At 62.0% G+C, this 115,343-nt stretch carries 93 protein-coding genes and 4 tRNA genes (2 of these 97 only partly in view); 60 read left to right on the forward strand and 37 right to left on the reverse strand.

Annotated elements, in window-relative coordinates:
- From JFN91_RS07145 to rarD, 7 genes are all read left to right on the forward strand, one after another.
- Window positions 1–860, forward strand: partial view of a branched-chain amino acid ABC transporter permease gene (locus tag JFN91_RS07145; RefSeq protein ID WP_199388526.1) — the 3' portion only. It extends 40 nt beyond the left edge of the window; only the last 860 of its 900 coding nucleotides appear in the window; the start codon falls outside the window, past its left edge; the stop codon is at window positions 858–860.
- A gap of 34 nt (window positions 861–894) precedes the next feature.
- Complete coding sequence (locus JFN91_RS07150) at window positions 895–1,668, forward strand: ABC transporter ATP-binding protein (RefSeq protein ID WP_199388527.1); 774 nt, start codon at window positions 895–897, stop codon at window positions 1,666–1,668.
- Complete coding sequence (locus JFN91_RS07155) at window positions 1,661–2,362, forward strand: ABC transporter ATP-binding protein (protein WP_183346398.1); 702 nt, start codon at window positions 1,661–1,663, stop codon at window positions 2,360–2,362. Before JFN91_RS07150 ends, JFN91_RS07155 begins: the two co-directional genes overlap by 8 nt.
- A 1-nt stretch (window position 2,363) precedes the next feature.
- A complete protein-coding gene (locus tag JFN91_RS07160; RefSeq protein WP_199388528.1) occupies window positions 2,364–3,278 on the forward strand; it encodes a DMT family transporter in 915 nt (304 codons plus the stop codon).
- A gap of 109 nt (window positions 3,279–3,387) precedes the next feature.
- On the forward strand, window positions 3,388–3,870 hold the full coding sequence (locus JFN91_RS07165) for a YbaK/EbsC family protein (protein ID WP_199388529.1): 483 nt from the start codon (window positions 3,388–3,390) through the stop codon (window positions 3,868–3,870).
- Between the two features lie 258 nt (window positions 3,871–4,128).
- Window positions 4,129–5,496, forward strand: a complete 1,368-nt coding sequence (locus tag JFN91_RS07170) for a sodium-dependent transporter (protein ID WP_199388530.1) — start codon at window positions 4,129–4,131, stop codon at window positions 5,494–5,496.
- Between the two features lie 174 nt (window positions 5,497–5,670).
- Window positions 5,671–6,582, forward strand: coding sequence for an EamA family transporter RarD (gene rarD, locus JFN91_RS07175; RefSeq protein WP_199388531.1), 912 nt, complete (start codon window positions 5,671–5,673; stop codon window positions 6,580–6,582).
- A 21-nt stretch (window positions 6,583–6,603) separates the two neighbouring features.
- Here rarD and JFN91_RS07180 read toward each other — a convergent pair whose 3' ends face one another.
- Complete coding sequence (locus JFN91_RS07180; protein ID WP_199388532.1) at window positions 6,604–6,867, reverse strand: type II toxin-antitoxin system Phd/YefM family antitoxin; 264 nt, start codon at window positions 6,865–6,867, stop codon at window positions 6,604–6,606.
- A gap of 173 nt (window positions 6,868–7,040) precedes the next feature.
- Between JFN91_RS07180 and JFN91_RS07185 the strand changes: the two genes are divergently transcribed.
- The 5 genes from JFN91_RS07185 (at window position 7,041) to JFN91_RS07205 (ending at window position 15,372) form a co-directional block, all read left to right on the forward strand.
- Complete coding sequence (locus tag JFN91_RS07185; protein ID WP_199388533.1) at window positions 7,041–8,486, forward strand: sigma-54 interaction domain-containing protein; 1,446 nt, start codon at window positions 7,041–7,043, stop codon at window positions 8,484–8,486.
- Between the two features lie 424 nt (window positions 8,487–8,910).
- A complete protein-coding gene (pruA, locus tag JFN91_RS07190) occupies window positions 8,911–11,925 on the forward strand; it encodes an L-glutamate gamma-semialdehyde dehydrogenase (RefSeq protein WP_199388534.1) in 3,015 nt (1,004 codons plus the stop codon).
- 516 nt (window positions 11,926–12,441) lie between these two features.
- Entirely contained in the window at window positions 12,442–13,422 is a 981-nt protein-coding gene (locus JFN91_RS07195) for a class 1 fructose-bisphosphatase (protein ID WP_199388535.1), read from the forward strand.
- A 100-nt stretch (window positions 13,423–13,522) separates the two neighbouring features.
- Entirely contained in the window at window positions 13,523–13,765 is a 243-nt protein-coding gene (locus tag JFN91_RS07200; RefSeq protein ID WP_199388536.1) for a hypothetical protein, read from the forward strand.
- Window positions 13,766–13,917: 152 nt separating this feature from the next.
- Window positions 13,918–15,372, forward strand: coding sequence for a sigma-54-dependent transcriptional regulator (locus JFN91_RS07205; RefSeq protein ID WP_199388537.1), 1,455 nt, complete (start codon window positions 13,918–13,920; stop codon window positions 15,370–15,372).
- A 265-nt stretch (window positions 15,373–15,637) separates the two neighbouring features.
- On the opposite strand, the gene JFN91_RS07210 is transcribed toward JFN91_RS07205, so the two are convergent.
- Window positions 15,638–16,681, reverse strand: coding sequence for a response regulator (locus JFN91_RS07210; RefSeq protein ID WP_199388538.1), 1,044 nt, complete (start codon window positions 16,679–16,681; stop codon window positions 15,638–15,640).
- Window positions 16,678–19,002: a PAS domain S-box protein gene (locus tag JFN91_RS07215; RefSeq protein WP_199388539.1), complete on the reverse strand. Its 2,325-nt coding sequence runs from the start codon at window positions 19,000–19,002 to the stop codon at window positions 16,678–16,680. Before JFN91_RS07215 ends, JFN91_RS07210 begins: the two co-directional genes overlap by 4 nt.
- A 203-nt stretch (window positions 19,003–19,205) precedes the next feature.
- Here JFN91_RS07215 and JFN91_RS07220 point away from each other — a divergent pair, with 203 nt between their 5' ends.
- The 5 genes from JFN91_RS07220 (at window position 19,206) to JFN91_RS07240 (ending at window position 25,510) form a co-directional block, all read left to right on the forward strand.
- Window positions 19,206–20,324, forward strand: coding sequence for an efflux RND transporter periplasmic adaptor subunit (locus JFN91_RS07220; RefSeq protein ID WP_328746105.1), 1,119 nt, complete (start codon window positions 19,206–19,208; stop codon window positions 20,322–20,324).
- On the forward strand, window positions 20,321–23,428 hold the full coding sequence (locus JFN91_RS07225; RefSeq protein WP_199388540.1) for an efflux RND transporter permease subunit: 3,108 nt from the start codon (window positions 20,321–20,323) through the stop codon (window positions 23,426–23,428). The genes JFN91_RS07220 and JFN91_RS07225 overlap by 4 nt, the downstream gene beginning before the upstream one ends.
- 113 nt (window positions 23,429–23,541) lie before the next feature.
- Window positions 23,542–24,483, forward strand: coding sequence for a flagellar hook-length control protein FliK (gene fliK / locus JFN91_RS07230; RefSeq protein WP_199388541.1), 942 nt, complete (start codon window positions 23,542–23,544; stop codon window positions 24,481–24,483).
- Window positions 24,476–24,760: an EscU/YscU/HrcU family type III secretion system export apparatus switch protein gene (locus JFN91_RS07235; protein ID WP_199388542.1), complete on the forward strand. Its 285-nt coding sequence runs from the start codon at window positions 24,476–24,478 to the stop codon at window positions 24,758–24,760. The genes fliK and JFN91_RS07235 overlap by 8 nt, the downstream gene beginning before the upstream one ends.
- 168 nt (window positions 24,761–24,928) lie before the next feature.
- Window positions 24,929–25,510, forward strand: a complete 582-nt coding sequence (locus JFN91_RS07240; protein ID WP_199388543.1) for a hypothetical protein — start codon at window positions 24,929–24,931, stop codon at window positions 25,508–25,510.
- Window positions 25,511–25,522: 12 nt separating this feature from the next.
- On the opposite strand, the gene JFN91_RS07245 is transcribed toward JFN91_RS07240, so the two are convergent.
- The 3 genes from JFN91_RS07245 to purM form a co-directional block, all read right to left on the reverse strand.
- Entirely contained in the window at window positions 25,523–26,365 is an 843-nt protein-coding gene (locus JFN91_RS07245) for a ChaN family lipoprotein (RefSeq protein ID WP_199388544.1), read from the reverse strand.
- A gap of 229 nt (window positions 26,366–26,594) precedes the next feature.
- Window positions 26,595–27,209, reverse strand: a complete 615-nt coding sequence (purN, locus tag JFN91_RS07250) for a phosphoribosylglycinamide formyltransferase (RefSeq protein ID WP_199388545.1) — start codon at window positions 27,207–27,209, stop codon at window positions 26,595–26,597.
- A gap of 15 nt (window positions 27,210–27,224) precedes the next feature.
- Entirely contained in the window at window positions 27,225–28,271 is a 1,047-nt protein-coding gene (purM, locus tag JFN91_RS07255) for a phosphoribosylformylglycinamidine cyclo-ligase (RefSeq protein ID WP_199388546.1), read from the reverse strand.
- 107 nt (window positions 28,272–28,378) lie between these two features.
- Here purM and rimI point away from each other — a divergent pair, with 107 nt between their 5' ends.
- The 7 genes from rimI (at window position 28,379) to JFN91_RS07290 (ending at window position 33,508) form a co-directional block, all read left to right on the forward strand.
- On the forward strand, window positions 28,379–28,861 hold the full coding sequence (gene rimI, locus JFN91_RS07260) for a ribosomal protein S18-alanine N-acetyltransferase (RefSeq protein WP_328746112.1): 483 nt from the start codon (window positions 28,379–28,381) through the stop codon (window positions 28,859–28,861).
- Window positions 28,851–29,660 (forward strand): dihydroorotate dehydrogenase electron transfer subunit, encoded by an 810-nt coding sequence (locus JFN91_RS07265; protein ID WP_199388548.1) that lies wholly within the window; start codon window positions 28,851–28,853, stop codon window positions 29,658–29,660. The genes rimI and JFN91_RS07265 overlap by 11 nt, the downstream gene beginning before the upstream one ends.
- Before the next feature lie 2 nt (window positions 29,661–29,662).
- A complete protein-coding gene (locus JFN91_RS07270) occupies window positions 29,663–30,580 on the forward strand; it encodes a dihydroorotate dehydrogenase (protein ID WP_199388549.1) in 918 nt (305 codons plus the stop codon).
- Entirely contained in the window at window positions 30,580–31,611 is a 1,032-nt protein-coding gene (locus JFN91_RS07275; RefSeq protein WP_199388550.1) for a KamA family radical SAM protein, read from the forward strand. Before JFN91_RS07270 ends, JFN91_RS07275 begins: the two co-directional genes overlap by 1 nt.
- A 225-nt stretch (window positions 31,612–31,836) precedes the next feature.
- The gene (locus tag JFN91_RS07280) at window positions 31,837–32,745 is read left to right on the forward strand and encodes a LysR family transcriptional regulator (RefSeq protein ID WP_199388551.1); all 909 of its coding nucleotides are present in this window, start codon (window positions 31,837–31,839) and stop codon (window positions 32,743–32,745) included.
- A 141-nt stretch (window positions 32,746–32,886) separates the two neighbouring features.
- Complete coding sequence (locus tag JFN91_RS07285; protein WP_199388552.1) at window positions 32,887–33,045, forward strand: Sjogren's syndrome/scleroderma autoantigen 1 family protein; 159 nt, start codon at window positions 32,887–32,889, stop codon at window positions 33,043–33,045.
- A gap of 70 nt (window positions 33,046–33,115) precedes the next feature.
- On the forward strand, window positions 33,116–33,508 hold the full coding sequence (locus JFN91_RS07290; RefSeq protein WP_199388553.1) for a TraR/DksA family transcriptional regulator: 393 nt from the start codon (window positions 33,116–33,118) through the stop codon (window positions 33,506–33,508).
- 205 nt (window positions 33,509–33,713) lie between these two features.
- On the opposite strand, the gene JFN91_RS07295 is transcribed toward JFN91_RS07290, so the two are convergent.
- From JFN91_RS07295 to JFN91_RS07305, 3 genes are all read right to left on the reverse strand, one after another.
- The gene (locus JFN91_RS07295) at window positions 33,714–34,802 is read right to left on the reverse strand and encodes a dethiobiotin synthase (RefSeq protein WP_199388554.1); all 1,089 of its coding nucleotides are present in this window, start codon (window positions 34,800–34,802) and stop codon (window positions 33,714–33,716) included.
- 89 nt (window positions 34,803–34,891) lie between these two features.
- Window positions 34,892–36,805 carry a SpoIIE family protein phosphatase gene (locus tag JFN91_RS07300; protein ID WP_199388555.1) on the reverse strand — a complete coding sequence of 638 codons (1,914 nt, stop codon included), beginning with the start codon at window positions 36,803–36,805 and terminating at the stop codon, window positions 34,892–34,894.
- Between the two features lie 127 nt (window positions 36,806–36,932).
- Window positions 36,933–37,508 (reverse strand): HD domain-containing protein, encoded by a 576-nt coding sequence (locus JFN91_RS07305; protein ID WP_199388556.1) that lies wholly within the window; start codon window positions 37,506–37,508, stop codon window positions 36,933–36,935.
- A 191-nt stretch (window positions 37,509–37,699) separates the two neighbouring features.
- On the opposite strand from JFN91_RS07305, the gene JFN91_RS07310 reads away from it, so the two are divergent.
- Window positions 37,700–39,106: a sigma-54-dependent transcriptional regulator gene (locus JFN91_RS07310; protein WP_236015017.1), complete on the forward strand. Its 1,407-nt coding sequence runs from the start codon at window positions 37,700–37,702 to the stop codon at window positions 39,104–39,106.
- On the opposite strand, the gene gptM is transcribed toward JFN91_RS07310, so the two are convergent.
- A complete protein-coding gene (gptM, locus tag JFN91_RS07315; protein WP_199388557.1) occupies window positions 39,100–40,437 on the reverse strand; it encodes a geopeptide radical SAM maturase in 1,338 nt (445 codons plus the stop codon). The genes JFN91_RS07310 and gptM overlap by 7 nt on opposite strands.
- 339 nt (window positions 40,438–40,776) lie before the next feature.
- Between gptM and JFN91_RS07320 the strand changes: the two genes are divergently transcribed.
- Genes JFN91_RS07320 through JFN91_RS07330 form a run of 3 tightly spaced genes read left to right on the forward strand, consistent with a single transcriptional unit; the run spans window position 40,777 to window position 45,087 of the window.
- Window positions 40,777–42,606 (forward strand): TonB-dependent receptor plug domain-containing protein, encoded by a 1,830-nt coding sequence (locus JFN91_RS07320; RefSeq protein ID WP_328746122.1) that lies wholly within the window; start codon window positions 40,777–40,779, stop codon window positions 42,604–42,606.
- Window positions 42,594–43,442, forward strand: a complete 849-nt coding sequence (locus JFN91_RS07325) for an ABC transporter substrate-binding protein (RefSeq protein ID WP_199388558.1) — start codon at window positions 42,594–42,596, stop codon at window positions 43,440–43,442. Before JFN91_RS07320 ends, JFN91_RS07325 begins: the two co-directional genes overlap by 13 nt.
- Before the next feature lies 1 nt (window position 43,443).
- Entirely contained in the window at window positions 43,444–45,087 is a 1,644-nt protein-coding gene (locus JFN91_RS07330; RefSeq protein WP_199388559.1) for a sensor histidine kinase, read from the forward strand.
- Here the strand turns inward: JFN91_RS07330 and JFN91_RS07335 are convergent.
- From JFN91_RS07335 to JFN91_RS07365, 7 genes are all read right to left on the reverse strand, one after another.
- Entirely contained in the window at window positions 45,016–45,318 is a 303-nt protein-coding gene (locus JFN91_RS07335; protein WP_199388560.1) for a hypothetical protein, read from the reverse strand. The two genes, JFN91_RS07330 and JFN91_RS07335, sit on opposite strands and share 72 nt — an antisense overlap.
- 252 nt (window positions 45,319–45,570) lie before the next feature.
- Complete coding sequence (locus tag JFN91_RS07340) at window positions 45,571–45,942, reverse strand: response regulator (protein WP_199388561.1); 372 nt, start codon at window positions 45,940–45,942, stop codon at window positions 45,571–45,573.
- Window positions 45,943–45,967: 25 nt separating this feature from the next.
- Entirely contained in the window at window positions 45,968–47,032 is a 1,065-nt protein-coding gene (cheB, locus tag JFN91_RS07345; RefSeq protein ID WP_199388562.1) for a chemotaxis-specific protein-glutamate methyltransferase CheB, read from the reverse strand.
- A gap of 47 nt (window positions 47,033–47,079) precedes the next feature.
- Window positions 47,080–49,122 carry a hybrid sensor histidine kinase/response regulator gene (locus JFN91_RS07350; protein WP_199388563.1) on the reverse strand — a complete coding sequence of 681 codons (2,043 nt, stop codon included), beginning with the start codon at window positions 49,120–49,122 and terminating at the stop codon, window positions 47,080–47,082.
- Window positions 49,123–50,859: a methyl-accepting chemotaxis protein gene (locus JFN91_RS07355; RefSeq protein WP_199388564.1), complete on the reverse strand. Its 1,737-nt coding sequence runs from the start codon at window positions 50,857–50,859 to the stop codon at window positions 49,123–49,125.
- Between the two features lie 72 nt (window positions 50,860–50,931).
- A complete protein-coding gene (locus JFN91_RS07360; protein ID WP_199388565.1) occupies window positions 50,932–51,468 on the reverse strand; it encodes a chemotaxis protein CheW in 537 nt (178 codons plus the stop codon).
- A 30-nt stretch (window positions 51,469–51,498) separates the two neighbouring features.
- Window positions 51,499–53,487, reverse strand: coding sequence for a CheR family methyltransferase (locus JFN91_RS07365; RefSeq protein WP_199388566.1), 1,989 nt, complete (start codon window positions 53,485–53,487; stop codon window positions 51,499–51,501).
- 328 nt (window positions 53,488–53,815) lie between these two features.
- Between JFN91_RS07365 and wecB the strand changes: the two genes are divergently transcribed.
- From wecB to JFN91_RS07390, 5 genes are all read left to right on the forward strand, one after another.
- Window positions 53,816–54,910: a non-hydrolyzing UDP-N-acetylglucosamine 2-epimerase gene (wecB, locus tag JFN91_RS07370; RefSeq protein WP_199388567.1), complete on the forward strand. Its 1,095-nt coding sequence runs from the start codon at window positions 53,816–53,818 to the stop codon at window positions 54,908–54,910.
- 73 nt (window positions 54,911–54,983) lie between these two features.
- Window positions 54,984–55,160, forward strand: coding sequence for an FmdB family zinc ribbon protein (locus JFN91_RS07375; RefSeq protein ID WP_199388568.1), 177 nt, complete (start codon window positions 54,984–54,986; stop codon window positions 55,158–55,160).
- Window positions 55,161–55,487: 327 nt separating this feature from the next.
- Window positions 55,488–55,727, forward strand: a complete 240-nt coding sequence (locus tag JFN91_RS07380; RefSeq protein ID WP_199388569.1) for an RND transporter — start codon at window positions 55,488–55,490, stop codon at window positions 55,725–55,727.
- A gap of 81 nt (window positions 55,728–55,808) precedes the next feature.
- Window positions 55,809–57,482, forward strand: coding sequence for an FAD-dependent oxidoreductase (locus JFN91_RS07385; protein WP_199388570.1), 1,674 nt, complete (start codon window positions 55,809–55,811; stop codon window positions 57,480–57,482).
- A gap of 320 nt (window positions 57,483–57,802) precedes the next feature.
- The gene (locus JFN91_RS07390; RefSeq protein WP_407932154.1) at window positions 57,803–58,390 is read left to right on the forward strand and encodes a M23 family metallopeptidase; all 588 of its coding nucleotides are present in this window, start codon (window positions 57,803–57,805) and stop codon (window positions 58,388–58,390) included.
- Between the two features lie 215 nt (window positions 58,391–58,605).
- On the opposite strand, the gene JFN91_RS07395 is transcribed toward JFN91_RS07390, so the two are convergent.
- The gene (locus tag JFN91_RS07395; RefSeq protein WP_199388571.1) at window positions 58,606–59,127 is read right to left on the reverse strand and encodes a nitroreductase family protein; all 522 of its coding nucleotides are present in this window, start codon (window positions 59,125–59,127) and stop codon (window positions 58,606–58,608) included.
- A 218-nt stretch (window positions 59,128–59,345) separates the two neighbouring features.
- Here JFN91_RS07395 and JFN91_RS07400 point away from each other — a divergent pair, with 218 nt between their 5' ends.
- From JFN91_RS07400 to JFN91_RS07435, 8 genes are all read left to right on the forward strand, one after another.
- Window positions 59,346–59,948 carry a TetR/AcrR family transcriptional regulator gene (locus JFN91_RS07400; protein WP_199388572.1) on the forward strand — a complete coding sequence of 201 codons (603 nt, stop codon included), beginning with the start codon at window positions 59,346–59,348 and terminating at the stop codon, window positions 59,946–59,948.
- A gap of 181 nt (window positions 59,949–60,129) precedes the next feature.
- A complete protein-coding gene (locus tag JFN91_RS07405) occupies window positions 60,130–61,404 on the forward strand; it encodes an efflux RND transporter periplasmic adaptor subunit (RefSeq protein WP_199388573.1) in 1,275 nt (424 codons plus the stop codon).
- A 92-nt stretch (window positions 61,405–61,496) separates the two neighbouring features.
- Entirely contained in the window at window positions 61,497–64,652 is a 3,156-nt protein-coding gene (locus JFN91_RS07410; protein ID WP_199388574.1) for an efflux RND transporter permease subunit, read from the forward strand.
- 1 nt (window position 64,653) lies between these two features.
- Entirely contained in the window at window positions 64,654–66,069 is a 1,416-nt protein-coding gene (gene adeC / locus JFN91_RS07415) for an AdeC/AdeK/OprM family multidrug efflux complex outer membrane factor (protein ID WP_199388575.1), read from the forward strand.
- Window positions 66,070–66,265: 196 nt separating this feature from the next.
- Window positions 66,266–67,252: a TAXI family TRAP transporter solute-binding subunit gene (locus JFN91_RS07420; protein ID WP_199388576.1), complete on the forward strand. Its 987-nt coding sequence runs from the start codon at window positions 66,266–66,268 to the stop codon at window positions 67,250–67,252.
- Window positions 67,253–67,276: 24 nt separating this feature from the next.
- Window positions 67,277–68,566: an alpha/beta fold hydrolase gene (locus JFN91_RS07425; RefSeq protein ID WP_199388577.1), complete on the forward strand. Its 1,290-nt coding sequence runs from the start codon at window positions 67,277–67,279 to the stop codon at window positions 68,564–68,566.
- 2 nt (window positions 68,567–68,568) lie between these two features.
- Complete coding sequence (locus JFN91_RS07430; protein WP_236015019.1) at window positions 68,569–69,402, forward strand: MlaA family lipoprotein; 834 nt, start codon at window positions 68,569–68,571, stop codon at window positions 69,400–69,402.
- 15 nt (window positions 69,403–69,417) lie between these two features.
- Window positions 69,418–70,371 carry a hypothetical protein gene (locus JFN91_RS07435; RefSeq protein ID WP_199388578.1) on the forward strand — a complete coding sequence of 318 codons (954 nt, stop codon included), beginning with the start codon at window positions 69,418–69,420 and terminating at the stop codon, window positions 70,369–70,371.
- Between the two features lie 59 nt (window positions 70,372–70,430).
- Here the strand turns inward: JFN91_RS07435 and JFN91_RS07440 are convergent, their stop codons facing one another.
- Window positions 70,431–71,531, reverse strand: a complete 1,101-nt coding sequence (locus JFN91_RS07440; protein WP_199388579.1) for an NADH:flavin oxidoreductase — start codon at window positions 71,529–71,531, stop codon at window positions 70,431–70,433.
- A 187-nt stretch (window positions 71,532–71,718) separates the two neighbouring features.
- On the opposite strand from JFN91_RS07440, the gene JFN91_RS07445 reads away from it, so the two are divergent.
- Window positions 71,719–72,024, forward strand: a complete 306-nt coding sequence (locus JFN91_RS07445; RefSeq protein ID WP_199388580.1) for a hypothetical protein — start codon at window positions 71,719–71,721, stop codon at window positions 72,022–72,024.
- A 134-nt stretch (window positions 72,025–72,158) separates the two neighbouring features.
- On the opposite strand, the gene JFN91_RS07450 is transcribed toward JFN91_RS07445, so the two are convergent.
- The 3 genes from JFN91_RS07450 to JFN91_RS07460 form a co-directional block, all read right to left on the reverse strand.
- Entirely contained in the window at window positions 72,159–74,027 is a 1,869-nt protein-coding gene (locus JFN91_RS07450; RefSeq protein ID WP_199388581.1) for a cytochrome c3 family protein, read from the reverse strand.
- 143 nt (window positions 74,028–74,170) lie between these two features.
- Entirely contained in the window at window positions 74,171–75,547 is a 1,377-nt protein-coding gene (locus tag JFN91_RS07455) for a rhodanese-like domain-containing protein (protein ID WP_199388887.1), read from the reverse strand.
- A gap of 243 nt (window positions 75,548–75,790) precedes the next feature.
- Complete coding sequence (locus JFN91_RS07460; RefSeq protein WP_199388582.1) at window positions 75,791–78,772, reverse strand: hypothetical protein; 2,982 nt, start codon at window positions 78,770–78,772, stop codon at window positions 75,791–75,793.
- A gap of 221 nt (window positions 78,773–78,993) precedes the next feature.
- On the opposite strand from JFN91_RS07460, the gene JFN91_RS07465 reads away from it, so the two are divergent.
- The 6 genes from JFN91_RS07465 (at window position 78,994) to JFN91_RS07490 (ending at window position 85,718) form a co-directional block, all read left to right on the forward strand.
- Window positions 78,994–80,331, forward strand: a complete 1,338-nt coding sequence (locus JFN91_RS07465) for an MATE family efflux transporter (protein WP_328746140.1) — start codon at window positions 78,994–78,996, stop codon at window positions 80,329–80,331.
- A 354-nt stretch (window positions 80,332–80,685) separates the two neighbouring features.
- The gene (locus JFN91_RS07470; RefSeq protein WP_199388583.1) at window positions 80,686–81,378 is read left to right on the forward strand and encodes a phosphoadenylyl-sulfate reductase; all 693 of its coding nucleotides are present in this window, start codon (window positions 80,686–80,688) and stop codon (window positions 81,376–81,378) included.
- Between the two features lie 69 nt (window positions 81,379–81,447).
- On the forward strand, window positions 81,448–82,353 hold the full coding sequence (gene cysD / locus JFN91_RS07475) for a sulfate adenylyltransferase subunit CysD (RefSeq protein ID WP_199388584.1): 906 nt from the start codon (window positions 81,448–81,450) through the stop codon (window positions 82,351–82,353).
- Window positions 82,353–84,005 carry a sulfate adenylyltransferase subunit CysN gene (cysN, locus tag JFN91_RS07480; protein ID WP_199388585.1) on the forward strand — a complete coding sequence of 551 codons (1,653 nt, stop codon included), beginning with the start codon at window positions 82,353–82,355 and terminating at the stop codon, window positions 84,003–84,005. Before cysD ends, cysN begins: the two co-directional genes overlap by 1 nt.
- A gap of 112 nt (window positions 84,006–84,117) precedes the next feature.
- Window positions 84,118–85,257, forward strand: a complete 1,140-nt coding sequence (locus tag JFN91_RS07485) for a cysteine desulfurase family protein (RefSeq protein ID WP_199388586.1) — start codon at window positions 84,118–84,120, stop codon at window positions 85,255–85,257.
- Window positions 85,254–85,718 (forward strand): GNAT family N-acetyltransferase, encoded by a 465-nt coding sequence (locus JFN91_RS07490; protein WP_199388587.1) that lies wholly within the window; start codon window positions 85,254–85,256, stop codon window positions 85,716–85,718. The genes JFN91_RS07485 and JFN91_RS07490 overlap by 4 nt, the downstream gene beginning before the upstream one ends.
- A 6-nt stretch (window positions 85,719–85,724) precedes the next feature.
- Here the strand turns inward: JFN91_RS07490 and JFN91_RS07495 are convergent, their stop codons facing one another.
- On the reverse strand, window positions 85,725–86,216 hold the full coding sequence (locus tag JFN91_RS07495; RefSeq protein ID WP_199388588.1) for a DinB family protein: 492 nt from the start codon (window positions 86,214–86,216) through the stop codon (window positions 85,725–85,727).
- A 138-nt stretch (window positions 86,217–86,354) separates the two neighbouring features.
- Here JFN91_RS07495 and JFN91_RS07500 point away from each other — a divergent pair, with 138 nt between their 5' ends.
- The gene (locus JFN91_RS07500; RefSeq protein WP_199388589.1) at window positions 86,355–86,645 is read left to right on the forward strand and encodes a cytochrome c3 family protein; all 291 of its coding nucleotides are present in this window, start codon (window positions 86,355–86,357) and stop codon (window positions 86,643–86,645) included.
- 251 nt (window positions 86,646–86,896) lie between these two features.
- Here JFN91_RS07500 and JFN91_RS07505 read toward each other — a convergent pair whose 3' ends face one another.
- The gene (locus tag JFN91_RS07505; RefSeq protein WP_236015021.1) at window positions 86,897–87,811 is read right to left on the reverse strand and encodes a YeiH family protein; all 915 of its coding nucleotides are present in this window, start codon (window positions 87,809–87,811) and stop codon (window positions 86,897–86,899) included.
- Between the two features lie 129 nt (window positions 87,812–87,940).
- On the opposite strand from JFN91_RS07505, the gene JFN91_RS07510 reads away from it, so the two are divergent.
- A complete protein-coding gene (locus JFN91_RS07510; RefSeq protein WP_199388591.1) occupies window positions 87,941–88,831 on the forward strand; it encodes a LysR substrate-binding domain-containing protein in 891 nt (296 codons plus the stop codon).
- Between the two features lie 36 nt (window positions 88,832–88,867).
- Here the strand turns inward: JFN91_RS07510 and JFN91_RS07515 are convergent, their stop codons facing one another.
- The 13 genes from JFN91_RS07515 to gap form a co-directional block, all read right to left on the reverse strand.
- Window positions 88,868–90,385, reverse strand: a complete 1,518-nt coding sequence (locus JFN91_RS07515) for a sensor histidine kinase (protein WP_199388592.1) — start codon at window positions 90,383–90,385, stop codon at window positions 88,868–88,870.
- 1 nt (window position 90,386) lies between these two features.
- The gene (locus JFN91_RS07520) at window positions 90,387–93,335 is read right to left on the reverse strand and encodes an ATP-binding protein (RefSeq protein ID WP_199388593.1); all 2,949 of its coding nucleotides are present in this window, start codon (window positions 93,333–93,335) and stop codon (window positions 90,387–90,389) included.
- A 9-nt stretch (window positions 93,336–93,344) separates the two neighbouring features.
- Window positions 93,345–95,783, reverse strand: a complete 2,439-nt coding sequence (locus JFN91_RS22380; RefSeq protein ID WP_199388594.1) for a PAS domain-containing sensor histidine kinase — start codon at window positions 95,781–95,783, stop codon at window positions 93,345–93,347.
- Window positions 95,784–96,046: 263 nt separating this feature from the next.
- The gene (locus JFN91_RS07530) at window positions 96,047–96,349 is read right to left on the reverse strand and encodes a hypothetical protein (RefSeq protein WP_199388595.1); all 303 of its coding nucleotides are present in this window, start codon (window positions 96,347–96,349) and stop codon (window positions 96,047–96,049) included.
- 248 nt (window positions 96,350–96,597) lie between these two features.
- A tRNA-Ala gene (locus JFN91_RS07535) sits at window positions 96,598–96,673 on the reverse strand.
- A gap of 64 nt (window positions 96,674–96,737) precedes the next feature.
- Window positions 96,738–96,824, reverse strand: a tRNA-Leu gene (locus JFN91_RS07540).
- Window positions 96,825–96,987: 163 nt separating this feature from the next.
- A complete protein-coding gene (locus JFN91_RS07545; protein WP_199388596.1) occupies window positions 96,988–97,476 on the reverse strand; it encodes a ferritin-like domain-containing protein in 489 nt (162 codons plus the stop codon).
- A gap of 301 nt (window positions 97,477–97,777) precedes the next feature.
- A tRNA-Leu gene (locus tag JFN91_RS07550) sits at window positions 97,778–97,864 on the reverse strand.
- A gap of 310 nt (window positions 97,865–98,174) precedes the next feature.
- Window positions 98,175–98,261 (reverse strand) — tRNA-Leu (locus JFN91_RS07555).
- Window positions 98,262–98,321: 60 nt separating this feature from the next.
- Window positions 98,322–98,732, reverse strand: a complete 411-nt coding sequence (gene secG, locus JFN91_RS07560) for a preprotein translocase subunit SecG (RefSeq protein WP_199388597.1) — start codon at window positions 98,730–98,732, stop codon at window positions 98,322–98,324.
- 78 nt (window positions 98,733–98,810) lie between these two features.
- Window positions 98,811–99,566: a triose-phosphate isomerase gene (tpiA, locus tag JFN91_RS07565; RefSeq protein ID WP_199388598.1), complete on the reverse strand. Its 756-nt coding sequence runs from the start codon at window positions 99,564–99,566 to the stop codon at window positions 98,811–98,813.
- Window positions 99,567–99,660: 94 nt separating this feature from the next.
- Window positions 99,661–100,860 (reverse strand): phosphoglycerate kinase, encoded by a 1,200-nt coding sequence (locus tag JFN91_RS07570; RefSeq protein ID WP_199388599.1) that lies wholly within the window; start codon window positions 100,858–100,860, stop codon window positions 99,661–99,663.
- A gap of 80 nt (window positions 100,861–100,940) precedes the next feature.
- Window positions 100,941–101,936, reverse strand: a complete 996-nt coding sequence (gap, locus tag JFN91_RS07575; RefSeq protein ID WP_199388600.1) for a type I glyceraldehyde-3-phosphate dehydrogenase — start codon at window positions 101,934–101,936, stop codon at window positions 100,941–100,943.
- Between the two features lie 279 nt (window positions 101,937–102,215).
- Between gap and JFN91_RS07580 the strand changes: the two genes are divergently transcribed.
- The 10 genes from JFN91_RS07580 to JFN91_RS07625 form a co-directional block, all read left to right on the forward strand.
- Window positions 102,216–104,291, forward strand: coding sequence for an ATP-binding protein (locus JFN91_RS07580; RefSeq protein ID WP_199388601.1), 2,076 nt, complete (start codon window positions 102,216–102,218; stop codon window positions 104,289–104,291).
- Between the two features lie 118 nt (window positions 104,292–104,409).
- Window positions 104,410–105,180 (forward strand): MBL fold metallo-hydrolase, encoded by a 771-nt coding sequence (locus JFN91_RS07585; RefSeq protein WP_199388602.1) that lies wholly within the window; start codon window positions 104,410–104,412, stop codon window positions 105,178–105,180.
- A gap of 113 nt (window positions 105,181–105,293) precedes the next feature.
- Window positions 105,294–106,589, forward strand: coding sequence for an adenylosuccinate lyase (purB, locus tag JFN91_RS07590; RefSeq protein WP_199388603.1), 1,296 nt, complete (start codon window positions 105,294–105,296; stop codon window positions 106,587–106,589).
- Window positions 106,582–107,670: a mechanosensitive ion channel family protein gene (locus JFN91_RS07595; RefSeq protein WP_199388604.1), complete on the forward strand. Its 1,089-nt coding sequence runs from the start codon at window positions 106,582–106,584 to the stop codon at window positions 107,668–107,670. The genes purB and JFN91_RS07595 overlap by 8 nt, the downstream gene beginning before the upstream one ends.
- Window positions 107,654–110,644: a phosphoribosylformylglycinamidine synthase subunit PurS gene (locus tag JFN91_RS07600; RefSeq protein ID WP_199388605.1), complete on the forward strand. Its 2,991-nt coding sequence runs from the start codon at window positions 107,654–107,656 to the stop codon at window positions 110,642–110,644. The genes JFN91_RS07595 and JFN91_RS07600 overlap by 17 nt, the downstream gene beginning before the upstream one ends.
- Before the next feature lie 172 nt (window positions 110,645–110,816).
- On the forward strand, window positions 110,817–111,641 hold the full coding sequence (locus JFN91_RS07605; RefSeq protein ID WP_199388606.1) for a phosphoribosylformylglycinamidine synthase subunit PurQ: 825 nt from the start codon (window positions 110,817–110,819) through the stop codon (window positions 111,639–111,641).
- Between the two features lie 174 nt (window positions 111,642–111,815).
- Window positions 111,816–113,243 (forward strand): amidophosphoribosyltransferase, encoded by a 1,428-nt coding sequence (gene purF / locus JFN91_RS07610; protein ID WP_199388889.1) that lies wholly within the window; start codon window positions 111,816–111,818, stop codon window positions 113,241–113,243.
- Window positions 113,240–113,788, forward strand: coding sequence for an orotate phosphoribosyltransferase (gene pyrE, locus JFN91_RS07615; RefSeq protein WP_183346315.1), 549 nt, complete (start codon window positions 113,240–113,242; stop codon window positions 113,786–113,788). Before purF ends, pyrE begins: the two co-directional genes overlap by 4 nt.
- 184 nt (window positions 113,789–113,972) lie before the next feature.
- Window positions 113,973–114,644 carry a YkgJ family cysteine cluster protein gene (locus JFN91_RS07620; protein WP_199388607.1) on the forward strand — a complete coding sequence of 224 codons (672 nt, stop codon included), beginning with the start codon at window positions 113,973–113,975 and terminating at the stop codon, window positions 114,642–114,644.
- 196 nt (window positions 114,645–114,840) lie between these two features.
- Window positions 114,841–115,343 carry the 5' portion of a YaeQ family protein gene (locus JFN91_RS07625; RefSeq protein WP_199388608.1) on the forward strand. It continues 49 nt past the right edge of the window, so the window shows 503 of its 552 coding nt (coding positions 1–503); it begins with the start codon at window positions 114,841–114,843; its stop codon lies off the right edge, out of view.

Raw genomic sequence — 115,343 nt, forward strand, 5'->3', positions numbered from 1 at the left:
CGTACATGTTGCAGATCCTCGTCAACGTCGGCATCGCTATCGTGCTGGCGCTGGGGCTTAACGTCATCACCGGCCTGACCGGGCAGCTCTCCCTGGGGCACGCCGCGTTCATGAGCATCGGCGCCTTCACCAGCGCCATGGTGACCATCAAGACCGGCCTTCCTTTCTTCGCCAACCTCGCCGTGACCGGCGTGGTCACCGCCATCGTGGCGGCTGCCATCGGCTTCCCGATCCTGAGGCTCACCGGCGACTACCTGGCCATCTGCACCCTCGGCTTCGCGGAGATCGTCAAGGTCTTCTTCCTGAACTTCGAGCCGACCAACAAGGCGCTCGGCCTCACCGTACCGCCGGCCAAGACCTCCATCCCGATGCCGATCTACGTGTGGGTGGTCGCCATCCTGGCCATTATCCTCGTCACCTTCGTGCAGAGCTCCCGCTTCGGGCGCGCGCTGAAGGCGATCCGCGAGGACGAGATCGCGGCCGACGCCATGGGCATCAACACGGCGCGCTACAAGATCCAGGCTTTTGCCCTGGGCTCCTTCATGGCCGGCATCGGCGGCGGTCTCTACGCGCACTTCCTGAGCTATATCAACCCCTCCGACTTCGGCTTCCTGAAATCGGTCGATATCCTGGCCATGGTGGTTCTGGGCGGTCTGGGCAGCGTCCCCGGTGCCGTGATCGGCTCCTCGGTGCTGGCCTCCGCTCCGGAGTTCCTGCGCTTCATGTCCCAGTACCGCATGCTGGTGTACGGCGCGCTGCTGGTGTTCCTGATGGTGTTCCGCCCCAACGGGCTCCTGGGTGGCGTCAACGTCACCGAACTGCTGCTGCGCGCGGTGGGCAGGAAACCGGCCGGGAAGTAACGTACTCCAATAACTCACGAAACGAGAGTAACGCATGTCCATTCTGAAACTCGATAACGTCACCATCCGCTTCGGCGGCCTGGTCGCCGTAGACAAGGTAAACCTCGAGGTCGAGAAGGGGAGCATCATGGCCCTGATCGGGCCCAACGGTGCCGGCAAGAGCACCATGTTCAACCTGATCACCGGCATCTACACCCCGACCGAGGGGCAGATCTCCTTCATGGGAGAGAGCATCTCCGGAAAGCCCGCCTTCAAGATCGCCGGTTCCGGTATCGGCAGGACCTTCCAGAACATCAGGCTCTTCACCCAGTTGACGGTGCTCGAGAACGTCCTGATCGGCGCCCACACCCAGGGCTCTTTTGACCTGACCGGTGCTGCGCTCAAGTTCCTCCCCTGGGTTCGCAAAGAGGAGAACGAACTGAAGGAACTGGCCATGTCCTGCCTGAAACAGGTGGACCTGACCCACAAGGCCAACGAACTGGCCGGCAACCTTCCTTACGGTGAGCAGCGTCGCCTCGAGATCGCCCGCGCCCTGGCCATCAAGCCGCAGATCATCCTGCTGGACGAGCCGGCCGCGGGCATGAACCCGCAGGAGAAACAGGTCCTGGCGGAGATGGTGAAGGCGATCAGCGCCACCGGCGTCACGGTGTTCCTGGTCGAGCACGACATGAAGTTCGTCATGGGGATTTCGCACCGCATCGCCGTCCTCGACTACGGGGTCAAGATCGCCGAAGGCACGCCCGAGGAGATCAGGAAGAACCCGAAGGTCATCGAGGCGTACCTCGGCAAAGGAGCAGCGGATGCTTAAGGTAGAGAATGTCAGCGTGAACTACGGTGCCATCAAGGCGCTGCAAAACGTTTCCTTCCAGATCAACCAGGGTGAGATCGTGGCGCTCATCGGTGCCAACGGTGCCGGCAAGACCACCATCCTGAACACCATCTCCAACATCGTCCCGTCCGTCGGCGGCAAGATCACCTACCTCGACAAGGAGATCACCAAGCTTCCGCCGCACGAGATCGTCAAGCTGGGCATCTCCCAGGTCCCCGAGGGGCGCCGCGTCTTCGCCAAGATGAGCGTGCTCGAGAACCTCGAGATGGGCGCCTACACGAGGAGCGACAACGAGGTCGCCTCCGACATGGAGAAGATCTTCCAGCGCTTCCCGCGCCTGAACGAGCGCAAGAAACAGCCCGCCAAGACCCTTTCCGGCGGCGAGCAGCAGATGCTGGCCATGGGCCGGGCGCTCATGTCCCGCCCGAAACTGCTCCTTCTGGACGAGCCCTCCATGGGTCTCGCCCCGATGCTGGTCGAACAGATCTTCCAGATCATCCAGGAGATCAACGCCAGCGGCACCACCATCCTCCTGGTCGAGCAGAACGCCAACATGGCGCTCTCCATCGCCCACCGCGCCTACGTCCTCGAGACCGGCGAGGTGGTGCTGCAGGGCGACGCCAAGGAACTCGCGTCCAACCCCGAAGTGAGAAAGGCTTACCTGGGAGAGTAGGGTGTCTGACACCACAACCAAACCTTGGATCAACCCCTACCTGGCCATCCTGGTAGGGGTTTTTGCTGTCTCCTTCTCCTCCATCCTGGTGAGGGTCTGCACGGCTCCCCCCCTGGTGATAGCGGCCTACCGGCTCATTTTCACCTTCTGCTTCCTCGCGCCCTTCACGCTTTGGGGCGGCGCGCCCGCTTTGCGCGGCATGACGTCGCGCCAGGTCTGGCTTTCCGCCGCCAGCGGTGTTTTTCTGGCGCTGCACTTCGTCACCTGGTTCATCTCGCTCAAGTACACCTCCATCGCCAGTTCCGTGGTGCTCGTCACCACCCAGCCGCTCTTTGTCGTGCTCGGTTCCTGGATCTTCTTCAAGGAGCGGGTGCCGCGCAAGGCGCTTTACGGCTGCTTTCTCGCCTTCGTTGGGAGCGTCGTGATCGGCGCCACCGACTTCCAGGTCGGGGAGAGGGCCTTCGTCGGCGACCTGCTGGCGCTCTTTGCGGCGGTGATGGTGTCCGGTTACCTGTTGATCGGCAGGAGGCTGCGCCACGGCCTGCCGCTTACCGGCTACACCTTCGTCACCTACGGCGCCAGCGCAATCACCCTGAGCGCAGCCGCTGCCACCGGCGGCGTGCCGTTCTACCCTTACCCCGGCCAGGACTGGCTCATCTTCGTCGCACTGGCACTGGTCTGCACCATCCTCGGGCACACCGTTTTTAACTGGGTGCTGCGCTACGTGCAGGCGTCCGTCGTGTCGGTGAGCATCCTTGGGGAGCCGTTGGGGGCGATCTTGTGGGCGGCCGTGTTCCTGGGCGAGAATCCGACTGTACGGCAGACGATAGGGGGAACGATCATCTTCGCGGGGCTTTTTCTTTTCACCAGGGTAACGGCTAAAACCGATAAACCATTAGCCACGGAGAAAATCTGAGAAAATCGGAGATAACCTTTAAACGGGTTAATGCCTTTCTCAGATGTCCTCAGATTTTCTCCGTGGCCAACGGCTTTGATTCTATGACTTTCTCAGGAGGAAGGCAGGAATGGATTCAGCATTGAGTGCAAGCGCGAAAAGGGTACAGGATGCACTGAACAGCTTCGGCGTCGATTGCCGCGTCAAGGAACTGGGCGAGAGCACCCGCACCGCCGTCGATGCGGCCAACGCCGTGGGGTGTGAAGTGGGGCAGATCGTCAAGTCGCTGGTGTTCCGCGGCAAGGAGAGCGGCAAGGCGGTCTTCGTCGTGGCAAGCGGCGCCAACATGGTAAACGAAAAGGTCCTGGCGAGCCTGACGGGCGAGAAAATCGAGCGGGCTACACCCGACTTCGTGCGCGAGCAGACCGGCTACGCCATCGGCGGCGTTTCGCCGGTGGGCCACCCGGCGCCGCTGACAACGTTCATTGACGAGGACCTGCTCGGCTACACGGAGTTGTGGGCCGCCGCCGGCACCCCCAACGCCGTCTTCGCACTGACCCCGGAGCAGCTTTGCCACATCACCTCCGGGCAGGTTGCCGCCATAAAGAAGTAGGGCGTAAGCAGTAGGGAGTTGGCATAGCGCAGGCGGCAGTATCGTACCCTCCCCCGGAGGGGGAGGGACAGGGAGGGGGTAGCCTTCTCACTTGGCGTTGTTGCCCCCCTCCCAGCCTCCCCCCTCCGGGGGGAGGAGCGCAAGGCGCCATTGACAGCCCCTCATTGAAGAGGTCCGGGCGCAACGATTTTAGTTTAGCAGTCGCGGCAATACTGCCGCTAATTTACAGGAAGCAGAGCAAAGGACACAGGCAAGGACATGCAAAACGTAAAAGTAACCAAGGCACGGGACAGTTTCACATCGGGTTTAGGAGTCATTGCCGCCACGCTCGGTTCGGCGGTAGGCTTGGGCAACATCTGGAAGTTCCCCGCGCTGACCGGCCTGAACGGCGGCGCCGCATTCATCATCGTCTACCTGCTCTCGACCCTGATGGCCGGACTCGTGGTCATGGTCGCCGAGCTCACGCTGGGCCGCCGCTCCAAGTCTGACGCGCTCACGACCTTCAAGGTGCTGCACCCGAAAAACGAAAGCTGGGCGCTCATCGGCGCGGCCGGCGTCCTCTCCGCATTCCTGATCCTTGCCTTCTACACCGAGGTCGCCGGGTGGGTCTTCGCGTACATCTTCAAGGCCGCTTCCGGCAGCATCCTTTCCGCCGACCCCAAGGTCACCTCGGCGGGCTTTGAGAAACTGATCACCGATCCGGTGCAGTCCGTGTTATGGCAGTGCCTGGTGCTCGTCTTCGTAGGCGCCATCATCATCGCCGGCGTCTCCAAGGGGATCGAGAAGACCACCAAGCGCCTCATGCCGGTACTGTTCCTGATCCTGGTCATGATCGGCGTCAGAAGCCTGATGCTCCCTGGCGCCGCGGCGGGTCTGGAATTCCTGTTCCGCCCTGATTTCTCCAAGGTCACCGGGGCCGTCGTCCTTACCGCCATGGGACTCGCCTTCTTCAAACTCTCCGTCGGCATGGGCACCATGATCACCTACGGCAGCTACTTCCGCGACGATCAGAACATCCCGATGACCGCGCTGCGCGTCATGCTCGCCGACCTGACTGTTTCTATCCTGGCCGGCATCGCGATCTTTCCTGCCGTCTTTACCTACGGCTTCAAACCGGAGGCTGGTCCGTCGCTGCTGTTCATCACCATCCCGGCCGTCTTCTCCCAGATGCCGTTCGGTAACGTCTTCGTCGTGCTCTTCTTCGTGCTGGGCGCCATCGCCGCTACCGGCGCGATGCTCTCCATCCTGGAAGTCCCGGTTGCCTACCTGCACCAGCGCTTCGGCATGTCCCGCTTCAACTCCACCGTGCTGACCGTGGTTCTGTTGGCCCTGATCGGTTCCACCGCCGCGCTCTCCAACAGCACGCTGGCGAACTTCAAGCTCTTCGGCATGACCATGTTCGACCTCTACGACTTCGTGACCTCGAACTTCCTGATGCCGGTGGGCGGGCTGTTCATCTGCCTCTTCGTCGGCTGGGTGTGGGGCGAGGAGAAGGTGAGGGCGGCCCTCTCCAACGACGGACAGTTGAGAAACGGCGCCATCATCAGCATCTTCCTGTTCCTGGTGAAGTACGTAGCGCCCGTCACCATCACCGTGATCCTGCTGCGCGGGCTTAAAGTTATTTAGTCGCCGAAGCTAAGCTCCCTCCCCTGGAGGGGGAGGGCTGGGGAGGGGGAAGGGGCGTCGTTAGCCTAAGACTTCCCCCCTCCCGTCCTCCCCCCGGAGGGGGGAGGAGAAATGGACCTGCTCCTTCTCGCAGGAAGGAGCCGTCGGACCCGTTAGTACAAGGACATCTGCCACATGAGCAACCTTACCGAACATCCCGAGCTCACCGCTGCACAAAAAAGCCGCCAGGGCGTCATATACGGACTGGCGGCTTACCTTTGCTGGGGATTCTTCCCGGTCTATTTCAAGAGCGTCAAGATCGTCCCGCCCCTGGAGATGGTCTCGCACCGGATCGTCTGGTCGCTCGCGTTTTTAGTACTGCTCATAACGTGGAAAGGAGCGTGGCCGGCAACGATCGAAGTGCTCAAAAAGCCGAAGTCCCTCGCCGTCCTGTTTGTCACCACGATCCTCATCGCCACTAACTGGCTGGTCTTCATTTACGCCATCAGCGTCGGCGAGGTGTTGCAGTCGAGCCTGGGCTACTTCATCAACCCACTGGTGAACGTGCTGCTCGGCTTTTTGTTCCTGCGTGAGCGGTTGGAGCGTCCGCAGTGGATCAGTCTTGCTCTTGCCTTCACGGGCGTCCTTTATCTCGCCATCCAGTACGGCAGCATGCCGTGGATCTCGCTACTGCTGGCGCTCTCCTTCGGACTCTACGGTCTGATCCGCAAGGTGCTGCACGTCGAGCCGCTGGTGGGGCTCACCGTAGAAACCCTGCTCCTCATGCCGTTTGCGCTCTTTTACCTGGTGCAGTTGAATCAGAAGGGGACGGGGATCTTCCTGACCCACGGCATAACGTTGGACATGCTGATCCCGATGTCCGGAGTCGTGACCGCCATTCCCTTGCTGCTCTTTGCCGCCGCCGGGAAGAAGCTGCGCCTGGCCACTATCGGCTTCTTACAGTACATCACCCCCACGATGCACTTCCTGCTCGCCATCACCCTCTTCGGTGAGACCTTCACCCACACCCACCTGATCAGTTTCCTGTTCATCTGGGCCGGATTGGTGCTCTACTCGATCCATGCCTACCGCTCGATGAGGGCTTGATCCACCTCAACTGCCGGCTACTCAAGGCTCGTCATTCTCTCGAAGTCTCAGCAAATGCTCTTCCGGTGGCGATACTACGAATCGTCCTGCATCCAAGTCGGCCTTGCTTTGTGCTAAAGCTGCCTCCAGTTCGCACTCGCGAAGGTAGTGGAAATATTTTATTGGCACCACTATAAAACGCTCTTTCCCGTGTACCGTTATGATAGCTGCGGATTCCTTCATCAATGCCGTTTCTATTGCTGTAATTCCCTTACTGTTAAGTTCTTCTTCAGTTATCGAAGACATTTCGCTTCACCTCGATTCTCTGCATTCTGGCTACTCCGGCAGTGTCCTTAAAATTACCACAGCCTGTTTTTGAACGTCAAACCTCACACAATCGCCACGGTTGTATTCCTGGTTGCATACTGTAATGCAAACATGCATAATGGCTGCGGGCTTTATTTCTGCCGGAGATTTTTATGACTGAAACTACAACTGGAATCATGGCGGCTCTCGATTTGGAGGAGATGGCGCGGCAGATGCGCGCGTTCCAGGATCTGACACGGGAGCTCGATGCCATCATCGATTCCTCGTCAGACGGGCTCTGGATCTGCAATGCCGACGCTGTTGTTATCCGTATCAACCCGGCCTCAGAGCGGATCAACAACATCACCGCCGCGGAAGTTATCGGCAAAAACATGCACGAGCTACTGGACCAGGGGTTCATCGACCGCTCCGCGGCGCTGGAAGCTCTCACCACCGGCAAGGTGGTGAGCCAGTTGCAGAACCGGCAGGGGCGCAAGCTCATCTCCACCGGTACGCCGGTGCTGGATGCGAACGGCAAGGTGATCCGGGTGGTGGTCAGCGAGCGGGACGTCACGGAAATCGACAACTTGCAGCGCGAACTGGAAGAGCAGGAGGCCCTCAGGGACCAGTTCCGCAGCCACATGCTGGAGATGCAGCAGGCGGACCTCGCCTCGCGCAGCGTCATCGCCCGCAGCCCGCTCATGGTCAACGCGCTGAAGCAGGCGCTCAAGGTGAGCGCGGTGAACTCGACGGTGCTGATCCTCGGCGAATCGGGCGTCGGCAAGGGGCTCATCGCGGAACTGATTCATAAGAACTCCAGTCGGGCCGACAAGCCGCTCATCGAGATCAACTGCGGTGCCATTCCGGAATCTCTTATTGAATCCGAGCTGTTCGGCTACGAGAAGGGCGCCTTTACCGGCGCGCAGGTCAGCGGCAAACCCGGCTATCTCGAGCTTGCCGACGGCGGCATCTTGTTCCTGGACGAGATCGCGGAACTGCCGCAGGCTGCCCAGGTGAAGCTGCTCCGGTTCCTGGAAAACGGCCGCGTGGTGCGGCTTGGCGGGACCAAGGCGCGCACGCTCGATGTCAGGATCCTGGCGGCAACGCACCGGAATCTTGACCAGATGGTCAAGGATGGCTCCTTCCGGCTCGACCTGTACTACCGCCTGAACGTCATTCCCATCCACGTGCCGGCGCTTCGGGAGCGGCGCGACTGCATCCTGCCGCTGATCCGGCATTACGTTGACCTATTCGGAGCGCGCGACTCCATCCGCAAGCGTCTCACCCGCGCCGCCTCGGACGCGCTCCTTGCCTACGATTATCCTGGCAATGTCAGGCAGTTGATGAACATCTGCGAGCGGCTGGTGGTCATGACGGAAACGGACCTTATCGATGTCAAGGATCTGCCTGCGGAGATCGTTTCCGGCAGTGCAGCGTCGACCGGGGTAGGGGGCGTGTGGCACGACGAGGTGACCCTGCAGGAGACGCTGGATAAGGTGGAGAAGGCGGTTCTGGAGAAGGCGCTGGCTACGCACGGCAACCAGGTGCGCATGGCCGAGGCGCTGGGGGTAAACCAATCGACCATCGCCAGGAAGTTGAAAAAACACGGTATCGGATAGCTCCTCCCCCCGGAGGGGGGAGGCTGGGAGGGGGGCTTGCGGTGCCTCCAAATCTCACCCGCCTCAAAATCTACCCCCTCCCTGACCCTCCCCCTCCGGGGGCGGGGACCAATGGGAAGCTTTATGCGTTGCTGCATATTTGTGGTTCTCTCTTCTTTTCCCCATCTATTCCCAAATAACCAACGCTTCTGCTTCTCTCTCGAATTACTTTGTCACTCCACATTACCTTTTGCCCCAGCAATGCTATAATACTTCCGGCTGTTTAGCTGGATGAAGCACCTCCCTCTACGGCAGTTCAGATCCTAGCTGCCGCCTCCACGTCTCCACCAGGAACGAAATCGTATACTCGATGGCACAGCTTGTGCTCTAGCTGTACACGTTTATGATTTCCTCTTGGAACAACCTGTAATAAAGGAGCCTTTGGATGAACAACACCGAACTGAACAACAGAGTCATAGCGCGGGGCAAGGAGTTCTTCTCCACCATCAGCGGCGAGAAGCCGTCACTCTTCAACAAGGGCGCCTGGATGGGCAAGGTGATGGACTGGAGCATGCAGAACGAAACCTTCAAGATCCAGATGTTCCGCTTTGTCGACGTCTTCCCGTCCCTCACCACCGGCAAGCTCCTCACCGACCACATCCGCGAATACTTCGGCGAAGAGAAGGACATGCCGCCGGTCCTCTCCACCGGCGCCAAGGTGGCGGGCATGCTCGGCTCCTTCGGCGGTGCGGTGCTGAACAAGTTCCTCACCACCAACATCCAGGAGATGGCACGCCAGTTCATCGTTGGCGAGAACACCAAGGAAGCCATCAAGAACATGGAGCGTCTGAGGAAAGACGGTTTCGCGTTCGTCGTGGACGTGCTTGGTGAGGCGACGCTTTCCGAGAAGGAAGCGGACATCTACATGAACACCTACCTCGAGCTGCTCGACTCGCTCAAGAAGGAATACAAGGACTGGAAACCGCTGCCGGGCAAGGGCGGCGACGCGAACCTCGACTGGGGACACGCACCGAAGGTCAACGTGGCCGTGAAACCTACCGCGCTCTTCTGCCTCGCCAACCCGCAGGACTTCGAAGGCTCCGTGGTCGCCATCCTCGACCGCGTCAGAAAGATTGCCAAGAAGGTCATGGAACTGGACGGCTTCCTCTGCATCGACATGGAGTCCTACCGCCACAAGGACATCATCATCGAGGTTTACAAGCGCCTCAAGCTCGAGTTCCCCAACTACGACCAGTTCGGCATCGTGCTCCAGGCCTACCTGGTTGACACCGACAAGGACCTCCCGGAACTGCTCGCCTGGGCCCGCCAGAAGAACGTGAAGATCTCCATCCGCCTGGTGAAGGGCGCCTATTGGGATATGGAAACGGTCAAGGCCAAGCAGAACGACTGGGCGATCCCCGTCTGGACCATCAAGGCCGAGTCCGATGCTGCTTACGAGCGTCAGGCCAGGATGATCCTGGAGAGCTCCGACATCTGCCACTTCGCCTGCGCTTCCCACAACATCAGGACCATTTCTGCGGTCATGGAGATGGCGAAGGAACTGAACGTTCCCGACGAGCGTTACGAGTTCCAGGTACTCTACGGCATGGCCGAGCCGGTCAGAAGGGGCATCCTGAAGGTCGCCGGCCGCATCCGCCTCTACTGCCCGTACGGCGACATGGTGCCGGGCATGGGCTACCTGGTGCGCCGCCTGCTGGAGAACACCGCCAACGAGTCCTTCCTGCGCCAGAGCTTTGCCGAGGACGCACAGATCGAGCGCCTGCTCGAGGACCCGGAGGTCACCGCCCAGCGCGAGCGCGCCGCACGCGCCGCCGCCAAGAAACCGGAAGCCAAGGGCCCCGGCGGCCTCAAGCCGTTCTACAACGAGGCCATGGTGGACTTCACCCGCGCCGACCACCGCGCCGCCTTCCCGAGCGAGATCGCCGCCGTGAGGAAGCAGCTCGGCAAGACCTACCCGCTCTTCATCAACGGCAAGGAAGTGAAGACCGCCGACACCATCGCGTCGGTGAACCCGAACAAGCCGTCCGAGACCATCGGTGTCATCTGCCAGGCCGGTACCAAGGAAGTGGGCGACGCCATTCAGGCCGCCAAGAAGGCCTTCCCGGCATGGCGCGACACCGATCCGAAGGACCGCGCCCAGTACCTGATCAAGGCCGCCGCCGTGGCGCGCCGCCGCATCTTCGAACTTTCCGCTTGGCAGGTACTCGAGATCGGCAAGCAGTGGGACCAGGCCTATGCCGACGTCTGCGAGGCGATCGACTTCCTCGAATACTACGCCCGCGAGATGATCACCCTGGGCACCCCGAAACGCGTGGGCAACGCGCCGGGCGAGTTGAACCACTACTTCTACGAGCCGAAAGGCGTCGCCGCGGTCATCGCACCGTGGAACTTCCCGCTGGCGATCAGCCTCGGCATGACCTCCGCCGCCATCGTGGCCGGTAACTGCGTCGTGTTCAAGCCCTCCGGCATCACCTCCGTCATCGGCTACCACATCGTGGAACTGTTCCGCGAAGTCGGCCTGCCGGAAGGCGTCTTCAACTACACCCCGGGCCGCGGCTCCGTCATGGGCGACTACCTGGTGGACAGCCCGGATGTCTCCCTGATCGCCTTCACCGGTTCCATGGAAGTCGGTCTCAGGATCATCGACCGCGCCGCCAAGGTCTACCCGGGCCAGGAGAACGTCAAGAAGATCGTCTGCGAGATGGGCGGCAAGAACGCCATCATCATCGACGACGACGCCGACCTGGACGAGGCAGTGCCGCATGTCCTCTACTCTGCCTTCGGCTTCCAGGGGCAGAAGTGCTCGGCCTGCTCCCGCGTCATCGTGCTCGACGCGGTGTACGACAAGTTCGTCGAGCGCCTGGTCTCCATGGCGCAGGCGACCCTGGTCGGCCCCTCCGAGGATCCGGCCAACTACATGGGCGCCGTTGCCGACGACAAGGCGATGAAGACCATCAAGGAGTACGCGGAAATCGGCAAGAAGGAAGGGCATGTGCTCTACGAGAGCAAGGTGCCCAGCGACGGCGGCTTCTACGTGCCGATGACCATCATCGGCGGCATCAAGCCGGAGCACAGGATCGCCCAGGAAGAGATCTTCGGACCGGTCCTCGCCGTGATGCGCGCCAAGGACTTCGACCAGGCTATCGAGTGGGCCAACTCCACCAAGTTCGCCCTCACCGGCGGCGTCTTCTCCAGGAGTCCGGAGCACCTGGCCCAGGCCCGTCGCCAGTTCCGCGTCGGCAACCTGTACCTGAACCGCAACAACACCGGCGCTCTCGTCGGCCGTCAGCCTTTCGGCGGCTCCAAGATGTCCGGCGTCGGCACCAAGGCGGGCGGGCACGACTACCTGCTGCACTTCATGGATCCGAGGGTGGTCACCGAGAACACCATGCGCCGCGGCTTCGCACCGGTCGAGGAGGATGACGACTGGGTCGCATAAGGAAGGGGATCTACCACTCCTCCCCCCGGAGGGGGAGGCTGGGAGGGGGGAGGTTGTCTGAGCGAGTCTAAAGGCCCCCCTCCCTAACCCTCCCCCTCCGGGGGAGGGAACTCATTGGGCGCCTGCACTTTTTACGAGTGCAGGCGCTTTTTTGTTGTGACAGTGCAACCTGCTACAGTCATACGCCCTCTCCCTCTGGGAGAGGGACGGGGTGAGGGCGCTGCTGATGGCACTGAACACACTTCGTGGCGCCTCCCTCACCCGCCCTTCGGGCACCCTCTCCCAGAGGGAGAGGGGACATGAAAGTCACAACTTGTTGCTCTTACTATCCCCCTCTTCCAGAGGGAGAAGGGGCATCATAGTCGTAACTTATTGCTCTCACTATGTGGGCAATTTTGTTTACCAATCTCGTGGTCGCAGCTTCCCTGTTTACGCCTTTTTTTCCTTGCGTTGAAACCTTTTTTGACATAATCTACCGGGTCGTAAAATAATTTTAATTTAATCTTGGAGGGACCTATGCCTGCTGCACCGGGAACGTCGAAATTCCAGATAGAACTGCGCCGTCATCTGCGCGGTCAGAACATCAGCGACAACCTCGTCCACCTCATCTGCGAGATTGCCGAGGCCAGCAAATACGTCATCAACGCGGTGCGCACCGGTGACCTGGGCGTCGCCGGTACTTCGAACCTCTACGGCGAGGAGCAGCTTGCCCTCGACGTGCTCTCCGACCGCATCATGAGAAAGCGCCTGATCCACTCCGGCGTGGTCTGCAACATCGCCTCCGAAGAGATGGACGAGATCTACCAGGCCCAGGCTTCCGCCGACGGCCTCTACTCGGTCGCCTATGATCCCTTGGATGGCTCTTCCCTGGTGGACGTCAACCTCGCCGTAGGCACCATCGTTTCCATCTACGAAGGGTGCGACCTGCTCCAGCCGGGGCGCAACCAGGTCGCCGCCATGTACATCCTGTACGGACCGAGGGTCTCGCTGGTCTACACCGTGGGCGACGGGGTGCACGAGTTCACCATGAACAACCTGATGGAATTCACCCTTACCCGCGAGAACATCAGGATGCAGGAAGAGGGGAACATCTACGCTCCCGGCGGCCTGAGGAACAAGTACAACGACGGCGACGAGAAGTTCATCCGCCACCTGGAGGCCAAGGGGTGCAAGCTCCGTTACTCCGGCGGCTTCGTGCCCGATATCAACCAGGTGCTGATGAAAGGGAAGGGGATCTTCATGTACCCGGCCCTCAAGGGTTCCCCCAACGGCAAATTGCGCGTGCTGTTCGAGCTCAACCCGATGGCGTTCATCGTCGAACACGCCGGCGGCGCCGCCAGCAACGGCAGTATCCCGATCCTCGACATCGTTCCCGAGTCGCTGGACCAGAGGGCGCCGATCTACATCGGCTGCAAGGCCGACGTGAAGGCCGCAACCGATTTCCTGGTTGAAAAGGCACAGGAACCGGCCGCTGCCGCATCATTTGTCAACGGGTAGTTTTTTGTTGTAGGATTGATCGTCCTGATAGGAATTTCTGCTAAAGTTGTCACGCTCCAGGGCGATAAAAGTATTGACCGCAATTCTTTAGAGGTAAGAAATGGATACTAGTACCAAAAGGTTGTGCAGCGAGATCCAGCTTTTTGATCTGTGCGATCTCGACACGTGCACCTGCAAGGAAGGGCGTTTCTGCACCAACCCCGTCATCCTGTCTCGTTTTGAGGCGATAAAGGAAGAGGATGACCGTCCGCAGTACCTTGCCGACGAGTTCGACGAGGAAGACGAGGACGCTGACGACCTTGACGCATACGGTGATGACGATTACGAGGATGACGACCAGTAATCGTTCCGATCTTTAGAGGTAAACCAAGAGAACCGCTTCTCCAAAAAAGGGCGGTTCTTTTGCTATCAACCTGCACTACTGACACAGACCTTGATACGCCCGGCTTGGCAAAGGGTCGGCGCGGATTATAATAGCCCATCGGGAGGGCGGCCATGACTGCTAAACTGCTTATTCTGGATGACGATCACGACATCCTGCTCATGCTGAAGGCGATCTTCACGGGCGAGGAATACGAACTGCTGCTGGAAAGCGACAGCGAAGGAGCATTGAAGCGTGTCATCGCCGACCGTCCCAACGTTGCCATCATGGATATCAGCCTGCCCCAGAAGTCGGGCATCGAGGTACTGAAGGAGGCCAAGAAGATCGATCCTGGCCTCGCCGTGATCATGGCCACCGGCTACAAGACCACCCAGAACGCGATCGAGGCGATGAAGCACGGCGCCTTCGACTACGTCACCAAGCCGTTCGACATGAACAAGCTGAAGGGGGCGGTCAAGAAGGCGCTGGAGTGCAACCTTTTGAGCCGCAAGGTGCGCTATACCAAGGAGCGGCCCCAGGCCGAGGAGGATCTCACCGACGACCTGATGATCGGCTCCTCCCCCGAGATGATCGAGATCTGGAAGATGGTGGGGACCGTCGCCGATTCCGACGCCACCGTGCTGATCCAGGGTGAGTCGGGCACCGGCAAGGAATTGCTTGCCCGCGCCATCTACAACAACTCCCGTCGTAAGAACCGTCCCTTCCTGGCCGTCAACTGCGCGGCGCTCCCCGAGGCCCTGCTCGAGTCCGAACTGTTCGGCCACGAAAAGGGGGCCTTCACCGACGCCCATTCGCGCCGCATCGGTAAGTTCGAGCAATGCAACGGCGGCACCATCTTCCTCGACGAGATCGGGGAGATGAGCCCCACCAACCAGGGCAAGTTCCTGCGCGTCCTCGAGAACCAGGAGTTCGAGCGGGTAGGGGGGAACGAGACCATCAAGGTCGATGTCCGGGTCATCGCCGCTACCAACCGTTCGCTGCTGGCCTCGGTCAAGGAAAAGTCCTTCCGCATGGACCTCTTCTACCGCCTGCGCGTGGTGAATTTCTTCCTGCCGCCGCTCAGGGACCGGGTCGAGGACATCCCTCTCCTGGTCGACCTCTTCGTGAAAAAGTTCGCCAAGAAGTACGGCAAGAACGTGAAAGGGGTCGCCCCCGACACCATGGCGCTTCTGATGAACCACCAGTTCGAGGGGAACATAAGGGAGCTGAAGAACGTCATCAACTCGGCCGTCGTCTTCTGCCGCGGCGACATCCTGGTCCCCGGCGATTTCGAGTCGTTCCTCACCGCCAAGGCGGGTTTCAAGGAAGTGGACCTCGAGGTGGTGGGGGATGACTACTACGAGGTGTTCTGGAGCATGCTGGAGCCGGTCTTCGACGGCATCTGCGCCAAGAACAAGGGCGCCATCTACGAGAGCGTCAACATGGGGTTGGAGAAGGCGCTGATCCACATGGCCATGGAGAAGAGCAACAACAACCAGGTGTTCGCGGCGAAGCTTTTGGGCATCAGCCGCAACACGCTGCGTGACCGCCTGGAGCGCTACCGGATCGGGACGGGCGAGTCGTCGTAGCAATCGCCCTCGGGGGCTTTCTTCCTTGCGTCCCTCCCCCCGGAGGGGGGAGGTCAGGAGGGGGGATGCTCATCCGCTCGACGACCGGCTGCCCCCTCCCTGACCCTCCCCCTCCGGGGGAGGGGACCGAATGGGCAAGGGATGTGGGAGAGCAAAAGTGACAGAGAAATGAAGAGAGCCGGCGACCTGATGGTCTGCCGGCTCTTCTTGTCTCGCTAGGGTTCCTCCCCCCGGAGGGGGGGAGGGGACCATGACTAACAGTCAGTTACAGCGTCTTCCCTGCCGCCCTTTCCCACTCCTCCTTGGGGATGGAGAGGAACACGTCCACCAGCTTCGGGTCGAACTGCTGACCTGAGCAGCGCACCACCTCGTCCAAGACCGCCTGGAAGGTGAGGGCCTTGCGGTAGGGACGGTCCGAGGTCATGGCGTCCAGGGTGTCCACCAGCGAGAAGATGCGCGCGCTGATTGGGATCGCTTCGCCGGCGGTCCGGTGGGGATAGCCGGTGCCGTCGTAGCGCTCGTGATGGAACAGCACCAGTTCGGCGGCGTCGGTGAAATACTTGATCCCGGCCAGGATGTCGTAGCCGATCTTCGGGTGCTGCCGCATGACCTTCCACTCTTCGTCATCCAGTTTTCCCGGCTTCAAGAGGATGTTGTCGGAGACGCCGATCTTGCCGATGTCGTGCAGAAGCGCCCCCTTGCCCATGATGATGCGCTCTTCCGGCCCGATCCCTGCTTTCTCCGCCAGCAGGCAGGTGTAGGCCATGACCCGCTCCGAGTGCGAACCGACCTCTTTTTCCCTCGCGTCCAGCGCCCGGATCAGCGCCGCCAGCGTGTGCTCATAGGCTTGATTGATCTCGCCCATGACGGCCCTGATCACCTCGGTCTGCTCTCGGACCTTGAGTTCGAGGTTGGCCTGGTATTCCTTGTTCTCCATGACCAGGCGCCGCTTCTCCAGGGTGTTCTTGACGGTCAGAAGCACCCGGTCCAGGTTGAAGGGCTTGGTGATGTAGTCTTCGGCACCGTTGTGGATGCAGGAAAGCGCGGTGTCCATGTCGTTCATCGCGGTGATCATCAGCACCGTGGTGTCCGGCGTGACCTGCTTGATATCCTTCAAGAGATCGATCCCTGAGCGCCCGGGCATCATGATGTCCAAAAGCGCCAGGTCCAACTGCTGGCTGTTGATTATTTCCAGACCTTCTTCGGCACTGCCGGCCTGGAAGCACGTGAATCCTTCCTTGGACAGAGTGATGTTGATCAGTTCTCTGATCATGTCCTCGTCGTCGGCTATCAGTATGTTCCCTTTCAATTGCTACCTCCTGGAATTGCCCGCGCCGCTTCTTGCGACCCGGTCCCCTGCAGCGTGTCCCTCACCTTTCTGATCAGGGCGTCACTTGCAAAGGGCTTGGGCAGGAACTGCATTCCTCTCTCCAGCGTCTTCTCGAAGCTGGTTCGGTTGTCCGTGTGCCCAGACATGAAAAGTACTTTGAGCTTCGGGTTCTTGGCCAGTAGTCGTTCGGCCAGGGTAGGCCCACTCATAAACGGCATGACCACGTCGGTCAGGAGCATGTCGATCTCGTCGGCGTGCTGGTCGAACAGGACGATACCCTGTTCGGGATCCGTCGTCTCCAGCACCCGGAACCCGCGCATCCTCAGGGTGTGCACCACCAGGTTCAACACGCCGGGCTCGTCCTCTACCACCAGTATGGTGTGGTCGGTGTCGATGGCCTCGTCGAGATGCTGCTTGGCCTGGGACTCCGCCTCCTGGAAGGTGCGCGGCAGGTAGATGTCGAAGCGCGCCCCTTGCCCGGGCTCGCTGATCACCTCTATGTAGCCGCCGCACTGCTTCACGATGCCGTACACGGTGGCGAGCCCCAGCCCTGTGCCGCGCCCCATCTCCTTGGTGGTGAAGAAGGGTTCGAAAAGCCGCTGCTTCACCTCCGTCGTCATCCCCTGTCCGCGGTCGGTGACGCTCAGCCGGACGAAGCTGCCCTGCTGGGAGCCCGGATGCAGATGCGTATAGCTTTCGCCGAGCTCGCAATTGGCCGTCTCGACCGTGATCACCCCGCCGGTGTCGGAGGCGTCGCGCGCGTTGACCACCAGGTTCATGACGATCTGTTCCAGTTGCCCGGGGTCCATCTTTACCAGCCCGGCGTCCGGAGCGAGGTCGGTGACCAGCCGGATGTTCTCCCCGATGAGCCGCTCCAGCATCTTCTGGACCGCCTTCACCTGGCGGTTGATGTCCAGCACCCGCGGCTCCATGATCTGGCGGCGGCTGAAACTCAACAGTTGCCTGGTCAGGTCCGCGGCCCGCTCCCCTGCACGCAGGATCTGTTCCGCCTCCTTGTGCATGGGCGACTTCTCGTCCAGGGCCCGGATCAACAGCGTACTGTAGCCGTTGATGACGGTGAGCAGGTTGTTGAAGTCGTGGGCGATGCCCCCGGCCAGCTGCCCCACGGCCTCCATCTTCTGGACCTGACGCAACTGATCCACGACCAGCTTTCTCTCGGTGATGTCTTCCTTGACGCCGACAAAGTGGGTGATCTGTCCCTCCGGGTTCTTGACCGCGGATATGGAGCAGCTCTCCCAGTAGAGGTCGCCGTTTTTCTTCCTGTTGTGCAGCTCGCCGTGCCACTCCTTGCCGGAGCAGATGGTCTGCCAGAGATCGCGGTAGAACTCGTCGTCCATGTTGCCCGACTTGAGGATGCTGGTCTTCACGCCGATCAGCTCCGGCTCGGAGTAGCCGCAGACCTCGATGAACTTCGGGTTCACGTACTCGATGCAGCCGCGCAGGTCGGTGATCACTACCGACACCGGGCTCTGTTCGACCGCGCGCCACAACTTGCTCAGTTCGGCCTCGGCGCGCCGGCGCTCGGTGATGTCGAGCAGGGTGCCGATGACGGCGTCGGAGCCGTTGATCAGGGTCCTGGTGCCGTTCACCTCCAGGTCGATGGCGGCGCCGTCCTGCCGTTTACCCCGGAAGAAGAAATGCAGCGGCTCGCTCCCCTCTTTGAGCGGGCGCAGGAACTGGGTCAGTACCCGGATCTGATCCTCGCCGACGACCAGGTCCACGAAGCTGCGCTTTTCGATCAGCTCTTCGGGGGCATATCCGAATATGGCGCCGAGCTTTGGGTTCGCGTAGATGAAGATGTCTTCCTGCAGCATGAAAATGCCGACCAGGGATTGCTCCACCAGGCTCTGGAAACGTGCCTCCGTCGCGGAAAGGGCTTCCTCCGCCACGCGCCGTTCGCGCCGCACCACCGCTTCCCTTAGTTCGCGCTTGATGGCCGGGATGAACCGGGACAGGCGGTCTTTGATCAGGTAGTCATGGGCGCCCGCGCGCATCGCCTCGACGGCCGCATCTTCCCCCATCTGCCCTGAGACCATGATGAAGGGAAGGTCGATGCCGCGCTCGTGCATGAGCTCCAGCGCTCCAAGACCGCTGAAACGGGGCATGACGTAGTCGGAGACGACCAGGTGCCATCCCCCGCGGTCCAGCGCGTCATTCATCTCGTCCGGGGTCTCGACCCGTTCGTAGATGGGCGAGAACTCCTTCTGCAGGTGCCGGACGATGAGGACGGCGTCCTCGGGGGAATCGTCTACGATCAGGATGCGCAGTGGATGTTTCATCTTGGCAGGGCTCCCTCGCGTCGATGCATCTGATTCGCAACCTTCCTTCACCTCCTTATCGGCTGGCTACAGCAATAGGTTTAGCTGCACGCTCATTTTTATCAAAAAAGGAAAGAGTGTGAACACTGCTTTCTTGGCTACTAATTGCCGGCGGAGTGTGCTATGAATTTGGCAGCTTACCCGCCGCAAAGGAGAATAACAGCGTGCACGTCCTTTCTTTTGCCCGTCCCATGCCCAAGATCCTGCTGTTAGTGCTTTTGTCGGCCTGCCTTGGTGCAGGTTGCTCCAAAGAAGCCGAGAAACCTAAGGTCAAAGCTGCGCCGCCGGTGACCGTGGCACGGGCCGCCGTGAAAGACGTTCCCATTGAACTGCGCGCCATCGGCAACGTCGAGGCTTACGCCACCGTGGCCCTCAAGTCCCGCGTCGCCGGCATGATCACCGCGGTGCAGTTCAAAGAGGGGGACGATGTCGCCAAGGGTGCGCTGCTCTTTACCGTGGACCCGCGCCCGTTCCAGGCGCAACTGGCACAGGCGCAAGCGAACCTGGCCCGCGACCTTGCCAGCGCCAACAACGCAAAGGAACAGGCGAAGCGCTACGCCTCGCTCTGGCAGGAGGGGATCGTGACCCGCGAGCAGTACGACCAGCTCCAGGCCAACGCGGACTCCCTCTCCGCCTCGGTGGCCTCGCTGCGCGCCGCGGTGGACAACGCCAAGCTGCAACTCGATTACTGTTTCATCCGCTCCCCCATGTCCGGGCGCACCGGTGGGCTTACCACCCACGCCGGCAATCTGGTCAAAGAAAACGACACCGCGCTGGTCACCATCAACCAGATCACCCCGCTCTACGTCACCTTCTCGCTGCCGGAAAAGGAATTGGCCACCATCAAGGCGAGGATCGGCGGCAAACTGCCGGTTCAGGCCCGGGTCGCAGGGAGTGCCGTTGCCGAGCAGGGGACGGTGACCTTTCTCGATAACGGGGTCGATCCCGCCACCGGCACCATCAAGGTCAAGGCGACCTTCGCCAATGCCCGCAAGACGCTCTGGCCCGGCCAGTTCGTCAACGTCGCCATCACCCTGGACACCAGGAAGGGCGCCACCGTGGTCCCGACCCGCGCCGTCCAGACCGGCCAGCAGGGGGAATTCGTCTATGTCGTGAAACCCGACGCCACCGCGGAGGTGCGTCCGGTGAGCACCGGGCCTGCTCTCGATGGCGTGACCGTGATCGAGAAGGGGCTGGTGCCCGGCGACACCGTGGTTACCGACGGGCAGGTGAAACTGGTGCCGGGCGGCAAGGTCGTCGTGAAGGGCGGGGCACCCTCATGAACCTTGCGGAACTCTTCATCCGGCGGCCGGTGATGACCAGCCTGGTCATGCTCGCCATCGTGCTGGCGGGCCTGATCGGTTACCAGTTGCTTCCGGTGAACGACCTCCCCAACGTCGACTACCCAACCATCCAGGTCACTGCGAACCTTCCCGGCGCGAGCCCGGAGACCATGGCCAGCGCCGTCGCCACGCCGCTGGAGCGCCAGCTCTCCACCATCGCCGGCATCGACACCATGAACTCCACCAGCGGCCAGGGTGTCACCCGCATCACGCTGCGCTTCGCGCTGGAGCGCGACATCGATGCGGCGGCGCAGGACGTGCAGTCCGCCATCACCAAGGCGAGCCGCCAGCTTCCCCAGGACATGCCGTCGCCTCCCTCCTACCAGAAGGTTAACCCGGCCGACCAGCCGGTGCTCTACCTGGTGCTCAGCTCCAAAACCCTGCCGCTGTCCCAGGTGAACGAGTACGCGGACACCATGATCGCGCAGCGCATCTCCATGGTGAGCGGCGTGGCCCAGGTGCAGGTCTACGGTTCGCAGAAGTACGCGGTCCGGGCGCGGCTGAACCCGATGGCGCTTGCCTCCAGGAAGATCGGCATCGACGAGGTGTCGCAGGCGCTCTCCGGCGGCAACGTGAACCTCCCCACCGGCACCCTGCAGGACGCCAGCACGTCGTTCGCGATCCAGTCGCAGGGCGAACTACTGGACGCCGCCGCCTACCGTCCGCTGATCGTCGCCTACCGCGGCGGCTCTCCGGTGCGGCTGTCCGACCTGGGGAGCGTGGTCGATTCGGTAGAGAACGACAAGATCGCCGCCTGGTTCAACGGGCGCGAGCGCGCCATCATCCTCGCCGTCCAGCGCCAGCCCGGCACCAACACCATCGAGGTGGTGGACTCCATCAAGAAGCTTTTGCCCGGTTTCCGCGACCAGCTTCCCGGCGCGGTCACCCTGCACGAGCTCTATGACCGCTCCCAGGCCATCCGGCACTCCGTGGCCGACGTCAAGTTCACCCTGGTGCTCACTATCGCCCTGGTGATCATGGTGATCTTCCTCTTTCTCAGGAACCTCTCCGCCACGGTGATACCGAGCCTTGCGCTCCCCATCTCGCTCATCGGCACCTTCGCCGCCATGTATGCCCTCAAGTTCTCGGTGAACAACATCACCCTGATGGCGCTTACCCTCTCGGTCGGCTTCGTCGTCGACGACGCCATCGTCATGCTGGAAAACATAGTACGCCACATGGAACAGGGGGAGCGACCCATGGAGGCGGCGCTCAAGGGGGCCAAGGAGATCGGCTTCACCATCGTCTCCATGACCATCTCGCTGGTGGCCGTATTCATCCCGGTGCTCTTCATGGGAGGCATGCTGGGGCGGCTGCTGCACGAGTTCGCGGTCACCATCACCTGTGCCATCCTCATCTCCGGCGTGGTCTCCCTGACCCTCACCCCCATGCTCTGCAGCCGCTTCCTGCATCCTCCCGCCGAGGAGCGCCACGGCAGGCTGTACCTCCTCCTGGAGCGTGGTTTCGACGCCCTGCTTGCTGCCTACAGCGGGACCCTGAGCGCCGTGCTCCGGCACCGCCGGGCAACCCTCGCCATCACCCTGGTCATGACCGCGGTGACCGTGTACCTGTTCAGGGTGATGCCCATGGGCCTGCTCCCCAGCGAGGACCTCGATTCCTTCTACTGCACCACCGAAGGGGCGCAGGGGGCCTCCTTCGACGAGATGGTCACCCACCAGCAGGAACTCGCCAAGCGCATCGTCGCCAACAAGAACATCAAGGGGTTCATGTCCACCGTCGGTGCCTCGGGCTCCCGGGTCGGCTCCAATTCCGGCTTCATGTTTGTCACGCTGAAGCCGAGAAGTGAAAGGAATGAGTCGGTGGACCAGGTGATCCAGCAGTTGCGCCCGAAACTGGGGGAGGTGCCGGGCATCCAGGCTTTCATGCAGAACCCGCCGCCGATCAGGCTGGAGGCGCAACTCTCCAAGAGCCAGTACCAGTTCGTGCTGCAGAGCCCGGACACCCAGGTCCTCTACGACAGCGCCGCCGCCTTCGAGCAGAAGCTGAAGCAGGTGCCGCAACTGCTGGACGTAACGAGCGACCTGCAGCTCAAGAACCCGCAGGTCGACCTGAAGATCGACCGGGACAAGGCGACGGCGCTCGGGGTGACGGCGCAGCAGATCGAGGACGCGCTTTATTACGCTTACGGCTCCAGGCAGGTTTCCACCATCTTCGCGCCGACCAACCAGTACCAGGTGATCCTGGAACTGGAGCCGCAGTACCGGCTCGATCCCTCGGCATTGGGGCTGCTCTACGTGAGGTCGTCGTCCGGCGTGCTGGTGCCGCTCTCCACCATGACCACGCTCGCCAAGTCGCTGGGGCCGTTGTCGGTGAACCACCTGGGGCAGATCACCAGCGTCACGGTCTCCTTCAACGTGAAGCCCGGTGTGCCGCTGGGAGAGGCGGTGGCTGCGGTCGAGAAGCTGGCGGCGAGCACGCTTCCACCCGGGATCAACACCGGCTTCCAGGGCGCGGCCCAGGCCTTCCAGTCCTCGACCAAGGGGCTCACGCTCCTTCTGCTGGCGGCCGTGGTCGTGATCTACCTGGTGCTCGGGATCCTGTACGAGAGCTACGTGCACCCGATCACCATCCTGTCCGGGCTCCCTTCCGCCGGGCTGGGGGCGTTGCTTACGCTGATGCTGTTTCACAAGGAGCTCGACCTGTACGCCTTCGTCGGCATCATCATGCTGGTGGGGATCGTGAAGAAGAACGCCATCATGATGATCGACTTTGCGCTGGACGCCCAGAGGCGTGAGGGTAAGAGCCCGATGGACGCGATCCACCAGGGGTGCCTGGTCCGTTTCCGTCCCATCATGATGACCACCATGGCGGCGCTGATGGGAACCCTTCCTATCGCACTCGCCATCGGCGCCAGCTCCGAAGGGAGACGGCCGTTGGGTTTGGCCGTGGTGGGTGGACTCCTGGTGTCGCAGCTTTTGACGCTCTATATCACCCCGGTGGTTTACTACTACCTGGACCGTGCCGTGCAACGGGGCCGGGAGTTTTTCCGGAGCAAGGCGCCGTCACCGCAGCCCGGGCCGTGATTGCCGTTCGCAGCCGTAACGATGCACAACAACGTAGAAGGTTGAACGTAGAGCAGGTTCAAAACATTGAACGTTGAACGTTGAACGGTTTCTGCAGTTCCCAGGAACGCGCCATGTTGATCAACGACGAAGCCCAAAAACAGGTACTGACCATCCTTGCCAAGACGGCGGTCACCCCGACCGCCGATGTGCAGGAGCGTGCCAGCTCGCTGCTGCAGCTAAACCCCGGGCAGGCGGTCAAGGCCGAGATCATCGCCAACCTCCCCAACAGCATGTACATGGCGCGGGTGGCCGGGGAACTCTACAAACTGGAGATCCCGCTCAACGTGCAGCCGGGGGAAACCCTGGAACTCACCTTCGTCACCGCCGATCCCCGCGTCACCTTCCAGATGCTGCGCCCCCAGACCGAATCGGTGCAGCTGAGCTCCATGGGGAAATGGCTTGCCGACGTCGTGGAGAACGCGCCTGGGCTGCCGCCGGCCACCGAACCGCTGGTCGAGCATCCTGAGCAGGCGGCGGCCCAACTTGCCGGGCGGCTGAAGACCAGCCTGACCCAGAACGGCATGTTCTACGAATCGCACCTGGCCCAGTGGGCCCTGGGGGGGCTCCCCCTCAAGGAACTGCTCAAGGAGCCACAGGGGAAACTGTCCCGCCTGTTGGCGGAGGGGGAGGGGCGCGAGGCCGGGGACGACAGCGGGGGCGCCATCGCCGACAGCCGGACGCTGCCGCTCATCAAGGAGCAGCTGCACCTGTTGAACACCGGCGTGCTGGCCTGGCAGGGGGAGGCCTGGCCCGGGCAGGAGATGAGGCTGGTGGTGGGGGAGGGGAGCGCGGAGCAGTGGGAACAGGGGCTCGAGGCCAACCTCTCCCTGGAACTGCCGCGCCTGGGCGGGGTCAAGGCGAGGCTTCGTTTCACGCCGGAGGGGATCAACGTGGAACTGGTCTGCGACCGTCCCGGCGCCTCTGAAGTAATGCGCCAGGCCAGCGGAGAGCTGCGCGCCGCGCTGGCCACGCAAGGTCTGCACCTGAACAAGATGGCGGCCAAGGATGACTAGGAAAACGTCCGACATGAAGCGCGCGGTGGCCATGGCCTACAACCCGGACGAGGGGGGCGCCCCGAGGGTTATTGCCAAGGGTGCCGGTATCAGCGCGGAAGCGATCATCTCGCTGGCCAAGGAGCACGGCGTGTACGTGCACCAGTCCCCCGAACTGGTGTCCATGCTGATGCAGATCGACCTCGATGCAGAAATCCCGCCCGAACTGTACCAGGCCGTCGCCGAGTTGCTGGCCTGGCTCTACTCGCTGGACCAGCAACTGGACCGGGAGCTTTAAACAGCTGCCATCGCGGCTCGGCTTTGCCGCAACACCCTACCTCAGTAATTCCCGCTCTATCATGTGAGAAATATAACTCCGCCTCTAACTTGCCGTAGTAGCGTCGTATTATAAAATTTGGACTGCCTCCGACACTCACTGTACATCGTCTATGCAGGGAGTCGGCCTATGTCCAGTCCTAAGCCCGTACGGATGCTGTCCTGCCTTGCCTTTACCTCGGCTGTTCTTGCCGGCTGTTTCGAGCACCTGGACATAGGTGGCTTGGGAAAATACGGTGCGGCGCGATGGGTCAGGTATCGCCCCGCCAGAGAAGCGCAGCAGCCCCAGGAAAAGTCGGTACTGGATGCTGCCCGTGACTACTGCACCATCGCGGCGGAGGGGGTCGACGTGATGTACGTGAAGTCGGACGCAGGATGTCAGCAGGTAGCCGTCGTGGAGCGGGTGCGTGATGGATCGGATTGGTCGGCGCCGCGGCGTGTGGTGAGGTACTGGGTGGAAAAGGGCAAGATTGCAGGGATGTGTTCAGAGACAGTCGAGGTTTTTCCTGACATCCAGTTCGAACGCGCCGTGATCACGACCGCCCAGAAGGCAGGCACGCTGGACCCTGTCACTCTCTACGACGGCGGGGACCTGCAGGTCAGCATGTCGTCGCGCCGCCTGGACGGCTGCACGGTACTGGTTATGATCTACGACAAAGATTTCAGCAGCAGAGAGCCGCTCGCAGTAAAGGTCGTCAACTTCTGCCACTAGGGGAGAGCGGCGCTAGAACCGCTCCCGCAGCAGGTAGTCCGTGTCCTGGAGCGTTGCGGTCTCCTCGTCCAGCGGCGGGACGGGGGGAAGCACGATCCGGTACTCCAGGTTCCCCTTCAACTCGGCAGGTACGCCTCCCACCCCGCGCGCATGCGCGCCCCCCGCAATCACCACCATGACCTTGCCCGGATGTGCCGTGAGGTATCCGGTGATGCGCCGTGCCATCACCATATTGCGCAGCATCTGTGCCTCGGCGATGTGCCGGAACGATTCACGGCTTCTGCCGTGACTTGGGGAGTAGCCGCGCATGAAATCGAGGAACTGGTCGGTGACGCTGGCGTCGACGTCGGGCGGAAGTTCGGCGCGTTCGAGGGGGGAAAGGGAGGCGAAGCCGCGCTGCGCCACGGCCTGCACCACGGCGCGCGGCGCGTTCAGCGCCACGATGGGGATGTGGTTGTCGCGGGCGAAGAAAAAGATGTCGCTGTACATGCCCCAGGGGATGTGGCGCCAGCTCCAGTGGTACACCTTGCGGAAGGCGTCTTCCGGCACCTTGCCGGCGCTCCAGGCGTCCAGTGCGGGCTGGCTCACGCTCTCGAACATCTCCATGCCTATGGCGAGGTCCTTGCCCTGGGCATGGAGAGCTTGGAGTACCCGCAGTTGCAGGCGGTGATGCGCCGGCGCGTCGTGCCGCTCGCCGAGGAAGAGAACCGGTGCGTCCGAGATGTCGGCGATCATGGTGTCGACGTCGACGGTGGCGCCGTCACTCATGCGCAGCGCCTGCGTGATCGAGCAGGCGCAGAGCAGGGTGACCAGGAGGGATAGCAGTAGCAACTTGGCGGCGCTGTGGATGGACATGGGCGTGGTTATAGCAGAAACGACGGGAAGGCGCCATGGGAAAGAGGAAATGCCTATGCAGCGCTGACAAAGGCAAATCCCATGTTCCCTCGCAGCGCCGCACGTGCCCAGCGTCCCCCCCTTGAGAAAGGGGACAGGGGGGCGGCGTTGCCAGGCGCCACCCCGGTCCGCAACAAAAAAGCCCCCTGGCACTGCCAGGGGGCTTATTCATTCCGTTTGATCGGGAGGCTTACGCCGAGACGGTGACTACCCTGCCGTCGACCTGCAACAGCCCCTCGGAGAAGAGCCGCACCGCTTCCGGGTAGATCCGGTGCTCTTCCTTCTGGATCCGGGCGCACAGGCTTTCCTCGGTGTCCCCCTCCAGGACCGGCACCGCCGCCTGGATGATGATGGGACCGGTGTCGGTGCCGCAGTCCACGAAGTGGACGGTGCAGCCGGCGACCTTGGCGCCGTATTCCAGCGCCTGGCGCTGGGCGTGCAGCCCGGGGAAGGCAGGGAGCAGCGCCGGATGGATGTTCATGACCCGCATCGGGAAGGCGTCCAGTAGCACGGAGGTGATGATGCGCATGAAGCCCGCCAGCACCACCAGGTCCACGTCGAACTCGCGCAGGGTCGCCACCACGGCCTCGTCGTACGCCTCCCGGCCGGTGTAGGCACGGTGGTCCAGGTGCAGCGCAGGGATGCCGGCCTTCCTGGCACGCTCCATGCCGAACGCGTCGGCCTTGTTGCTGATCACACAGACCACGCGCCCGTTGATGGTGCCGGCCGCGCAGGCGTCCATGATCGACTGCAGGTTGCTTCCGCTACCCGAGATCAGTACCCCGATGTTGAGCTCTTTTCCCATGAGGCTTCCCGCGGACTAGACCAGCTCCACGCACTCCTTGCCGGCTTCGCACTTGACCACATCGCCGATGATGTAAGCGTTCTCGTTGAGGCCGGTGAGCCTGATCATGATGTCGTCGGCCTCGTTTTCCGGGACCACGAGCACCATGCCGATGCCGCAGTTGAAGGTGCGGAACATCTCGTTCTCCTCGATGTTGCCGCCTTTCTCGATGATCTTGAAAATCTCGGGGACGTCCCAGGTGTCCTTCTTGATGACCGCCTTGCAGCCGTTGGGGAGCACGCGGGGGACGTTCTCGAGCAGGCCGCCGCCGGTGATGTGGGCCAGGCCGCTGATGTTGAAGTCGCGCAGCAGGTTCAGCACGGAACGGACATAGATGCGGGTCGGGGTCAGCAGTTCCTCGGCCACGGTCTTGCCCAGGCCCGGGATTTCGTCGTTGATGTTGAGCCCCATGTGCTCGAGGATAACTTTCCTGGCCAGGGAGTAGCCGTTGGAGTGCAGGCCGGACGAGGAAAGACCGATCAGCTTGTTGCCCACGGTGATGGAGGAGCCGTCGATGATCTTCTCACGCTCGACGACGCCGACCGCAAAGCCGGCCATGTCGTACTCGTCGCCGGTGTAGAAGCCCGGCATCTCGGCGGTCTCGCCGCCGATCAGGGCGCAGCCCGCCTGGACGCAACCTTCGGAAACGCCTTTGATAATGGAGGCGCCTTTCTCGGGGTCGAGTTTGGCAGTGGCCAGGTAGTCCAGGAAGAAAAGGGGCTCGGCACCCTGGACGATGATGTCGTTGACGCACATGGCCACCAGGTCGATGCCGATGGTGTCATGACGGTCGGCCAGGAAGGCAAGTTTCAGCTTGGTGCCGACACCGTCGGTGCCGGAGACGAGCACCGGGTGCTTGTACTTGCCGGTGTTGAGCGAGAAGAGACCGCCAAATCCGCCGATGTCGGCGAGGACTTCCGGACGGGAAGTAGCCTTCACCAACGGCTTGATCATCTTGACGAAAGTATTACCGGCGTCTATGTCTACCCCGGCGTCTTTGTATGTGATTTTCTTCTCTTTCAAGGCGAAACCTCCGATAAAGTAAAGACGAAATCTATCCCATTCCCCCGTAAAAGTCAAAGTGAAAAAGTTGTTTACTTCGACATGTCCTTTGCTTAATATGCCTTGCTGTGCCAGCCCCGGGGAAGAAAATAACACTGCGTCCCATGTCTATTGAGGACTTAGACGCGGTGCTTGAAATCGAGTCCGCTTCATTCCCCCGTCCCTGGACCCGACGCCATTTTCTGGACGAGATGGAGAGTCCCGGCAGCTACCCGATGGTGGCCCTGACCGTTGACGGCAAGGTCGCCGGATACCTCTGCCTGAAGCAGGTGCTGGACGAGGCCGAGATCCTCGACGTCGCCGTAGACCCCGCCTTCCGTGGGTGCGGCGTCGGCCGCGCCCTGGTCGACCGGGCCGTCGCCTTCTGCCGGGAGCACACGTTGCGCATGCTATGCCTGGAAGTGCGGGTGGGCAACCACGAGGCGATCTCGCTGTACCGGCGCCTGGGCTTTACCGAGGTGGGGCGGCGCAAGAACTACTACGAAAATGGCGACGATGCCATTCTGATGGACCTATCCATAGCTCAAGTAGAGGAATGCGATGCAGTTTAAATCCATGGTTATCTCCAACGTCGAGGTGTCGCCCAATTACTTCAGGATGAGGATGACGGCCCCCCAGGAACTTTCCTCCTCGGTCCCCGGGCAGTTCGTCATGCTGAAGGTGAACGACGCCATCGACCCGCTGCTCAGGCGCCCCTTCGGCCTGTTCGACGTGGGTAGCTTCGTCCCCGAGTACGCCGGCTGCGGCGCGCAGGTTTACTGCGAGATCCTGTACAAGGTGGTGGGGAAGGGGACCAAGCTCCTCTCCGCGCTGCACCACGGCGACCTGGTCGACCTCCTGGTCCCGCTCGGCAAGGGGTTCCAGATGGGCCCCGCCGGTGAAGAGAAAGTGCTGGTTGGTGGCGGCGTGGGCCTGGCCCCGCTGTACTACCTGGCCAAGGAGTTGAAGGCGCGCGGCGAGAAGGTGCGCCTGTTCGCCGGCGGGCGCAACCGCGACGACGTCCTCTGCATCACCGAATTCGAGAGGCTCGGCGTGGAGACCTACGTGGCGACCGATGACGGCACCCTGGGCGAGCGCGGTTTCGTGACCCAGGTGCTGGAGCGCCACCTGGCCTCCGGCATGCGCATCTTCGCCTGCGGCCCGACCCCGATGCTGAACGCGGTGGCCAAGATGTCCCAGAAGCACGGCGTTCCCTGCCAGGTTTCCATGGAGGCCTACATGGCCTGCGGCGTAGGTGCCTGCCTGGGCTGCGTCATGAAGGGGGCCAACCACAGCGACGAGACCCCCGATTACCGCTGCGTCTGCAAGGACGGTCCCGTCTTCGACAGCTTTGAACTGCAATGGAGTTAGCAATGCAACGACCTGACATGTCCGTGGTCCTCGCCGGGATCCAGATGCGTAACCCCGTGATGACCGCCTCCGGCACCTTCGGCTACGGCGCCGAGTTCGCCGACTATCTCGACCTGGAAAGCATCGGCGCCATGGTGACCAAGGGGCTCTCCCTGAAGCCCAAGGCCGGCAACCCGACCCCGCGCATCGTGGAGACGCCGGGCGGGATGCTCAACGCCATCGGCCTGCAGAACGTGGGCATCGACGCCTTCATCGAGCAGAAGCTCCCCTATCTCAAGAACGTGAACACCCCGGTGATCGCGAACCTCTACGGCAACACCCTGGAGGAGTACGGCGAGGTGGCGAGCCGCCTGGATGGCCTGGCCGGCGTTGCCGGCATCGAGGTCAACATCTCCTGCCCCAACGTGAAGCAGGGGGGGATCGTGTTCGGCACCGACCCGGGCGCCGCCAAGGAAGTGGTTTCCCTGGTGAAGAGGAACACCTCCAAGCCGCTCATCGTGAAACTCTCCCCCAACGTCACCGACGTGGTGCTCATGGCGAAAGCCTGCGCCGACGCCGGCGCCGATGCGCTCTCCCTGATCAACACCCTGACCGGCATGGCCATCGACCTCGATCGTCGCCGCCCGGTGCTGGCCAACGTCACCGGCGGCCTCTCCGGTCCCGCCATCAAGCCCGTGGCACTCAGGATGGTGTGGCAGGTGGCGAAAGCCGTGAAGCTGCCGCTGATCGGCATCGGCGGCATCATGAACGGCCGCGACGCGCTGGAGTTCATGCTGGCCGGCGCTACCGCCGTTCAGGTCGGCACTGCCAGCTTCCTCGACCCCTCCGCGGCGCAGCGGATCGCCCAGGAGATGGAACAGTACCTGGCAGAGAACGGCATCGACGACGTCCGTTCCCTGATCGGGGCCCTCGAGGTCTGATGGAAGCCTGGGAACACAGCCTCAAGAAATGCATCACCAGCCCGGAGGAGCTTGCCGGGCTTTTTCATGCGCCGGGGGAGAACCTGGCGCCGGTGGTTGGGCGTTACCCGATGCGCATCACCCCGTACTACCTGGGACTGATCCGCGAGCCGGGCGACCCGATCTGGCGTCAGTGCGTCCCGGACCCGGCCGAACTGCACGATTTTACCCAGTCCCCCGATCCTTTGGACGAGGAGCGTCTTTCCCCGGTCCCCGGCCTGATCCACCGCTACCCCGACCGCGTGGTGTTCCTCGTTTCCACCGCCTGCGCCGTCTACTGCCGCTTCTGCATGAGGAAGAGGGGAGTGGGGTGCCAGGGGATGAGCCCGGCGCCGGTGGACGAGGCCGTCGCCTACATCGCCTCCAAGCCGCAGATCCGCGACGTCATCCTTTCCGGCGGCGACCCGCTGCTCCTTTCCGACGACAGGCTGGACCAGATCCTCACCGCCCTGCGCCGCATCCCGCATGTCGAGATCATCCGGATCGGCACCCGCGCCCCGGTGACGCTGCCGGAGCGCGTGACCGTGAAGCTGGCGCGCATGCTGAAGCGCCACCAGCCGCTCTACGTCAACACCCACTTCAATCACCCGAGCGAGATTACCGAGCAGTCGGCCCGGGCCTGCGCGCGGCTTGCCGATGCCGGCATCCAGCTCGGCAACCAGAGCGTACTTTTGAAGGGGGTCAACGACGAGCCCCAAGTGATGCGCGAACTGATGCAGCGTCTGCTCGCGATCCGGGTGCGTCCTTACTACATCCACCAGATGGACCTGGTCCAGGGGACCGCCCACTTCAGGACCAGGGTCGCCGACGGCATCAGGGTGACGGCCGCCCTGCGCGGGCACACCTCCGGTCTCGCCGTACCGCATTACGTCATCGACCTCCCGGGGGGGAAGGGGAAGGTGGAGGTCGCCTCGGCCCGCTTCAGTCCCGACGGCAGCCGTATTACGGTGCGCAACTACCTCGGTGAAGAGATCGAGTACCGGGAGACCTGACCTTTTCGCCTGAAACGCGCGTCCGCCCGCCAGCCGGATGGTTCTCCCCATCCGGCTTTTTTTTGCCCTGTATATTTCCACTCAAGTTGTGCGGTAATTGTGTCGATAATCTAGACAGTTTCTGCTGTTGCGTCGATTTTTCCGGAAAGTAACCTTGCCTTGCCCGCGCGCGGCGTGCTATAAACGTATACCTGAATCGAGATTATTATATATAGGTCGAATTGAATGCAGACAGAGTATCTGAAAACGCTGGTGGTGTTAGGGCAGGTGGGGAGTTTTTCCAAGGCTGCGACCGATCTCTCGATCACGCAGTCCGCGGTATCGCAGCGCATCAAATACCTGGAGGACCACTACGGCTGCCAGCTGGTGGACCGCTCCGGGAAACTGTTGTTGTTGACCGAGGCAGGACGGCTCGTGGTGCAACGATCCGAGCAGATCCTGCTTTTGGAGGCGCAGCTCGCCAACGACTTGAAGCTCAGGGGGGAAAAGACCCGCCTGGCCATCTGCTGTACGCCCACCTTCGGCGTCGGATTCCTGCCGCAGGTTATGGAAAAGTTCATGTCCCGCAAGGCCGACAACGTCGACCTCCGCTTCATGTTCCACTCGCTGGACCGCGCCGTAAAGGAGCTGCAGGAGAACGAGTTCGACCTGGCGGTGATCGAGCACTGCGAGGCGATGGACGTACCCGGCTTCGACATCGTGGAACTCCCCAGTGACGAACTCGTCTTCGTCAGCGCGCCGTCTCTGGGACTTCCCGCCGGAGAGGTGGAGCTGGAGCGGCTTTTACACTGCTGCCTCATCGCCCGCAAACCCGACTGCACCTCGCGACGGCTGCTGGACCTGAACCTCTCGCGCTGCGGCCGCAGCGTGGACGATTTCAAGGCCGTGGTCGTGGTTGACGATCTCCGCCTGGCGCTGGAGACCGTACTTTCCGGAGGCGGAGTCTCCTTCCTCTCGCGCAGCATCGCGGCCCGCGAACTGGAGTCCGGGCAGCTGCTGGCGCACATCGTTGCCGGATTCGAGCAGTCGCGCCGACGCAGTGTCGTAGTGAAGAGCGAGCGCAGACAGGATGCCGCAGTTGTGGAGTTCCTGGACTGCATAGACGCCGGTTTTCTGTTGGGAAGCGGCTGCTGATTGCAGGCTCGGCAACTGCCGGCACATAAACACATCGGGCTTGATTACTCTGGGAAAAGATGGGTAATTCAAGCCCTTTCTTGTTTTTACGATATACTTTGCCCTGTTTTGGTCGCAGCCGTTCAGCCAAAGGAGGCCGTTATGAGAAGGGTAAGTGTGGAAGAAGACATCCTGAAGGATCGGCCAGTGGTGGTAAAAGATGCGACGGAGGTGTGTGCCATTTGCGGCTCGCCGCTGCAGCGGGATAAGGAGAGCGGCGAACTCTTCTGTCCGCTGTGCGACATCGAGGACGTTCCCTGATGCTGTGATTTCTCCTCGTGTGGTAAGGCACCGGTGGCCCAGGGAGGCTTCCGGGTTCTAGGAGGATGACATGCCGGAAAAACTGGAAGGCGATCAGCTTGAATTCAGGAACCTGCTGGCGGAGTATAAGCGCCGGCTCTGGGCCGACCTGCGCGACGAGATGTTTGCACAGACCGGTGAGGATCTGGCGACCCAGTACGACATACCGCAGGACCCGGGTGAAAAGAGCATGCTGGATGTGCTGTCCGACGCCGGGCTCGCCGTGGCCGATATCAGGCGGCAGCAGTTGACTGCGTTGGAAGAAGCGCAGCGGCGTGTGGAACTGGGGACCTACGGCAAGTGCGAGGGGTGCGGCCAGCCGATCGGGTTACCGCGGCTGAAGCTGATGCCCTTCACGCCGTACTGTGTCGAGTGCCAGAAGGAACAGGAGATACCCGCGAAGCCTCCGGGGACCAAGATCTGAAAGGCTAGGGGGACTGGCTCCGCCAGGTGCCTGTCCCCTTAAAGCAGGGCGCAGGGGAGTAGGGGCGCAGGGGAGTAGGGGAGTAGGGGAGTAGGGGAGTAGGGGAGTAGGGGAGTAGGGGAGTAGGGGAGTAGGGGCTGGGGACGGGGAGCGAAGGGGATTTTACCAGCCTCTAGCCCCTAGCCCCCAGTCCCTGTTTTTGTTCTTACAACAGTGCGTCGATGGCGGCGAAGTCGACGTCGCGCTCGGCGTTGGCCATGATCCAGTTCAGCTTCTCCTGGTCTTCGTAGGTGATCTTGGCCACGTCGTCGGAGAGCGCGGTGAAGACCTCGGCCGTGGTCTCCTCGACACGGATGTAGGGGATGTGAGAGTCGTGCAGGATCTGCTGGCTCACCTCGGATACCGGCACGTGCCCCGAGACCACCAGCCCGGCGATCTTCTCCTTGTAGGCGGGGATGTGGTACAGCGAGGAGAGGGTGACGATCAGTTCGTCACGGGAACTGGTCACGATCATCAGTGTCGAATCGAGCAGCCCGTCGATCACCCGCTGCGAAGAGGCGGCACCCAACTGGATGTTGTGGATGATCCTGCTTTTCTCGTTGATGTCCCCCTGCAGCGGCAGGTCGAAAAGCTTGGAGATGTGGCTCAGGGTCGGGTTGGCGAGGATGGGCGAATAGTTGAAGCCGTCGATTACCTTGATCTGCGGCTCGAAGGCGCGCTTCAGGTACTTGGTGGTGACTTCCTTCTTGCTGGGTTTCATCTTGTTGACGATGATCCCCCTCACGTCCGCCCCTTCCCGCTCGTACAGGGCCAGGTTCAGGTGCACAGCGTCGATCACCTTGCCGATGCCGCTCTCGCTCACGATCATGACCGGCGCGCCGATCAGCTTGGCCACCTTGGCGTTGGAGAGCCCGATGACGGCACCGACGCCGCCGTGACCCGCCCCCTCGATGATCAGGAAGTCGTATTTCTGCTCCAGCTCCCGCACCGCCTCGAGGATGCAGTCCGCCAGGGAGAGGTCGTCCAGTTTGCCCGCCAGGTAGTCCTTGGTGAAATCGCGGTACAGCGCCACCGGCGACATCAGCGCGATGTCCTCTTCCAACCCGAAGGCCTTGGCCATGAGCAGGGCGTCCATGTCCACCATGAAATCGTCGTAGAGCAGCACCTTGGGGCCGAACGGTTTCACGAAACCGACCCGCTGGTACTTCTTCCTGGCCTGGTGCATGAGCGAAATGCTGATGGTCGTTTTGCCACAGTTTTGTCCGGTCGCCGCAACGAAGATCTTTTTCGCCATGTGCACACCCCTGTTTCGATGGAATGGCGTATGTTTACACCATCACGGAGCGTGCCGTCAAGAAAAGTAATACGGGGAGGGGGATGGATTCAGGGAATGAATTTGAGCAGGAGCATGGAGATGTCGTCGTCGAAGGTGGTATTGCCGGTGAAGGCACGCAGGGTATCGAGCACGGCTTCGATGATGGCAGCCGAAGGCTTGCGATGCTCGCGGGCCAGCACCCCCTTCAGCCGCTGCACCCCGAAGAGCTCGCCGGAGGGGCTCTGGGTCTCGGTGATGCCGTCGGTATAGAGCAGCAGCAGGTCACCCTTTGCTACCTGCATGGCCGGTTCGTCGAAGGCGACCCTGCGCTGCACGCCGAGGATGAGTCCCTCCGCGTCCAACTCGAAGAAGCGCTCCTCGTCGGGACGGTAGAGCAGGGGAGGGGGATGGCCGGCGTTACTGTAGCGCAGCCTGCCGGAGGTCCTGTGGTAGCTCAGGTAGGACATGGTGATGAACAGCTCGGCGCGGGAGAGGTCGTCGTGCAGGATCTCGTTCAGTGCCGCCACCACCTGGGCCGGGCCGTCCAGGGCCGGCATCTGGGCGCGCAGCACGCTGCGGGTTTCCACCATGATCAGGGCGGCGCCCACGCTGTGTCCCGAGACGTCCGCGATCACCAGGTCGAGCCGCTCGCCGTGCAGCAGGATATCGTAGTAGTCGCCGCCGATATGGCTTGCCGGGACGCAGCGGCCGGCGCAGTCTATGCCCGTCAAAAGCGGCGGCGCGGCAGGAAGGAGCGAGAGCTGGATCTGCCGGGCGATCTCCATCTCCTTGTGCATGCTCGTGTTTTGCAGAAGGGCGCGTTCGGCGCGTTTGCGCTCGGTGATGTCCTGCTTGATGCAGATGAAGTGCTTGATCTGGCCGTCCTGGTCCAGGACCGGGGTGATGGTCTGCTCCTCGGGGTAGAGCTCGCCGTTCTTGCGCCGGTTCACCAGTTCGCCGTGCCATATCTTCCCCGCCATGATGGTGGTCCACAGGTCCTGGTACAACTCCGGATCCTGGCGGTCGGACTTGAGAAAGCCCAGATCGCGGCCGACCGATTCATCCGGCGTGTAGCCGGTCATCCTGGTGAAGGCCTCGTTGACCGAGAGCACCACGCCGTTGTTGTCGGTAATCACGATGGCGTTGGCCGCCGCTTCCAGCGCGGCGCTTTGTACCCGCAGCGACTCCTCGGCCTGCTTGCGCTCGGAGATGTCGGAGATGAGGCCGTCGTAGGCGATCAGTTCCCCCTGCTCGCTGTAGCGCGGCACGACCGTGTTGATGACCCAGCGCAGCGAGCCGTCCTTGTGCCGGATCCGGTGCTCGACCGAAGGGATCTCCTTGCCGGCGCGCAGCTCCTCGGTGAGGCTGGTTACCGCCGGGCGGTCCTCCTCGTGGATCATCTGATACCAGAGAAAGGGATTTTGCTGATACTCTTCATCGCTGTAGCCGGTGACCGAGAGGCAGCCCGGGCCATGCGAGGTCCGGGTCACGTTGCCTTCGCTGATGGTAACCGTGTAGATGTAGTCGGTGACGGCGGCCACCAGCCTCTTGTAGCGCCGTTCGCTTCGGACCAGCGCCGCTTCGGCCTCGCGCTTCCTGCGCCGCACCTGCGCTTCCTGCATCTCGCGCTCAATGGCCGGGATCAGGCGCGAGGTGTTTCCCTTGATCAGGTAGTCGTTGGCCCCTTCCTTCATGGCGCCCACCGCGGTGTCTTCACCGATCTTGCCGGACACGATGATGAACGGTATGTCGAGACCCGAGTCGCGCAGCACCTGCAGGGCTTCCAGCCCGGTGAACCCTGGCAGGACGTAGTCGGAGACCACCAGGTCCCAGTCTTCCTCCTCCAGCGCCTTGCGCATGGAGTCGGCGGTTTCGACCCGCCGGGAGACCGGCGCGTAGTTGCCGCGGCGCAACTCGAAGATGAGGAGCAGGGCGTCGTCCTCGGAGTCTTCCACAATCAGCACACGGAGCGGTTTACCCATGAAAACACCTGCCGTGGCAAGCACATGATTGGTCGGGTGCGTAAGTCGTGCGCTATGCCGGAAAATGCCCAGTCAGGCTGGGCGCTTACAGTATAGCACACTTCGTTGGCAGGAAAGGGGCGGGGAGCTAATTAGATGGGGCGGGGGCGGCGGCGCTGTCGAGGCTGAATTCGCACAGCCAGCTCTCGAAAATGCGTACCTTCTCCTGTCCGAAGCGGAGCAGGTCGGATCTCACCTGGTCCGTGCTCTTCTCCAGGTCCAGTTCCCCCCCCTTTTTGGAGTAGAACAGGTCCGCCAGGGCCACGATGCGCTCGCAGTCGGTGACCGGGGACATCTCGCGCAGCGGCAGGCGCAATTTCTGCTCCACGATGTCGCGGGCGGTGAGCCCGACGCCGATGTGGCGCTCGCAGACCAGGGCGTGCTGCGGCAGTCCCTCGGAGTCCAGCATCTGCCTGCCGATCACGCCGTGGCAGATGTAGGGGGCCTTGCCGAAGCAGTTGAGCCTGGGGGAATAGGTGCGGGCGACGCCTATGTCGTGCAGCAGGGCCGCTTCCTCGATAAAGAGCAGTTCCGCCTCGCTTCTGCCGGCGCGAGCGGCGATGGCGAGCGCCTTGTCGGCGACGCGGCGGCTGTGCCGGTAGACGATCTCCAGCCCCTGGCTGTTGTCGTGAAAGTATTTCTCAAGGAGAGCTCTCGGGTTCAAAATACGCCTCCCAATGGGTGATGGTCCGGATCAAGGCATAGATTATGCCGATTTCGCCCCGGATTGCAACCCCGTCGAGCCGCCATCGGCATCAGGTTTATCGAACCTGGTCAAGAAACAGTTGAATATCGGGTCGCGACCGGATATGATGTGAATCCTTTAAATAGATACTTCTATACTTGGGTGGTGCGATGACAGCCAGAATGCTCACACAACAACACACGCTGCTCGTGGACGACGAGCCGGGGATCCTCACCGAGGTGTCGCTGCTGCTCGCCTCGAGCGACATCCCTGGCGTCGCCACCATCTCCGACAGCCGCCAAGTGCTCCGGTACGTCCGGGAGCACAGGGTGAGCGCGGTGATCCTGGATTGGGTGATGCCCAACGTCACCGGTGCCGAGATCCTGCAGAGCCTGACCGTGGAGCACCCGGAGATTCCCGTGATCGTGATGACCGCCATGGGGGACGTGGAGACCGCGGTGACCTGCATGCGCCAGGGGGCGTTCGACTTCCTCACCAAGCCGGTGGACCCCAATCGCCTGGTGGCGAGCGTCAAGAAGGCGCTCCAGGTAAGCGAACTCGGCCAGCAAAACCGTAAACTCAAGGACTACCTGCTGGCGGACACCCTGGGCAACCCCGACGCCTTCGCCGGCATCATCACCACTTCCAAGAAGATGCGCGGCATCTTCCAGTACATCGAGGCCATCGCCAGCTCCCGCCTCCCGGTCCTCATCACCGGTGAGACCGGGGTGGGCAAAGAGTTGCTGGCGCGCGCGGTGCACGACGTCTCCGGCGTGCCGGGCCCCTTCATCTCGCTCAATGCCGCCGGGCTCGACGACTTCATGTTCTCCGACACCCTCTTCGGCCACAAGAAAGGGGCCTTCACCGGCGCCGACAGCAAGCGTGACGGCCTCATCAGCGCCGCCGCCGGCGGAACCCTGTTCCTGGACGAGATCGGAGACCTGAACCTCGCCTCCCAGATCAAGCTGTTGCGGCTTTTGCAGGAAAGGGAGTACTACCGGCTCGGTTCGGACCTGCTGCTCAAAAGCGACGCCCGCATCGTGGCCGCCTCCAACATGGACTTTGCCGCCCTGCGTGCCGCCGGGACCTTCAGAAACGACCTCTACTTCCGCCTGTGCGCCCACGAGTTCCGGGTGCCGCCCTTGCGCGAGCGGCTCGAGGAAATGGAGGCGCTGGTGGATTACTTCGTGCACCAGATCGCAGCGCAGCAGGGGAAACCGGCTCCCAAGGTACCGGAGACGGTGATCGCCGCCCTGAAGCAATGCCGGTTTCCGGGCAACGTGCGCGAGTTGTACAACATGGTGCACCATGCGGTCACCTGCAACGAGGGGGCGCCCCTGTCGGTGGCGGACTTCCCCGGGGTGGCCGCGGTGCCGGTCCGGGCGGCGCAGCCGGTCGATTGCGGCGACAACGCCTTGTTTTCGCTGTTCGGGAGATTTCCGACGGTGATGCAGGTGGAGGAGTACCTGATCGCCGAGGCCATGAAACTGACCCACGGCAACCAGACCCAGGCGGCGGAACTGTTGGGGCTTACCAGGCCGACCCTGAACAAGAGGTTGAAACAGGAGCGTCAGTAGGAAGGTGCGGCTACCGGGACAGGAGCGCTCTGGGCGGCCGCCTTTTTCCTGGGGGACAGGTAGGTGAGATTCTGCAGCACGGTCTGTTCCAGGGTGGCGTCAAAGAACGTGCGCCGGCAGTCCACCTCGGTCAATGCCTTATCCTGCAGCCTGGTCACCAGCCGGCAACCGCCGAAGCAAAGCGGGAGGTAGCTGCATTCCAGGCAGGCCTCCTGCTGCCAGTTCCCGATCCCATGCGAAACACCGAAGTCCCGTAACCCCTCCGTCAGGCTGCCGACGCACAGCTCTTCCCACCCCATGAACGCAGGGCACTTGTAAAACTTCCCCGTGCAGTCGATCACCAGCGAGTTGTCCAGTTCCACGATGCAGGCCGACGGCTTGGGTGCGGGGGCGCGATACCCGCGCGCCAGTGTCGCTTCGCGCAGGTAGGGAACCGCCTCCAAAAGCCACGGTTCCTCGCTCATGGAGCAACCGGAGTTGAAGTCCGCACAGGTACCGGTGGCCACCACCGGCGTGAACATCACCACGGCCAGTTTGTCGGGGGTGATGCCGTACAGGGGAAGCTGGTCCAAAAGGCGGGGAAACTCGCGGTAGTTTTCCCGTTTGAAGTTCGCTCCCAACTGGATGGAGATGAGGTTGCAGACCTGGGCGAGGTTTCCCGCCACCACGTCGAAACTCCCGGCGCCGGAGGCGTAGGGGCGCTGGACGTCGTGAATCTCCTGCGGGCCGTCCAGGGTGAACTTGGCCCCCTGCAGGCCCAGGGGGAGCAACTGCAGCGCGGTTTTTCTGTCCAGGAGGGTGCCGTTGGTAACCAGGGTGAAGGCATACCTGACGCCGTGGCTTTGGGCGGCGTCGTGCAACTGCTGCGAGATGCGCAGGATCAGGTCCAGCGACAAGAGCGGCTCGCCGCCGTAAAAGGAAACAGTGAGGTCCCATCCCCGGGCGATCCGTTCCCGCACCAGCGTCTGCACCACGAGGTCGGCGGTGTCCTCAGACATGTAGTGCCCGCAGCGGAACTCCCCTTCGAAGCAGTAGCCGCAGTCGAGGTTGCAGTCGAGGTTCAACACCACGGAAACCTTGAATTCCCGAGCCTCGGCGTTGGCGCGCGCGATGAGGCCGCGCATGAACTCTTTTTCCGCGTCGGGGTCTTCCACCAGCATACCCAGCCGCGCCAGGGCTTCGCATCCGGCGTCGGGCACGGCGCCCGCTTGCAGGGCAGCCAGAGTCTCGGCGGAGATCGCGGCAACGGAGCCGCGCAGGGTCGAGTAGAGAAGGAGGTGATCGGGACGGTCGGGGGAGGGGTAAACCTTGAGGTAGCTCGAAAGTTTCATGGTGGTGGAGACCTATTGTAACGTAGCTTTTCCGTCTGAATGCCGTCCGGAAGGACCAGGGTCCCGCCTTCCCCGGCGAGGAAGACGGGACAAAGGGAGTGTCTTAGTAAGCATTGGAGAAGATATACATGTAGAAGCAGCACCCGAATCCATCTGTTACCGACTCTGACATACTGTTGCCCTCATCGAGAATCTCCACTGCCAGATTTTCTGTTGCCATAGCGATTTCCTCCTTTGGGTGTGGTAAAAACCTTGGACTTATTTAACCTGCTGTGATAAATTAACACAGCTTTAATTATAGTGCAATAATAAATTCGATTTTTTTTGTGAGGAGGGGGTGTGAGGAAGACGTCTGCAGTTTTGTCAGTGTGTGCCGCAGTCATGCCGGTACTGCTGACTGTGGCGCTCTGCCTGCTGACAGTGGTGCCGGCCGCCTGTGACGATGACTTAAGTACCGTGGAACTGTTTAATGGCGCCGGTACGGAGTTGGTGTCAGCCAGCAGGTCACCCCGTCCCGCCTCGCAGACAGCGGAAAACATCACGGTAGTCACTGCGGACGAGATCGCGGCGCTCAATGCGCATACCCTGCCCGACATCCTCTACGCCATCACCGGCATTCAGCTGGAGATAATCGGCACCCCCGGCGCCAACACCAACATAGAGGTACAGGGTTCCGATTTCGACCACGTCCTGGTCTTGATCGACAACGTCCCCATCAACAGCCTCTCCGACAATTTCCCGGATCTGGCCGCCATCCCGGCTCAGATCATCGACCGCATCGAAATCGTCAAGGGGGCCGCCTCCAGCTCTTGGGGGAGCGCCCTAGGCGGCGTCATCAATGTGATCACCAAGATGCCGCAGCAGGACAGCGCCTTCGGGGGCACCGTCTCGGGCTCCTTCGGGAGTAGAGAGACCGTAGACGGCCGGGTCGAGGGGAGCGGCACCGTGGACCGGCTGGGCTACTACCTCTCCGCGGGCAAACTGCGCTCCGACGGCCTGCGACCGAACAACCAATCCAATCTCGACAACCTGTACGGTAAGCTGCACTACGAGCTGCCCGTCCGGGGCGGGGTCACCCTTTCCGCCCTCTACACCACCAAAAAGACCGGCATACTCCAGCTGCCGGCTTTCGACATCAACGATCAGAAACACGAACTGGTCTCTTCGCTTTCCCTGCAATTGCCGCTGGATAAGGGCCTTGCCCTCGACGCCGCCGTAAGAACCCGACAGAGCACCATGGAGATGTTCGTGCTCAGTTCGCCCGGCCGCGCCCTGCTACAAAGCGGCCGGGAGGATGACGACAGCATCGGCGGCAGCCTCAAAATGACCTGGCAGGGAGAGTGGCAGCTGGTCGTGGCCGGGGTCGACTATGACCACGTCGACGTGCATCTGCTGGGTGGACTGCTGCCCGGAGGGGAGCAAAGGAGCGCGGAGCGGCTCGGCGTCTACCTCAACGACACCCTCACCATCGGCAATTTCGCCATCACCCCCAGTGCCCGCTTCGACTGGACCGGCTTCGGTGGTAACCGCTTCAGCCCGAGCTTCGGCATCACCTACGCCTTGAGCGAAAACAGCCTGCTGCGTGGCTATACCGCCCGGGGCTACAGCCTCACTTCCTTGAACCGCGGCGATTCCACTGAGAAGGTTTGGACCTCCCAGATTGGTTTCGAGTCCGGGGAAGTACCCTACCTCTGGCTCAAGGCCACCCTTTTCAGAAACGACACCTGGGACGTCCTGAGCAACGAACTGAGCAGGGTGGTCAAGAAACGACAACTCAAGCAGGGAGGGGAGTTCGAACTGCGCACCGTCCCCCTCTTCAACACCTCGCTTGGCGCCGGCTACACCTACATCCGTGCCACCGAGGGGGACGACGGGCCGGAGCTGGGCTCCATGCCCAGGCACACCCTGAAGCTCGGCCTGCGCTACCGGGACCCGTCCCAGCTGCAGGCGCAGCTTACCGGGTACTACATCAACTGGAATTCGCCGACCGGCAAGAGCGCGGGGGTCCTTTGGGACCTGCACCTCAGCAAGACGTTTGAGTATCGGGAGTTCGGGACGGTAGAGATCTTCGGCTCGCTCAGAAACATCTTTGAAGGCAAGCAGTACCTTACCGAGCTCTACAAGAATCCGGGGCGCTGGGCGGAAGCGGGGGTCAGATGTCACTTCTAAGACTCCTGCTTCTCGCGTTCTTCACCCTGTTGCCGACGCTCGCCCTGGCCTACGACGTGCTGCTGCTGCAATCCATGCACGACAAGGGGTACGACGAGGCCGTGCGCGGTTTCAAGCGCAACTACCGCGGCTCGGTGCGCCGCATCGTCCTTACCGATTACGCCGAGCTCGACCTGACCCGCATCAACCGCGAGGAACACCCCAAGCTGATCGTGGCCGTCGGCGACCGCGCCCTGGAGCTGGCGCAAAAACAGCACGCCGCGCCGGTGCTCTACATGATGGCGCTGAACGCGAAGCCGCGCCGTTCCGCCGGGGGCGTCACCATGCTGCTCGACCCCGGCAAGTACCTGTCGGTCCTGGAGGAGATGGGGTGCGAGCGGGTCGGCGTCCTCTACGACCCGGCCCGCAGCGGCGCCTATGTGAAGCGCGCCCTGGCGCTCGCCGGGCGCTCCCGGATCAAACTGGTGCTTCGCGAGGTGCACGCCGCCAAGGAGACCCCGGCCATGCTCGCCTCGTTGAAGGGAAAGGTGGACGCGCTCTGGATGCTCCCCGATACGACGGCGGTTTCCCCGGTTTCCACCGAGGCCTACTTCCTCTTTTCACAGGCGGAACGGGTGCCGGTGGTCACCTTCGCCGATGTCTACCTCTCCATGGGCGGGGCGGTGGCGCTGACCATCGACCGTTATGACATCGGTCGGCAGCTGGCCGAACTGGCGCAGAACGTGCTGGACGGGAACCTGCCGGAAGAGGTGGGGGACCCGCCCCGGCGGGTGGTCGCCAGGACCAACGAGGGGGTGGTGCGGCAGTTGAAACTGAACACCCTGGCGGGGCACTGACATGAGAAAAAGAAAACTCCGACTCCCTCCCTACGCCAAGAGCTTCCGGTTCCGGCTCTACCTCATCTTCACCGGGACCATCGCGCTTTTGACCGCTGCCTTCGTAACCTTCTACGTGCTCACCGAGTTGAACGCCTACCGCTCCAACATGGAGCGGGAAGGGAAGCTGCTGGCGACGGTGCTGGCCCAGAACGCGCGCCTGCCGCTTTTTGCCGAGAACCGGGAGGCACTGGCCATCCTGGCCGAGGGGACCGTGCGCTACCCCTCGGTGCTTACGGTCTCCATCGTGGACCGTGAGGGAAGGCTGCTGGCCCAGCAGGCAAAGACCCAGGCCGTCGCCGGGGACGTGATCGACATGCAGGTCCCCATCAGCTCCCCCAGCGGGGTCCTTTCTCCGGAGTCGGCGCTTTTGGGGCAGCCCCAGGGGAGCGAGCAGCGGGTCATCGGCGAGGTGCGCCTGAAGCTGGACACCACCGGGGCGCGCGAGCGGCTGGTCACCCTGGTGGCTGCCTCGCTGGCCATCGGCACCCTGTTCTGGATCCTGGTCTCCCTTTTGTGCTACCAGATCCTGAAAAGGGTCACCAACTCCTTCAACCTGCTCCTGGCCGGGATCGAGAAGATCGGCAGCGGCACCCTTTCCGCCCGGGTGGACCTGGACGGCGACGACGAACTGGGCAGGGCCGCCAACGCCATCAACGCCATGGCCGCCTCCCTGGAGCTGCGCGAGTTGGAAAACCAGGCGCTGCAGGACGAACTGCTGCGCGCCATGAGGCTCGAGGTGCAGGAGGAGAAGAAACGGGTCATGGCCCGGCTGATCCAGACCAACAAGATGACCTCGCTGGGGCTGCTCCTTTCCTCCATGGCGCACGAGATCAACAACCCCAACGCGTCGATCCGTTTTTCCGGGCACATGATCGGCAAGATGCTCGCCGATGCTCTCCCCCTGCTGGACGGGGTATGGCAGGAGGAGGGGGAATTCTACCTGGGGGGGGTGCCGTACCAGAAGGCGCGGCTGGTGCTCACCGAGAATGCGGGCAAGATCGTGGAGAACTCCGAGCGCATCGCGCAGGTGGTGCAGGGATTGCGGGATTACGGGGTGGGGGGAGGGGGGCAACTGCGCCAGAGGCTGGATATCAACAGCGCGGTGTCGGCGGCCCTGTCGGTGCTCGCCTGCCAGATGAAACGGGACGTGCAGTTGCACACATCCCTGGGTACCTCCATTCCGACCATTGCGGGAAGCCAGCAGCAGATCGAGCAGGTGCTCATCAACCTGATCCTCAACGCCATGCAGTCCTGTGCGGGCCGTAGCGGCGAGGTCCATCTCAGTACCCGCCACGAAGCCGGGAAGGGGGAGGTGGTGGTCGAGGTGCGCGACAACGGGGCGGGCATCGCCCCGGAGACCATGGAGCGCCTGTTCGAACCCTTCTATTCCACCAAGCTCGAACTGGGCGGCAGCGGGCTTGGCCTGTACATATCGCAGTTCATCGTGTCCGAGCACGGCGGCCGGCTGCAGCTCGACTCCACCGTCGGCAAGGGGACGGTGGCGAGGGTGGTGCTGCCGGTCGCCCCTGCCTCAGTGGTGGGCGTGCTGCTCCCCGCCCAGCACGGTCAGCATCCCTCCGATCCTCTCCATCAGGTCCGTTAGCGCATCCCCCTGGGACCCTTCGCCGCAGATCCTGCGCATCTGGTTTAAAAGCCCTTCAAAGACATCCTCGCCGCACGCCCCCGTGACCATATCGTTGGTAAGCCGGTCGTTCAAAAGCAGACGCTTCATCTGGATCAGCTGTATCTCGACACGCAGCTTCTTGATGGTGGGCAGGTCACTTTGCTTGAGCAGCTGGAGGCATTGGTTGATGATGCAGTACTGTTGGTCCATGGTCTTCTCCCGATTGCATTGACATCGAAACACCAGACGGTATTTCCAATATCCGTGCCAAGAAAGCCGGAAGAAAACCCTGTAAAAACGATCAGTTGCAGGAGGTCGCTTTGGGGGTGACGTGGGCGCCGGGTGTGCGTTTTTTTACAGATGCGCCACCTCGGCGCGCAAAAGATCGGTAAAACAGTTGCTTGTCGGGTCGGTGTAAAAAAAGGAACTGTTCGTTTTTTTACACCAGGTGCGCCCGCTTCCTTACCGGGACAGCACCTCGCTCACCGCTTTGATGATCTGTGCCGGCGTGAACGGCTTCAGGATGTAGCCGTTGGCCTTGGCCTCGTCCACGAGCTCGCGCATCTCGGCTTCGCTTTTGGAGGAGAGGAGCAGGATCGGGATGTCGCGGCTCACCTCGTTCTCCTTCAGCAGCTTGGCCTTCTTGTTGCCGTCCAGCATGGGCATCATGATGTCCATGATGATCAGGTCGGGCCGGTCCTTGGCGAAGATGAAGCGGTTGGCCTCTATGCCGTTGGTGGCGGTGAGCACCTGGTAGCCGGCTTGATCCAGGGCGTCCTTGGCCATGGCGAGCACCAGCTCGCTGTCGTCTATGATGAGGATCTTTTCGTTCAAGGCGCGTCTCCTTCTGGTTCGGTTTTTACGGCGCGGAGGCACCGGCGGTTGCGGTTTCGAGGCGCACGGCCGCGAATAATTTTTCCAGGGCGGCGGGGATGAGGTCCAACGGGACCACCTGGTCCGCCGCGTCGAGGGTTATGGCGGCCTTGGGCATGCCGAACACCGCACAGGACGGTTCGTCCTGGACGATGGTGGTGCCGCCGGCCTCCTTGATGTGCAGCATCCCCTGGGCGCCGTCGCGCCCCATCCCGGTCAGGAGCACGGCGACCACCTGGTCGCAGCGCTGCCGGGCCAGCGACTCGAAGAATACGTCGATGGAGGGACGGCAGCAGTTGACCGGGGGGGCGTCGGTGAGCCGGATCACCCCGTCGGCCACGGTCAGGTGCCTGCCGTCGGGGGCGATGAGCGCCTCGCCGCCGCGGTAGGGGACGCTATCGCGGGCGAGCCGGACCGGCAGCGCGCATTCCCGGTCCAGCCAGTTGGCGAAGCCGGCTGCAAACCCTGGCGCGATGTGCTGCACCACGAACACCGCGCCAGGGAAGTCCGCCGGGAGGGCCTTCAAGAGGCGCATCACCGCCTTGGGGCCGCCGGTCGAGGCGCCGATGGCGAGCAGGCTGTGCCCGGAGCCGTCGGCAAGGGCGGCGAGCGGCTCTGCACGCAGCTTGCGCCGGGGGTGCCTGATGACCCTGATCCGGGAGAGGAACCGGACCTTCTCCCGCAGCGCGGCCGCGAACTCCTCCAGCGTCCCGTCCCCGTCCAGCCTGGGCTTCTCCATGACGTCCAGCGCCCCCCGCTTGATGGCGATGAAGGCGCGGTCCACCTCGCTTGCCTCCACCGCGGCGGAAAGGACCAGCACCGGGGTGGGGCAGAGCGCCATGATCTCCTCGATGGCGTCCAGGCCGTCCAAAACCGGCATGAGGAGGTCCATGATCACCAGGTCCGGGCGCAGCGCCTGGGCCAGTTCGACCGCCTCCCTGCCGTCGCACGCCTCGCCGACCACGTGGATGTCGTCCCCTGCCTGCAGCATGTCCTTGAGCAGCTGGCGTGCGAGAAGGGAGTCGTCGGCCAGCAGTACCCTCGTGGTCATAGTAGTTCCTTCCTTGGCAGCGGCGCGTGCGCACGCAATTCGTGTGCTCAGCCGATCAGCATCTGCACCGTTTCCAGCAACAGCCCCTGGTCGAAGGCTCCCTTGACGATATAGGCCTGGGCCCCGGCCTGCAGCGCCTGGCGCTTGTCCTCGTCGCGCGACAGCGAAGAAACGATGATCACCGGGATCTCCCGGTATTGATCCGTGGACCGCAGCGCCCGGGTCAACTCGAACCCGTTGATCCCCGGCATCTCGACGTCGGAGATCACCAGGTCGAACTGCTCCTGGGCGCTCTTTTCCAGGGCGTCCTCGCCGGAGACCGCGGTCACCACCTGGTACCCCTGGCTCACCAGGATGCTCTGCTCCATGGTGCGGGTGGTGATGGAGTCGTCCACCACCAGCACCTTGAGGCGGCGCTGGGCCGCCTGTACCTCTTCGGCAGAAAGCGGCGCGCGCTGTACCCCCCGGCCGGCCTCGAACAGGTCCGGAACGTTCAGGATCAGGGCCGGGTTGCCGTCGCCGAGGATGGTGGCGCCGAACAGGAACCGTACGTTACGGAACTGTTTCCCCAGCCCCTTGACCACCACCTCGCTGTAGCCCAGGTGGGCCTCGACGATGCAGGCGATGCGCTGGTCGCAGTGCTTCAGTACCACCGCCGAGAGCGGGGCGTCGCCGGCGTCGCGGCGCTCGGGGAGCCCCAGCATCCCCGGCAGGCTGTACAGCGGCGTGGTGGCACCGCGCACCTTGATCACCTCGCCGCTCCCCAGCGTGTCGATCTCGCCGGCACGCACCTTGACGATCTCCTGCAGGTAGGTGGTGGGGATGGCGAAGGTCTCGCCGCCGCAGGCCACGATCAGGGCGTCCAGGACGGAAAGGGTGAGCGGGAGCTGCAGGGTGACCTGGGTGTAGCTGCCGGGCTCGCTGGAGAGGGTGACGCTCCCCTTGACCCGCTCGATGTTCTTCTTCACCACATCCATGCCCACACCGCGCCCGGAGACGTCGGTGACGATCTCGGCGGTGGAGAAGCCGGGACGGAAGGTGAGGTAGAGCGCCTCCTCGTCGCTGATGGCGTCCGCCTCGCGCGGGTCGAGCACCCCGCGTGCCACGGCGGCCGCCTTGATGCCGGCCGGGTCCATGCCGCGCCCGTCGTCGCGCACCTCCACCAGCACCGAGTTGCCCTGGTGACGGGCGGAGAGGAGCACCGTGCCGCGGCGCGGTTTCCCGGCGGCGGCGCGCGCGTCCGGGGCTTCGATACCATGGCTGAGCGCGTTGGTCAAGAGGTGAATCAGGATCGGCTTGAGCCCCTCCAGGAGCACCCGGTCCATCTCGATGGCCTGCCCGACGATCTGGAACTGCACCTCGCGCCCCAGCTGCTGGGCCAGGTCCCGCACCAGGCGCTCCAGCCCGTCGGAGATGGTGCGTAGCGGCAGCATGCGCAGCCCCATGGCCTTGCCGTGCAGTTCCTGGATCAGGTAGTCGAGGTAGAGGACGTCCTCCTCGAGCTCGCCGCGGAAGGTGGCCAGCTCGGCGGCGTGCTGGTCGGGGAGGGCGTAGCCGATCTCCTTGAGACGCTCCAGCTTCGCTTCCAGGCGCTTCTTGTTGATGATCAGCTCGCCCACCAGGTTGACCAGGTGGTCCAGGGTCTTCACGTCGGCCCGCACCGTGTCCGCGTGGGCCTCGGGTTGCGCCTCCTTGGGCTCGGCGCTTATGTGCTGCCCCAGCTCGCCCCGCTCGTATTCCGCGACGAAGCGCTCCACGTCCAGCTCGGGAGTCGTGCCACGCATCAGCGCCGAGGTGATCAGCGCCACCGCATCGGCGCCGCGCAGGAGGAGGTCGATGGCCGGGGCGTCCACCTTGCGCTCGCCGCGCTCCATCCCCTTCAGCTGCTCCTCCATGGTGTGGGTGATGGCGCTGATGTCGGCGAGTCCGACCATGCGCGCCGACCCCTTCAGGGTGTGGGCGTTGCGCAAGAGCTCGTGCAGCAGGTCGGTGCGGGCCGGGTTTTTCTCCAGTACCAGCAGGCCGCTTTGCAGCGAGGCCAGATGCTCCTCCGCCTCCCGGCAGAAGATCTCCAGGTAACGGTTCGCCATCTAGGCCTCTTCCTCGGTGATCTCCTTCAGGCGCTCGGCCAGCTCCAGTATCTCGGCGATGGCCTTCTCGGTCTCGTGCGCCGACAGCGCCACCTGCTGCGCCACGTCGCGCACCTCGGTCATGGTCTCCGCCATCTGCTCGCAGGCCGAGGTCTGCTGCTGGGTGGAGAGGGTGATTTCCTTGGCGGTGCGGGCGGTCTCCTGGGCGGTGGACATGATGGAGGCGAAGGAGAACTGCACCTTGTCCACCAGCTGCGAAGCGGCGTCGACCGCCTTGGTCCCTTCCTCGGTGACCATGATGGTGTTGTTGGTGGCGCGCTGGATCTCGCCGATGAGCCCCTTGATCTGGCGGGTCGCCTCAACGGTGCGGTCCGCCAGGCGCTTCACCTCCTGGGCCACGATGGCGAAGCGCTTGCCCGCCTCGCCGGCGCCCGCCGCCTCGATGGCCGCGTTCAAGGCGAGCAGGTTGGTCTGGTCGCTGATCTCGTCGATGATCTCCACGATGCCGCCGATCTTCTGGCTGTTGTCGCCCAACTCCAGCATGCTCTTGGCGATGCTCTGCACCTGGCTTCTGACCTGGCCCATCCCGTCGATGGCGTTGGTGACGTCCTCGCGGCCGCTGTTGCAGTTTCTCGTGGTGTCTTCGGCGACCGCCTCGACGCTCTTGGAGTTGCCGGTGATCATCTTGGCGGTGATGGCGATCTCCTCGCTGGTGGTGGTCACCTCCTGCACCGCGCTCGCCTGCTGGGTCGAGCCCGAGGCCTGCTGGGCGCTGATGGCCATCATCTCGTTGGCGGCGCTGGAGAGCTGGATCACCGCCTCCTTGACCGATGCGATCAGGCGCCCGGAGCGGCCGATCTCGTCTTTGAGGTCCCTGACGATGACCGTGGTCATCACGTTGAAGGCCTCGGCCAGTTCGCCGATCTCGTCGTTACTCTCCACCGGAATGGTCTCGTCCAGGTCGCCGCCGGTGATCTTGTGCGCCTTCTCGGTCAGCTTGCGCAACGGCTGTACCGCGCGGCTCACCACCACCAGGATGGTGATGCTCGCCACCAGCAGCATGACCGCCATGCTCCCCACGATCTGGTTTCTAAGGTCGGCCCCTTTCTGCTCGGTCTTCTCCATGGAGAACCCGATCCGGAAGGAGCCCCAATGTTTCCCTTTCACGAAGACCGGGGCCGAGAGATCCCACATGGTCTCGCCGGTGTCGCGCTTGTAGACCTGCTTCAGAATAGGTTCTACGTTCTTCGACGCAGCGACCCCGACCGGATCGCTGAAGATGCGCTTGGTGCGGCTGTTCAGCTTGTCCTTCTCCCTGTCTCCGGTGAGGGGGGCCGAGTACTTGGTGTTGTGAGTAGCGATGTAGCCGTTTCGGTCGGTGAGGACCGCGAAGACGATCTGGTCGTCCTTCAGGAATTCGTCCTCGAGTGCCTGCACCGCCTGGTCCATGAAACGGTCGAACTGGGTGTGGAACTTCGGCGGGTCGGTATTGGGTATCGGGACGTAGTGCTCGTCGAAGAGCTGCTCCTGGGTCAGGGTGCCGTTGGCCACCGCCTCCTCCATGATTCGTTCCATGGAGCGGGCGCCGGTCTGCGCCAGGATGCGCCCCTTGGAGAGGAGTTCCTCCTCCATGTTGGCGCGGCGCGAACGTACGAAGTACACCGAGAAGGCGGTCATGATGACCACCATGACCATGATCAGGACGCTGACGATCTTTACCGATAGCTTGTTGGACATGTCGAAAACCCCAGTATCTAAGTTTATGTTCCGAATTTCCTAATCACCGTTGTCTGCCCGTCGCGGCGTGCCTCAGGCCTCGCCCGCCACCAGTTCCGGATCGGCCAGGAGCGCCTCCATGTCGAGCAGGATCACGCTCCCCTCCTCGAGACTGAAGTGTCCCCTGAGGAACTGCGTCTTGATGCCCGACCCCGCTGCGACCGGCTCGAAGTCATCGAAGCACAGCCCCTGTACCCCGTGCGCCGCCTCGGCCAGGATCCCGGTGGCGAAGTTGTCGCCGCGCACAACCAGGATGCGCCCGGTCGGGCCGATCTCGGGCTGGGGGAGCCCCAGCATGGGGCGGATGTCGATGGCGGCCGTTATCTCACCGCGCAGGTTGAAGATCCCCCTGATCAGGCTCTGCACCGCCGGGACCCGCACCAGCTTCGGGATGCGGATCACCTCCGAGGCGTAGTGGGTCTCGAAGGCGTAGCGTTTGCCGCCCAGGGTGAACACGAGGCATTCCAGCGTCTCCTTCGCCTCGCTTTCCTCCTCGGCGAGCGCCTGCCAGTATTCTTCCCGCATCTGGGTCAGGATGGTGCGGATGTCGTAGCTGTTGTCGTCTCCCATCTCAAATACCTCTCATGGCGGCAGCGGCGGCTAGGCCACGCGCGCCAGCGTGTTCTGCAGTTGCAGCATGCACACGGCCCTGGTGAGTCCTCCGGAGAAGGGGACCGTCTCGTGGTCGTCGCAGCGCGACAGGATCCTGATGCTGTTCCTGATCTCCCGCGTTCCTTCGGCGATGCGTCCCTGGCGCAGGTGCAGCCGCCCCATGTGGAAGCGCGGCATGATGAAGTCGTGGTCCAGCAGAAGCGCCTTGCGGTACTCCCGGGCCGCCTCGTCCAACCGGTCCGCTGCGTCCAGGAGCACTCCTTTCAGGAAGTATCCCTCCGGGAGGAGGTCGTTCAGGGCGAGCACCCGCTCGCTGGTCACCAGCGCCTGCTCCAGCTTACCTTTCCCTGCCAGGATGAACCCCTTGAGCACCAGTGCGTCGGGGAGGTCCGGGGTGCGCTGCAGCAGCAGTTCCAGAAGCTCCAGCGCCGGGTCGAACTCCTCCCGGTCGAACAGCTCGCGCGCCGCCTCTAGCAGGTCGCCGTCTGGCGCAGGCGCGTGTGGGGCTGCCTCGCTGCTCACCGGCGCCTTGGGGGCGGCCTCGCTGCCTGGCGGGGGCTGGGGCTCCCTCCCTCGCCCTACGGGAGAGGGCAGGGGTGAGGGAAGCGCAGGACCATCGGGGCTGTCGGCGCTGTCGGCTGGATGCGGCTCGGCATCGCCCACCCACGGCTTCTGTTCGCTGAGCCACGCCGCTGCCAGCCGGAGTTGCTCTTCGGTCAGGGAGTCGCCCTCGTCCACCGGCTGCGGCAGCGCAGGGCGGGCGGTGCCCGGCGTCCCGCTGCCGCTCTTCACGTAATAGAAACTGCGCTCCTTGCGCCTTAGTTCCAGCTCCAGGCCCCGCTGCAACAGGGTTTCGGAGTGCCCGAGAAAGAGCAGGCCGGCGGGCTTCAGCGCGGCGGCGAAGCGCTCCAGCATCCCTGCGGCGGTCTCCGGGGTGAAGTAGATGAGGACGTTGCGGCAGAAGACGGCGTCCAGGTCGCGCAGTTCGTCGCAGACCGGCTCCCGGCACGGGACGGAGAGGTTCAGGTGCGAGAACTGCACCAGTTGCTTCACCTCGTCCCTGATCAGGAAGCTTTCCCCGACCCGTCTGAAGTAGCGTGCCGACTGCTCCGGGGTGGTGATCCTCATGGACCACGGGGAGTAGACCCCTTCGCGGGCCCTTTTCAGGGAACGGTTGTTGATGTCGGTGGCGATGATCCTGATATCCCGCTGGCGCCAGTCGGGGAGCGCTTCCATGAGGGCCATCGCGATGGTGTAGGGCTCTTCGCCGGTGGAGCACCCTGCCGACCAGATCCGGATCGGGGCGGTGGAGGCGGAAAGGGCGGCGAAGCGCTCCTTGAGCACCTCGAAATGGGCGGGGTAGCGGTAGAAGTAGGTCTCGCCCACGGTCAGGAACTGCAAGAGCTTCTGCAGCTCGTGGCGGTCCTCGCCGTGCTCCCTGAGGTACTGCAGGTACTCCTTGAAATCGGTGAGGCGCAACGCCGCCATGCGCTTGAGCAGTCCCCGCGTCAGGGCCGGCTGGTTGCGCCGGTCGAAGTGCAGCCCGCTGTGGGAGAGGATGTGCCGGGAGAATGCCGCCGCCAGCCGCGCATCGAGCTCCTGGTCCTGGGGCGGCACCGCCTTTCTCAGCGCCACCGCGGCCACGTCGTCCAAAAGGCGCTTCACGTCCAGCGGCTTGCCGATGAAGTCGAAAACCTGCAGCAGTTCCGCCTCGAGCCTCAGGACCTCGGAGATGACGATGACCGGGACCGAGCGCGGCCCCGACGGTGTCTGTACCCGGTGCTCGATGGCGAGCGGGGGGATCTTCGACGCCTCCAGGGCGAGGATGATCAGGTCCGGCTTCTGCCGCCTGATGGCGGGAAAGGCTTCCTTTTCCTGGGCAACGGAACGGGGCGCGTGCCCGGCGCGCTGCAGCAGTTCACCGAGGTAGGTGGTGAAGGATTCGTTATCGCTGATGATGAGGATTTGCAGTGGCAAACGGCTGTTCCTCTTCCTGGATATCTTGGTAACAGGCTCAAAGCGTAGCAGGTGGCGGTAAAGCCCGTGTACATCAAAATAAAACGGTCGGGTAAAAGGTAATCAGCCGAAATCACGCCAATAGTATTGGTTTAACGCTGGCAGGTCAACTAAAATTAATTTCATCGGTAGAATCATGTTTTGACGTTTTGTTCCCCTGCCGGTCCGGCAGTCATTGCAATCGTCCGGGTCAATGTTAAAAACTTACAATGTTTCTGAGACCCCAATAAACCCCTGCGGCAGTCTGGTAAATGCCCATTCCCTCTGGGCTGCTGAAGACGAGGAAGCCATGAACGTCCTGCTGGTAGCCGGTGCCCGACCCAATTTCATGAAGATCGCTCCCATCTACCGCTCCTCGCTGGCCTGCCGGTCCGTGCGCTGCTGCATCGTGCACACCGGCCAACACTACGACCAGGAGATGTCCGGCACCTTTTTCCAGGAGCTGGAGATCCCGCAACCGACCTACTCGCTCAACGCCGGTTCCGGCAGCCATGCCACCCAGACCGCCACCGTCATGGTCGCCTTCGAGGAGGTCTGCCTGAAGGAGCGCCCCGACCTGGTCCTGGTGGTGGGGGACGTCAACTCGACCCTGGCCTGTTCCATCGTGGCCAAGAAGTGCGGCATCGAGGTGGCCCACGTGGAGGCGGGGTTGCGCAGTTTCGATCTTGCCATGCCCGAGGAGATCAACCGGATGGTGACCGACGCCATCTCGGACCATTTCTTCGTCACCGAAGAGAGCGCCGTGGACAACCTGCTCCGGGAGGGTAAGTCTGCCGGGAGGATCCACGCGGTGGGCCACGTGATGGTGGACAACCTGCTGCACCAGGTCGAGTGCCTCTCGCGCCAGGACCAGAGCCTGCTCAGCGGCTTTGCGCTCAAGGAGCAGGCGCGCCCCTACCTGTTCCTCACCCTGCACCGTCCCTCCAACGTCGACTGCCGCGAGACCTTCTCCGGCATAGCGGAGGCGCTGAACCAGCTTGCCCAGAGCCGGACCATCTTCTTCCCGGTGCATCCGCGCACCGCCAAGATGATGCGGGAACACGGCGTCCACCTGTCCGAAAAGGTGGTGCTCCTGCCGCCTTTGGGCTACCGCGAAGCCCTGTACCTTTGGAAGGATGCCGAGGCGGTGCTGACCGACAGCGGTGGTCTGCAGGAAGAGACCACTGCCCTGGGGGTTCCCTGCGTCACCATCAGGGAGAACACCGAGCGCCCCATCACGGTCGAGTTGGGAAGCAACGTGCTGGCGGGAACCACTCCGGGCGGGATCCTGGCCGGTTTCGAACAGAGCCTGGCCAAGAAGAATACGGCCCGAATCCCGCCGCTTTGGGACGGCCGGGCGGCGGAGCGGATCTGGAAAGTGCTGGCTCAAGGCGAGGGGGCGTGATCACACTTGACATCCAATTATTGCGGCTATAGTATATGCAAAAGTTTGCATATAAAAGACGAGGAGAGCTGTGATGCCCATTTTCGAGTACGTTTGCAAAGACTGCGGCACCCGTTTCGAGAAACTGCACAAAGGGGGGGCGCCCGAGGAGTGCAGCTGTCCGACCTGCGGTTCCGCCGCTGTGAACAAGGCTCTGTCCACCTTCGCGGCGGGGGGCACGTCGGAAACGAAATGCCACAGTGGCGGCTGAAGGTTCTAACCGGTCGCCCAGTTGGGCGCAGCACGAAGTCGAGAAGAGGGGGCCTGACGGCCCTCTCTTTTTTTGCCTTTTTTCTGTACGAGGGGCGGTTATCGGGATGGCGGTACTGTAAACGAAGGAATTAGCTTGACATGCAAAAAGTCGAATGTGTATTGTGCCGTTGCAGCGGTGGCCGCGCCAGTTCCGCACTGCGCGGAGAGCGCGAGCCATTTCGCCCGCGTCTGAAGTTTTTTTCGGGGCACGCGGCCAGCGTCCCCCCCTTGTGAAAGGTGGGACAGGGGGGATTTGCCGTTACCTGGCTGCTTGCCGGAGGAGCATGTGAGGACGTTGAAACTGCCGGGATACGGCACTCTGATTCCCATTGCCGTGGTGCTCGGTTTTGCCCCGTTCGTCCCGCTGCCGCACCTGGTGGAGAAGTTGAGGATGCTCCTGTCCGGAACCCTGGTGCGTCCCTTGGATATATTCGACCTTTTCTGGCATGCCTGGCCCTTCGCGCTGCTGGCCTGCCGGGTGGTGATGGATGTCCGCGACAGGGGGGGCGCCCGTGGCAGGTCGTGATGCTGTGGGAGACGGAGTTGCCGTGAGTTTTGCCGCTGGGGTTCCTGCGCGGGGCCCGCAGACGATAGTCGGAGGAGTGTGATGAAAAACAGGATTGTGGTTATAGGCGCCAACGCCGCCGGTGCCAAGGCGGCAGCCAAGGCGCGGCGCACCGACCCCCGGGCCGAAATCGTCGTGCTCGACCGCGGCAACTTCATATCGTACGGCGCCTGCGGCATCCCGTACTACCTTTCCGACACCGTGAAGGAGCTCAAGGAACTGATGAGCACCCCGGTCGGGGTGGTGCGCGACAGCAACTTCTTCAGCAAGGTAAAGGGCGTCTCCGTGCGCACCAACACCGAGGTCACCGCCATCGACCGGGCACGCAAGGTGGTCCGCCTGCGCGAGGGGGGAGCCGGGGAGAGCGAGCTTTGCTATCACAAGCTGGTGCTGGCCACCGGCAGTTCTCCGGTGGTGCCTCCCATCGACAACGTCGCCCTGGACAACGTCTTCACCGTCAAGTCCATCGAGGACGCCGAACTGCTGAAGGAACGGGCAGTTCCCGGTGCCGCCGCGTGCATCATCGGTGCGGGTCTCATCGGCCTGGAAACCGCAGAAGCGCTGCAGGACAAGGGAATGCGGGTGACCCTGGTGGAGATGCGGGACCAGCTCCTGCCCGGCGTGCTCGACTCCGAGGTCGCAACGTTGGTGGAAAAGCAGGTGAAGCTGCAGGGAGTGACCGTGCTGTCCGGCTGTGCCGTCACCGGTTTTGCCGGCGAGGGGCGGGTGCAGCAAGTGATCGCCGGCGGCCGGCAGATCGCTGCCGACCTGGTGGTGCTCGCCCCCGGGGTGAGGCCCAACGTGGCTCTGGCCCGCGAGGCCGGGCTTGCCATCGGGGTGACCGGCGCCATTGCGGTCAACGAGCGGCAGGCTACCAGCGATCCCGACATCTTCGCCTGTGGCGACTGCTGCGAAACTACCCACCTGGTCACCGGGAAGAAGGTATTCGTTCCGCTGGGGAGCACCGCCAACAAGCAGGGGCGCGTGGCCGGGATCAACGCAGCCGGGGGCTCGGCGACCTTTGCCGGCGTCATCGGCACCAGCATTCTCAAGGTGTTCAATGTCAACGCGGGGAAGACCGGCCTCACCGAAAGCGAAGCCCGTAAGCAGGGGTTCGACGTCGAGACGGTGCTCTCTCCGGCGCCTGATCGCGCCCATTTTTACCCGGGCGCCAAGCCGATCCTGCTGAAGCTGGTCGCCGAGCGCGGCACCGGCCGCATCCTCGGTCTGCAGGCGGCAGGGGAGGGGGCGGTGGACAAGCGCCTCGACGCAGCTGCAGCGGCCATCACCTTCCGGGCCAACGCCGACCAGCTTTCCCAGCTGGACCTCGCCTACGCGCCCCCCTACAGCGCCGCGATGGACAACCTCATCGTTGCCGCCGACATCATGAAGAACAAACTCGCCGGGCACGCCCGCGGCATTTCGGCGCGTGAGGTGAAAAGGAAACTGGAGGAGGGGGATGACTTCATCCTGCTGGACGTCCGCTCCCCCGCCGAGCATGGCGAGATCGGCATTGCCGGGGCCAAGCTGATCCCGCTGGGAACGCTGCGCGAGCGGATGGAAGAACTTCCAAAGGAAAAGGAGATCATCACCTTCTGCAAGGTGAGTCTCAGGGGGTACGAGGCCCAGAAGATCCTGGATGCGGCGGGTTTTGCCGACGTGAAGTTCATGGATGGCGGCATCATGGCCTGGCCGTACCGCTTCCGCGACCAGTAACGGGGAGGGGGAGTAGCGATCCGAAGGGGGACCGCCTGGGGGCGGTCCCCTTTTTTTCTTTACCGATTAGCGACTATCTTCCGCCAAGATGCGAATCCCCCTCTCCCTCCGGGAGAGGGGATGAACCAGCCACCAGTGGTCGTTGCGGAATATTCTGCGATGAGCAGCGAATATTCTGCAGTGTCCGCGCCGGGTTGGTTGGCTGACGTTAGGCAGACTTCAATTGAATCAGTCGCTTAGCTGAAAATTACGAAGCGGGCACGCAACTTGATACAGGCTCGCTGTCTCGAGCATCACATCTCTTCACGTCGGGGACCAGGGTGACCGCAGTACGGCATTTCTTTTTCATACTGACCATTCTTCTGTGCCTGTCACCGGTTACTGCACGGGCCGGCGCTTCACTTCCGGTTGACGGCGTGGTGACCTCGGGAGTCGGTTGGCGCCTCGATCCCTTCGGAAGCGGCAAGCTCGCCTTTCACCGCGGCATCGACATCGCCGTCCCGACCGGCACACCGGTACGGGCGACGCGGCCAGGCAAGGTGACCTTCGCCGGGGAGCGCCGCGGTTACGGCGCCACCGTCATCGTCGAGCACGACAACGGGGACCGCACCCTGTATGGGCACAACTCTCGGGTGAACGTGCATTCAGGGGAACTGGTCCAGGCGGGTACGGTGCTGGCCTTCTCCGGCAACAGCGGCAGGTCGACCGGGCCACACGTCCACTACGAGCAGATACCGAGCGGTCGCCCGGTGACTGCCGAGAGCGAGGAGGTGCCGGAGGTGGCGGCAGCGGCGCCGCCAAAGTCTCACGGCATCAGTGCGGAGACGCGCCGGCAGCTGGAGCAGCAACTGGACGAGTCGATCGGCTCCCTGTTGCAAAACATCAAGTCGAATATCAACGGCGGCTAAACGGTGTTATTGGCACACCCCAGTAAACCTCCTCCGGGGTGTGTCTTTTTTCCCTTCACCTTGGCTGCGCGTAGAGCACAAAAAGGCCCACCCCTTACCGGGGTGGGCCTTTCTTTTTATTTACGATTTGTTGTCTTTGGTCCCCCCGCCCCTTGCGGGAGGGGGCTTTTCCCGCCGCTTTTGACTCACATGACCGCGGTGGGGCCTTAGGAAAGTCAGGACCAACGATTCTTTCTTACCTTCTCGCGCTGCAGCTTTTCGGCGGGCAGGGGGCGCGGGCGCTCGGCGGGGTGCCCGATCCCCAGGATGCATTCCACCTTGACCGTCTCCGGAAGTCCCAGCAGTTCCTGGACGTACTGCTCGGCGCTCTTTTGCGCGTCGTGCTTGCGCTCGCGGATCTGTGCCCAGCAGCTCCCCAGCCCCAGCGACAGCGCGGTGCACTGGACCAGGATGGCGGCGATGGAGCAGTCCTCGACCCAGACGTCGGACTTGGTGCTGTCGGCACAGACCACGATGGCGAGCGGTGCCCGCGCCACGAACTCGGAGCCGTGCTGTTTGGCTGCCGCCAGTTGCTTAAGCAGCTCGGCATCATCCACGACGATGAATTCCCACGGGTTCAGGCTGCGGGAGGCGGGTGCTCTCAGGGCGGCTTCGATCAGTGTCTCGACGGCGTCGGCGGATACCGGCTCATCGGTAAATTTTCTTATGCTGCGGCGTTTGCGTAACAGTTCGATCATGGCTTTTCCTTCTGTGTGAGATGGTCGGCTTTGCTGTGACAGAACGGCAAATCTACTCCAAAACCCATTCACAGTCAAACCCGCCCTGTGAGTGACGGACACCGCCCGGTGCCTCATCTTTACCTGTTTTTAATCGATTTTACCGTTTTGCCTTATTGACAGTACAAAACGAGGGGCATATAAAGGAATGAACGGTCATTCCGCGAAAGGGGAAGAAGATGGATAAAGCAGAAAAGTATGACAAGCCGGACAAGTGTGCCGAAAAGCGTGAAGCAATCATCCAGGCAGCGCTGGAACTGGTGGCCGAGCAGGGCTTTCACGGCGCGCCCATGGCCATGATCGCGGAGAAGGCCGGTGTCGGCGCCGGCACCATCTACCGCTATTTCGAGAACAAGGACGACCTGATCCGCTGGATCTACAAGAACGTGGAAGAGCGTTTCGTCGAGGTGATGATGCAGGGGTATCCCGAGCACGGGCCGGTGCGCGAGCGCCTGGTGCATATCGGGACCGCGCTGGTGCGCCACCTGATCAACGAGCCGCTGCAGTTACGGTTCGTCGAGCAGTTCCACAACTCCCCCTACGGCGTGGACCACCGCCGCGAAAAGATCTTCGGCCAGCAGAAGAAGGACATCATCAGCGAACTGTTCGACGAGGCGGTGGCGCAGCAGATCTTCAAGCCGCTGGAACTCGCCATCCTTTTCTCGCTCTTCTTCGGCCCGCTGGTGGACATCTGTCGCGACCACATCCTTGGCTTTATAAAGCTGGATGATGCCCTGATCGAGCAGGTGGTCGGGGCCTGCTGGGACGCCCTGCGCCGCTAGCTGACGGATCGTTCATTCCAAGGGGAGGTTCTTCCATGCTGATGAAGCTTTGTCTGATCCTGTTCGCCCTGACCTGGGGCGGGATCGTGCTGATTGTTTCCTTTAGACGCAAATAAATACGCGGGCCCTGCGCCCGCCTGACTCTTTTAACCGGCAGCAACCAACCAAACGAGGTGTTTTCATGCAGATCAAGTACAGGGCACAGTTTTTATCCGTCGTCGTAGTTCTGAGCGGCTCCCTGCTTCTTTCCGGGTGCGGCAAGAAACAGCAGCAGGCCGGCGGGCCGCCGATGGGCCCCCCCGAGGTGGGCGTCATCGAGGTGAAGCCCGAGCGCGTCGCACTGACCACCGAACTCCCGGGGCGCACCTCCCCGTATCTGATCGCCGAGGTCCGTCCCCAGGTGAGCGGCATCATCCTGAAGCGGGTCTTCACCGAGGGTAGCGACGTCAAGGCCGGCCAGGTGCTGTACCAGATCGACCCCGCGACCTACCAGGCTGCTTACGCCAGCGCCAAGGCCGGCGAGGCGCGCGCCGAAGCCAACGTGCTCCCCGCCAAGCTGAAGGAGGAGCGCTTCCGCGAACTGGTCAAGATCAACGCGGTCAGCAAGCAGGATTACGATGCCGCCTACGCCGCGCTCAAGCAGGCCGAGGCCGACGTCGCCTCCGCCAAGGCTGCCGTGGAAACGGCGCGCATCAACCTCGCCTACACCAAGGTGACCGCTCCCATATCCGGCCGCATCGGGCGCTCCAGCGTGACCGACGGCGCGCTGGTAACGGCGAGCCAGCCGACCGCCCTGGCGACTATCCAGCAGCTCTCCACCGTGTACGTCGACGTGACCCAGTCCAGCTCGGACATGCTGAAGCTGAACCGCAGCCTCGCCACCGGTCTGTTGAAGCGCGACCAGGCGGGTCAGGCCCGGGTGAAGCTGCTGCTCGAGGACGGCACACCGTACCCGGTGACCGGGACGCTCAAGTTCTCCGACGTGACCGTGGACCAGAGCACCGGCTCCATCACCGTGCGTGCCGTCTTCCCGAACCCCAAGCAGACCCTGCTCCCCGGCATGTTCGTGCGCGCGGTACTGGAAGAGGGGATCAACGAGGCGGCGATCCTGATTCCGCAGCGCGGCGTGACCCGCAACGCGGCCGGCCAGGCCATCGTCATGGTGGTGGGCGCCGACAGCAAGGTCGAGCCGAGGCCGGTCCAGGTCGCCCGCACCGTGGGTGACGCCTGGCTGGTGAGCTCCGGCCTGAAGCCGGGCGAGAAGGTGATCCTCGAGGGGCTGCAGAAGGCGCGTCCCGGCACCCAGGTGAAGGTGGTGCCGTTCCAGTCCCCCGAAGGGCAGGGTGGCCCCGGCCCCGGCACCGGCGCTCCGGCAGCGGCAGGGCAGGGCGGCCAGGGCGCCGCAGGCGCCAAGCCGGCAGCCCCGGCAGCCCCGGCACAGCCCCAGAAGAAGTAGGCGCGACCACTAAAACAGCCACTCTCGTCGATGTGAAGTAAACGTCGAACGTTGAACGTTGAACGTTGAACGGATTTCAAGGAGCTTATTCCATGTCCAGGTTTTTCATAAACAGACCCATCTTCGCCTGGGTCATCGCCATCGGGGTCATGCTGGCGGGCCTTCTGGCCATAAAGTCGCTGCCGGTCTCCCAGTACCCGCCCATCGCGCCGCCGCAGATCTCGGTCAACGCCATGTACCCGGGCGCCTCCGCCCAGACGGTGCAGGACACGGTCACCCAGGTGATCGAGCAGAAGATGAACGGCATCGACAACCTGCTCTACATGTCCTCCACCAGCGACTCCGCGGGCGCGGTCTCCATCAACCTGACCTTCAAGGCCGGGACCGATCCCAACATCGCCCAGGTCCAGGTGCAGAACAAGCTGCAGCTCGCCACGCCGCTGTTGCCGCAGGTAGTGCAGAAGCAGGGGATCCAGGTGGTGAAGTCCACCCGTAACTTCCTCTTGATCGTCGGCATCGTCTCCGAGGACGGCAGCCTCAACCGCTACCAGCTGACCGACTACATGGTGTCCAACGTCCAGGACATCATCAGCCGCGTAGAGGGCGTGGGCGAGGTGACCGTGTTCGGTTCCCAGAACGCGATGCGCATCTGGATGAACCCCGACAAGCTGAACAACTACAAGCTGACCCCCAACGACGTCACCACCGCTCTGCAGGCCCAGAACGCGCAGGTCTCCGCCGGCCAGTTCGGCGGCATGCCCGCCATGCAGGGGCAGCAGCTGAATGCCACCATCACCGCCCGGACTCTCTTGCAGAACCCGGAGCAGTTCCAGGAGATCGTGCTGCGCACCAACCCCGACGGCTCCACCGTGAAGCTCAGGGACGTGGCCAAGATCGACATCGGCACCGAGAACTACGACACGCTGGCCCGCTACAAGGGGAAACCGGTTGCGGCCATGGCGCTGAGGCTCGCCGCCGGCGCCAACGCGCTCGACACAGCCGAGCGGGTCAGGACCAAGATGGCGGACCTGGAGAAGTTCTTCCCGGCCGGCGCCAAGGTCGTCTACCCGTACGACACCACCCCGTTCGTGAAGATCTCGATGGAGGAGGTGGTCAAGACCCTGATGGAGGCCGTCTGCCTGGTCTTCATCATCATGTTCCTCTTCCTGCAGAACATCCGCGCCACCCTGATCCCGACCATCGCGGTCCCGGTCGTTCTCCTGGGCACCCTGGGCGTGCTCTTCGCGGCAGGCTTCTCCATCAACACCCTGACCATGTTCGCACTGGTCATCGTCATCGGTCTGTTGGTTGACGACGCCATCGTCGTGGTCGAGAACGTGGAAAGGATCATGACCGAGGAGGGGCTCTCGCCACACGACGCGACGGTCAAGTCGATGGGGCAGATCACCTCGGCCCTCTGGGGCATCGCCACCGTGCTTTCCGCCGTCTTCATCCCGATGGCCTTCTTCGGCGGTTCCACCGGTGTCATCTACCGCCAGTTCTCCATCACCATCGTTTCCGCGATGATCCTGTCGGTGCTCACCGCTCAGATCCTGACCCCGGCCCTGTGCGCCACGCTCCTGAAGCCGGTGGTGAAGGGGCACGAGCCCTGCGAGTCCGGGTGGTACTGCGGCTTCTTCCGCTGGTTCAACCGGATGTTCGACAAGGCGCGTCACAAATACGAGTCCATCGTCGGCAACTCTTTCGGTAAACCGCTGCGCTACCTAGTCATCTACGGCTGCCTGGTCGGCGCCATGGCCTTCTTCTTCCTGAGGCTTCCGACCGCGTTCCTCCCGGACGAGGACCAGGGCTTCATCGTCTGCCAGATCCAGCTTCCGGCGGGCGCCACCCAGGAGCGCACCATCAAGATGCTCGAGAAGGTGGAAAAGCATTTCCTGGAGAACGAGAAGAAGTCGGTCGATTCGCTGATCACCGTGGCGGGCTTCAGCTTCGCCGGCCGCGGCCAGAACATGGGCCTCGCCTTCGTCAAGCTCAAGGACTGGAAGCTGCGCCCGACCCCGGACCTGAAGGCCCCGGCCGTTGCCGGCCGCGCCATGGGCGCCTTCTCGAAGTTTAGGGACGGGATGGCCTTCGCCTTCTCGCCCCCGGCGGTCGTCGAACTGGGCCAGGCCAACGGCTTTGACTTCCAGCTGCAGGACCGCGGCGGCCTGGGCCACCAGGCCCTCATGGACGCCAGGAACCAGCTCCTGGGCATGGCCAGCCAGAACAAGAAGCTCATGGCGGTGCGCCCCAACGGCCAGGATGACACCCCGCAGTTCAAGCTGAACATCGACGACGTCCGCGCAGGCGCCCTGGGCGTTTCGCTCTCCGACATCAACAACACCCTGGGTACGGCGTGGGGCTCCTCCTACGTCAACGACTTCCTGCAAAACGGCAGGGTGAAGAAGGTGTACCTGCAGGCCGATGCGGCCTACCGCATGGTGCCGGAAGACATCAACAGGTGGTACGTGAGAAACGACAAGGGCGAGATGGTCCCCTTCTCCGCCTTCGCCACCGCCAAGTGGGAGCACGCCTCCCCCCGCCTGGAGCGCTACAACGGTATCCCGAGCGTAGAGATCATGGGCAACGCCGCCAAGGGGATCTCGACCGGCGAGGCGATGGCCGAGATGGAGGCCATGGCCGCCAAGCTTCCCCCGGGGATCGCCTACGAGTGGACCGGCCTCTCCTACGAGGAGAAGAACGCGGGCAAGCAGGCGCCGGCCCTCTACGCCATCTCGCTGCTGGTCGTCTTCCTGGCCGTCGCGGCCCTCTACGAGAGCTGGAGCATCCCGTTCGTCAACCTGCTCATGCTCCCGCTGGGCCTGGTCGGTGCGGTGACCGCGGTAACGCTGCGCGTGCTCCCCAACGACATCTACCTGCAGATCGGCCTCCTGACCACCATCGGCCTGTCGACCAAGAACGCCATCCTGATCATCCAGTTCATCAAGGATCAGCTGCACCAGGGGCACGAACTGGTCGACGCGACGCTCGCCGCGGTGAAGATCAGGCTGCGCCCGGTCATCATGACCTCGCTGGCCTTCTTCTTCGGCACCCTGCCGCTTGCCCTCACCAAGGGGGCAGGGGCGGGCGCCCAGAACGCCATCGGCACCGCGGTCACCGGCGGCCTGTTGTCGGCAACCTTCATCGACCTTATCTTCATCCCGTTCTTCTTCGTCATGGTGACGAGGATGTTTTCCAAGAAGCACGGATCGGCCAAGAAAGCCGCTGCCGCTGCGGAGGTGCACTAGCATGACACGCACGATCGCCAGACCACTCGCCCTGGCCGCCTTCCTGTTCCTGGGAGGGTGCGCCTCGATGGCACCCAAATACACCCAGCCGGCGGCTCCGGTCCCGGCCAACTGGCCCAACGGCCCGTCCTATAAGGCGGAGCCGGCGGCGCAGAAGCCCTTGGCCGAGATCCCCTGGCAGGAGTTCTTCGTCGAGCCGCAGCTGCAGAAACTGATCGGGCTCGCCCTGGACAACAACCGTGACCTCAAGGTGGCGGTGTTGAACATGGACCGCTATCGCGCCCTGTACCAGATCAGGCGCGCTGACCTCCTCCCCACGGTCACCGGTGACGGCGCGTTTGCCGTCAGGAAGACCGCCGACGACCTGGCCCAGAACGGCAACGGCGGCGTGGGGCACTCCTACAACGTCTCGGTCGGTATCAGTTCCTACGAGCTGGACCTGTTCGGCAGGATCAGGAGCCTGAAGGACCAGGCCCTGGAGCAGTACCTTGCTACCGAGCAGGCCAGGCGCAGCGTGCAGATCACCCTGGTATCCCAGGTGGCCAACGCCTACCTGACGCTGGGCTCCGACCTGGAGCGCCTGCAGCTCGCCAAGGACACCCTGGCCAACCAGCAGGAGTCCTACCGGCTCAGCAAGAGCCGTTTCGAAGCGGGGGTCTCCTCGGCCCTGGACCTGCAGCAGGCCCAGACCAGCGTCGACTCCGCCCGGGTGGACATAGCCCGCTACACCACCCTGGTGGCGCAGGATCTGAACGCCCTGGTCCTGGTGGTGGGCTCCGACGTACCGCAGGAGCTCCTGCCCAAGTCCCTGACCGAGGCGCTGACCGCGGTCAAGGACGTGGCGCCGGGGCTTCCCTCGGACGTGCTCCTCTCCCGTCCTGACATCCTGCAGGCCGAGTTCAACCTGAAAGGGGCCAACGCCAACATCGGTGCGGCGCGCGCCGCCTTCTTCCCGCGCATCGCCCTGACCACCAGCGTGGGCTTCGGCAGCGACCAACTCGCCGGGCTCTTCAAGGGGGGCAACCTCGCCTGGAGCTTCGCACCGAGCATCTCGGTCCCCATCTTCGAGGGGGGGCGCAACAAGGCCAACCTCGAGGTGGCCAAGGTTGACCGCGACATAGCCGTCGCCCAGTATGAAAAGGCGATCCAGGTGGCCTTCCGCGAGGTGGCCGACGCCCTGGCCCAGCGCGGCACCATCGACGAGCAGGTGGCGGCGCAGCAATCCCTCACCGGCGCCACCGCCGAGACCTTCCGTCTCTCCCAGGCCCGCTACCAGACCGGCGTGGACAGCTACCTGAACGTCCTGGACGCGCAGCGCTCGCTGTACGCGGCTCAGCAGAACCTGATCACCACCCGTCTCGCGCGCCTGAACAACATGGTGACCCTCTACAAGGTGCTGGGGGGCGGCAGCAAGTAACAAGGCAACAACTCCCCGGGCCGGCCTCGGCCCGGGGAGGGGGTACTGGCACAAGGGGGACAGGCACCAGGCGTAGCCAGTCCCCTCTCGGCCCGGGAGCAGTACCGTCTTCCTGGCATTGCCTTTGCTATGTTGCGGCACGAAAAAATGGTATAACTTAGGCTTGTTGTCCAAACCTGCTTCACGGGGGGACCCTATGCATGTTTGCCGACCTGCCGCGCGCTTCCTGGCGCTCCTCGCAGTTGCATCGTTACCGCTTGCACCTTCCCGTCTCCTTGCAGCCCCGCTGCAATCCTTCTCCATCTCCTCCGGCACCACCACCAGTTCCTACTATGCAGCCGCCAGCGCCACCGCCAAGGTGTTCAATCGCAAAAGCGCCGCCTACGGCATGAAGCTCGCCAACGTCGCGTCGGCCGGCTCGGTTGCCAACATAGATGCCGTCGCCGAGGGGCGAGCTTCCTTCGGCATTGCCGAGACCGAGCTTCTGAAAAGGGCGGCCCAGGGGGTGCGTCCCTGGGAAGGAAAGGCGCGCGGGGGATTGCGGGCCGTCATGGGACTGTACCCGGCCACGGTCACCATCGTCGCCGCGGTGGACAGCGGCATCAAGCGGGTCCCGGACCTCAAGGGGAAGCGGCTCAACGTAGGCGCCCCAGGCTCCATCGACAACACCTACGCCAGCGCGCTGTTGCAGATGTCCGGGCTTAACCCCGGCGACGTGATCACTGCGCAGCACTCCACGGCGCTTGCCCCGGAACTTCTGCAAAAGGGGGACATCGACGCCTACCTTTGCATCGTGGGGCACCCCAACCTCACCGTTTTGGAGGCAAGCTCCGGTAAGCGCAAGGTGCTGCTGGTCCCGCTTGACGACACTCTGATCAAGCAGGTGACCTTGAACAACCCGCTGCTCGCACCTGTGGTCATCCCGATGCGGTTCTATCCCAACGTGCGCGAGACCGGCATAGTCCAGAGCCTGGGCGTCCGTAACGTGCTCTTCACCAGTTCCGACCAGTCCGATGAATCGGTGTACCGCGTAGTGCGCGAGATCCTGACCAACTTCGACCTGTTCCGGCGCCAGCATCCCATCCTCCAGGACCTGACCCCGGAGCAGGCCGCCCGCATCACGGTCATACCCCTGCACCCCGGGGCGGCACGCTACTTCAAAGAGTCCGGCCTCATTCCCTGACGGTCGGCAGTAGGGAGGTATCCCATGAACCGATTACTTGCCCTTACTCTGCTGCTTGTTTTCCTTTTTGCCGCACGGCCTGCCGCCGCGGCGCCCCCGCAGTCCTACTTCTACCCCTTCGTGAACCCATACGAGGCCACGGTGATGGAACTCCCGAAGCAGTTCGAAGTCCGGCTGCCGGATCAGGTCCCGGTCGATGAGTTCGTGGTGCGCCCCTTCCCGAAGCGGGACATCCCCGAGGTGTTCTGGTACGAAAAGGGACTGCCCTGCTCGCTGGTCTACCAGGATCACAAGGCCCCGCTGGTGTTCCTGGTCGCCGGTTCCGGCTCCCGTTTCGACGTGCCGCGCATGCTCAAACTGCAGAAGGTGCTGTACCAGGCAGGCTTCCACGTCATCTCCATCACCTCGCCCACCCACATGGACTTCGTCGTCAACGCCGCCAGCGGGCTCCCCGGCATTGCCTCCGAGGATGCCAAGGACCTGTACCGGGTGATGGAGCTTGCCTACCACAAGGTCCGGCACCGGGTCGACGTGTCGGATTTCCTGCTGGCGGGATACAGCCTTGGGGGATTCGATGCGGCCTTCGTCGCCAGACAGGATGACCAGGAGCACCGGTTCAACTTCAAGCGCGTGCTCATGATCAACCCGCCGGTCTGCCTGTACGACTCGGTATCGGCCCTGGACCGGCTGCTGGTGGAGAACGTCCCCGGCGGGATGGACAACTTCGACAACTGGTTCCGCGGCGTCTTCAGCGAGACCATGCATCTGGCCGAGTCGTGGGGGCCCGGCGGGTTGAGCGGCGAATCCATGTACCGCACCTACAAGAGGATGCAGCCCAGCGAGAGCAACCTGGCGGCGCTGATCGGTCTCACCGCGCGCATGAACGCGGCGGACATGATCTTCACGGCGGACGTCATGAACGGCGGGGGGTACATCGTGCCGAAGAACGTCCGGCTCACCTCGACGACCTCGCTGACCCGCTACGCCATCGTCGCCTACAAGACCAGTTTCGCCGACTATTTCGACCAGTGGCTCTTTCCCCATTACCAGAAGCAGGAACCGGGGCTTACCCGCGAGGCGCTGCTGCAGCGTGAAAGCCTGCGCGGCATAGAGGGATACCTGAAGAACTCCAAAAAGTTCGGACTGATCCACAACGAGGACGACATCATCCTGGTCTCCGGGGACATCGAGTACCTGCAGCGGGTCTTTGGCGACCGGGCCTGGATCTTCCCCAGCGGCGGACACATGGGCAACATGTTTCAGCCCGACGTGGTCTCCGCCATCACCGGTTTCCTCAAAGGGAAGGAGGAGTGATCATGAAAACGCACGCCGATCACATGCCTTGCTCGACGTCTCATGGGAAAGCAACGCGCAGCAGCCGTGCCGCAACGAGGGGGAATCTCCTGGTGCCGCTTTTGTTTTTGCTGCTTCTCTCCGCCTGCAGCACCGCGCCCGTAGTGACCGGGCCGGTCGAGCCGCCGCTTAGGCGCTACGAGGACCTGGTGAAGCCCGGACAGCCCAACATGCTGGACGTGAAGGATGAGGTCGAGGGATTCAACCGCGGCAGCTACCGGTTCAACTACTACTTCGACGAATACCTGTATCGTCCGGTGGTGCGCGGCTACGAATTCATCATGCCCAACTACCTGGAGGACCGCGTTTCCGATGCCATCGACAACCTGGGTGAAATTACGAACTTGACTAATAACCTCATGCAGTTCAATCTCAAGGCCGCCGGCATCACGGTGAGCCGGTTCGTGATCAACTCGACCGTCGGCGTGGGGGGGCTGTGGGACCAGGCCAAGAAGATGGGACTCAAGCGCCAGACCGAGGATTTCGGCCTCACCCTTGGGCACTACGGCACCGGTAGCGGGAGCTACCTGATGCTCCCCGTGCTGGGCGCCTCCAACGTCCGGGACACCACCGGGCTTGCCGCCGACCTGGCCACATCCAACTACCTGGGGCCGGTGGCCTGGATCAACGACACCACCTTCACCTACGCCTATTCCGGCATCTATGCCGTGGACAGGAGGCACCGCACCCCCTTCAGGTACCGCCAGACCGGCTCGCCCTTCGAATACGAGCTGATCAGGAGCCTGTACACCATGAAGCGCGACTACGACATCAGTCAGACCAACGAGACGAAGTAAATCCGGAGGCGGCAGTTGCTGAGGTTTTTACACTCCATTTTCCGGCGCGGCACCAGGTCAGGTGCCGTGCCGGACTCCCTGGTAAACAAGGCCATCGAGCGCGCCGTGGACGGCACAGATCCCTGGATCCGTGCCGTCTTCGGCTACAAGAAAAAGCTCCGTCCCGCCGTCATGCACGCCATCGATCACGTGGTGGCCTTGGTGGACGGCACCGGGCCGGTCCTGCCCCTCGACCCGCGCAGTTACGACAGTAATCCCAACTTGCGCATCTATTTCCTTACCGCCTCCGAGATGGGCGACTTTCTGGAACACGAGCCCAACCTGGTGCAGTTGCGGGGCAAGCGCGGCAGCCTTCAGCGCAGTGCCACGGCTCTTCTGCTCATGGAAAAGCGGGAGCGGATGACGCTTGGGGCATCGCTGTCAGGCGACGTGGTGCTGCGCGACGTGCCGCAGGTGTCGGTGAGTTTCGAGGCGCACCGTCTCATGGACCTGAACGGCAATGAGGAGGAAACCCGCTACCAGTTGAAGCGCCGGGCCTACGACCACCTGCTGCGTATCGCCTTAGGAAGGATCACGGAGCTGAAGACGAGGAGGGGCAACCTGGAAAAGCACCGGACCCTGCTGAGTTCGAAGCTCTCCCTGTTGCAGCGCGGCGGCTTTGGGTTCGACCCCCGTTCCGGGGGGGAGACCGACGTTGTCGGACTGGAGCAAAGGCTGGCCGACATCGAGGCTCAACTGCTGGCGATGGGGAAGGACGACAAGATGCTGGACGTGTATCTCGGTGTGGTTGCCGACGTGCTCGGGCGGGCCGAGCAACACCTGTGGCTGGGCAAGGAGACGCTCGTGGTCGACCGGATGGGGATTAAACGCAAGGAGGCCGGTGCCGATGCACGCGAGGTGAGCCTCGACGTACTGTGCGATGCGGAGGGGAGGAAACTGGTGGTCTCGCTGGTCAGCATCCCGGCCTGACCGGTACCGCGCTACGCAAACTGCGCCCCCTGCGGTATCACCGCAGGGGGCGCTTTTGTTCAGGCCCGTTCCAGCTCGGGTTCGAGGACCACGCAGCGCAGCCCCAGCCCCTCCAGCGCAGGTCCGCAGCAGCCGTTGCAGGACAGGCAGACCGACTTGGCGCGGTCGCCGTCGTGCCACCTCTTGATGAGGTCGGGTTCGCCGATCAGGGGGCGGCTGAGCGCCACGAACTGGGTCTCACCCCGTTGCACCAGCTCCTCGGCAACCTCGAAAGAGCGGATCCCTCCCACGAGGATCAGCGGTATGCCTACCCGGTCCTGGTAATCCTGGGCGGCGCCGCGATAGTACGCCTCGTGCTCCGGGGTGGTCAGCTCGCCGAGTCGCGCCGGGATGAGGTCGTTGGAGAGGGGGGTGCCGCCGGAAAACTCGATGGCGTCGACGGAGGCCCGTTCCAGCATTGCCGCGACCAGCAGCGCCTCCTCGCCCGTCATGCCGTCCTCGAGAAAGTCGTCCGAGTTCATCTTCACCAGGATCGGGTAATCCGGGCCCACCTTGAGCCGCACCGCGCGGACCACCTCCAGCAGCAGCCTGGCCCGGTTCTCCAGCGAGCCTCCGTAGCCGTCCTCGCGCCGGTTGAATGCGGGGGAGAGGAACTCGCTCAGCAAGAAGCCGTGCGCGGCATGGAGCTGCACCGCGTCGAAGCCGGCCGCTTTCCCTCTGGCAGCCGCGTCGGCGAAGGCGGAAATAACCCCTTCGATCTCGCCGCTGATGAGGGCCTGGTTGAGCGGCCCGTCCGCCGAGGGGACCCGCGGGCGCTCGCCGGTCAACTCCTGCGAGGAAAAGCGGCCTGCGTGTACCAGTTGCAGCGCGATCCGCCCGCCCGCGGCGTGCACCGCGTCCACCATGGCGGTGAGCCCGGGGAGGAACCGGTCGTGCCAAGCCGCCATCTGCCAGGGGGTCGATTGACCACCCTTGGTGACAAAGGCGTAGCCGGAGATGATCAGACCCACCTCGTTTGTCGCCAGCTCCACCATCATGTCTGTCAGCCGGTGCGTGACCGAGCCATCCTCTGTCGCCAGGCCTTCCCATGTCGCCGAACGCACAAAGCGGTTCTTCAGAGTCAGTTTACCGATGCATGCCTCTTCGAAAAGTTCTGCCATCCCTTGCTCCTTGCTTCCTGCCGAATATGCCACGAGTGTTGTCGAATATTCTCTAGCTTTAATGTTGTCGTTCTTCGTTATTCCTAAAAATTCAGCAGCTTGCAACTTTGGCACGGCCGATGCTCTATGTAGGTCAGCAGGCGCAATGAAGCGCTGAGCATGACACCTACTAAAGGAGGAAGTAACTATGAAACAGAAACTCTTGGTCCTTATGGCAGTATCGCTTTTCGCAGCAGCAACCCCGGTCCTGGCCGACGAAGCCGTCAACCACGGCACCATGCACAAAGCCGGTGACGCGCAGTGCGAGAAAGAGTGCGCGATGCTCATCAAGGACTGCAACAACCAGGTCGACAGCATCCAGGACAGGATCAAAAAGCTCCAGGTAGCCATCAACGAGAAGGGGGCCAGCACCTACACCGTCGAGGAACTGAAGATCCTCCAGAAGAAGCTCCAGGAAGCCAACGAGACGTTGCGCGTGCTGAACAGGCACTAAGACGGCGTCTCCCTCCGATGTCTAGAGGGACAGGCACCTGACGGAGCCAGTCCCTTGGGCCGGACCCATGGCCGGTAGCGAGGAAAGGGCACGCTTCGCACGAAGCGCGCCCTTCTTCTTTGCCCGCGTGGCAGTTAGCGCTGCTTGAGCATCGCTTTGGCCAGCGCCAGGTTGTGGTAGGCGATGCTCCTGATTTTCTTCGCCTCCGCACCCGTCGCTTTATAACCTGCCAGGAACGCATCCAGCTCTTTGCGGGCGGCATCGGTCTTCTGCTGGTCGTAGGGAAGCGAGAAATCGATCCCTTTGACGTCCCAGGCGGTTGACGGCAGCAGCGTAAAGGGCGCGATGTCCTCCACCTTGCGGGTGCCCGCCATTTCCGGCTTCTCCCACACCTGGTCGGTGAAGCGCATGCCGTTCCGGTCCGCCACCACCGTATAGCTCCCCTTGAACGCCTTTTTCACGTCCGATTTCTCGAAATAGCTCCATTGCGATTTCCCCACCTGCGCGTGGGAGTCGTGGCAGGTCTGGCAGCCGCGCGGTTTGCCGATGGCATGGCTCATCTTGTCCATCTGCACCCACAGAATGGCCTTGTTCCCGGAGGGAAGGTCGCTGCGGGTGCCGACCCCGATGTAGGCGTCGTTGACGTCGCGGACGCCGCGCACCGCCTCGAAGAGTGCCGGTTCCCCGATGGCAGTGTTTCCGGGGATCTCCCTTTTGGGGATGGCACGGAACAAAAGCCCGGTCGGGGCCAGTTCCCGGGTCTGGTTCATCACCGCCATCGGGTAGGGCTTGACGCCGATCCAGCGTCCGTCCGCGTTCTTGATGATGGTGGGAAGGTCGCGGGTGCCGTAGTACTCCTTGTGCTTGCCGTAGGGCGTCTCCACGCCGAAGGTCATGCCGGGCCCCCAGAAGGTGTACTGGTAGGCGCCCACCAGGGTGACGTGGCAGGCCGCGCAGTCGACCTTGCCGTGCACCGAACCTGCCAGCGCCTGAATGATCTCGGCGTGGCAGTTGCCGCACGAGGCGCGCGCCTTGTCGGATCCGAGATGACCGAACTTGTGGTTCACCGGCTTGTGGCAGTCGGTACACTGCAGCCCGGCCTTGAAATGGGTGTCCTGGGGCAGGTTGGGCGGGAAGGAGTAATCGCCCCGGAAGTAGCCGGCGCCGCGCCTGCGGTCCATGGGCCCGGCATGGCAGATGCTCCCCCGTCCGCCGCCGTAGCAACTGGCGGTATCGGGGAGGCCGAAGCTGTGACTTCCTTTGCCCGCGTGGGGCTTGAAGTGGCAGTCGTTGCAGCCGGGATGGCACATGTTGCAACTGCGATCCGAAGCAGCGTTCTGCGCCTCGCTGTACGGCACGGCGGTCTGTCCTTTCAGGTTGTCGTAGTTCTGGCCGAACCACATGCCGCAGTTCTGGGGTCCCGGGAGCTGTTCCGACCAGCTGCGGTATGATCTCTGGTGCTTCAGGCGCCCCATCTCGGAGCTGCTGTAGTCCTTCACCTCCTGGGCGTGGCACCTGCCGCAGGTTTTCTCCGCCACCGCCGGTGAGAAGGCGAAAGTCTTCGGGTCGCGGTCCTGCCAATGGATGTTGGCCACGGTCTTGATCCCGGCCGCCGCGAACTTTGCCGGATCCCCTTCGGGTATCATGCTCTCCATGTCATTGGCCCGCGGCACCAGCGCCTTCAAGGCTCCGGCGGCTTCGCGCGACAGTGCCTGTCCCTTCAGCTTGGGGCCCACCCCCACCAGGAAGGGCCGCACCATCCCCTGGTGCGCTCCCTCTTTGTCGGCCTTCCCGTCATCACCCAGGTGGCAGTCGACGCAGGTGGCACCCGGCATCTTTACCTCCCGATCCACCTGGGCCGGGTCCAGATACAGTGACTCTGCCCCCAGTTTCTTCATCATGGCTTTGTCACTGTGACAGATGACACACTGAGAGTTGGTATCGGCCCCAAAGGCGAGGTTCGTCAGGATGAGAGAGGCGAGCAGTACTAGTATTGCTTTCATTGTCATACCCCGGTCGGAGATTATAGTCACAGACCCTGAAAAGGGTACTCCTGATTTCCTCTATGACAATGCGGGGATTTCGAAAAAGTACGCCCCGGACAGGAACGCTGCCCGGGGCGGAACAATGCTGGTGCCGCGAGCTGCTACTTGATGGTGAAACTGCCGTCCTTGCTGGTGGTTATGGTGGCGTCCAGGTACTGGACCTGGTATCCCTTCTCCTTCAGGATGGTGTACGCCATTTCCGCCCTGGCACCGGTGGAGCAGTGCAGCACGACCTTCTTGTCCCTCGGTATCTCTGCCAGGCGGTCCGCGATCTCGTCGGCCGGGACGTTGGCCGCTCCCTTGATCAGGCCTGTTTTCTCAACTTCATCGCTGCCGCGAACGTCGATGACCGCCACCCCCGCGGGAATTCCGGCGGCAAAGGTGCGGAAATCAGCGACGGCGATGGTGCCTGGTTTGGGTTTGGGAACGTAGGTGACGTGATCGGCCGGTTTGCCCGTGGCCACCGCGTACCCTGCGCCCTGCCAGGCGGCGTAGCCGCCAGTGAGTACGCGCGGGCCGGGGTATCCCGCCCTGAGCAGCTTCATGGCAACCCGTTCGGCGCTGCCGTCACCCTTGGCATCGTAGATCACGATGGGAGGTTTCAGCTCCTTATTGGGAAAGGTCGCCAAAGTCTGGTCGAGCGCCTGCTCGGGCACGTTGACGGCACCCTTGATGAACCCTTGCTGTGCCTGTGCCTCCGGGCGCACATCGAGGAGCACGAAAGAGAGGTCCTTGTCCAGCCAGGCTTCTTTCAACGCGTTCGCCTTCAGTACCGTGAAATTGCGGTTGTTCCATTCCGGGATGCCATCGTGGAAGATCTTTACGTTGCTGTAACCGAGCTTTTCCGCCTCACGGGCGGAAGAGGGGCTGAGCGCTCACGTGACGCCGGCACAGAAGTAGACCAGCAGTTCCCCCTTGTCCTTGGGAAGCTTGTCCAGGTTCTTCTGGAAAGCGGGGTAGGGGATGTTGATGGCGGTTGGTATGGACCCCTCCTGGAACTTGGGAGTCGGCCGTGCGTCCACCAGGGTGTACTTCTCCTTCCCGGCGATCAGCTTTTCCACCTGCTCGACCTTCAGCTGTTTTTCGGCGGGCACCTTCATGGCCGGCTTGATGGAGATCTCGCTGATTTTCTTGATGCCGTTGCTCCCCGCCACATAGGCCACCCGCACTTCGTGACCTTTCTTGATGGCGCGCAGCGACTTCTCCAGGTTCCCCGGCACGGCTGCGTTGACGACATTGAGTGTGTCCTTGTCGAAGGCCACTACCTCGGCACCGTCGTCGAACTTTAGCTGGATGGTCTGCGACTTCATGGCCACGTTGTCGAAGAAGCCGCGCAGTTGTCCCTCGGCCGGTTTGTGACAGACCGCGCACGATTTCACCTCTTTTACCTTCGCCTTGGCCGGTGCGGTCTCGCCTGCCAGTGCGCCATGCGCTGTCAACAAGGCTATGACAGACAGAGCAGACAGCGAACAGCTCATTCTTGGTACGGACATACGTTTCCTCCTTTGGTAGTGGTATAGGATGGAAGTTGGTAGCAGGATATAAGCACACATATCGGTCAACAATGGCATCGTTATAGCAGTTTTTTTGCATTGATGTCACGCCATCATGCAAATGAAAAAGAGGAATCATCCGTACGGGATAATTCCTCCCTTCCGCTTTGTCTTCCAAGCCTGCTACGCTGTTACAGCCCCACAGTCGAGATGCTTGTGACCGGACCATCAACAATCGGTGTCTTGTTCGGGGGGCTCGGGAGGGGCTGGTTGCACGATGCTGAAGAAGTCGGGATTCTCCAGCTTCTCGACAAATTCCATGGTAGCGCGTTCGTCGCCACCAGGTGGGAGAAAGACTTGCCATTCCAGAAGTGTCTCCAGTTCGTCGGTGATGTCCTTCACCTTCACGGCATGGCTTGTGGTGTCGATTTCGGTGTAATACCATCTGCTCGGGGTGTCGGTATACAGCACACGCCCACCGGAAAACTTTTGGCTGAACTTGTTGGTTTTCATATTGTAGAACAGACTCCCCCCATTGACATTGAGCAACGCGATGTCCTTCTCGGGACAGATCCCGGCTAACACCGTAACAGTCATATGCGCGACAGTTTCCGCATTCAAATATTGCTTCACCGCTCGCAGCTTGGTATTCAGCACGTTTACGATGCCGTCTCCCATAGCATAGATCTGGCTTCTCCCCATGTCGATACCGAGGAAATTGAGCCCATGGCTTGAGCCAATTCTGCTGCAGCCTCTCGGCGGTTCCAGATTGCTTTCCAAAACGTAAGTATGGCTTTCGGTGACTGCCAGGAATCTGTCGGGCTGGTATGACAGCCGGAAAGCGTCCAGGTCTTCGCACGGTCCTTCGCAGGTTCTCACTGTACTGCTGACAAGGTCGATGGATTGCTTCACTGCTCTGAATCTGTCGCCTTCCCGGATGATGGCGTAGTAGGAGTTGTCCTTGCTGCTGGACATGTATATGCCTTTAAACACCGCGCCCTCCTGGTAGACGAAATTCTCATTGATGTTGAAAACGGCAGTGAATCGGCTTGCCGTTTCCGAAAGTGTGGCGCGCCATACCGTGTTGTTCATTTCAGAGTTGACAAAGAGGAAGACGTCCTTGTCGGGCAAGCAATCCATAACGGCCAGATCCTTGAAGTTGGGCGACCGGTACCTGGTGGCGCTCGTGCGCCACATGTCGAGGACAACGATGGTCTCTTCATCCTCGCGCAACAGCACGTGTCGGTCGGAGGAGTAGATTCTGTCGAGGTGCCATGGGGTGAAGTCCGAGGAGAGATCCACGACCAGGTCCGGCGCAACGATCATCGGGATCGCCTCGGCGTCAATGGCAAACATTTGCGCAACCTCGTTGTCGAACTGATCAAGATACTCAGCCACCCAGGTGTTGGCCGCAAATTTCTCCCTGAGCTGCGCCGCTTTTTGGGAACTTCCCAAAATCAGGGCGTCACGGTAATCCGCTGGACCCCATTCGCACTCGGTTTCCGGTTCAAGCAAGTGAATAGTGCGTTTGGCATCCTCCTTATACATGGCCCTCTCTGCGGCAGGCAATAACGCTAACGGCTTTTGTATTTGGGCGTAAAGCTTTCTGGCTGTGGCCAACGCTTCCCTTCTATCCTCCCACTGATCCAGTTCAGCCAACAAGGAGAACAATTGCTCGGTCTCTTGCCGCGCCTTCGCCGACTCCAGTTCGAGGAGCGTGTCATAGAGCTCCTCGAACAGAGGGTAATTCTGAAAATACTGCCGCAGGTCCTGCACTATTTCCCAGCAACCTTCCACCTGTCCCTGTTGCACCTGCCGCTTCAGCCTGATGAATCTAAGCCACTGCTCCATGGCATCTTCGTCCGCAAGTTTCCGAAGTCCCTTGTTGTGGCAGAGAACTGAAAACCACGCAGATATGGCACAGGCCCTTTGGTAGTCCGCCTCCTCCCCCTGGCGCGACAGCCAGAGCAGATTGTCGTAGCACTCCTCCCACCGTTCCTGCGCGGCGAGTGCCCGGAGTGTGTCGAGGCGTCGTTCCACCGCCCCTTGCTTCTGGCGACTCCGTTCCCGTGCCATGAGGTCCCTGATGTGTTCGCCTCTCTCCTTGTCCCGCTCCAGAAGCTGCGTCAACAAGTCGAGCCTCTCGGTGCACTTCTCGCTGGACCCCAATCGCTCCCAGAGCCTCTCGACTTCGGCTTCGGTCCTCCTCGCCTCAACCTGTCCTGCCAATTCGCGCGCCTTCTTGAAGTTTGGGTACAGGGAAAGGGCTTGCTGAAGCAGGAACTGCGCTTCGCTGAGGTCGGTGCGGGCGAACGCCACCTCTGCCTGTTGCAGATAAGGCGCCGCTTCCTCCAGCATGGTCGCCTCTATCTCCTTTCTCAGGGTGGTATGGGTGGTCACGAAACCCTCTTTCTCATCTGCCAGCTTCAGAAGGTAATAGGCCTGTGACAGGTTGCCATCCTTGAAGGAAATGTCGGCGTAGGCGTACAGGGAACCTTTCTCGAGATCCCGAGGCTCCCCCGATTCGAAGAGGGCCCTCGCCTCGGCAATCGAGCCGTTGCCGTAATAGGTCATGGCGAGCAGTTCCCGGATGACCTTGTCCTTAAGCACATGCTTGGGCTGCGCCAGCAACACCTCGATAGCCCTTTGGTACGCTCCCATCTGATCAATCAACATCCTGGCGGCTTTTATCAGGGTCGGCAAGTCCCGGGGGGACGTAATTTGAATGGCGGCCAGTAGTTCCTCCGCCTGAGGGTATTCGTACTGCTCAAGCAGAAGTTCGGCGTTTCTCAGGGCTTCCTGAGGCGAACCGCTGGCGGTCAGCTTTCTGGATTTTGCCCCCTTCGTCTCCATGCTCCTCGAGGAAGGTGCTGGGGCAGAGGGGATGCTGCCTACCGTGTCGAGCGCCTTCATCGAAAGTGTATTGAGGTCTGCATGGCAGGCGTCGATGGAGGGCAGGGTATTGTGCTTGATGAGGATGATGTCCGCGTTGCAGGGATGAGGTGTCAGGTGGAAGGTCTCTCCGTAGGTCTCCAGAAGCACGTTTTGCAGCCGGTTTTTGATGTGGTAGCCATACTCCCTGTCACTCTCGGGGAGCTGAAGGCAGGTGGGATTGACACGTTTGATCAGCGATATCAGTTCGGTTGAGGACGGAATCCGCGCCGACTTGAGCACGCTCTCCGCCGCTTTGACATGTAGTTGCCAACTCATAACCACCTCCTTGACTGAATTAGAAAAAACTTAATTGTAGTAGATCTTCCTCCCCGTGCAAGCAAACTCTGTTGCAACATTCCACGACAAGGTCATCTCGTTTTCCCTCCTTGTTTTCTGAGGCTGTTGGCGTTATCTTTGCGGATCTGACCGGCTCCCGCCGGAGAATGTGTGGACGAGCCACATGCTGCGATTCCGACTCTGAGAGGTAGCCCCGTCCAGTGACCAACCACGTTCCGCGCCTGCTGAAACTGGCAGGCCCCATGATACTTTCCACCTCTGCCATCACCCTGATGCAGATCGTGGACGCCATCGTCCTGTCCAGGCATTCCAGCGCTGCGGTGGCGGCCATCGGCCCCGCCGGGCTGGCGGTAATCCTGTTCCAGGGCTTTCTCTTCGGCACCGCCGGTTATGCCGGCACCTTCGTGGCCCACAACCACGGCCGCGGCGACGCGGCCGGCGTGCGCAAATCCGCCTGGCTCGGCATCCATACCTCGCTCGCTTCCGGCATTCTCGCCCTGGCGGTGGCCTGGCCCATCGGCCAGCTCTTCCGGCTGGCGGGGCACACGCCCGACGTCGCCGCCGACGAGATCGGCTACTTCACCATCTGCATGGCCGGTTCGCTTTTCCCGGTGCTTGGTTCCGCGCTGGCCGGCTGGCTCTCCGGCATCGGGCGCCCGGCCATCGTCACCGCGGTGACCTTTTTCTCCTTCGTGATTAACGCCTTGTTGGCCTGGGGACTTGTGCTGGGCGCCTGGGGCTTCCCGCGCCTGGGCATCACCGGCGCCGCGCTCGCCACCGTCTCCGCCCAGGCCGTTGCTGCCATCCTCTACGCCGCCATCTTCGTCGTCGGCCGGGGCTGCTCCGACCGTAGCGCCCGGCGCCTGGACCGGGTCGAACTCGCCCGCTTCCTGAAACTCGCCATGCCCATGGGGCTGCGCATCAGCGGCGAACTGCTCGCCTGGACCCTGTTCCTGGTGGTGCTCGGGCGGCTGGGGACGGTGGAACTGGCCGCCTCCAGCATCGCTTTCCGGATCAACGGCCTGGCGTTCTTCCCAGCGCTGGGCCTGGGCCAGGCGGCAGGCATACTGGTGGGACACGCCCGCGGGGCAGGAGAGGACGACGAGGTCCCGGCCATCGCCTCACAGTCGCTGCTGGTGTGCGAGGTCTGGATGCTGATCATGGCCGTGCTGTTCGCCACCTGCTCGGCTCCGCTCATCTCCGTGTTCGCCGGTCACGGCCCCGAGAGCGTTCGCATCATCGAGACCGGCTCTATCATCATGAAGTTCGTCGCTTTCTACTGCCTGTTCGACGCCGCCAACGTGATGACCGGGTGCGTGCTCTCCTCCGCCGGCGACACCAACTGGGTCGCCCGCACCTTCGTCTACTCCTCCGCGGGGTTCCTGCTACTTCTGTGGTTGATCGACAGCTTCATGCCGGGCCTGGTCGCCGAATGGACGCTTGGCACCTGCTTCGTCCTCTTTACCGCCGTCGTCTGGTCGCTGCGCTTTCGCTCCGGCGCCTGGAGAGCGATCCGAGTGCTGCACGACTCACCCTGAAGCTGCCACGGATAGTCAACGACATTCCCCACTGACTCTGCTGTAGTATTGTCTTCTGTCACTACGCCGCACGTTCACTCAATCACTATTTTTCCCTTCAGAGAGGCACCACCGCTGCTAGTGTGGTGCCTTTATTTTTTGTTCATAATCAAGCTGTTACAGTGCCTGGTGTTGTCCTGTTGCCAGAGGCGTTAACAAGGTAATACAAAAACCTACTGATAAGCTGTGCAATTAAGATAAATTTTCTTGACTGCTTTGGTTGAATAAGCTACAACGTCACACAAGCTTGGATCCGGGGTTTTATCTACCGACTACCGATCGCGCAATCGAACCATACCTTGAAAGGACGCACCCATGAACGCTGTGCCTGCAGTTCCCGCCAACGCAACCGCCCAGGATATCCTTCGTCTCGGTCTCGAAGCAGCCCAAGGCCCGGTGAAACTGGCCTGCTCCTTCTCTCTGGAGGATGTCGCCATCATTGAACTGGCCAAGGAGGCCGGTCTGGAGATCGGCATTTTCGCGCTCGATACCGGCAGGCTCAACGAGGAAACCTACGAGGTGGCCGACGCCCTCACCGAACGCTACCGGATCCAGATCGACTGGTACTTCCCGAAGCACGAGGCGGTGGAGAAGCTGGAGCGCGAGAAGGGACTGTTCTCCTTCCGGGAATCGCTGGACAACCGCCACGAGTGCTGCCACATCCGCAAGGTGGAACCGCTGGGGCGGGCGCTGCAAGGCCTCGCCGGATGGATCACCGGCATGCGCCGCGAGCACAACGTCACCCGCACCGATCTTAAGGCGATCGAACTGGACCAGTTGAACGGCGGCATCCTCAAACTGAACCCGCTGCTGGACTGGAACGAGGCACAGCTTATGGAATTCGTCCAGCAACGCCGCCTGCCGCAGAACCGCCTCCTGAAGCAGGGCTACCGCTCCATCGGCTGCGCCCCGTGTACCAGGGCGGTCCAGCCGGGCGAGGATGCCCGCGCCGGACGGTGGTGGTGGGAGAACCCTGAGCACAAGGAGTGCGGTCTGCACCGCAGGTAACAGGGGAGAGGACGATGCGCCCGGTGCTGATACGGCTCCGGCACACGAAGATCGATACGGGATAAAGCCATGAAGAAAAATCTGACCCATCTGCAGCAACTCGAAGCCGAAAGCATCCACATCATCCGCGAGGTGGTGGCCGAGTTCGACAACCCGGTGATGCTCTATTCCATCGGCAAGGACTCCGCCGTCATGCTGCACCTGGCCCGCAAGGCCTTCTACCCGGCCCCGCCGCCGTTTCCGCTGTTGCACGTGGACACCACCTGGAAGTTCCGCGACATGATCGAGTTTCGCGGCCGCATGGCCAAGGAGTCCGGCATGGAACTGCTGGTGCACGTGAACGAGGACGGGGTGAAAAAGGGAGTCTCTCCCTTCACCCACGGCTCGGCGCTCTACACCGACGTGATGAAGACCGAGGGACTCAAGCAGGCGCTGGACAAGTACAAGTTCGATGCGGCCTTCGGCGGCGCGCGCCGCGACGAGGAGAAATCCCGCGCCAAGGAGCGCATCTTCTCCTTCCGTAGCGCCAACCACCGCTGGGATCCGAAGAACCAGCGCCCCGAGCTCTGGAGCCTGTACAACACCCGCATCAAGCCCGGCGAGAGCATCCGCGTTTTCCCGCTCTCCAACTGGACCGAGCTGGACATCTGGCAGTACATCCACCTGGAAGAGATTCCCATCGTGCCCCTGTACTTCTCCGCGGTGCGTCCGGTGGTCGAGCGCGACGGCATGCTGATCATGGTCGATGACGACCGGCTGGAGCTGAAGCCGGGTGAGAAGGTCGAGTACAAGTCGGTCCGCTTCCGCACCCTGGGCTGCTACCCGCTCACCGGCGCTGTCGAGTCCGAGGCCGACACGCTCCCCGATATCATCCAGGAAATGCTGCTCACCCGCACCTCCGAGCGCCAGGGGCGCCTGATCGACCATGACCAGGCCGGTTCGATGGAGAAGAAGAAACAGGAAGGGTACTTCTAATGGCACATCAATCAGAACTGATCGAGAAAGATATCCTTGCCTACCTGAAGAGCCAGGAGGAGAAGTCGCTGCTCCGTTTCATCACCTGCGGCAGCGTGGACGACGGCAAGAGCACCCTGATCGGGCGCCTGTTGTGGGATTCGAAGATGGTCTTCGAGGACCAGTTGGCTGCGCTCGAGGCCGACAGCAAGAAGGTCGGCACCCAGGGGGGCGCCATCGACTACGCGCTGCTTCTGGACGGCCTGCAGGCGGAAAGGGAGCAGGGCATTACCATCGACGTCGCCTACCGCTTCTTCTCCACCGACCGCAGAAAGTTCATCGTCGCCGACACCCCGGGGCACGAGCAGTACACCCGCAACATGGTGACCGGTGCCTCGACCGCCAAGGTCGCCGTGATCCTGGTGGACGCACGCAAGGGGCTCTTGACCCAGACCCGCCGCCACAGCTTCCTGGTCTCGCTGGTGGGTATCAAGCACATCGTCCTGGCCATCAACAAGATGGACCTGATCGGTTACGACGAGGAGAAGTTCCGCGCCATCGAGGCGGACTATCGTGAGTTTGCCGCGCCGCTGGGCTTTACCAGCATCACCGCGCTCCCCATTTCCGCGTTGAACGGCGACAACATCATCGAGAAGAGCAGCGAGACCCCGTGGTACCAGGGGCCGCCCCTGATGCACTTCCTGGAGACTGTGCAGGTCGAGGATGACCGTGACCGGCAGCCTTTCCGTCTCCCGGTGCAGTGGGTGAACCGTCCCAACCTGGATTTCCGCGGCTTCTGCGGTACCGTCGCCTCCGGCACCGTCCGCCCCGGCGACGAGATCAGGGTCGCCTCCTCGGGCCAGATCAGCAAGGTCGCCCGGATCGTCACCTTCAACGGCGACCTCGACGAGGCGGTGGCAGGGCAGGCGGTCACGCTCACCCTGGAAGACGAGATCGACATCAGCCGCGGCGACATGCTCACCCGTCCCGAGGCGCCGCCGCTCTACACCAGGCATCCCGAGGCGCACCTGGTCTGGATGCACGACGAGCCGCTGCAGCCCGGGCAGCTCTACCTGGTCAAGACCGCCACCGGTGTGACCCCGGGGCGCGTGACCGCGGTGCAGTACGCGGTGGACGTGAACACACTGGAGCAGAAACAGGTCAGCACGCTGGGACTGAACGAGATCGGCCTGGCGCGTATCGAGCTGGACCGTCCGGTCTCCTTCGACCCCTACGGCGCCAACCGCGATACCGGCAGTTTCATCCTCATCGACCGTTTCACCAATGCGACGGTGGCGGCAGGAATGGTGTTGAACGCTCCCGACGAGTCGCAGCGGGCGCATCTCTCCGCAGGGGAGAGCAACCCCTGGGCCCCGCGGCACATCACCCTCGACGCCGTGGCCGCGACCAATCTCAATGTCGTTGACCTCACCGAGGAGAAGGGGCTCTTCATCCTCGAACTGGCCCAGAGCATCCACGACTACCTGGGCAAGGGGAACCGCATCCTGATCCGACTGCGCGATCTCTCCCAACTGGAACCGGTGGCCCAACTGGCCTACGAGCATGAACTCGCTTTCGAGTTCGACCGAAACGGCGACGGCGTGAGCATCCTGCTCTTCAAGCGCGGTAGTACCCCGCTGAAAGGGTACGGCGACGACGGCACCGGCATCTAGCGACGCCAACGAAGAGGCCAAGGCGGCAAAACATTGCCCCTTGGCCTTTTTGGGTTTAACATCCAGCAGTCCGACCCGTCCGAACAGTCCGACCACGTTCACGGAGGCTACCATGACGCCCATCTATCTCGACTACAACGCAACCACGCCGGTCGACCCGGCGGTGGTGGACGAGCTCCTTCCGTTTCTCACCACCCACTTCGGCAACCCTTCCAGCAACCACCCTTACGGCAGGACCGGCAAAGAGGCGGTGGAACTGGCGCGGGGGAGGGTGGCGGCGGCGCTTGGCTGCACCCCCGGCGAGGTGATCTTCACCAGCGGCGGGACCGAGTCCGACAACCAGGCGCTGATCGGCACCGCTTTCGCCAACCGGGAGCGCGGTAACCACATCATCACCTCCGCCGTAGAGCACCCGGCGGTGCTCAAACCGCTGCGCTGGCTCGAGGAGCAGGGCTTTGCCGTGACCTACCTGCCGGTGGACGGCGCGGGGATGGTCGATCCCGACCAGGTCCGCCGGGCCATCACCGCCCAGACCATCCTGGTCAGCATCATGCACGCCAATAACGAGGTCGGCTCGATCCAGCCCCTCTCCGAGATCAGCACCATTACCAGGGAGCGCGGGGTCCTTTTGCACAGCGACGCGGCGCAGTCGGTAGGGAAGGTGCCGACCCTGGTGGCCCAGCTCGGGGTGGACCTGCTCACCGTTGCCGGTCACAAGCTCTACGCCCCCAAAGGCGTCGGCGCCCTCTACATCCGAAACGGCGTGCGCGTGGCGCCCTACCTGCACGGCGCAGGACACGAGGGGGGCTTGCGGGCGGGAACGGAAAACGTCCCCTACATGGCGGCCCTCGGCAAGGCCATGCAACTGGCAGCGGAGCGAATCGCCGCGGGCGAGCCGGTCAAGATAGCGACCCTGCGGGATCGCCTGCACGCGCAATTGCAGGAACTGGCGGGGGGGGTGGCCCTGAACGGGCCGGAAAAGGAGCGCCTGCCCAACACGCTGAACGTGAGCTTCGAAGGTGTGGTGGGAGCGGACCTCCTGGCTCGTCTTCCGGAGATCGCGGCCTCCACCGGTTCCGCCTGCCACGACGGCAAGGCCGAGCTTTCCGGAGTGCTGAAGGCGATGGGCCTTTCCCGGGCGCAGGGCTTCGGTGCGGTGCGCCTGAGTCTCGGCCGCCTTTCCACCGCAGAGGAAATGGACCGTGCCGCCGCTCTCATCGCCGCCAAGGTGAAGGAGATCCGCGCCTCGTGAACATTACCCGGGCCGACCGCAACGATGCCGCCGAAATCCTGGCGCTGCAAAAGACGGCCTACGTGAGCGAGGCCGCCATCTACCAGGACTGGGCCATCCCGCCGCTCACCCAGACACTGGAGGCGCTGACCGACAGCTTCTCTGTCAACACGGTCCTCAAGGCAGTCGAGGACGGCAGGATCGTGGGGTCGGTAAACGGGAGGATGAGCAAGGGGCGCTGCCTCATCGGCCGCCTGATGGTGCACCCGGAAAGGCAGGGGAGGGGGATCGGTGCGGCCCTGATGCGGGCCATCGAGGGCGCCTTTCCCGAAGCCTCCTGTTACCGACTCTTCACCGGCGAGAAGAGCGACAGCAACATCCGCCTGTACCGCAACCTCGGGTATGAGATTTTTGCAAGGAAGGAAGTGCCCGGCAGCTTCGCCATTGTCTTCATGGAAAAGCCGGCCGGGCACCTGTCTTAGCGCCAATTAGGCTAACTGGGTGAGGTAGGCGTCCCTGGTCAGCCAGAGTTCTTCCATCCGGTACATGTGCCAGTGATCGTGCATGAGGATGTGCCTGGTGAGGATGTAGAGGGAATACGCCTCGTATTCGGGGTGGGTCCCCGTCCTGCACCACGTTTTTTCGTCGAGTCCCTTCAGCAGTTCCAGCTGCTTCATCCTGAAGCCGGCGAACTGCTGCAAAGCCTCCGTCATTTCCAGCCGCACCGGTGTGTCCGGTTCCTCTTCCCCTTGTCCCGGAAGGTACGGGATGAACTCGGGATGCTCTTCCTTCAGAAAACGTTCGATCCGCTGCAGCAGCATGGGCTGCACCCCTGCCAGGTGGCTCACGTGCTCGGTTATGGTCCAGAAACCGTTGCCTCTTCTGAGATCCAGCTTCTGCTCGGGAATGCTCTCCACCAACTGCGACAAGATGCTGGGAGTCCGTTTCAGTGAATCGAGCAGATCGGGAATGTCGCGCATTGCTTCCTCCTTTGTGCCTGGTCGGTATGCAGCCCTATGGGCGGAAGTGTCTAATTCATTGACTTTGACTTGGAAAGGTACTAGATACTGTCGCTATGAGCAACTGTGTTGTGCAATGAGTTGATAGAGGAGACTGTGATGAAATGTATTTTGGTGGCGGCTATGCTGGCTTGCCTGACCGGAGTGGCCTTTGGCGGCATCAACGAAAGGATGGAGTTTCCCAACAAGAAGGGGACCGTCGTCTTCGCACACAAAAAGCACGAGAAGTTGGCCGACATGGATTGCAGCGTCTGTCACGAAGGGGAGGTGGGCGCCATCAGGACCTTCGGCAAGGCGTACGCTCATCGGGTCTGCATCGGGTGCCATCAGCCGGAGGCCGGCAAGATGGAAGGGCCCATCACCTGCGAAGGGTGCCACCAGACCTCTTGAATCACTGATGCAAACCAAAAAGGATCGAATTGATCTTTTTATGTTGACTTGTACTGCCGCGGCGGTGTAAGAGTAGATAACTTCTATTTCGGGAAAGGAGATCATGGCAATGTGGACCTCTAAGTTTGCTATTCGCCCTGTATCGCACTGCAAAGAAGGTTGCAGTATTTAGCCCGTCTTTAACGAGGCGGGCGTCCCTTAGCCAAAAAGCCCCGGCAGCAATGCCGGGGCTTTTTGTATTTAACGTCTCGCTAGGCGATGCCGATCCCCATCAAAGTGACCAAGGTGACGCCGCTCACGGCAATCCAGAGCGTCACACCTTGCAGCATGGGGCGTAAGCCCACCCTCCCGAAGACCTCCCTGCTAAGCCCGAGCCCCACGAAGAACAGCGAAAACTTGAGGCAGTGCTTTGCCAGCGCGGCGACCTGGTCCCACTGGGCCCCGTATGCCGGCAGCGCGGTCCTCGTGGTTGCTGCGAGAAGAAACCCGATGATGAAAAGAGGGATGGTGATCCGCTCCCGCGTTCCTCTCAACAGCGCGAATCCCAGCACCACTGGCGTGATCCACATGGCCCGGGTCAGTTTGACGGTGGTGCCGATTCTAAGAGCCTCCGTGCCGTAGGTCGAGGCGGCACCGACGACGCTGCTTGTGTCATGAATAGCAAGGCCGGCCCAGGTTCCGAAGGTATCCTGGCTGAGGCCGAGCAGGTGCCCGATAAGAGGGAAGATGAGCAGAGCGAACGCGTTGAGGGTGAAGACGGTGCCCAGCGCGACCGCGGTCTCATCGTCCCTGGCCCTGAGTACCGGAGCCATGGCGGCTATGGCGCTGCCGCCGCAAATGGCGGTCCCCGCGGAAATGAGCAGCGAGGTGTTGCTGTCGGTCCCGAACGCCTTGCCCAAAAAGTACCCGACGCTGAGCGTCCCGCAGATACCCACGATGGTGTAAATGAGGCTCTCCTTACCCGTTTGCATTACGGTCCCAATCTCCAAGCCGAAACCAAGCCCCACCACAGAGAGCTGCAGGGTGATTCTGCTCAACCGTGCCGTGAGCTTCAGCCAGGGGTTCCCCAGGGTAAGAGCGAAGGCGATACCCAGCGCCAGCGCAAACCCTGTGCTCCCCCATGGTGCTGCCACTGCCACGAGACAAAGTGCCAAAGCCAATTTCATAACAAGTTCCCTCTGCATTTTCCCCTCCCATATGCGGAAATATGTGAGGATCATATCCTTCTTGCTATATAAATAAAAATGAGTAATATGAATTTTTTGGATCAGTTATATTTATGTTTGGAGGTGGTCATGGCGATAACCCTCAGGCAGCTTGAGATTTTCGAGAAGGTTGCCGTGTGCGGGCAGGTGACACAAGCCAGTGGCCAGTTGCTGCTGACCCAGTCAGCGGTGAGCATGGCCCTCGCAGAGTTGGAGAGGCTCGCGGGCGCCCCGCTGTTCGAGCGTTCCGGCAGGCGCTTGCTTTTGAACGACCGTGGCCGGCAGTTGCTCCCCGAGGCCCAGGACGTGCTGGCAAGGGTACGCAAGATTGAGCAGTTCCTCGAAGATTCGGTGGGTACGCCGGTAGGGACCTTGATCGTAGGTGCCAGCACGACCATCGGCAATTACCTGCTCCCTGCCATGATCGGCGAGTTTTCACGCCTTTACCCCGGTGCCAAGCCGCTGTTGCAGGTGGGCAACGCTCTCCAGATCGAGCAGGGAGTCGAATCGGGCGAACTTGACCTTGGCCTTATCGAGGGGCTGCAGCACCTGCCGTCTCTGACGGCGACCCCGTGGAGGCGGGATGAGCTCGTGTTGATCGTGGGCAAGGAACATCCCTGGGCATCCCTTGGGCGGGCGACTCCGGAGATGCTCGCCTCTGCAACCTGGATCATGAGGGAAAAAGGGTCCGGAACGCGGGAGGTATTTGAGACTGCCATGGAAAGGGCAGGGGTAAGCTACGTCGTGGCTCTTGAACTGGGACACACGGAGGCGATTAAGAAGGCCGTGGAGGCGGGGTTAGGGGTGGGGTGCATCTCGAGAATGACCGTGCAGCGAGAGCTCGACCAGGGGTGGCTGTTCGAGGTGGCCAGTCCGGTTGATCTGCAGCGCACGCTGTTGATCGTCACCAGGAAAAACGATTATCGCAGCGCGTTGTTGAAGGCATTTCTCGCCCTGCTGGAATGTAAGCTGGACTTGTAGGGCCAGGGGGGGCGCTCCCTAAGCGGTGATGATGCTTCATGGGAGTGAGAAGTAGAAGGTGGCTCCCTTGTCCGGTTCGCCTTCCGCCCAAACCGCGCCTCCGTGCCGCCTGATGATCCGCTCCACCGTCGCCAGCCCGATACCGAAGCCTCCAGACCGCTGCGCCCCGGGCAGACGCCGGAAGGGGACGAAGATCTCCTTGGTTTGCGCCATGTCGAAACCGATCCCATTGTCCCTGACAAAGAAAACGGTCTCGCCTTCACGGACGGTACTACCGAATTCGATTACAGTTTCCTCGCGAACCGCGGTGTACTTCCATGCGTTGCCCAGCAGGTTGGCCAGGACCGCCCTGAGCAACTGGGTGTCCCCCTGTGCCGAAAGTCCGGGCACGATGGCGAACCTCGCACGCCGCTGCGGCTCCGAGCGCGCCAGTTCGGCCGCAATCTCCTCCGCTTCGCGGCTGAGGTAGACTGTTTCCTGCTTCGGTTCGGCGTGCGCCATTTCCGCGAATTCGAGGAGGGCGTTGACCAGCTTGTTCATCTTCACCGTCCCCTCGTAGGCTTTTTGCAGGAAATCCCGGCAATCCTCACTCAACATCGTTCCGCAGGTCATGCTGACCGCCTGGCAGTAGCCGCTGATCAGGTTCAAGGGTTGGCGCAGGTCGTGGGCCACCGTGTAGTTGAAGGCGGTGAGGTCACTGTTCGCGCTCTCCAGTTCCTCCGCTCTCGCTGACAGGGCGCGGTTCAGATCTGCGATCTTCCCCTCCAGGAGCTTGCGTTCCGTTATGTCATCGACGATGGCAACCATGAAGGTGTCCTTGCCGGAGCGGTCCTGCACCATCGAGACGGTCAGCGATGCCCAGACGACGGCCTCGTCGTGCACGTACCGCTTTTCCAGGGAGTAGCTGCGCTGTTTTCCTGCCAACAGAAGTTCGTGGTGCGTTTTGCATACCGGCAGGTCGTCGGGATGGGTGAAATCGTAGATGGTTCCCGGTGCCTTGCCGCTGCTGCACCCCGCGATGTCGCAGTACTTGTCGTTGATGCGTAAGAAGGTGCCATCGAGGGCTACGTGCCCGACTCCTACGGCAGCCTGGTCGAAGGTGGCCTGGAGGCGCTGCTCGCTTTGCCGCAGCAGCTCGTTCTGCTCGCTGAACCGGTGTTTCAACTCCCTTACCTTGATGATCCTGACGAGAGCCGTGTGCAGCTTGGTAAAGTTGACGGGCTTGAACACGTAGTTGCTGAAGCCGAGCTCGATGGCGCGCACGAGGAAGCTGGTATCGCTGTAGGCGCTCACCGCTATCAGGTCGACCTCCTGGTCTAACTCCCGGATGTGGCCGGCCATGGTGAGGCCGTCCATGACCGGCATCCTGATGTCGGTCACCACGACCTGCGGCCGGTGCTCCTTGAACAGGGCCAGTCCCTCTGCGCCGTTCGCTGCGATGATGATCGTGAGCTGCGGGTGCTCCTCGCGCAGCAGGTCGCCGATAAGGTCCCGTGCCTCGGCTTCGTCCTCGACGTAGAGGATGCTCGTTACTCGCTCTCTGGAAGTTGGCATCTCAGACCTCGATAGTGAACTCGGCGCCGCCCTCGCGGTTTCGGGCGGTCAGTTTCCCGCCCATGCTCTGCTCGATGATCGTTTTTGACATGAATAAGCCGATGCCCGTCCCCTTGTCGGGTTCTTTGGTGGTGAAGTACGGCTCGAAGATCTTGTCCATGATTTCCTCCGGGATGCCTCCCGCGTTGTCGGTGATGGTCAGCACGCTTTTGCCGCCCTCGGCGGAGACCCTGATGGTGACTTTGGGATTGGGGATAGCTCTGTCACGCAGCGCGTCCCGGGCGTTGATCAGGATGTTGAGCAGAGCCTGCGCGTATTCGTTGCGGTAGCCGGTGGCGGTGATCTTTTCCTCAGGGCATTGCACCTCCACTTGAACGTCGTGCAGCGTTTCGCCCACCATGGCAACCGTTTTCGTCACCACCTCGCTGACGTCGAAGGTGGACGTGGTCTTGTCAGGAGTGAGGTAGAACGAAAAGTCGTTGATGGTTTTCGACATGTGCTCGATCAGTTCCACGCTGCGGTTGACGTTTTTATGCAGCATCTTGCCGGACAAGGTGCCGCGCTCGTGGCTGATGACCATGGTCTGCAAGATGGCGGCAAGCACGTTTAAAGGCTGCCGCCACTGGTGCGAGATGTTGACGAGCATCTCCCCCATAGCCGCCAGGCGATTCTGCTGCATCAGCATCTGCTCCCTGCGCCGCAGTTCCTCCACCGCGCGCAGGCGTTCCTCCGTTTCTGTTTTTAGAACCTGCAAGGCTTTCCTCAGTTCCGTCGTCCTCTCCTTGACCCGCTCTTCCAGGAGGTCTTTGGACTTTTGCAACTCCTCCTCGGCCAGCTTGCGCTCCGTGATGTCGTGGGAGATGCCCAGCACGCCGATGACCTCCCCATTCGCGTCGAGGTGGGGGGCCTTGGTGGTCAGGTAGGTGCGCGGCTTTCCTTCCACCAGCCTCGTCTCCTCGAAGGTCAGCATCTGCCCGTTGGTCATCACGATCTTGTCCTGCCACTTGATGTGTGCCGCGGCGACCGGGTCGATCAGGGCCTCGTCGTCTTGTCCGAGGATCTCGGCAACCGGTTTTCCTATCCTGCGCGCCCCTGGACCGTTGACCAGCTGATACCGGCCCTGGGCGTCTTTGATGAAGATGGAATTGTCTATGCCTTCGGTCACGGCTTTGAGCAGCGCGTGACTTTCCCATAGTGCCGCCTGGGACTTCCTCTTGCGTGCGATTAACCCCGTGACCCTCGCCAGGAACTCCTCCGCTTCAAACGGCTTGTCCAACGCGTCCTGGACCCCGGATTGCAGCAGGTGCACCCGCAGTTTCTCATCGACTTTCGCGGTCAACAGCAGGATGGGCATCTCGTCGAAGTCAGGGCGCCGGCGGATTTCCTTCACCAGGTCTTCTCCCGTCATCTTCGGCATCATGTAATCCGTCACCACCAGGTCGGGCCGCGACGAGAGCGCTTTTTCCAGTCCCTCGACCCCGTTCGACGCCGAACTGACCCGGTACTGCTCCTGCAGTATCGAGCAGATGAAGTCGTTCATGTCCGGGTTGTCTTCCACTACCAGCACCAGCGGGGCACCTGGCAACGCCGCTTCTTCATTCCACTTCGATGTGAGCACCGGGGCCGTCCCCTCGGTCTCGGTGAGTTCCAGCGGATGGATTTCCCTCGTGGCGGCCACCGCGGTCCCCTCCGGTGCCGCCAGCGGGATCGAGACTGAAAAAAGGGCGCCCCCCTCCGGTGCCGCCGTGACAGCCACGGTGCCGCGGTGCAGCGATACGAACTCCCGCACGATGGCGAGCCCGAGGCCGCTGCCGCCGTGACTGCGGGTCGGGCCGCTGTCGACTTGCCGGAAACGCTCGAAAACCGCCCGTCTCAGCTCCGCAGGGATGCCGGGGCCGGTGTCCTCGACCTCGAAGAGGGCGGACTTTTCTTGGGACGCCAGGGTAAGCCTGATCGCGCCGTGGGGTGGGGTGAACTTGAACGCATTGCCAAGGACGTTGACGAGCACCCTTTGCAGTTTTTGCGAATCGACTTCACCCCAAAGCTCATCCGGTGCGGTGATGATAAAGCGGATGCCGTTGTCGTCGGCGACCGTCTCGAAATGCGATGCGACAAAGCGGGTCAGCCAGGCGAGATCGGTACGCGCATACTCCATCTCGATCTTGCCGGCATCGAGCTTGGACAGGTCGAGCAGGTCGTTGACGTTTTTCAGCAGGAGCCGGGCGTTGCGCTCCACGATCGCGAGGTCGCCGCGCTGTTTCTGGTTGAGGTTGTCGGCGTTCATCAGCTTGCGCACAGGGCCGAGAATCAGGCTCAGCGGAGTGCGCAGTTCGTGACTGACGTTGGCGAAGAACTGCATCTTCAGGGTATCCAATTCCCGCGTTCTCTCGTAGAGGCGGGCCAGTTCCTCGTTGGCGGCTTTCAGTTTCTGGCTGGTCTCCGCTATCTCGCGCGACCTCTCGTACAGGTCCGCCTCGATCTTGAAAGAACGCTCGCGCCACTCGTCGGTGATCTTCGCTTGTTCCACTCCCTTTTGCTGGAGCTCCATGAACTCGGTGACGTTTTCCACCTTGTGCAGGATGTAGGCGAGAGAACCGTCAGGGGCGAGCACCGGGTAGTTGACCGCGCTCCAGTAGCGCACCTCGAAGCCACCCCCGTCGGGTCTGCGGACGTCGTGCCGCTGCAGCCCGATGGTGTCGGGCTGCCTGGCCTGCACAACGCGGTTGAACGACGCCCGGGAGTTGCGCACCGAGTCGGCGCCAGGGTCGTCCGGATTGTCCGGAAAGATCTCGAATATGTGTTTGCCTATTATCCCTTCTCGGGTGGTGAGGGTCGCCTCGAGATAGGCGTTGGTCGCGGCAACGGCGCGCAGCTCCGGATCGAGCACCAGGTACAGCCCCGGTGCTTCCTCGAAGAGCTTTTTGAAATCAGGAGCAGCCGACGGTTCCATCCGTACCTCTCATACCTCGATTCTGAACTCCGCGCCCGTGTCGGTGTTGCTTGCCGAGAGTTTCCCACCCATGCTTTTCTCTATGATGGCCTTAGACATGAACAGACCGATCCCGGTACCCTCGCCGGGCGCTTTGGTGGTGAAGTAAGGCTCGAATATCTTGTCCAGGATATCGTGGGCGATGCCGCCGGCGTTGTCCGAGATAGCGACCACGCTGCGTTCGCCCTCCCTGCCGATCCTGATGGTGACCCGCGGGTCCGCCACGTTCCTTTCCCGCAGTGCGTCACGGGCGTTCACCAGGATATTGATCACCACCTGCGCGTACTCGTTGCGGTAACCCATGGCGTGAACCGCCTGAGGCGGGGTGTCCACCTCCACGGTCATGCCCTGCAGTGTTTCCCCCATCATGGACAGGGCCTTCGCGATGACTTCCCCGACGTCGAAGGCTACCTTGGTCTTGTCCGGGTTCAGGTAGGCGGAGAAGTCCTCTATGGTCTTGGACATGTGTTCGATGAGCTCGGTCCCCCTGTCGGCACTCTTTTGCAGCATCTCCGATGAGAACGTGCCCCGGTCGTAACTCCTGGTGAGATTCTGCAGGATAAGGCCCAGCATGTTCAAAGGCTGGCGCCACTGGTGCGAGATGTTGGCGAGCATCTCACCCATGGCCGCCAGCCGGTTCTGCTGCATCAGCATCTGTTCCTTCAGCCTGAGTTCCTCGACCGCGCGCAGGCGCTCCTCGGTTTCCGCCCGCAGGCTTTGCAGCGCCCGCCTTAGTTCCTCGGTCCGTTCCTGGACCCGCAACTCGAGCGTGTTTCTGGCTTGGCGGACCTCCTCCTCGGCCTTCTTGCGCTCCGTTATGTCGAGCACGAATGCGACACCTTCTTCCGGGGCTTCAGGCAAGGTCGCCGCCCCGATGAGAACGGGAACCCTGGCGCCGTCGCTGCGGAAAAACTCCTTCTCGTAGGGAGTGTCCAGGCCGGTGGCACGTAACTCGTCAAGGGCGAAGTCATCCAGGGCGGCGTACTCCGGGGGGGTGAGATCGCTCCACTTTACGGTGCCTGCTTCCAGCTCGTGACGGCTCCTGCCCAGCATCCGCAGGAAAACGTTGTTGGCGTCAAGGATGTCGCCGCGCATGTTCCAGTAGATCAGGCCGATCATTCCGGAGTCGAAGATCCGGCGCAGGCGGGCCTCCGCCTTTTTCGGTTCGGTGATGTCGAGGGTGGCGCCGACCAGGCGGGTGGGGGCTCCATCCTCGTCGAAAAAGACCTGGCCCCTCGCCATGAGCCAGCGTTCTTTGTTGTCCTCGATGCCGATGGCCCGGTACTCGAGCCGGTAGATGCCGCCGCTGTCGGGTTGGAAGGACCTGTGCAGTGCTGCCAGCACGCGGTCGCGGTCCTCGGGATGAAGAGCGGACTCAAACAACTGGTAGCTTACCGCAGCCTCGGGTGCCAGACCGAAGTGACGCTTGGCGTGAACGGACCAGGTGAGATTGCCGGTGCCCGGCTCGAACTCGAAGGTACCGAGCCCTGTTGCGTTGATGGCCATCTGCAGGGTGGCCTCGTTGTAGCGCAGCCTCTCCTCGCTCTGCGTCAGCTCCTCGGTCCTTTGTGCAAGTTCCTGGCTCTTGTCCTGCTCGTTGCGGGCCAGTTGCACGTAATCGGAGAGTAAGCCGAACAGCATGACCAGGGCGCCGGCTACGACGATGTTGCGGCCCAGGTAAAAGGGTAGGTTGAACCAGTTCGATCCCAGCGCGTTCATAGCCACGGATGAGGTAGCGGCCAATTGGGAAAGGGCCGTGAAGGCAAAGAGGCGGTCGCCTGTGTCGAGGTAGGTGGCGGTGGCAACGATGGCGCTGGCAAATAGCATCCCCGCCAGGAACAACAGCAGGGCCGTTTCGGTCTGTGTGAACCGGCCACCGACCACCATGACCGGGAGCGCGTGATCCAACTTCACTACGGCGGTGGCGGCCAAGGTGACCGCCGCGACCGCTACCACAGCCATGATCCATGATGCGCGCCGGTCACGAGGGACCGGGCTGAAGGGAGCAATGATGACGCATGCGGCCAGGGTCGCCATCTGCAGGTTCACCAGCCAGGGCGAAGTGCTCGGCAGACTCTCGATGATGCCTCGATTACCCGGCAGGGTCGGGAATACCAAAAGGCGGAAGATGGAGTAGATGGAGTGAGCGAGGTAGGCGATTCCTATCCAGAACGGGGCGGGATATCTGAGGACCTGGTGTCGGCCGAGGGCGAGAAAGGCGACACAGAAGGAGCAAAGGGCGACGAAGGCATGAACCGTCGGCAGATACCACTGCACCACTTCGAACCTGGTCGGAGGAAAAAAGAAATAGACCACGACGTTGATCAAGCCGAGGGAAAGGGCGACAGCGATGATCACCCCATAAAGGGGGCGGTCCGGCCTGTTTATGATGAACCAGCTGTTGATCACAGAGATGCCGCCCTTTGTTCTGGTTGTAACGTTCACTGATAGAGAAGCCTTCATGGGGGGATAACATTAGAGTTCGATAATTATATACGGGCGAAGAGGGGTGGCAACTCTCTGAATCGAAGTGAGAGACGGTCCTGCTTCGAACCTTGTTGTGAGGATAGTAACGGGACGGGAATGGTTGAGATGATTTCATAGAGGGGAAGGGGAAGTGCGACAAATAAGCGGGACGGCTTCATCGAACCGTCCCGCTTGAGCACGCAGTATCATCTACCTTTGTAGGTCGATACTGCAGCTGGGGAGCCTTCCGTTGGATCCCGCTCGGCCGTGTGTTGCGCCCACCGCTCATGGGAAGGGGATGTCAGCGCGATGTCGGGACCTTCAGCCGGATCGCGACCGGGTGTAAAATCCTCGTGGCTGCCCTGGCGAAGGCTGGCGAAGGTTTTTTCTTGCGATTTCCTCTCCGCATTTTCGGCCAGTCGCTGACCTCCGATCGACCCTTGGTGCTTTCGGTCAAGGTCTGCAGTCGGGTCGGCATGTCTGTAGGTTTGATGTCCGTGTTTTCTCATGATTGACCTCCTCGGTTTGCCTCCTTTCAACATACCCTCGGAGCTGGTCATCTCATTGCCATTCCTTATTTTACGCCGATCACGGGTATGGCTGGGCGAATACTTCGTGCACCGGGAAAGAGACTGCAGGTGGTATTCGGAGAGCGGGGTGGGGGAGGAGTGTGAGGGGATTCAGGTAAACGGAGGACGGTACGCATCAGAAAAGAAAAACGGGGCCCGGCGAATTGCCGGACCCCGTTTCTGATTGATGGTGGAGCTGATCAGGATCGAACTGACGACCTCTTGAATGCCATTCAAGCGCTCTCCCAACTGAGCTACAGCCCCATTGTCTCTCGCGGATCGAAGGAAGAAAAAAGAGGTTAGGCTAACGCCCAACCTCTTGATCTTTTGGTGCCGAAGACTGGAATCGAACCAGCACACCCTTGCGAGTACTAGAACCTGAATCTAGCGCGTCTACCAATTCCGCCACTCCGGCTTGCGAGAGACCTACTTATAGCAAAGGAGCCGCTTCCGTGCAAGAAAAAAATGCCTGAATGATTATCTTTTTTTGCCAGGTTGCATAACTCATTAGAAAACCGAGGGAAGCAAAAAGGGGGGCGCGAGCCCCCCTCTGTCTTGCCGGTATCGTCGTGCTACGGTTATTCCCTGACGTAGGTGTCCATGTCGGATTCGTCCACCATGGCCATGATTCTCGCGTACTCAGCCTCGATGGTGAGGAAGTGGTTGTGGGTCTCATTGGCGTTCCACAGAAAGATTTCTTTGATGCCCGGGTCGGAGATCCTGCCCGCGGTTTCACGCAGGGCACTCTCCAGGTGGGTCTCTTTGTCCATCGCGTACTCCAGGGCCTTCTGCTCGGTGAAGTCGGAGTCGATGGCCTTCTGGATCGAGGTGACCCAAAGCGCCTCGTTTTGCGGCGGAGAGGTGATGAACTCCTCGAAGGAGCCCAGATCGTTGCCGTGGTAGGCCTTGAAGAATTGTGCAGCGTGTTCCTTCTCTTCACGTGCCAACTGCTCGAACAGTCGCTTGGCTTCCGCGTCCTTCATATGCTGTGCGCCGATCTGGTAGAAGTTCATCGCGTTCTTTTCAGTTTGAATGGCCTGTTTCAGTGCGTCTTGCGTGTCTTTCATTCACACCTCCTGTACCCTTGAATATCATTAAAGTGGTTGGTGTAAACATTATATGGGGTGTTATTTGGTTGTCAACCGGACCGCTTTGACTTGGCAATGTCAGTGGGGAAGGGGAGTACGGCGGCGAATAAGGAAGATGAGCGACGTATAATGCGTGGGGGCAAAAGATCAAACGCGAAGCTGGCGGATCAGTAATTCCTGAAAGGGGACTGCTTTGGTTGAGACTGTTGCTGAGAGGAAGGGAAACCTACTGAAAACAAAAAAGCGTTCCGGCTGTAAGCTGGAACGCTGTCTGTTCGTGTGGTGCCGAAGACGAGACTCGAACTCGTACAGGCTATCGCCCGCCACCCCCTCAAGATGGTGTGTCTACCAATTCCACCACTTCGGCAAGAAGAACCCAGTTTGTATCATCTACCGTGGCTGAAGTCAAGACCTAAAGCCGCTCTAGGTAACTTTTCCCGCACATATTGATCTCGTTCCCAAGGTCCGCCTTGGGAACGCAAAGCCTCTCCGAAGTTCCAACTTGCCTCGGATGCAAAGCCCGAGCTTTGCGCCATAATGGGGTTCCCAAGCTGGAGCTTGGGAACCAGGAAAAGGGGAGGGGGCAAGGACATTGTCGGCACTACACAAGGTGAGAGCTCGCGCAAACGAAAAAAGCGTCCTGGCTCTGTGAGCAGGACGCTTTCGTTGTTTCTGGATGGTGCCGAAGACGAGACTCGAACTCGTACAGGCTATCGCCCGCCACCCCCTCAAGATGGTGTGTCTACCAATTCCACCACTTCGGCAAGAAGAACCCAGTTTTTAACATCCCTCGAAAGAGATGTCAACAGCAAACTTCTAATTAACTACTTTGCCGGAGCTGCGGGGGCTGCCGGTGCCGGTGCTGCAGGCGCAGCCGGAGCGGCGGGCGCCACGGGCGCTGCCGCGTTGCCGGGTGCTGCCGGTTTGACCGGCTGCTGCAACGGCATACCGCCCATCGGGGCCGGCTTGACCTTGGGTGCCTTGGACATGATGGAAGAGCCGCCGCCTTTGCCGGACACGAAGGCCAGGGAGAGGGAGGTCAGCATGAAGATGACCGCTGCATAGGTGGTCAGTTTGCTCATGAAGGTGTTGCCGCCGCCCGCGCCGAACACGGACTGGCTGCCGCTGGCGCCGAAGGATGCACCCATCTCGGCCCCTTTGCCGGACTGCAGCAGGACGACAACGATGAGAGCGAAACAGACGATGACGTGCAGGGTTACCAGTAAAATAGTCATTAAAAACCTAACCTCCGAGAGTGTTCACGAGACTGCCAAAGAGACTGTTTAGCATATTTGCAAAAAATAACCAAGCCTTTATTCACCGAAACGGACGATGGAAGCAAAAGAGGCTCCCTTGAGACTGGCGCCTCCGACCAGGGCGCCGTCTATGTCAGCACAGGACATGAGCCCTTTGACATTGTCGGGTTTGACCGAGCCGCCGTAGAGTATGCGCACCTTGTCGGCAGCCGCCTGGCCGAACATTTTGGCGACAACGCCGCGGACGAAAGCGTGTGCTTCCTGTGCCTGCTCGTCGGTGGCGACCTTGCCGGTGCCGATGGCCCAGACCGGCTCGTAGGCGATGATCACCGGTGCCAACTGGGTTTCGCTGAGCCCTTCCAGGCCGCCCTGCACCTGGCGCTCCAGCACCTTGAAGGTGTCGCCGGCTTCGCGCGCCTCCAGCGTCTCGCCGATGCAGAAGATGGGAACCAGGGCGCCTTTGAGCGCCGCCTTAATCTTCTTGTTCACGGTCTGGTCCGTTTCACCGAAGTATTGCCTGCGCTCGGAGTGGCCGATGATGACGTGGCTTGCGCCGGCGTCGAGCAGCATGCGCGGCGAAACCTCGCCGGTGAAGGCGCCTTCCTCCTCCCAGAATACGTCCTGGGCAGCGAGGCTGATGCTGGTGCCGGCGAGCGCTGCGGGGAGGGCGGGGAGCACGGTGAATACCGGCGCCACTACCACCTCGACGTTGTTCACCCCGGCGACCAGCGGTGCCAGTTCCTCGATCAGGGCCAGCGCCTCGTCCTTTGTCTTATATAGTTTCCAGTTGCCTGCTATGACCGGCTTGCGCATTGGTTCCTCCAACAATGGTAGTGTCTGCAATCTCAGATGGCGGTCCGACCGGTCAGACTGGTCTGACTAGTCCGACTGGTCGGACGACTTCGGTCTACTTGTGCCCCTTGTCTTCCAGCACCTTGATGCCCGGGAGCTTCTTGCCTTCCAGCAGTTCGAGGAAGGCACCGCCGCCGGTGGAGATGTAGCTGATCTTGGCGTACTCGCCGGCACGGTGCACGGCGACATCGGTGTCACCGCCCCCGACGATGGTCAGGGCGTAGGAGTTGGCTACGGCGGAGACCATGGCGAAGGTGCCGCGCGAGAAGGCGTCCATCTCGAAGACGCCCATGGGGCCGTTCCAGACGATGGTCTTGGCGTTCTGCAGCGCCTCGGTGAACAGGGCCACGGTGGCGGGGCCGATGTCCAGCGCCATCCAACCCTCCGGAATCTCCTGGATCGGGCAGACCTTGGTCTCGGCGGCAGGGTTGAACTGGTCGGCGACAACGCAGTCTACCGGGAGGTAGAACTTGACCCCCATGGCGCGGGCCTTCTCGTAGGTCTTCATGGCGGTGTCGATCAGGTTGTCCTCGACCAGCGACTTGCCGACGTTGTAGCCCATCCCTTTCAGGAAGGTGAAGGCCATGCCGCCGCCGATGATGATCTTGTCCACCTTGTCGCACAGGTTCTCGAGGACCTCGATCTTGCCGGAGACCTTGGCGCCGCCCAGGATGGAGACCAGCGGGCGGATCGGGTTCTTCATCGCCTTCTCGAAGTAGTTCATCTCGTTCTTCATCAGGAAGCCGGCGGCCACCACCGGGAAGAAGTCGGTGATCGCCTCGACGGAGGCGTGGGCGCGGTGCGACACGGCGAAGGCGTCGTTCACGTACACCTCGCAGCCGTTGGCGAGGGCCTTGGCGAAGTCGACGTCGTTTTTCTCCTCGCCGGCGTAGAAGCGCACGTTCTCCAGCATGACTACGTCGCCCGGCTGCATGGCGTCGATCATGGCGCGCACGTCGTCACCGATGCAATCGGAAGCGAGCTTCACCTCTTTGCCCAGGAGCCTGGAGAGGCGCTTGGCGGCGGGCGCCATGGAGTATTTCTCCTTGCGCTCCCCCTTGGGGCGGCCCAGGTGCGAGGCGAGCACGATCTTCGCCTTCTGGTCGAGTGCGTAGTTCAGGGTCGGCAGCACGGCGCGGATCCTGGTGTCCTCGGTGATGTTCTGGTTGTCGTCCAACGGTACGTTGAAGTCGACACGCATGAACAGCTTCTTCCCGGCAAGGCTTTCGATCTCATCGATGTAACGAATTGACATGACTCCTCCTAGACGCAAAAAAATAAACGAGGGGGGAGAACAGCTCCCCCCCCGCAATGTGTATTCAATTTCGCAGCTTCTTACAACATGATTTTCATCAGGCCGACCACCCTGCTGGAGAAGCCCATCTCGTTGTCGTACCAGGAGAGGACCTTCACCATGTTGCCGTCGATGACCTTGGTGCAGGACGCGTCGACGATCGAGGAGAGGGTGTTGCCGTTGAAATCGCAGGAAACGAGCGGCTCTTCACAGAACCCGAGGATCCCCTTGAGCGGCCCTTCGGCTGCGGCCTTGAGCGCGGCGTTGACCTGCTGGGCGTCGGTCGGCTTGGAAAGGGTCGCCACCAGGTCGACCACGGAGACGTTCGGGGTCGGCACGCGGATGGCCATGCCGTCCAGTTTCCCCTTGAGGGCCGGCAGCACCAGGGATACCGCCTTGGCGGCGCCGGTGGTGGTCGGGATCATGGAGAGGGCGGCGGCGCGGGCGCGGCGCAGGTCCTTGTGCGGCAGGTCGAGGATGTTCTGGTCGTTGGTGTAGGAATGGACGGTGGTGACCAGGCCTTTCTCGATGCCGAAGCTGTCCTGCAGTACCTTGGCGACCGGCGCCAGGCAGTTGGTAGTGCAGGATGCGTTGGAGACGATGTGGTGCTTGTTCTTGTCGTACTCTTTGTCGTTGACGCCGAGGACGATGGTGAGGTCCGGATCGGTGGCGGGTGCGGAGATGATGACCTTCTTGGCACCGGCGGTCAGGTGCTGGGCGGCCTTGTCGCGTGCGGTGAACAGGCCGGTCGACTCGAGCACGATGTCGACGTTGAGCTCTTTCCAGGGGAGTTCGGCCGGGTTTCTCACCGCCAGAACCTTGATGGCCTTGCCGTTGACAATAAGCTGGTCACCGTCTACGGAAACTTCCCCGGGGAATTTCCCATGAACCGAATCATACTTTAACAGGTGCGCCAGCGTTTTCGCATCAGTGAGGTCATTAATTGCAACAAATTCAAACTCTTTCGACTGTGCTGCAGCTCTGAGTACACAACGTCCTATACGGCCGAATCCATTAACAGCTACTCTTAAAGCCATGTCCCCCTCCTGTTAATTAAGTATTCCTTCACAATTGGGGATACTAACAGCCGAACCGGTGCCCGTCAAGATTTTATTCAAGCTTTTTCCGGTATGGTCGATAGCGACAATGGGTGCGAATCGCCATGCTTTCAGCGAGGATTCGCATGTTTGAGGCGGGAACTTTTGTGGGTGAATAAATCCACATAATAATTGACTTTCAGTTGAACTATAAATTATGCTGGCGTGGCCCATGATGCGCATTTTTTCGTCCACGCAGGTGCTGGAAATAGACTATAGATGAAAATGACTCTCGAAAAACGCATCTTACTGTTTTCCTTCCTGATCCTCTTCCTCACCATCTTCATTGGTTCCGGTATGGACATAATGGCGTTGCGCAAGGACCAGGTGAACGCACTCAGTCTGCGTTCCAAGGGACTTGCCGTCGCTCTCAAATCCAACATCGAGAAGGTCATCAACCTCGGTCTGGAATTGAAGGACATGACCGGTGTCTCCGAGAAGTGCCGTGAGATCATCGAGGGGAACCCGGACATCGCCTACTGCGTGGTGACCGAACTGAACGGCAAGGTGCTCTTCGCCAGCGATCCCCGCTTCATGACCATGCCCATCAAGGAGTCCCAGAAGGAAGAGGCGCGGCTTGGAGAAGAACCGGTCTACAAGCGCCGCATCACCATGACCGTGGACGGATCGAGCAACTCCTACTACGACAACGCCGTGATGGTGATGAGCCCCTACGGCAAGCCTCTGGCTCAGGCCCACGTCGGCTTCAGCGACCAGGTCGTCTTCGACAAGATGAAGGGGATGGTGCTGAAGACCCTGTTCCTCCTGGCGATCTCCCTGGTCACCTCCTTTACCCTGATCATGCTCTTCATGAAGAGATACGTGATGCAGCCTATCTCCATGCTGCTCAAGGGGGTGAAGCAGATTTCCGAGGGGGCCTTCGACACCCACATCGGCGAGGTGCAGGTCTACGAGTTCAACGAGCTGGCCAGAAACGTCAACATCATGTCCCAGTTCCTGAAAAACAGGGACGCCGAAATCAAGAAGAACTACCAGGACATGGAGCGTACCTTCGACGAGCTGCAGGCCTCCTACCGCAAGCTGGAGAAGCTCTCCGCCGACCTGGAACGCTCCGAGGAACTGTACAAGTCGCTCATGGAGGACGCGAGCGACGCCATCGTGGTCATCGGCTCCGACGAGTGCATCCGGATGGTCAACAAGATGGCGGAGGAGTTCTTCGGCTACGAGGCGAAGGAACTGGTGGGGCTGCCGCTTACCAAGATGCTCCTCCTTTTGAACATCAGCAACATCCCCAAGGTGCACCGGATCTTCCGGGAGGCGGCCGAAGGGGCGCACATCGCCGAGGAGATGCAGCTTTCCCGCAAGGAGGGGGGCGCCATGGTCGCCATGCTGCACGCCTCCAGCATCAAGAGCGGTTCCGAGACCCTGGTGCAGGCGATCTTCCGCGACGTGACTCGCGAGCGCGAGATCATCCTCAACCTGGAGAAGAGCTCCGCCGACCTCGCGCGCCTGAACCGGATGAAGGACTCCTTCCTGGGGCTCGCCTCGCACGAATTGAAGACCCCGCTCACCGTGATCATGGGTTACTCCGAGCTGATCACCACCGACCTTGCCGACAAGGTGGACAAGACCGTGCTGGAGATGGTGGTCAACATCGCCAACGCCGCGGCGCGCCTGGACAACATCATCAAGGACATGGTGGACGTGTCCATGATCGACGAGAAAAGGCTGCAGCTAAAGGTCGAGGACATCCAGCTGAACCGCCTCATCGAGGCGAGCGTCAATGAGCTGCGCTTCTTCTTCTCCATGCGCAAGCAGGAGGTGGTGCTCAGCCTGGACGAATCGCTCCCCACCATCCGAGGCGACGCACTGCGCCTCATGCAGCTTCTCTCCAACATCCTGGGCAACGCCATCAAGTTCACCCCCGACGGCGGCCGCATCACGGTCAGCACCTCCGCCAAGTACCTGCTGCGCGGGCCGGCCGGCGCCGACGAGCACCAGCCGGGGCGGGAGCACCACCTGTTCCTGGAGATCACCGTAACCGACACCGGTATCGGCATCGATCGCGAGGACCAGTTGCGCGTCTTCGACAAGTTCTACGAAGTGGGCAACATCCAGGAACATTCCAGCGGCAAGGTCGCCTTCAAGGCGAAAGGTGCGGGGCTCGGCCTCTCCATCGCCAAGGGGATCGTCGACATGCACGGCGGCGAGATCTGGGTGGAATCGACCGGCTACAATCCGGACCGCTTCCCCGGCTCCACCTTCCACATCCTGCTCCCCGTTTCCCCCGGGCTGAACGAGGGAACCACGGACTACAGCAGGCTTTTGCGTTAACCAAATCTCAGCAACTTCATCTTGAATCTGCCGACCAACTCCTGTATAAAAATAAGGTTTTTCTGCCGTTCATGAGTCCCCGTTGCCGGGGTGATTCACGCTTAGTTTGGAGGGATGCATGAGGCTCAGCCTCTTGGCAAGTGGCAGCAAGGGGAACTCCCTTTTTATGGAAACCGATTCCTGCCGTTTGCTGATCGATGCCGGCCTCTCCGGTCGGGAGACCACCAACCGGCTCGCCTCCATCGGCGTCGACGCCGCCACCCTGGACGGCATCCTGGTCACCCACGAGCACACCGACCATATCCGCAGCGTCGGCACGCTGGCCCGGCGTCTGAAGATCCCGGTGCTCGGTTCGAGCCGGATGCTGCAGGCGGCGCACCACGTCATCGGCAAGGTCGAGTCCATCGAGTTCGAAGCCGGCGCGCCCTTCACCTTCAAGGGGATCTCCATCGATCCCTTCCCGGTGACGCACGATGCCTGCGACCCGGTCGGCTTCCGGATCGAGAGTGGCGAGGGGTGCATCGGCTTTGCCACCGACCTCGGCATCGCCACCCGGCTCACCCAGGAGAAGCTGAAGGGGTGCCGCGCGCTGGTGCTGGAATTCAACCACGACGAGCAGATGCTGCAGGACGGGCCCTATCCGTGGCACCTCAAGCAGCGCATCCGCTCCCGCCACGGGCACCTCTCCAACGCCGAGGGGGCGAACCTTTTGGAGGAACTTCTGCACGGCGACCTGCAGGGGGTCTTTCTCTCCCATCTCTCCGAGGTGAATAACGATCCGGCGCTGGCGCTTGCCGCCGCGCGCGGGCTTTTGAGCCGCCAGAACCTGTGCGGGCCGGACCTCTTCCTGGGGTGCCAGCACCAGGTAAGCGGCGTATTCTCAGCGTGATTCTCGCAACCCCTGGTAAAGGGGACAGGCACCTTCGGAGCCAGTCCCCTTACCAGGGGATGCACCTGTTTTGGCCATAAAAAATCAGACAATTCAGCAAGGGGGAAGAATTCGTGATCGAACGTTACAGCCGTCCTGAAATGACCCGCATCTGGGAACCCGAGAACCGCTATGCCAAGTGGCTCGAGATAGAGATCTACGCCTGCGAGGCCCACGCCGAGATGGGGCGCATCCCGAAAGAGGCGGTAGCCCGCATCAGGGCCAAGGCGAGCTTCGACGTGCCGCGCATCGACGAGATCGAGCGCACCGTGAAGCACGACGTCATCGCGTTCCTCACCTCGGTTGCCGACTACATCGGCGATGACTCCCGCTTCGTACACCTCGGCCTCACTTCCTCCGACATCCTCGACACCTCCTTCGCCATGCTCCTCAAGGAAGCGGGCGAACTGATCATCTCCGACATCAAGCGCCTCATGGCCGTGATCAAGACCCGGGCTTTCGAGCACAAGATGACCCCGCAGATGGGCCGCTCCCACGGCATCCACGCCGAGCCGGTCACCTTCGGCCTCAAGATGGCCCTCTGGTACGACGAGATGGCCAGGAACCTCAAGCGCATGGAAGCTGCCCTGGAGACCATCTCCTACGGCAAGATCTCCGGCGCCGTCGGCACCTTCGCCAACATCGACCCGCAGGTCGAGGAGTACGTCTGCAAGAAGGCAGGCTTGAAGCCCGCTCCCTGCTCCACCCAGGTGCTGCAGCGCGACCGTCACGCCGAGTACTTCACCACCCTCGCCATCATCGCTTCCTCCATCGAGAAGTTCGCCGTCGAGATCAGGCACCTGCAGAGGACCGAGGTGCTCGAGGCCGAGGAGTTCTTCAGCAAAGGGCAGAAGGGCTCTTCCGCCATGCCGCACAAGAGGAACCCGGTCCTGTCCGAGAACCTGACCGGCCTGGCCCGCCTGATGCGCGGCTACGCCCTTTCCGCCATCGAGAACGTGCCGCTGTGGCACGAGCGTGACATCTCCCACTCCTCCGTTGAGCGCATCATCGGCCCGGACGCGACCGTCACCCTGGACTTCATGCTCAACCGCGCCATCGGCCTCATCGAGAACCTGGTGGTTTACCCGGAAAACATGATGCGCAACCTGAACCAGATGCGCGGCCTGATCTTCTCCCAGCGCGTGCTTTTAAAGCTCGCCGAGGCGGGGGCTTCCCGCGAGAAGGCCTACGCCCTGGTGCAGAGAAACGCCATGAAGGTGTGGGAAGAGGGCAAGGACTTCCAGACCGAGCTTTTGAACGACGAGGAAGTGACTTCGTTCCTGCCGGCCGAAGAGATCAAGGAAGCGTTCGATCTCGGTTACCACATGAAGCACGTCGACACCATTTTCACGAGGGTCTTTGGTGGATAGCCTCCTCTACTACCTGAAACCGGACGAGATGGACCCGTTCTATCTCTTCTGGGCCAAGCAGGCGTTGATTTCCGTCGTCATCTTCGCCGTCTTCTACCTCCTCTCCAGGCTCCTGCAGGTGCTGATCGCCAAGATCGGCACCCGCCTGTGCGCCGCCACGGAGACGGACCTCGACGACAGGATCCTCGAGCGGGTCTCCGGACCCGCCATGCTCCTGGTCAACTGCGCGGGCCTCTACCTGGCCATCAGGCGTCTGCCGCTGCACGACAAGGTCGGCGTCGCCGCCTCCGGTCTTTTGTTCGTGGTGAACATCACCATCCTCACCGTCATCGCCTACCGGGTGCTGGACGAACTCCTCAAGGCGTACGGGGCGCGGGTGGCCGGGGCCGAGGTGAGCCGCCAGATCATGCCGCTGGTGGAGAAGCTTTGCACCATCTTCCTGGTGGTCACCGCGCTCATCATCACCCTCAAGCACTTCAACTACGACATCCTGTCGCTGGTCACCGCCCTGGGCGTCGGCTCCCTGGCCATCGGCCTTGCCGCCAAGGACACCCTGGCCAACATGGTGTCCGGTTTCACGCTCATGATCGACCGTCCCTTCCGGATCGGCGACCGCATCCAACTGGGCGCCCAGGTGGGGGACGTCATCGACATCGGTCTCAGGAGCACCAAGATCAAGGGGGCGGACAACACCTTCCTGATCATCCCGAACTCCGAGCTGTGCAACTCGACCCTGGTCAACATGGCCTTCCCTGACGTGCGGGTGAAGGGGCGGGTCAACATCGGCATCGGCTACGAATGCGACGTGGCTCGCGCCAAGGAGCTGATGGTGCAGACCGCGCTTGCCGCCCCGAGCGTGCTCAAGGAGCCCAGGCCCGAGGCCTTCTTCATGAACTTCGGCGACAGCTCGCTGAACCTCTCGCTCTTCTTCTGGGTCGCCGACTACACCCACACCGTGGCGGCCACCGACCAGATCAACGGCGCCCTGCTGCAGTGCTTCCAGGACAACGGCATCACCATCCCGTACCCGACGCGTACGGTTATCCATGAAAAGGACACCAACAATGCCCCACAGGATTGAGATCACCCTTAAGGACGAGGTCCGCGACCCGCGCGGTGAGCGCATCAAGCGCGAGATCGCGCACTTCCTCCACCTTGAAGTGGCCGACGTGCGCACCATCGACGTCTACACGGTCGACGCGGCACTCTCCGCCGAGGAACTGACCCAGGTTGCCGCCGGTCCCTTTAGCGACCCGGTCATCCAGAACTATTCGATCGACAAGCCCGCTGCCACCGGTTTCGACTACCTGGTCGAGGTCGGCTTCCGTCCCGGCGTCACCGACAACGTCGGCCGCACCGCGGGAGAGGCGATCGGCTACCTCCTGGGGCGCCCGCTGGCGGCAGGGGAGGGGGTGTACACCTCCGTGCAGTACCTGGTCTCCGGTAAGCTCGCCCAGGCCGACGCCGAGAAGATTGCCACCGGCCTTCTGTGCAACACGCTGATCCAGCGCTACCAGATTCTCGACGCGGCCACCTTCAAGGCCCAAGGGGGCGTCGCTCCCTTCGTACCCAAGGTGCAGGTCGAGGCGAAGGTCGAGGTGAACACCATCAATCTGGAAGTCTCCGACGAGGAGCTGATGCGCATCAGCCGCGACGGCGTGCTGGCGCTCACCCTGGACGAGATGAAGATCATCCAGGCGCACTACCGCGACCCGCAGGTGGTCGAGAAGCGCAAGAGCCTGGGCCTTGGCGCGGCTCCCACCGACGTCGAGCTGGAGGCGCTGGCCCAGACCTGGTCCGAGCACTGCAAGCACAAGATCTTCTCCGCTGACGTCACCTACGACGACGGCAGCGGGAAGACCGAGAAGATCAATTCTCTCTTCAAGAGCTACATCCAGAAGACCACCGCCGACGTGCGCGCCGCACAGGGCGACAAGGACTACTGCCTGTCGGTCTTCAAGGACAACGCGGGGGTCATCAAGTTCAACGATGACTGGTCCCTGGTCTTCAAGGTGGAGACCCACAACTCTCCGTCGGCACTGGACCCCTACGGCGGGGCGCTGACCGGCATCGTCGGCGTCAACCGCGACCCGTTCGGCACCGGCAAGGGCGCGAAGCTCATCTTCAACACCGATGTTTTCTGCTTCGCCGATCCGTTCTACGAGAAGGAGCTCCCCAAGCGCCTCCTGCACCCGCGCCGCATCTATGAGGGCGTGGTCGAGGGCGTCGAGCACGGCGGCAACAAGAGCGGCATCCCGACCGTGAACGGCTCCCTGGTGTTCGACGAGCGCTTCGCCGGCAAGCCGCTGGTATTCTGCGGCACCGCCGGGCTCATGCCCGCCACCATCAAGGGTGAGGCGTCGCACAAAAAGAACATCATCCCGGGCGACCTGATCGTCATGACCGGCGGCCGCATCGGCAAGGACGGCATCCACGGCGCGACCTTCTCTTCGGAAGAGCTGAACGAGAACTCGCCGGTATCCGCGGTGCAGATCGGTGACCCGATCACCCAGAAGCGGATGTTCGACTTCCTGATCCGCGCCCGCGACAAGGCGCTCTACCGCTTCATCACCGACAACGGGGCAGGGGGGCTTTCCTCCTCCATCGGCGAGATGTCCGAGGAGTGCGGCGGCTGCCAGCTCGACCTCTCCAAGGCACCGCTCAAGTACCCGGGCCTGGCCCCGTGGGAGATCCTGATCTCCGAGGCGCAGGAAAGGATGAGCCTCGCCGTGCCCCCCGAGAAGATCGACGAGTTCATGGACATGGCGAAACGTTACGGCGTCGAGGCTACCGTGCTCGGCACCTTCACCGATTCCGGCATCTTCCACATGCTCTACGGCGACAAGACCGTGGCCTACCTGCCGCTGTCCTTCATGCACGCGGGCCTGCCGCCGATGCAGATCCCGGCGCGTTGGGAAAAGCCGGTGCACGAGGAGCCGAAACTGGCTCCGGCAGCGGACTACACCACCGACGTAAAGGCCCTGCTGTCCTCCTTGAACATCTGCTCCAAGGAGAGCGTGGTGCGCCGCTATGACCACGAGGTCCAGGGTGGCTCCGTCGTCAAGCCGTTCACCGGTGTTGACAACGACGGCCCGTCCGACGCCGCCGTGGTGCGCCCCATCCTCGATTCCTTCGAGGGTGTCGTCGTCGGTCACGGCATCTGCCCGCGCTACAGCGACATCGACGCCTACGACATGGCGGCCAACGCCATCGACGAGGGCCTGAGGAACTACGTTGCCGTCGGCGGCTCGCTCGACCTCGTCGCCGGCCTGGACAACTTCTGCTGGTGCGATCCGGTCCTCTCCGAAAGGACCCCGGACGGTCCGTACAAGATGGCCCAGCTGGTACGCGCCAATAAGGCACTCTACGACTACTGCACCGTCTTCTCCATGCCGCTCATCTCCGGCAAGGACTCCATGAAGAACGACTTCTACGACGGCACCACCAAGATTTCCATCCCGCCGACCCTGCTCTTCTCGGTCATCGGCAAGATGGAGGATGCCCGTCTCGCCGTGACCATGGACGTCAAGCGCGCCGGCGACCAGGTGTACCTCCTGGGCGCCACCGCCAACGAGCTGGGCGCGTCCGAGTACCTGGCGCAGAAAGGCTTTGTCGGCAACAACGTGCCCAAGGTGGACGCACAGGCGGCGCTGGCCACCTACCGCGCCTACGGTGCGGCGCTGAAGGCGGGTCTGGTTGCTTCCTGCCACGACCTCTCTGACGGCGGCCTGGCCGTTGCCGCCGCCGAGTCCGCCTTCGCCGGCGGTTTCGGCATCGAGCTCGACCTGGCGCAGGTGCCCTTCAAGGGGGACGCGGCAGAGAAGAGCGACATCGTGCTCCTGTTCTCCGAGTCCGCATCCCGCTTGCTGGTGACGGTGCGCGCCGAGAAGGTGGCCGAGTTCGAGAAGGCGATGGCCGGCACCGCCTGCGCCAAGATAGGCGCGGTGACCGCCGAGCCGACCCTGAAGGTGAAGGGGCTTGCCGGCAACGTGGTGGTGAATGCCGGCAACGCCGAGCTGAAGGCAGCCTGGCAGGAGCCGCTGAAGGACCTGTAAGCACACTTTTCCTCTCCGGACCGACTCCTCCCCCTCCCTTGACGGGAGGGGGGATGACAATCGGCCAGGAGCGGACTTCATCGCGAATCTTTTATATGCAGAAAAAAAGCGGGTTGTGCAATAATGAGGACCGTTGTGCCCGCTACTAACCATCCGATAGAGGACTTAATTGATGACCAAGGCTAAAGCGCTTGTCATAACAGGCAACGGCACCAACTGCGAAACCGAGGCGGCCCACGCCTGCAAGCTGGGCGGCTTCGACGAGGCGCGCATCGCCCATATAGCTGAACTGCTGACCGGTGAGGTCACCCTGGATGATTACCACTTCCTGAACCTGACCGGCGGCTTCCTTGACGGCGACGACCTGGGGAGCGCCAAGGCACAGGCCAATCGCCTGCGTTACGCTACCGTGGAAGGCAAGCAGGAGCGCCTCGTTGAGCAGATCACCCGCTTCATCGCCGACGGCAAGCTGATCCTCGGCGTCTGCAACGGGTTCCAGCTGCTGGTGAAGATGGGGATGCTCCCGGCCCTGGGCGGCAACTACCTGAATCAGACGGCGACGCTGACCTACAATGAAGGCGGCCGCTTCCAGGACCGCTGGTGCTACCTGAAGGTCGACGCCGCTTCCCCGTCCCTGTACACCCGCGGCATCGAAGGCGGCGTCTACCTCCCGGTACGCCACGGCGAAGGGAAGTTCCTGGTCGACGACGCCAAGACCCTGGAGATGATCGAGGCCAAGCATCTCTCCTGCCTCAAGTACTCCGACAAGAACTACACGGCAGCGACCATGGAGTTCCCCGAGAACCCCAACGGTTCCGTGAACGCCATCGCCGGCATCTGCGACGAGACCGGCAGGATCATGGGGCTCATGCCGCACCCGGAGGCATTCGTGCACCGCACCCAGCACCCGCGCTGGACCCGCGAGGAACTGCCGGAAGAGGGCGAAGGCCTGATCTTCTTCAAGAACGCGGCGCAGTACGTGAAAGAGAACTTCTAGTATCCCCTCCCCCGGAGGGGGAGGGTCAGGGAGGGGGACAGGGCGTTTGTGCCAACAGATTCCCCCCTCCTGACCTCCCCCCTCCGGGGGGAGGAATTGGTGGACAACCCTTCGGGGCATACAACAAGGATCGACAGGTAAGCAGTTCTTTTATAAGGAGCAGTCGTGGAAGAAATGATGATGCGCAGGCCCGAAGAAGAGTGCGGCATTTTCGGTGTATTCAACCACCCGGAGGCGTCGAACCTCACTTACCTCGGGCTCTACGCCTTGCAGCACAGGGGACAGGAAAGTTGCGGTATCGTCTCCTCGGACGGAAGCAGCCTGCACGCGCATAAAAGCATGGGACTCGTGGCCGACGTGTTCGGCAACCCCGAAATCTTCAAGACTCTGCCCGGCCGTTCCGCCATCGGCCACGTACGTTACTCGACCACCGGTTCCTCGGTGATCAAGAACGTCCAGCCCATCAACGTGGACTACTCCCGCGGCTCCATCGCGATAGCCCACAACGGCAACATCGTCAACGCCCAGATCATCAAGGACGAGCTGGAGGCCTACGGTTCCATCTTCCAGACCACCATGGACACCGAGATCATCGTCCACCTGCTCGCCACTTCCAAACAGAACTCTCTGCTGGATCGCATCACCGACGCACTTTCCCGCATCCAGGGCGCTTACTGCCTTCTCTTCCTGACCGAGAGCCGCATGGTTGCTGCGCGTGATCCCAACGGCTTCCGTCCGCTTTGCCTGGGTCGCCAGGGGAGCGCCTACGTGGTCGCTTCCGAGAGCTGCGCCCTTGACCTCATCGATGCGGAGTTCATCCGCGAGATCGAGCCGGGCGAGGTGATCGTCATCGACAAGAACGGCCTGACCTCCTTCTTCCCGCTCAAGAAGGTCGAGCCGACCCCGTGCATCTTCGAGTTCGTCTACTTCGCCCGTCCCGACTCGTTCATCTTCGGCAAGAACGTGTACCAGGTGCGCAAGGAGCAGGGGCGCCAGCTGGCCCGCGAGCACAAGGTCGATGCCGACATCGTCATTCCGATCCCGGATTCCGGCGTCCCCGCGGCACTGGGCTACGCCGAGGAGTCCGGCATTCCGTTCGAGTTGGGCCTGATCCGCAACCACTACGTGGGCCGTACCTTCATCGAACCGCAGCAGGCCATCCGCCACTTTGGCGTCAAGATCAAGCTGAACCCGGTGCGTGAGGTGCTTAAGGGCAAGCGCGTCGTCGTTATCGACGACTCCATCGTGCGCGGCACCACGTCCCGCAAAATCGTCAAGATGATCAGGAATGCCGGGGCTGCCGAGGTGCACGTGCGCATCTCTTCGCCGCCGACCAGCTACCCCTGCTACTACGGTATCGATACCCCGAACCGCAAGGAGCTGATCTCGTCCTCGCACTCCATCGACGAGATCCGCCGTTACATCACCGCCGACTCGCTCGGCTACCTCTCCGAAGAAGGTCTCATGTCTACCGTCGGCGCCGAGAACGCCGGCTTCTGCACCGCCTGCTTTACCGGGGGATACCCGGTTAAATTCCCGCGTCTGATGGATCAGGAAGAGCCGCAGATGGGACTATTCGAAAAGGAGACTGCCGAGCAATGACCGAAAAGGAAAGACTGAAAAAGATCATCATTGAGCTGTCCTACGAGAAGAGGAACGTGACCTTGGCTTCCGGTCGTCAGAGTGATTTTTACTTTGACGGGAAGCAGACCACGCTGCACCCCGAGGGCGGCTACCTGACCGGCAAGCTCTTCTTCGAAGCAATCAAAGACGTGGAAGGTGTGGAAGGTGTAGGCGGTCTGACCCTGGGTGCCGACCCGATTGCCACCGCGACCTCCGTGGTCAGCTTCCTGGAAGGGAAACCGGTCCCTGGCTTCATTATCCGTAAAGAGCCCAAGGGGCACGGTACCGGCGCTTGGCTGGAAGGGCGCAAGAACCTGAAGCCCGGTTCCAAGGTGGTCATCGTCGAAGACGTTGTGACCAGTGGTGGGTCTTCCCTGAAGGCCATCAAGCGTGCTGAAGAGGAAGGGCTGGTGGTACTCGGCGTGGTCACTCTGGTTGACCGCGAGGAAGGTGGTCGCGAGAACATCGAGGCCGAAGGGTACTGGCTGAAGTCCATCTTCACCAAGGCCGAGATCCTCGCCTAACAGCAGATAGATACTGTGCGTACTGAAGGCGGCAATAGATGCTATTGCCGCCTTTTTTTTCCTTGCTGCACATGGCGCTCCTCCCCCCGGAGGGGGGAGGCCGGGAGGGGGGCTGTTTGTGAAGAGCTTCCCCCTCCCTGACCCTCCCCCTCCGGGGGAGGGGACCGTGGACTGACTGAGACTTATGGAAGAAATCCTGAAAAGAAATAGCGCGTTGCTGGCGCAGGTGGATGACTGGTTTTCCCGCTGCATGGCAGCGTACCCTGGGCACATTGCCTGCCAAGGCGGCTGCTCGGGGTGCTGCCGGGGGACCTTCGACATCACGCTCCTCGACGCCTATTACCTGAAGCGTGGCTTCGATGCGCTGCCGGAAGCGGTCAAGGCGCCGGTTCTGGCTAAGTGCCGTGAGCGGCTTGCGCTGATGCGGGAACAGTGGCCGGAGTTGAACCACCCCTTCGTGCTGAACTACCGCCCGGAGGAGGACTGGGAACTGCTCATGCCCGATGAGGACGAGACGCCGTGCGTGCTGCTCGGCGACGACGGCCGCTGCCTGGTCTACGAGCACCGGCCCATGACCTGCCGGTTGCACGGGATCCCGCTGGTGGATACGGAAGGGGAGGTGATGCACGACGAATGGTGCACCATGAACTTCACGACCGTGGATCCGCTGGTACTGCCGGCCCTAACGGCTCCCTTCGATGCCATCTTCACCGAGGAGGTGGCGCTGTTCCGGGATTTCACACAGAAGCTGCTCGGGCAGAGGGTGAGTGAGCTGGATACCTTCATCCCCTTGGCGCTGATGATAGATTTCGACGGGTTCGATTGGCGGCGTTGGGCGGGGGAGGGGGGAGATTGATCAACTCTCCTCGTATGGTAGGTTTTTACGCTCCTCCCCCGGAGGGGAGGTAGGGAGGGGGGGATTTGCCTGCACAGCTGCTGCGAGCCCCCTCCCTGTCCCTCCCCCTCCGGGGGAGGGGACACTATAGCCACCGCATAGCTTCGTTGGGCATCATTCCCCATAGTGTAGATAACACCTTCAAAAGGATTTACCGATGGCTCTACCTTCCACCATTTACCGCGCCTCCGTGCAACTCTCCGATCTGGACCGCCAGATCTACGCCGATATCCAGACTACCGTCGCCCAGCATCCCTCCGAGACTGCGGAACGGCTGCTGGCACGGCTCTTGGCGTATGCGCTCTGCTACGACGAGGAATTGGCCTTCACCAAGGGGGTAGGCTCCGGCGATGAGCCTGATCTCTGGAGCAAGGGGCCGGACGGGCGGGTAAAGCTCTGGGTCGAGGTGGGACAACCGGATCCGGAGCGGCTGGCCAAATCGAGCCGCCACGTCGAGCGCGCGTTCCTGTTCACCTTCGGCGCCAACGCCAGCCGCTGGTTGGCGCAGCACCAGCAAAAGCTCTCCGGCATCAAGAACCTCTCGGTCCTCACTCTTGATTTCAAGTTTCTCAGCCTGCTTTCTGCTAAACTGGAACGGGTCATCAACTGGTCTGTCACTGTCACAGAGGGGAACATCTACCTCACCGCCGGCGACCAGAC

This window comes from Geomonas anaerohicana (genome assembly GCF_016458305.1).
Lineage (GTDB): Bacteria > Desulfobacterota > Desulfuromonadia > Geobacterales > Geobacteraceae > Geomonas > Geomonas anaerohicana.

What these genes read in the sequence shown, in the direction of transcription:
- JFN91_RS07150 (WP_199388527.1), top strand. Translation starts at nt 895, where the DNA reads ATGTCCATTCTGAAACTCGATAACGTCACCATCCGCTTCGGCGGCCTG.
- JFN91_RS07155 (WP_183346398.1), top strand. Translation starts at nt 1,661, where the DNA reads ATGCTTAAGGTAGAGAATGTCAGCGTGAACTACGGTGCCATCAAGGCG.
- JFN91_RS07165 (WP_199388529.1), top strand. Translation starts at nt 3,388, where the DNA reads ATGGATTCAGCATTGAGTGCAAGCGCGAAAAGGGTACAGGATGCACTG.
- JFN91_RS07170 (WP_199388530.1), top strand. Translation starts at nt 4,129, where the DNA reads ATGCAAAACGTAAAAGTAACCAAGGCACGGGACAGTTTCACATCGGGT.
- rarD (WP_199388531.1), top strand. Translation starts at nt 5,671, where the DNA reads ATGAGCAACCTTACCGAACATCCCGAGCTCACCGCTGCACAAAAAAGC.
- JFN91_RS07180 (WP_199388532.1), bottom strand. Translation starts at nt 6,867, where the DNA reads ATGTCTTCGATAACTGAAGAAGAACTTAACAGTAAGGGAATTACAGCA.
- JFN91_RS07185 (WP_199388533.1), top strand. Translation starts at nt 7,041, where the DNA reads ATGACTGAAACTACAACTGGAATCATGGCGGCTCTCGATTTGGAGGAG.
- pruA (WP_199388534.1), top strand. Translation starts at nt 8,911, where the DNA reads ATGAACAACACCGAACTGAACAACAGAGTCATAGCGCGGGGCAAGGAG.
- JFN91_RS07195 (WP_199388535.1), top strand. Translation starts at nt 12,442, where the DNA reads ATGCCTGCTGCACCGGGAACGTCGAAATTCCAGATAGAACTGCGCCGT.
- JFN91_RS07200 (WP_199388536.1), top strand. Translation starts at nt 13,523, where the DNA reads ATGGATACTAGTACCAAAAGGTTGTGCAGCGAGATCCAGCTTTTTGAT.
- JFN91_RS07205 (WP_199388537.1), top strand. Translation starts at nt 13,918, where the DNA reads ATGACTGCTAAACTGCTTATTCTGGATGACGATCACGACATCCTGCTC.
- JFN91_RS07215 (WP_199388539.1), bottom strand. Translation starts at nt 19,002, where the DNA reads ATGAAACATCCACTGCGCATCCTGATCGTAGACGATTCCCCCGAGGAC.
- JFN91_RS07225 (WP_199388540.1), top strand. Translation starts at nt 20,321, where the DNA reads ATGAACCTTGCGGAACTCTTCATCCGGCGGCCGGTGATGACCAGCCTG.
- fliK (WP_199388541.1), top strand. Translation starts at nt 23,542, where the DNA reads ATGTTGATCAACGACGAAGCCCAAAAACAGGTACTGACCATCCTTGCC.
- JFN91_RS07235 (WP_199388542.1), top strand. Translation starts at nt 24,476, where the DNA reads ATGACTAGGAAAACGTCCGACATGAAGCGCGCGGTGGCCATGGCCTAC.
- JFN91_RS07240 (WP_199388543.1), top strand. Translation starts at nt 24,929, where the DNA reads ATGTCCAGTCCTAAGCCCGTACGGATGCTGTCCTGCCTTGCCTTTACC.
- JFN91_RS07245 (WP_199388544.1), bottom strand. Translation starts at nt 26,365, where the DNA reads ATGTCCATCCACAGCGCCGCCAAGTTGCTACTGCTATCCCTCCTGGTC.
- purN (WP_199388545.1), bottom strand. Translation starts at nt 27,209, where the DNA reads ATGGGAAAAGAGCTCAACATCGGGGTACTGATCTCGGGTAGCGGAAGC.
- JFN91_RS07265 (WP_199388548.1), top strand. Translation starts at nt 28,851, where the DNA reads ATGCAGTTTAAATCCATGGTTATCTCCAACGTCGAGGTGTCGCCCAAT.
- JFN91_RS07270 (WP_199388549.1), top strand. Translation starts at nt 29,663, where the DNA reads ATGCAACGACCTGACATGTCCGTGGTCCTCGCCGGGATCCAGATGCGT.
- JFN91_RS07275 (WP_199388550.1), top strand. Translation starts at nt 30,580, where the DNA reads ATGGAAGCCTGGGAACACAGCCTCAAGAAATGCATCACCAGCCCGGAG.
- JFN91_RS07280 (WP_199388551.1), top strand. Translation starts at nt 31,837, where the DNA reads ATGCAGACAGAGTATCTGAAAACGCTGGTGGTGTTAGGGCAGGTGGGG.
- JFN91_RS07285 (WP_199388552.1), top strand. Translation starts at nt 32,887, where the DNA reads ATGAGAAGGGTAAGTGTGGAAGAAGACATCCTGAAGGATCGGCCAGTG.
- JFN91_RS07290 (WP_199388553.1), top strand. Translation starts at nt 33,116, where the DNA reads ATGCCGGAAAAACTGGAAGGCGATCAGCTTGAATTCAGGAACCTGCTG.
- JFN91_RS07295 (WP_199388554.1), bottom strand. Translation starts at nt 34,802, where the DNA reads ATGGCGAAAAAGATCTTCGTTGCGGCGACCGGACAAAACTGTGGCAAA.
- JFN91_RS07300 (WP_199388555.1), bottom strand. Translation starts at nt 36,805, where the DNA reads ATGGGTAAACCGCTCCGTGTGCTGATTGTGGAAGACTCCGAGGACGAC.
- JFN91_RS07310 (WP_236015017.1), top strand. Translation starts at nt 37,700, where the DNA reads ATGACAGCCAGAATGCTCACACAACAACACACGCTGCTCGTGGACGAC.
- gptM (WP_199388557.1), bottom strand. Translation starts at nt 40,437, where the DNA reads ATGAAACTTTCGAGCTACCTCAAGGTTTACCCCTCCCCCGACCGTCCC.
- JFN91_RS07325 (WP_199388558.1), top strand. Translation starts at nt 42,594, where the DNA reads ATGTCACTTCTAAGACTCCTGCTTCTCGCGTTCTTCACCCTGTTGCCG.
- JFN91_RS07330 (WP_199388559.1), top strand. Translation starts at nt 43,444, where the DNA reads ATGAGAAAAAGAAAACTCCGACTCCCTCCCTACGCCAAGAGCTTCCGG.
- JFN91_RS07335 (WP_199388560.1), bottom strand. Translation starts at nt 45,318, where the DNA reads ATGGACCAACAGTACTGCATCATCAACCAATGCCTCCAGCTGCTCAAG.
- cheB (WP_199388562.1), bottom strand. Translation starts at nt 47,032, where the DNA reads ATGACCACGAGGGTACTGCTGGCCGACGACTCCCTTCTCGCACGCCAG.
- JFN91_RS07350 (WP_199388563.1), bottom strand. Translation starts at nt 49,122, where the DNA reads ATGGCGAACCGTTACCTGGAGATCTTCTGCCGGGAGGCGGAGGAGCAT.
- JFN91_RS07355 (WP_199388564.1), bottom strand. Translation starts at nt 50,859, where the DNA reads ATGTCCAACAAGCTATCGGTAAAGATCGTCAGCGTCCTGATCATGGTC.
- JFN91_RS07360 (WP_199388565.1), bottom strand. Translation starts at nt 51,468, where the DNA reads ATGGGAGACGACAACAGCTACGACATCCGCACCATCCTGACCCAGATG.
- wecB (WP_199388567.1), top strand. Translation starts at nt 53,816, where the DNA reads ATGAACGTCCTGCTGGTAGCCGGTGCCCGACCCAATTTCATGAAGATC.
- JFN91_RS07375 (WP_199388568.1), top strand. Translation starts at nt 54,984, where the DNA reads ATGCCCATTTTCGAGTACGTTTGCAAAGACTGCGGCACCCGTTTCGAG.
- JFN91_RS07385 (WP_199388570.1), top strand. Translation starts at nt 55,809, where the DNA reads ATGAAAAACAGGATTGTGGTTATAGGCGCCAACGCCGCCGGTGCCAAG.
- JFN91_RS07395 (WP_199388571.1), bottom strand. Translation starts at nt 59,127, where the DNA reads ATGATCGAACTGTTACGCAAACGCCGCAGCATAAGAAAATTTACCGAT.
- JFN91_RS07400 (WP_199388572.1), top strand. Translation starts at nt 59,346, where the DNA reads ATGGATAAAGCAGAAAAGTATGACAAGCCGGACAAGTGTGCCGAAAAG.
- JFN91_RS07405 (WP_199388573.1), top strand. Translation starts at nt 60,130, where the DNA reads ATGCAGATCAAGTACAGGGCACAGTTTTTATCCGTCGTCGTAGTTCTG.
- JFN91_RS07410 (WP_199388574.1), top strand. Translation starts at nt 61,497, where the DNA reads ATGTCCAGGTTTTTCATAAACAGACCCATCTTCGCCTGGGTCATCGCC.
- adeC (WP_199388575.1), top strand. Translation starts at nt 64,654, where the DNA reads ATGACACGCACGATCGCCAGACCACTCGCCCTGGCCGCCTTCCTGTTC.
- JFN91_RS07420 (WP_199388576.1), top strand. Translation starts at nt 66,266, where the DNA reads ATGCATGTTTGCCGACCTGCCGCGCGCTTCCTGGCGCTCCTCGCAGTT.
- JFN91_RS07425 (WP_199388577.1), top strand. Translation starts at nt 67,277, where the DNA reads ATGAACCGATTACTTGCCCTTACTCTGCTGCTTGTTTTCCTTTTTGCC.
- JFN91_RS07430 (WP_236015019.1), top strand. Translation starts at nt 68,569, where the DNA reads ATGAAAACGCACGCCGATCACATGCCTTGCTCGACGTCTCATGGGAAA.
- JFN91_RS07440 (WP_199388579.1), bottom strand. Translation starts at nt 71,531, where the DNA reads ATGGCAGAACTTTTCGAAGAGGCATGCATCGGTAAACTGACTCTGAAG.
- JFN91_RS07445 (WP_199388580.1), top strand. Translation starts at nt 71,719, where the DNA reads ATGAAACAGAAACTCTTGGTCCTTATGGCAGTATCGCTTTTCGCAGCA.
- JFN91_RS07450 (WP_199388581.1), bottom strand. Translation starts at nt 74,027, where the DNA reads ATGAAAGCAATACTAGTACTGCTCGCCTCTCTCATCCTGACGAACCTC.
- JFN91_RS07460 (WP_199388582.1), bottom strand. Translation starts at nt 78,772, where the DNA reads ATGAGTTGGCAACTACATGTCAAAGCGGCGGAGAGCGTGCTCAAGTCG.
- JFN91_RS07470 (WP_199388583.1), top strand. Translation starts at nt 80,686, where the DNA reads ATGAACGCTGTGCCTGCAGTTCCCGCCAACGCAACCGCCCAGGATATC.
- cysD (WP_199388584.1), top strand. Translation starts at nt 81,448, where the DNA reads ATGAAGAAAAATCTGACCCATCTGCAGCAACTCGAAGCCGAAAGCATC.
- cysN (WP_199388585.1), top strand. Translation starts at nt 82,353, where the DNA reads ATGGCACATCAATCAGAACTGATCGAGAAAGATATCCTTGCCTACCTG.
- JFN91_RS07485 (WP_199388586.1), top strand. Translation starts at nt 84,118, where the DNA reads ATGACGCCCATCTATCTCGACTACAACGCAACCACGCCGGTCGACCCG.
- JFN91_RS07495 (WP_199388588.1), bottom strand. Translation starts at nt 86,216, where the DNA reads ATGCGCGACATTCCCGATCTGCTCGATTCACTGAAACGGACTCCCAGC.
- JFN91_RS07500 (WP_199388589.1), top strand. Translation starts at nt 86,355, where the DNA reads ATGAAATGTATTTTGGTGGCGGCTATGCTGGCTTGCCTGACCGGAGTG.
- JFN91_RS07505 (WP_236015021.1), bottom strand. Translation starts at nt 87,811, where the DNA reads ATGAAATTGGCTTTGGCACTTTGTCTCGTGGCAGTGGCAGCACCATGG.
- JFN91_RS07510 (WP_199388591.1), top strand. Translation starts at nt 87,941, where the DNA reads ATGGCGATAACCCTCAGGCAGCTTGAGATTTTCGAGAAGGTTGCCGTG.
- JFN91_RS07515 (WP_199388592.1), bottom strand. Translation starts at nt 90,385, where the DNA reads ATGCCAACTTCCAGAGAGCGAGTAACGAGCATCCTCTACGTCGAGGAC.
- JFN91_RS07520 (WP_199388593.1), bottom strand. Translation starts at nt 93,335, where the DNA reads ATGGAACCGTCGGCTGCTCCTGATTTCAAAAAGCTCTTCGAGGAAGCA.
- JFN91_RS07530 (WP_199388595.1), bottom strand. Translation starts at nt 96,349, where the DNA reads ATGAGAAAACACGGACATCAAACCTACAGACATGCCGACCCGACTGCA.
- JFN91_RS07545 (WP_199388596.1), bottom strand. Translation starts at nt 97,476, where the DNA reads ATGAAAGACACGCAAGACGCACTGAAACAGGCCATTCAAACTGAAAAG.
- secG (WP_199388597.1), bottom strand. Translation starts at nt 98,732, where the DNA reads ATGACTATTTTACTGGTAACCCTGCACGTCATCGTCTGTTTCGCTCTC.
- tpiA (WP_199388598.1), bottom strand. Translation starts at nt 99,566, where the DNA reads ATGCGCAAGCCGGTCATAGCAGGCAACTGGAAACTATATAAGACAAAG.
- JFN91_RS07570 (WP_199388599.1), bottom strand. Translation starts at nt 100,860, where the DNA reads ATGTCAATTCGTTACATCGATGAGATCGAAAGCCTTGCCGGGAAGAAG.
- gap (WP_199388600.1), bottom strand. Translation starts at nt 101,936, where the DNA reads ATGGCTTTAAGAGTAGCTGTTAATGGATTCGGCCGTATAGGACGTTGT.
- JFN91_RS07580 (WP_199388601.1), top strand. Translation starts at nt 102,216, where the DNA reads ATGAAAATGACTCTCGAAAAACGCATCTTACTGTTTTCCTTCCTGATC.
- JFN91_RS07585 (WP_199388602.1), top strand. Translation starts at nt 104,410, where the DNA reads ATGAGGCTCAGCCTCTTGGCAAGTGGCAGCAAGGGGAACTCCCTTTTT.
- JFN91_RS07600 (WP_199388605.1), top strand. Translation starts at nt 107,654, where the DNA reads ATGCCCCACAGGATTGAGATCACCCTTAAGGACGAGGTCCGCGACCCG.
- JFN91_RS07605 (WP_199388606.1), top strand. Translation starts at nt 110,817, where the DNA reads ATGACCAAGGCTAAAGCGCTTGTCATAACAGGCAACGGCACCAACTGC.
- purF (WP_199388889.1), top strand. Translation starts at nt 111,816, where the DNA reads ATGATGATGCGCAGGCCCGAAGAAGAGTGCGGCATTTTCGGTGTATTC.
- pyrE (WP_183346315.1), top strand. Translation starts at nt 113,240, where the DNA reads ATGACCGAAAAGGAAAGACTGAAAAAGATCATCATTGAGCTGTCCTAC.
- JFN91_RS07620 (WP_199388607.1), top strand. Translation starts at nt 113,973, where the DNA reads ATGGAAGAAATCCTGAAAAGAAATAGCGCGTTGCTGGCGCAGGTGGAT.